The following is an 85,613-nucleotide window of genomic DNA, read 5'->3' as shown; positions in this document are numbered from 1 at the left end:
TGCGTCCTTCGAGTCGGTCATGTCCTTCGAGTCCGTGGCATCCCACGAGTCCTTCGAGTCGGTCATGTCCTTGGAGTCCGTGGCATCCCAGGAGTCCTTCGAGTCGGTCATGTCCTTGGAGTCGGTCGCGTCGTGTGCGTCCTTCGAGTCGGTCATGTCCTTCGAGTCCGTGGCATCCCACGAGTCCTTCGAGTCGGTCATGTCCTTGGAGTCCGTGGCATCCCAGGAGTCCTTCGAGTCGGTCATGTCCTTGGAGTCGGTCGCGTCGTGTGCGTCCTTCGAGTCGGTCATGTCCTTCGAGTCCGTGGCATCCCACGAGTCCTTCGAGTCGGTCATGTCCTTGGAGTCCGTGGCATCCCAGGAGTCCTTCGAGTCGGTCATGTCCTTGGAGTCGGTCGCGTCGTGTGCGTCCTTCGAGTCGGTCATGTCCTTCGAGTCCGTGGCATCCCACGAGTCCTTCGAGTCGGTCATGTCCTTGGAGTCCGTGGCATCCCAGGAGTCCTTCGAGTCGGTCATGTCCTTGGAGTCCGTGGCATCCCAGGAGTCCTTCGAGTCCCACGAGTCCGCAGCGTCCTTGGTGTCGGTCGTTCCGTCGGTGTGTCCGTCGGTCGTGCCGTCCGTGTGCCCGTCGGTCAACCCGTCGGTGCTGCCGTCGGTCCATCCGTCCGTCGATCCGTCGGTGTGCCCGTCGGTGGTGCCGTCCGTGTGCCCGTCGGTCGACCCGTCCGTCGTCCCGTCCGTGTGTCCGTCCGTCGCCCCGTCAGTGCGTCCGTCCGTGGACCCGTCGGTGTGCCCGTCGGTCGTCGGCTCGGTTGTGGTCGTGGTCGTCGTCGATTCGGCGGTGACCGCGTCACCCACGGCGGACGCGCTCAACGGCGCCCCGAACGCCGCCAAGGCGCTGAACGTGATGACCGCCGTCGTCTGAATGATCGTTCGACGAACCCGCATCGTGCGCGGGACGTGACCGTCATGAAAGTTCGTGCGAAGCACAAGATTCCCCTGGTGTCCTAGGCCCCCCTAAGCACCACGAGAATGAAAATAGGGAATCGAATGAAGGAGCTGTAAGTAGTTGACTTCACCCGTTCGAGGCGGCAAACTCACCCGCTGCACTGTTCGTCGATCGACGTAGGATCGCACGCGTGCACCTCCGGGTGCGCAGAGATCTGCCCTCATCGCCGGTAAGGGGGGCAGTTGGAAGTGCCCGGCGATGAGGGCAGGTCTCACATAATACGGTTCGCGTGTCCCCCAAACGGGGGACACGACACCATTGCGAGGCAGATTCACGGCTGCTATCACGCGGGCTATCTAGAAGTCTCGATTTGCCCCGCGCTCGCCGCGGCGGATACCCTCGCCACATGTCGTCGATCACCGCACGCACCGAGGAGCTCTCCGTGAGCACCGGTGGCGAGCGTCGACGTCGGGTCGCGCGCCGATTCTCGGCGACCTCGTAACCCGCCATCGGTCGGGCATACGGGCGTCGCCGCCCCGGTTCTTGCTGATTCCAGCACCCGTCCGACTCGTAAGGTGGATACATGACCCTCTCGGTCGCCGTTTCCGGCGCTTCCGGCTATGCAGGTGGCGAAATCCTCCGCCTCCTCGCCGACCATCCCGACGTCGAGGTCCGCACCGTCACCGCTCACGCGAACGCCGGTCAGCCCCTCCTCGCCCACCAACCGCACCTGCGCTCGCTCGCCGGACTCGACCTGCAGCCCACGACACCCGAGGTGTTGGCCGGTCATGACATCGTCTTCCTCGCGCTGCCGCACGGTCAGTCCGCGCAGTACACCGACGCTCTGGCCGATACGCCTCTCGTGATCGATGCGGGAGCCGATCACCGTCTCGTCTCCTCCGTCGATTGGGCGGCGTTCTACGGCGGGGACCACCCCGAGCCGTGGGCGTACGGAGTGCCCGAACTGCCGATCGCCGGTGGCAAGCAGCGCGAGAATCTCCGCGCCGCGAAGCGCATCGCAGCTCCCGGCTGCAACGCCTCGACGGTGTCGCTGTCGCTCGCCCCCGGCATCGCCGCCGGAGTCATCGACGGACGCGACATCGTTTCGGTGCTCGCGGTCGGTCCCAGCGGCGCCGGAAAATCCGCCAAGACCAACCTCCTCGCGAGCGAGATCCTGGGTTCGGCCAACCCATATGCCGTTGGCGGTACACACCGGCACATTCCCGAGATCCGCCAGGCGCTGATCGCTGCGGGGGCCTCGGCCGACGGCATCCGGATCTCCTTCACTCCGGTGCTGGTTCCGATGGCGCGCGGGATTCTGGCGACGTCGTCGGCCCCCCTCGTGGAGGGAATGACGGATGCCGAGATCCGCGGCGCGTGGGAGAAGGCGTACGCCGACGAGCCCTTCGTCGAGCTGCTACCCGAGGGCGTCTTCCCGCGGACGGCCGACGTGCTCGGCGCGAACGTCGCCTCGATGGGTCTCGCGATCGACCGCGCGGCGAACCGGGTCACCGTCGTCGCTGCCGTCGACAATCTCGTCAAGGGCACCGCCGGCGCCGCTCTGCAGTCCATGAACATCGCGCTGGGCCTCGCCGAGACCACCGCCCTTCCCCTGAACGGAGTCGCCCCGTGAGCGTGACCGCCCCCGCTGGATTCGAGGCGGCCGGCGTCGCCGTCGGCCTGAAGTCGACCGGTGCCCGCGACGTCGCCCTGGTCGTCAACCGCGGACCGCTCAAGGTCGGCGCCGCCGTGTTCACCTCGAACCGCGCGAAGGCCAACCCGATCCTGTGGTCGGAGCAGGTGGTGAAAGACGGCGTGATCGAGGCGGTCGTGCTCAACTCGGGCGGAGCCAACTGCTTCACGGGCTCGTTCGGCTTCCAGACCACCCACCAGACGGCCGAACGCGCCGCCGAGCTCCTCGGTGTCGGCGCCGGAGACGTCGTCGTGTGTTCGACGGGTCTCATCGGCACCGGTGACGAGGTCTTCCGCGCGAAGGTGCTCGACGGGGTGCAGCAGGGCGTCGCCGCGCTGTCGTCCGATGGCGGCGAAGACGCGTCCCTGGCCATCATGACGACCGACTCGCGTCCGAAGCGGGCGGTGCACGTCGGCGACGGCTGGTCGATCGGCGGCATGGCGAAGGGCGCCGGCATGCTGGCTCCGGGTCTGGCGACGATGCTCGTGGTGCTCACCACCGACGTGGTGCTCGATGCGGCTGGAGCGGATGCCGCTCTGCGTCGCGCCACGCGCGTGAGCTTCGACCGGCTCGACTCCGACGGCTGCATGTCGACCAACGACCAGGTGACCCTGATGGCCAGCGGCGCCAGCGGCATCCGCGTGGATGCCGAGGAGTTCGGCGACGCGCTCGCCGCGGTGTGCGACGACCTCGCCGCGCAGCTGCAGGGCGACGCCGAGGGCGCCAGTCACGACATCACGATCCGGGTCGCCAACGCCGCGACCGAAGACGATGCCGTCGAGGTGGGTCGCTCGGTCGCACGCAACAACCTCTTTAAGGCCGCGATCTTCGGCAACGACGCCAACTGGGGGCGCGTGCTCGCCGCCATCGGCACGACGCAGGCCGCCTTCGACCCCTACGACGTCGATGTCTGGATGAACGGCGTGCGCGTGTGTACGGCCGGTGGTCCGGACCGTCCGCGCGAGGACGTCGACCTCACCCCGCGGGCCACCGACCTCGTCATCGACCTCAAGGTCGGCGACGCCACCGCAACGATCCGCACCAACGACCTCACGCACGAGTACGTCCACGAGAACAGCGCCTACTCCTCATGACTCACGTCGATCTGCAAGACACCGATCCCGCCGAAGCCAGCGAGCGGGCGGTCACGCTCGTCGAGTCGCTGCCGTGGGTGCGCAAGTACCGCGACCAGGTCGTGGTGGTGAAGTACGGCGGCAACGCGATGGTCAGCGACGAGCTGCAGGACGCCTTCGCCGCCGACATCGCCTACTTGCGGTACGTGGGCGTGAAGCCCGTGGTCGTGCACGGCGGCGGACCCCAGATCTCGTCGATGCTGAACCGCCTCGACATCCCGAGTGAGTTCCGCGGGGGCTACCGGGTGACCTCGACCGAGGCGATCGGCGTCGTGCGCATGGTGCTCACCGGGCAGATCAACCCGCAGCTCGTGGCCAAGGTCAACGCGCACGGTCCGCTGGCGACCGGGCTCAGCGGCGAAGACGCGGGCCTGTTCGGCGGTCGGCGTCGCGGTGTCGTCGTCGACGGCGTCGAGCACGACCTGGGCCGCGTCGGCGACGTCGTCACGGTCGACCCGCAGCCGGTGCTCGATCACCTGGCCGCGGGGCGCGTGCCGATCGTGTCGAGCATCGCGCCCGACCTCGACAACCCCGGGACGTCGTTGAACGTCAACGCGGATGCCGCGGCGGCGGCCCTCGCGACGGCGCTCAACGCCAAGAAGCTCGTCGTCCTGACCGACGTACCGGGCCTGTACGCCGACTGGCCGAACCGCGACTCGCTCGTGTCGCACCTGACCTCGAGCGAGCTGCGCACGATGCTGCCGACGCTGGAGTCGGGCATGATCCCGAAGATGCAGGCGTGCCTCGACGCCGTCGACGGGGGAGTGCCGACCGCGGCCATCATCGACGGTCGCGTGCCGCACTCGGTGCTCGTCGAACTCTTCACCAACAAAGGAATCGGAACGGAGGTGGTCGCGTGAACGCGGACACGACTCAGGAACCCGCGGCGACCCGCGCCCCCTGGCAGGAAGATGCCGGACGCGACCTCGTCCGTAGCTTCGGCGACCGCATGGCTCTGTTCGTCCGCGGTGAGGGCGCCTACATCTGGGACGGCGACGGCACGAAGTACCTCGACTTCCTCGCCGGGATCGCGGTCAACGCGCTCGGGCACGCCCACCCGGTGTTCGTCGAGGCGATCACCGCGCAGGCGTCGACCCTCTCGCACGTGTCGAACTACTTCGCCACGCCCCCGCAGCTGGCGATGGCGGCGCGCCTGAAGCGTCTCGCCGGAACGGGCGAGTCGGGCCGTGTCTACTTCGGCAACTCGGGCGCCGAGGCCAACGAGGCCGCGCTCAAGCTCGCGCGCCTGCACGGTCGCGGCACCGACCGCACCCGCATCCTGACCCTCAAGGGCGGCTTCCACGGTCGCACGATGGGGGCCCTGGCCCTCACCGGCAAGCCGGCGCTGCAGGCCGACTTCCTGCCGATGGTCCCGGGCGTCGAGCACATCGACGCCACGATCGAGGCCCTCGAAGCCGCGATGGACGAGCGCGTCGCCGCCTTCCTCGTAGAGCCCATCCAGGGCGAGGCGGGCGTCGTCGAGCTGCCCGAGGGGTACCTCCAGGCGGCCCGCGAGCTCACGGCCCGCCACGGGGCGCTGCTGATCATCGACGAGATCCAGACCGGCGCGGGTCGCACCGGCGCGTGGTTCGGTTTCCAGCACGCCGGGATCGTTCCGGATGCCATCACGGTGGCCAAGGGCATCGGCGGCGGCTTCCCCATCGGTGCGCTCATCACCTTCGGCGCGGCGAGCGACCTCTTCTTCCCCGGCACCCACGGCTCGACCTTCGGCGGAAACGCCCTGGGCACGGCCGTCGGCGGCGCGGTGCTGCAGGAGATCGAGTCGGCCGGCCTCGTCGAGAACGCCGCGCGGCGCGAGACGCAGCTGCGCGAGGGGATCGCCGCCCTCGGCTCGCCCCTCGTGGCGGGCGTACGCGGGCGCGGGCTGCTGCTCGGCATCGCACTGTCGAGCCCCGTCGCCAAGGCCGTCGTGGCCGCGGCGCAGCAGCACGGCCTGATCGTCAACGCCGCCAACGACGACACCATCCGCATCGCGCCGCCGCTGACGATCGGAGATGCCGAGGTGGCCGAGTTCCTCGAGCTGTTCGGCGCCTCTCTCGCCACCGTGTCCGACGCACTGATCATTGGAGCACCCGCGTGACCCGTCACCTTCTTCGCGACGACGACCTGAGCCCGGCCGAACAGGCCGAGATCCTCGACCTCGCGATCGAGCTCAAGAAGGACCGCTGGGCGCAGAAGCCGCTCGAGGGTCCCCAGACGGTCGCCGTGATCTTCGACAAGTCGTCGACGCGCACGCGCGTCTCGTTCGCTGTCGGCATCGCAGACCTCGGCGGCTCGCCGCTGATCATCTCGACCGCCAACAGCCAGCTCGGCGGCAAGGAGACCCCCTCCGACACCGCGCGCGTGCTCGAGCGCCAGGTCGCTGCGATCGTGTGGCGCACCTACGCCCAGGCGGGTCTCGAAGAGATGGCGCGCGGGACGCGCGTGCCCGTCATCAACGCCCTGAGCGACGACTTCCACCCGTGCCAGCTGCTGGCCGACCTGCTCACGATCCGCGAGCACAAGGGCGAACTGAAGGGTCTGACCCTGTCGTTCTTCGGCGACGGCCGCAGCAACATGGCGCACTCGTACGTGCTCGCCGGGGTCACCGCGGGCATGCACGTGCGCGTCGCCGCTCCCGACGACTACGCCCCGCGCGCCGACGTGATCGCCGACGCCGAGCGGATCGCCGCCGAGACCGGCGGATCGATCACCCTCGTCAGCGACCCCCAGGCAGCGGCATCCGGAGCCGACGTCGTCGTCACCGACACCTGGGTGTCGATGGGCAAAGAAGAGGAGAAGATCGCGCGCATCCGCGACCTGGGCGGGTTCAAGGTCACGACCGAGCTCATGACTCGCGCCGACGACGACGCGATCTTCATCCACTGCCTTCCCGCCGACCGCGGGTACGAGGTCGACGCCGAAGTGATCGACGGTCCGCAGAGCGTGGTGTGGGACGAGGCCGAGAACCGTCTCCACGCCCAGAAGGCGTTGCTGGTGTGGCTTCTGCGCCAGGGCTGACCGCGCACCTCCGCCGCTCCTGGACCCGCTTCGACGGGCCGGGGCGGCTGGTCGGCGTGGACCTGGCGCGCGCGCTTGCCGTGCTGGGCATGCTGGCCGCGCACCTGCTCGACACCGACCGGGTGCTCACCTCCGACCCCTCGACGTGGATCACCCTCGTCAACGGACGCTCGTCGATCCTGTTCGCGGTGCTCGCGGGCGTGTCGGTCTCGCTCGTGACCGGCGGTCGGCGCCCGCCGGCTCCCGAGCGACGCCCGCGCGCCGCCGCCCGCTTGGCGCTGCGCGGAGCGGTGCTGTGGGTCATCGGCATGATGCTGGTGTTCACCGGCGTGCCGGTCTACGTCATCCTCCCCGCGTACGCGTTGCTGTTCGTGCTGGCGCTGCCCTTCCTCGGGCTGCGCGCGCGATCGCTGTTCCTCGTCGCGGCGGGCATCGCCCTGGTCATGCCGTGGATCCAGCCGGTGCTGGATGCGGCGCCGATCTGGTCGGGGCCGGCGGGAGACGACCTGTCGGCTGCCGTGGGCTGGCACTATCCGTTCCCGGTGTGGATCGCGTTCGTGCTCGCGGGGATGGGTGTGGGCCGGCTCGACCTGCGTCGGCTGTCGGAGCAGGCCTCGCTCGTGCTCGCGGGCGGCTCGCTCATCATCGTCGGCTATGGCGGGGCGCTGCTGACCGCGCCGGTCGTGACCGACCGCTACGCGCGGACCGTGCTGACGGCGGGAGATCACTCGTCGGGGCTGTGGGAGGTCATCGGCTCAGGCGGGTTCGCCCTCGCCACGATCGGGATCTGCCTGCTGCTGTGCCGTACCCCGCTGCGGTGGGTAGCCGTGCCGCTGCGCGCCGTGGGCTCGATGCCGCTGACCGCCTACGTCGTGCAGCTGCTGGTGTGGGCATTGGTGTCGCTCGAGCTGTTCGGCGACACGTCCGAGATCGTCGGGGTGCGCGAGTCGGGTCTGTTCTTCCCCCTGACGATCGGTCTCATCATCGGGTGCACCGCGTGGGCGCTGCTGGTGGGCCGCGGGCCGCTCGAGATGTTCATCGACGCCCTCGTGCGCGTCGTGGTGGGGGCGGATGCCACGACCCCGGGCCGACCGTCGTCTGCGGCGTCCGAGGGGGCCGACGTCTCCGGCGGTGTCGGTGGCCCTCGGTAGGCTGGGGGGATGAGCAGCGAGACCGGTCAGTCGACGAACGAGGGTGCCCTGTGGGGCGCCCGTTTCTCGGGCGGGCCGTCTCCCGAGCTGGCGGCGCTGAGCCGCTCCACCCACTTCGACTGGGACCTCGCGCTCTACGACATCCAGGGTTCGCACGCCCACGCCGCCGCCCTCGAAGCCGCCGGTTACCTCACGGCCGATGAGGCCGCGGCGATGCACGACGGTCTCGACTCCCTCGCCGCTCGCGTGATGGACGGCTCGCTGGTGGCCGCCCCCGGCGACGAAGACGTGCACGGCGCCCTCGAGCGCGTGCTCATCGAGACCGTGGGTGCGGCGGTGGGCGGCAAGCTCCGTGCCGGTCGCAGCCGCAACGACCAGATCGCCACCCTCGTGCGGTTGTACCTGCTCGATCACTCGCGCACCCTCACCCGCGAACTGCTGCGTCTGATCGACGCCCTGGTCGCTCAGGCCGAAGCGCACGAGAGCGCCATCATGCCGGGGCGCACGCACCTGCAGCACGCGCAGCCCGTGCTGCTCGCGCACCACCTGCAGGCCTACGGCTGGGCCTTCGTGCGCGGCATCGAGCGCCTGCGCGACTGGTCGGTGCGCGCGTCGGTGTCGCCGTACGGCGGCGGGGCGCTCGCCGGAGCGACGCTCGGGCTCGACCCGCAGCTCGTGGCCGACCGCCTGGGTCTCGCCCGTCCGGCCGAGAACTCGCTCGACGGCACCGCCTCGCGCGACGTCGTGGCCGAGTTCGCGTTCATCACCGCGATGATCGGCGTCGACCTGTCGCGCCTGGCCGAAGACGTCATCCTCTGGAACACGCGCGAGTTCGGCTTCGTCACCCTCGACGACTCGTACTCGACCGGGTCGAGCATCATGCCGCAGAAGAAGAACCCCGACATCGCCGAGCTCGCGCGCGGCAAGGCCGGCCGCCTGATCGGCAACCTGTCGGGTCTGCTGGCGACGCTGAAGGGCCTGCCCCTCGCGTACAACCGCGATCTGCAAGAGGACAAAGAGCCGGTGTTCGATTCGGTCCGCACGCTCGAGCTCGTGCTGCCGGCGTTCTCGGGCATGATCGCGACCCTCGTCTTCCACACCGACCGCATGGCCGAGCTCGCGCCCCAGGGCTTCTCGCTCGCGACCGACGTGGCCGAGTGGCTCGTGCGCCAGGGCGTGGCCTTCCGCGACGCGCACGAGATCTCGGGCGCACTCGTGCGGGCGTGCGAGCAGCACGGCATCGGCCTCGAAGACGCCGACGACGCCCTGCTCGCCTCGGTGTCGCCGCAGCTCACGCCGCAGGTGCGCGAGGTTCTCACCATCGAGGGCTCCGTCTCGAGCCGGACCGGGGTCGGCGGCACCGCCCCCGCGCGCGTGGGCGAGCAGCGCGAAGAGCTCGTGTCGCGGGCCCAGGCGGCCGCGCGACCGATCATCGACTGAATATCAGTCTTTTGCTTATCGTTTGCGAAGAATAAGTGAGAGACTTATCTTATGACCGTCACCGTCATCGCCGACATCGTCGCCTCGCGCCGCCTGCGCGACCGCGCGGGGGCGCAGCGCACGATCGCCGAGACGGTCGACAGAGTCCAGCACGATCTGCCCGTGGCGTCGAGCCCCCTGACGGCAGTCGTCGGCGACGAGCTGCAGGGGGAGTACCCGACCCTGTCCGACGCGCTCGCCTCGCTGCTGCTCGTGCGCCTCGCCCTCCCCGATGAGATCGACTGCCGCTTCGGCATCGGCGTCGGAGAGGTGCGTCCCATCGCCCTCGCAGAGCGCGTGGTTCCCGAAGGTCCTGCCTGGTGGGCGGCGCGCGAGGCGATCGAATACGTCGAACGCCTGCAGCAACGCGCCGCGCCGCACGCGCGCACGTGGATCGTGGGGGCCGAAGGGGAGGATGCGACCATGTCCGAGACCATCGCGCTGGCCGCGGCCTACGCCCTGAGCCGCGACCAGCAGGTCTCGACCATGAGCGAGCGCACCCGCCGGCTCACCTACGGCCGGTGCCTCGGCAGATCGCAGCGCGAGCTCGCCTCCGCCGAAGACGTCAGCCAGTCGGCCGTGTCGCAGGCGCTCGCCGCCGCCGGGTCGACCGCGCTGGTCGAGGGCTTCCTCACGCTGACCGCGCGGAGGTCGGCGTGATCGCCGCGGGCCTGCTGCTGGTCGCGGTCGGCGCGGTCGATCTGCTGCGGCAGATGGTCCGCTCGCGAAGATGGATCGCCTTCGCTGCGGCGGCCGTGGCGCTCGTCCTTGTCTCGGCCGCGCTCGACGCGGTCATCGCCGGTCTGCTCGCGGTGGCGGTCGCCGCGATCTGGACCTGGGTCGTGCCCGAAGACGGACCGGCGCGCGCGGGACTCTGGCCCGTCGCGTTGCTCGCGCTCGCCGCCGCGGCGTGCGTCGTGATCGCCCCCGGGCGCGCGCGACCGGGCCTGCTCGGAGCGGCGTGGGCGACGTACAGCCCCGGCAACGCCGTGTCGATCGACGTCGTCGTGCTGGTGATCGGGTGCCTGGTGTTCCTGCTCGAATCGGGCAACGCCGTGGTGCGGATCGCCCTGCGCTCCGAGATGGGCGGCCGGGTCGAGCTGAACCCGCGCGCCGTGGCATCCGGAACCGCCCCCGTCGGCGTCGACGCGGCGGCCCCCGTCGCCCCCGCGCCGGGGCTCAAGGGCGGTCGCCTGATCGGCCCCCTCGAGCGCATCCTCGTGTTCGTGCTCACCCTCACCGGCGCCTACACGCTGCTGGCCGCGGTGCTCGCGGCGAAGGGCATCGTGCGCTTCCCCGAGATCTCGCGCGATCGAGACGACGGCGACCGTGCCGAGTACTTCCTCATCGGGAGCCTCGTCAGCTGGGTCACGGCGCTGGCTGCGGCGTTCCTCGTGTGGTGGGGCGTGCGCGCCGGCTGACGAGCCCCGCACGGGGCCCGGCGGGCGCCGAGTACGGTCGACAGAGACACGGGGGAGTCGAGATGAGCAACGCACGACCGGGCTGGTACGACGCGGGCACGCCAGGGCGGGTCCGCTGGTGGGACGGAGCGCAGTGGACCGCGCACGAGGCGCCGGTCCCGGCGTCGGGTGCTCAGCCCGCGGCGCCGCCATCGACGGCGGCCCAGCCTGCGGACGCCCATCCCGTGGCGGCCCAGGTCGCGACCGCGCAGACCGCCGCGGCCCCGCAGGAGCAGGCCGTTGCGCAGCCCGGGTGGTACCCGACCCGAGCGGGAGAGCTGCGCTGGTGGGACGGGCGCGTCTGGACGGGCTCGCGTGTGCGCGACGGACGGCCGGGGATCGACTGGGCCACCATCGAGCAGCCGACGCTCCCCTGGGTGGCGGGGACGATCTTCCTCGCCCTCGCCGCGATGCAGACGGTTTCGGGCATCGCGTTCGGCGGGGTGTCGATCATGCCCGTGCTGTGGCTCGTGCTGTCGGGACTGTGGTTCGCGATGGCGATTCAGACGACCCTCGTGCGGCGCATCCCCGCTCCGACCGGCACCCCCGAGGCGCCCGCGGTCGTGCGACCGCTGCCCGGCGAGGCGGACGGGCCCGGCGCCGGGTGGTACCCGATCAGCCGCCAGGCCGGCAGGTGGTGGACCGGCACGCGATGGGCCGACTACGTCACCTCGCGGTTCGGGGTGCGACCGACCTTCCACGCGGCGCAGGCGCTGCTGACGCTGCGAATCGTCGCGTTCGCGATCGCCGCTCTCGCCGTCTTCGTGCTTGTCGCGGGGATCGTGGTGCTCGCCGTCGCCGGCGGCGAGACCGTGCGGACCGCCATCGGGTGGGTCCTCGTCATCGGCGCGATGCTGTTCGCGGGCCTGACCGCGGTGGTGCTCGCGATGGCCCGGACCCAGACCCGCCTGCTCCTGCTGCCGACCGACCCGCCCGCCGGCGTACCCACCGCAGACGGGGCCCGGCCCGCCTGACCGCCCGGGTCGCGGCATCCGGAGCCATCCCGCCCCGCTGGTACCCTGAACCGGTGTCCACCTCCACCGATGCGGCGCCGCTGAGCGCCCTCGCACCCGCCAACGACCCGACGTTCGACAACGTCTGGGACGAGCTGCTGTGGCGCGGCCTGGTCCACGTCTCGACCGACCAGGCCGAACTGCGCGAACTGCTGTCGGGGGACCCGATCGTCTACTACTGCGGGTTCGACCCGACCGCGCCGAGCCTGCACCTCGGCAACCTCGTGCAGCTGCTGCTCATGCGTCGCCTGCAGCTGGCCGGGCACCGCCCGCTCGGTCTCGTCGGCGGCTCGACCGGCCTGGTGGGCGACCCGCGGCCCACGGCCGAGCGCACGCTCAACACGCGTGAGACGGTCGCCGAGTGGGTCGCGATCCTGCGCGCGCAGGTCGAGCGCTTCTTGAGCTTCGAGGGCGAGAACGCCGCGCGCATCGTCAACAACCTCGACTGGACGGCACCGCTCAGCGCGATCGACTTCCTGCGCGAGATCGGCAAGCACTTCCGCGTCGGCACCATGCTGAAGAAAGACGCGGTCAGCGCGCGCCTCAACTCCGAGGCCGGCATCAGCTACACCGAGTTCAGCTACCAGATCCTGCAGGGCCTCGACTACCTCGAGCTGCACCGCTCGTACGGCTGCGTGCTGCAGACCGGCGGCAGCGACCAGTGGGGCAACCTCACCAGCGGCACCGATCTGGTGCGCAAGGTCGAGGGTGTCTCGGTGCATGCGATCGGCACGCCGCTGATCACCAACAGCGACGGCACGAAGTTCGGCAAGAGCGAGGGCAATGCCATCTGGCTGGATGCCGAGATGTGCAGCCCGTGGACGATGTACCAGTTCTGGCTCAACACCGACGATCGCGACGTCATCGAGCGCCTGAAGGTGTTCACCTTCCTCACGCGCGCCGAGATCGAGGAGTACGCGGCGCTCGTTGAAGCGGAGCCCTTCCGCCGCGCGGCGCAGAAGCGTCTGGCCCGCGAGGTGCTGACGACGGTGCACGGGGCGGAGACCACCGAGAGCGTGATCGCGGCGACCGAGGCGCTCTTCGGCCAGGGCGACCTGACCGCGCTCGACGCCGACGTGCTCCGCAGCGCCCTGAGCGAGCTGCCGCACGCGACCGTCGCGGCTGGCACACCGGTCGCCGAGGCGCTCACCGCCACCGGCCTCTCGTCGAGTCTGAGCGACGCGCGCCGCGCCATCGCGCAGGGCGGCGTCTCGCTCGACGGCGAGAAGGTCGCGGGCGACGACACGGTCGTGCAGGGGACCCTCCCCGGCGGGGTGTCGGTGCTGCGCCGCGGCAAGAAGACGCTCGCGGGACTCTTCCTCAGCTGACATGCCGTTCACGCCGAGCCACGCCGTCGTCGCGCTTCCCTTCCTGCGCACACGGCTGGTTCCGGCGGCGATCGCAATCGGGGCGATGACCCCCGACCTGCCGCTGTTCGTGCGGGGGATGTGGCCCGACTACGGCCTGACGCACGACTTCGCGTGGCTGCCGCTCACGGTCGTCGTCGCCTTCGTGCTGCTGCTGGTGTGGCGGTGCGTGCTGCGTCCGGCGACGCGCGAGCTGCTGCCGCGACCGGTGGCGGAGCGGTTGCCGACGCAGTGGGATGCCGGCGCCCGCGCGGGGCTGCGCGAGAGCGTCGGCGGGGGAGTCGTCGGCATCCTGTGGCTCGTGCTCTCGCTCGCGCTCGGAGTCGCCTCGCACATCGCGTGGGACCTGTTCACCCACGAGGGGCGGGTGGGCGAGCAGCTGCTGCCTGTGCTCGCGAACCAGTGGGGGCCCTTCACGGGGGCGAAGTGGCTGCAGCACGCCTCGAGCGCGTTCGGGCTGATCGTGCTCGCCGTCTTCGCGCTGGTGTGGCTGTCTCGGCACGCGCCCGAGCCCCTGCGGAGGGTGCTTCCGGATGCCGCCCGCTGGGCGTGGTGGGTCTCGCTCCCGGTCGCGCTGGTTCTGGCATCCGTCGTCGCCCTCGCGATGAATGGCGGGTTCGACGAGGATTACACGACGACCCACCTGATCTACGGAGTGCTGACGAAGGTCGCCGCAGCCTGGGCGGCGCTGACGCTCGCTCTGGCGCTGTTCGTGCAGGCGCGTCGCGCGCGGGTCGCGGTGCGCGCGGCATAGCGCTGCGCGGTCGGGAGGTGGCTGAGCCTGCCGAAGCCACCGGGGTGCGCGACCTCGGCGCCGCCCGCGGGTCACACGGGCGCGGCGACGGGCGGCGGCTAGACTCGGGGACGTTATGACGAAGGCGGGAGACTCGGTGTCGGCGAGCACAAAGGGCAAGAAGACGGGCGCAGACGAGGTCATCCTCGGACCCACCGGTCGCCCCTACCAGGGGTTCCCCACCCCGAAGCCGCTCGACAGCCACGGCCCCGCCCGCATCATCGCCCTCTGCAATCAGAAGGGCGGCGTCGGCAAGACGACGACCACGATCAACCTCGCGGCCTCGCTCGCGGGCTACGGCCGGCGTGTGCTGGCCATCGACTTCGACCCGCAGGGCGCGCTGTCGGCCGGCCTCGGCATTCAGACGCACGACGTGGAGACGATCTACGACCTGCTGCTCGACACGAAGCGCGATCCGCGCGAGGTGATCGTCGAGACCCGGGTGGAGGGACTCGACATCCTCCCCGCCAACATCGATCTCTCGGCGGCCGAGGTGCACCTCGTCAACGAGGTCGCCCGCGAGACGATCCTCGCCCGCGTGCTGCGCAAGGTCGCATCCGATTACGACGTGATCCTCATCGACTGCCAGCCCTCGCTCGGTCTGCTCACCGTCAACGCCCTCACGGCGGCGCACGGCGTGCTGATCCCGCTCGAGTGCGAGTTCTTCGCCCTGCGCGGTGTCGCGCTGCTCGTCGAGACGATCGACAAGGTGCGCGACCGCCTCAATCCCGCGATCGAGCTCGACGGGGTGCTCGCCACGATGTACGACCCCCGCACGCTGCACTCGCGCGAGGTGCTCGAGCGCGTGGTCGAGGCGTTCGGCGACGACGTTCTCGAGACGGTCATCGGTCGCACGGTGAAGTTCCCGGATGCCTCGGTCTCGGGCATGCCGATCACGGAGTTCGCGCCCGAGCACGCCGCCGCCCAGGCCTACCTGCGGTTGGCGCGGGAGCTGGTCGCCCGTGGCGCCGTCGCCTGACGACACCGCCGCCCCCTCCGGTGGCTTCGACGAGCTCAGCCACCTCGCAACGGATACCCCTGCAAACGGTGGCTTCGACAAGCTCAGCCACCTCGCGGATGACGCCCCCGCCGGCTTCCGCGTCTCGCTGCCCGATTTCGACGGGCCGTTCGACCTGCTGCTGACCCTCATCTCGCGCGCCGAGCTCGACGTGACCGAGGTGTCGCTCAGCCGCGTGACCGACGAGTTCATCTCGTACCTGCGCGCGATGGGACCCGACGGCGACCTCGACGAGGCGTCGGAGTTCCTCGTCGTGGCCGCGACCCTGCTCGACATGAAGATCGCGGGTCTGCTGCCGCAGGGCGAGCTGGTGGATGCCGAGTCGGTGGCGTTGCTCGAGGCGCGCGACCTGCTCTTCGCGCGTCTGCTGCAGTATCGGGCCTTCAAGGAGGTCTCGGCGTGGTTCGCCCGCTGCCTGCAGCGCGAAGACAAGCGGCACACGCGCAACGTGCGGCTCGACGAGAAGTACCGCAGCGCCGTGCCGGAGCTGAAGTGGACGCTCAGCGCCGACGATTTCGCCGCGCTCGCGGTGGTCGCCTTCGCCCCGAAGGAGATCCCGACGGTGGGGCTCGACCACCTGCACGCGCCCCTGATCAGCATCCGCGAACAGGCGGCGATCGTGGTGACGCTGCTGCGCTCGGCGGGCACACTGAACTTCCGCGACCTCGTCGCCGGCGTCACCGAGACGGGGGTCGTCGTCGCGCGGTTCCTGGCGATCCTCGAGCTGTACCGCCACGCCGCCCTGTCGTTCGAGCAACTCAAACCGCTCGGCGAACTGACACTCCGTTGGACCGCCGAGAGGTGGTCGGAAGAGAACCTCGCCGCCCTGGGAGCCGACTATGACCGATGACACCGTGATCGAGACCGCCCCGGCGCAGGCCCCGATCCCCGCGCAGCGCCCGAGCGACACGGCATCCGTCGCCCGTCGTCTCGAGGCGATCCTGCTGATCCTCGACGAACCGCAGAGCCTCGTGAGCCTCGCCGCCGCCGTCGGTGCACCCGTGCCGGCCGTTCGACAGGCCGTCGAGGCGCTCGTGGCCGACTACGACGGCCAGACCGGGGGACCGGTGCGCGGCTTCGAGCTGCGCGAGGTCGGCGGGGGGTGGCGCCTCTACGTGCGCGAGGAGTACGACGACGTGGTGGGGGAGTTCGTCAACACGCAGGCGCCGTCGCGGCTGTCGCAGGCAGCGCTCGAGACGCTCGCCGTGATCGCCTACAAGCAGCCCGTCACCCGGGGGCAGGTGGCGTCGATCCGCGCGGTCAACGTCGACTCGGTCGTTCGCACGCTGCTCGCCCGCGGATTGATCACCGAGGTGTTCACCGACCCCGAAACGGGCGCGATCCACTACGGAACCACCGACCAGCTGCTGGTCAACCTCGGCATCAACTCGCTCGACGAGCTGCCGCACATCTCGCCGTTGCTCGACGACGGCTCAGACGGATTCGACGGAGAGGTACTGAAATGAGCGACGCTTCGACAGGCTCAGCGACCGGGGGCTCACTGAGCGAGGGCGCGACGACCGAGGGCGCGGGGTCGGCGAGCGACGACGGCATCCGCCTGCAGAAGGTGCTGGCCAACCGCGGTGTGGCCTCGCGCCGCGTCGCCGAGCAGATGATCGTCGAGGGCCGTGTGCGCGTGAACGGCCTCGTCGTCACCGAGCTCGGTCGCCGCATCCACCCCGAGACCGACCTGGTGGACGTCGACGGCACGGCCATCCAGCTCGACGAGTCGAAGCGCTACGTCATCCTCAACAAGCCCACCGGGGTCGTCAGCTCAATGAACGACGACCGCGGTCGCCCCGACCTGCGTCAGTTCACTCAGGAGTGGGACGAGCGGCTCTACAACGTCGGGCGGCTGGATGCCGACACGAGCGGCCTGCTCGTGCTGACCAACGACGGCGACCTCGCTCACGTGCTCGCGCACCCCTCGTTCGGGGTCACGAAGGTGTACATCGCCAAGGTCGAGGGGCAGGTGCTCCCGCAGACCATCCAACGCCTGATCAGGGGCGTCGACCTCGAAGACGGACGTATCGCGGCCGACAAGGCGCGCCTGCTCGACGCCTCGCGGGGCGAGAGCCTGGTCGAGCTGACCCTGCACTCGGGCAAGAACCGCATCGTGCGGCGCATGCTCGCCGAGGTCGGTCACCCGGTCGTCGAGCTCGTGCGCCGGCAGTTCGGGCCGCTGCACCTGGGAACTCTCCCGGTGGGGAAGGCGCGCGAATTGACTACAGTAGAACGCGGTGCCCTTCTCACGCTGTCGCGCACGACCGACAGCGCTCCGGCCGATCCGGCCGAGTGAGTCTCGCGGGCGCCCGCGGCGCGTGAGGCGTCGCCCAGGGCAGCAGGAGACCCGATGAGCGAACCGAACGGAACGTCCGCGCGCGCGGCCGGGCCTTTGGCGACCCGCACGAGCGGCACCGTCCGCATCGTCGGCTCGGGTCTGCTCGGTGCCAGCATCGGCCACGCGTTGACCGCCCGCGGCGTCGACGTCGTGCTCGTCGACGCGTCTCCCTCGCAGCTGCGCCTGGCCATCGACTACGGTGCCGGTCGGGCCGAACGCCCCGACGACGAGCCCTCGCTGATCGTGGTGGCCGTGCCGCCCGACGTGACGGCCGACGTCGTGCAGCGCGAACTCGAATCGCATCCGGATGCCGTGGTCACCGACGTCGCGAGCGTGAAGCTCGAACCGTTGCGCACCCTTCGCGAACGAGGGGTCGATCTCACGCACTACATCGGCTCGCACCCCATGGCCGGGCGCGAGCGCGGGGGAGCGATCTCAGCCCGAGCCGACATCTTCGTCGGCCGCCCGTGGGTCGTCTGCCGCGACGGTGAGACCTCGGCCTACGACCTCTCGCTCGTCGAAGGCCTCGCCCTCGACCTCGGGGCGACGCTCCTCGAGATGACGCCCGAAGAGCACGACGAGTCCGTCGCGCTCATGTCGCACGTGCCGCAGCTAGTGGCGAGCCTGCTCGCCGGTCGCTTCGTCACGGCCCCCGACGGATCGCTTCGTCTCGCGGGCCAGGGCGTGCGCGACACGACGCGCATCGCGGCATCCGCCCCCGAACTGTGGGTGCAGATCCTCGGAGCGAACGCGGCCCCCGTGGTCGCCGTGCTCGACGAGCTCGCGTCCGACCTCACCGAGGTGGCCGCAGCGCTGCGCGACCCCGACGCCCCCGGCGCCCGTCGCGCGGTGGCCGACACCATCCGCCGCGGCAACGAGGGCGTCGAGCGCCTGCCCGGCAAGCACGGCCAGAACCGCCGCTTCGATACGTTCGTCGTCATGATCGACGACACCTCCGGCCAGCTGGGACGCTTGTTCGGCGAACTCGGCGACCTCGACGTGAACGTCGAAGACCTGCGTCTCGAGCACTCACCGGGGGCTCCCTTCGGTCTGGCCGAGATCAGCGTCGTCCCCGACGCCGTCCGCCGAGCCGTCGACGGGCTCGAGCAGCGCGGATGGCGGATTGCGAGCACCACCCATGACTGATCCGACCCCCGCCCTCTTCCGCCCCGGCCTCGCCGCGCCCGGCTTCGCGGCCCCCGCCGAGGGCTCGGCATCCGCCCCCGTCATCGTCGCGATCGACGGTCCCGCCGGCAGCGGCAAGTCGAGCGTCTCGAAGGCGACGGCGGCCCGTCTCGGCTACGGATTCCTCGACACCGGCGCCGCCTACCGCGCCCTCGCCTGGCACGCCCTCGAGCACGGGGTCGACACCTCCGACTCCACCGCGGTGCTCGAGGTGTTCGGCGACTTCGACTACGCGATCTCGCTCGACACCACCGACCGCTGGGTGCGCGTCGGCGGCGTCGACGTGACGACCGCGATCCGCGAGCCGCGCGTGACCGACGCCGTCAGCGGGGTCGCTCGCGTGGGCGCCGTGCGTCAGGCCGTGAACCAGCTGTTCCGCCGGCTCGTGGCATCCGCCGCTCTTCGGGGCGTGGTCGTCGAGGGCCGCGACATCACCACGGTGGTGTTCCCCGACGCCCCCGTGCGCATTCTGCTGACGGCCGCCCCCGAGGTGCGCGCCGCGCGCCGCAGCGCCGAGCTCACCGACCAGGACGCCGCCAAGGTGGCCGCTGCGCTGCACAAGCGCGACGCCGCCGATTCCACGGTCGTCGACTTCCTCACCGCCGCCGAAGGCGTCGAGGTCGTCGATTCGACCCACCTCGATTTCGAACAGACCGTCGACGCCGTGTTGAACGTCGTCGACTCCACGATGGGAGCCCGCGATGGGCGTTGAAGACGAGTACGAAGGCGGGCCCGACCAGCTCGCCGAAAAGATGGAGAACCTCGACGAGGTGCTCGCCGAACAGCGGGCCGAAGCGCTGCGCGCGGGCCTGGCCGACTTCGACCTCGATGAGGACGACGCCGAGCTGCTCGCGGGCCTGGCCTCGGGTGACGGAGAGATCGAGTTCCTGCCGGCGCTGCCGGTGGTCGCGATCGTCGGTCGCCCGAACGTCGGCAAGTCGGCGCTGGTGAACCGCATCCTGGGCCGCCGCGAGGCCGTCGTCGAAGACACCCCCGGTGTCACCCGCGACCGCGTGACCTACAAGGCCGAATGGCTCGACCGCCGGTTCTCGCTGGTCGACACCGGCGGGTGGGAGCCCGACGCGAAGGGCATCGACCGCTCGGTGGCCGCACAGGCCGAGGTCGCGATCGACCTCGCCGACATCGTGCTGTTCGTGGTGGATGCCACGGTGGGGGCGACCTCGACCGACGAGCACGTCGTGAAGCTGCTGCGCAAGAGCGGCAAGCCGGTGTTCCTCATCGCCAACAAGGTCGACGACGCGCGCCAGGAGCCCGAGGCCACGGCCCTGTGGAACCTCGGACTCGGCGAGCCGCACCCGGTCTCGGCGATCCACGGTCGCGGCGTCGCCGACCTGCTCGACGAGATCATGAAGGTGCTGCCCGAGGTCTCGGCCGTCGCCAAATACGAGATCGGCGGCCCCCGCCGCGTCGCGATCCTCGGCCGCCCGAACGTGGGCAAGTCGTCGCTGCTGAACAAGGCCGCCGGTGAAGAGCGCGTCGTCGTCAACGAGCTCGCGGGCACCACCCGCGATCCGGTCGACGAGGTCGTGGAACTCGGTGGCAAGCTCTGGACGCTCGTCGATACCGCCGGCATCCGTCGCCGCGTGCACCTGTCGCAGGGCGCCGACTTCTACGCGTCGCTGCGCACCTCGACCGCGCTGGAGAAGTCGGAGGTCGCGGTCGTCGTGCTCGACGTGTCGCAGCCGATCAGCGTGCAAGACCTGAACATCATCGACCTCGTGCTCGAGTCGGGTCGCGCGCTCGTGCTGGCGTTCAACAAGTGGGACCGCCTGAGCGACGACGACATGGAGAACCAGGACCGTCGCCGCTACCTCGAGCGCGAGATCGAGCAGGACCTCGCGCACGTCGCGTGGGCCCCGCGCGTGAACATCTCGGCCCGCACCGGTCGTCACCTCGACAAGCTCGTGCCCGCTCTCGAGCAGGCGCTCGAGTCGTGGGACACCCGCATTCCGACCGGAAAGTTCAACGCCTTCCTGTCGGAGCTCGTCGCCGAGCACCCGCACCCCCTGCGCGGAGGCAAGCAGCCGCGCATCCTGTTCGGCACGCAGGCGGCCACGCGCCCGCCGACCTTCGTGCTGTTCACGACCGGGTTCCTCGACCCGGGCTACCGCCGGTTCATCCAGCGACGCCTGCGCGAGATCTACGGCTTCGAGGGCACCCCGATCGTGCTCAACATGCGCATCCGCGAGAAGCGCCAGCGCTGAGTCGCGTCGCGAGCGCCCCGTCCCCGTCGTGGGGCGGGGCGCTTTCGCGTGTGGCGGGATGCCTGTCTGGCCGTCGTGGCTCCGCGTGCGGGCGGGTTCGCGGGCCGGGACTTCTCGCGAGACTGCATCTCGCTGACATCTCCGTTGCAGGTTGACACGGGTTTTGCCAGCGAGATGCAGTCTCGCGTGCCGTGCCGTGCCGTGCCGTGCCGGGCGCGGGGCGCGGGGCGCGGGCGCTGGGCGCTGGGCCGCGGGACCGCGCAGGCGCAAGCGGGCCCCGGCCCGACCGGGCGGTCGATACAGTGCTCTCGTGACGGCGCCGCCGTGGCATCCGCCCTCTGCTTCGCCGGGAGACCTCATGACCACCGCCGCGCCGCCCCTCGACCAGCCGTATTACGGGGCGCCGTTGGGCGCCGCGATCCGCCGCGTCTTGGCGAAGTACGCGACGTTCCCCGGACGCGCGAGCCGCAGCGAGTACTGGTGGTGGGTGCTGACCGCCGCCGTCGTGGGCACGGTGCTGAATGCGTTGCCCACGCTGACCGACGGCATCCGGATCGAAGCCGACGGCTCGACGACCATCACCGGTCCGCTCGGGGTGATCCTCGGGTTGATCTGGCTGGTGTGGGCCCTCGCGACGATCGTGCCGACCCTGGCGGTGCTGGTGCGGCGCCTGCACGACACGGATCGCAGCGGATTCTGGATCTTCATCGGGCTGATCCCGCTCGTCGGACCGGTGATCCTGCTCGTCTTCACGGTGCAGGCATCGCGCCCCGGGGGAGCGCGTTTCGATCGCTGACCGGCGCAAAGTGCCCGCGCGCGACCGACCGAGTCGATAAGGTTCACTCGCGCCGGTGACGTCATCGGCGTGCATTGCACTCGCCATCGTGTCAGGGGGACACACATGACCACTGCTTCTTCCGCCGTTCCGCTCAGCCAGCCGTACTACGGCGCACCGATCGGAGCCGCGGTCCAGCGCTTCTTCAAGAAGTACGCCACCTTCAGCGGGCGAGCCAGCCGCAGCGAGTTCTGGTGGTGGATCCTCGCCAACGCCGTGATCACGTTCGTGCTCAGCATGCTCGCGCTGATCACGGGCGGTGGCGGCGGTGTCGACGCTGCGGGCAACCCGGTGCCGCCGAGCGGCCTGGGCCTGGTGTTCCTGATCGTGCTGTTCCTCTGGGGCCTCGCGACGATCGTGCCGCACCTCGCCCTTCTCGCCCGTCGCCTGCACGACAGCAACCGCAGCGGATTCTGGATGTTCATCGCCTTCGTTCCGCTCGTCGGCGGCATCATCCTGCTGGTGTTCGAACTCCTGCCGTCCGACCCGCAGGGCGCGCGTTTCGACGCCTGAGCCCGTCGACCGAACGCCCCGGCTCCCGCGTGGAGTCGGGGCGTTCGTCGCGTGCGGGGCGGGGCGGATGCCGTAGCAGCGGGCGATCGCGCGCGCGCGGTGCGCGGTGCGCGGTGCGCGGTGCCGGGGTGTCGAGGGTGCGGTGTCGGTGCGCGGTCGCTGGAGTTCGCCGAGACTGCATCTCGCTGACGAAACCGTTGCAGGTTGTCGCGGGTTTGTCAGCGAGTTGCCGTCTCGCGGGTCTCGTGCGGCCGCGCCCGGGGCCTCGGCAGGCTCAGGCCGGAGCCGCGGGGCGCACCAGCGCCGTGCGGTCGGGCTCGGCGAAGCCGAACTGCCGGTACAGACCGTGGGCGTCGCTGGTGAACAGCGTCCAGCGGAAGTGCGGGCCGGGACCCTCGTCGATCATGCGCGAGACGATCGCCTTGCCCAGGCCGTGACCGCGATGTCCTTCGACCACGAAGACGTCGGCGAGATACGCGAAGCCGACCCCGTCGGAGATCGCTCGGGCGAAGCCCACGAGCCGGCCACTGTCGCAGTGGTACGCGGCAACGACGCGCCACGCGCTGTCGAGTTGCGCCTCGACATCGGCTCGGGTGCGCCAGCGCCCCCAGTACGCCTCGGTGCTCAGCCAGGTCCACACGGCATCCCGGTCGATGCGTTCGGGGTCGTCGTCGAGGTCGTAGTCCACCGATCCAGTGTCGCGGCGGCGGCGTTCGAGGCGCGATGTGACGCGCGGCGGAGCTGCGACGCGGCGGGTGTGCCAGGCTGGAGGGGATGACGATCGAGCCTCCCGCCCCGGGTGAACCGCGGCGTCCGCACGGGCCCCGTGACCCCGGCGATGCGTGGGTCGTCGCGCCCACGGGCGAGAAGTACTGGGGCCGCTTCGGTGCCGCGGGTCTGCTGGCCCTCGATCCCGTCCGCGGCGTGCTGCTGCAGCACCGCGTGTCGTGGAGTCACTTCGGCGACACCTGGGCGCTGCCCGGCGGTGCGCGTCACGAGGGCGAGTCCGCCCGCGACGGCGCGCTGCGCGAGTCGGGGGAAGAGGCGGGAGTCCCGGCGGATGCCGTGAGCCCGCGGTTCGAGAGCGTGCTCGACCTCGGCATCTGGTCGTATTCCACGTTGGTCGCCGACGTGACCACGCCGTTCGAGCCCGTCATCAGCGACCCCGAGAGCGTCGCGCTCGAGTGGGTTCCGGTCGATCAGGTTGACGACCTGCCGCTGCATCCGGGTTTCGCGGACTCGTGGCCGGCCCTGCGCGCGGCCCTCGCCTCGCGACCCGCGATCGTCGTCGACGTCGCGAACGTGATGGGCGCGGTGCCCGACGGCTGGTGGAAAGACCGCGCCGGAGCTGCGACCCGTCTCGTCACCAAGGCCTCGCGACTCGCCGAGCGGGGGGTGGATGCCGAGGCACTCGGGCTTTCGGCAACGCGCTGGTTCCCGTCGATCACGGCTGTGCTCGAGGGCCAGGCCCGGTCGGCGGAGCCTGTCGCACCCGCGATTGATGTGCGGCACGCGCCGGGCGAGGGCGACGACGAGATCGTGGCCGTTGTTCGCGAGCTGGTCGCTCAGCACCGACCGGTCGTCGTCGTGACGAGCGACCGCGAGCTCGCGACGCGCGTCGAGGAGCTCGGCGCGGTCGTCCAGGGAGCGCGCTGGTTGCTGGAGCAGCTCGACTGACCCGCGCGCGGGTCGGGAGGTGGCTGCCCTTCGACAGGCTCGGGGACGTGGGTTACCGCGCGCGGGTGGGGAGGTGGCTGAGCTTGTCGAAGCCTCCGGTCCCTTCGACAGGCTCAGGGACCTGGGTTACCGCGGGTGGGGAGGTGGCTGAACTTGTCGAAGCCTCCGGTCCCTTCGACAGGCTCAGGGACCTGGGTTACCGCGGGTGGGGAGGTGGCTGAGCTTGTCGAAGCCCCCGGTCCCTTCGACAGGCTCAGGGACCTGGGTTACTGCGGGCAGGTGGGGAGGTGGCTGAGCTTGTCGAAGCCTCCGGCCCTTCGACAGGCTCAGGGACCTGGGTGACTGCGGGCAGGTGGTGGGGTGGCTGAGCTTGTCGAAGCCCCGGTCCCTGCGATCAGTCGAGCTCGCGGCCACGCAGCTTCTCGATGTCACGCCGGTCGCGCTTCGTGGGGCGTCCGGCACCGCGATCGCGCACGGGCACGAACGGCATGCTCTCCTTCGACGGCGGCGGGGGAGTGCGATCGTCGACGGACTCCGCGACCAGGGCAGCGCCGACGCGTTTCGCGATCGTCTTCTTCACCACGAGGATGCGGTCGAAGCCCTGGATACGCACCCGCAACTCATCGCCCGGCCGCACCGGCTGCGCGGCCTTGGCCCGTTCGCCGTTGACGCGCACGTGACCGGCGCGGCACGCGGTCGTCGCCGCGGACCGGGTCTTGTAGACGCGCACGGCCCAGAGCCACGCGTCGACGCGCGCGGTGGTGGGGGCATCGGTCATGTCAGATCCTCGGTGGGCGAACCTCCATCGTAGGTCGGGCGGTCAGTCGCGCAGCGCTAAGGAGACGAGCGCGCGATCCGGCTTGGGTCGATCGACGACGTCGAAGCCGGCGTCCTCGAACACCGACACCGTGCCGCGGTACAGCTGGTTTGCCGACCTTTTCGAGACGGCGGGGTCGAGGGGGTACGCCTCGACGACTCGTGCCCCGGCGTCGCGGGCGGTCGTGACCGCGGCATCCAGCAGCTTCTTCATCAACCCCTGACCGCGGTGGGCCGTGCGGATGACGAAGCACGACACCGCCCACACGTCGTCGGCGTCGAGCGGCTCGGCCGTGGAGGTCGTCACGTCGCGGGTGCGCAGGAGTCGCGCCTGATCGGTGCGGAGGCCGACGCGCACCCATCCTGCCGGTTCTCCGTCGACATAGGCGATGAGCCCAGGGGGCCGCTCGCCCTGCATCTCGGTGCGGAAGCGTTCGGTGAGCTGCTCGCGGGAGTTCTTCTCGAACTCCGCGTTGGTGAGCAGCCACCATTGGCACTGGCATCCGGGACCATCGCCGCTGTCGAGCGCGACCTCGGCGTCGTCGAAGCGGTCGGAGGTCGCGGGCAGGATCTCGATCGTCATGTCGGCGACCGTAGCGAGGGGGTCCGACATCGACAAGGGGGCGGCCACACGCCCGGGCCGTGCGCTGGTTCGCGGCACTGTCGGCGAGGGGCTAATATAGGGGAGTTGCCCGCTCGCGGGTAACGGGATGTGGCGCAGCTTGGTAGCGCACTTGACTGGGGGTCAAGGGGTCGCAGGTTCAAATCCTGTCATCCCGACAGATCGGGCCGGAATCCTTCGGGATTCCGGCCCTTCGTCGTTTCACGCGCGAAGCGCGCGGCAAGCGCACGCATGGTCCGCCGAACGTCCCGCTTCGTGTCACCCCAGGTTGAGCAGCGCGAGGACCGTCACGATCGCGACGCACGACGCGATCAGCATGACCCACTCGGCCCTGCTGCTCGTGGCGCCGGCGCCCGGGGCCGGCGGGAGGCCGAGTTGTTCGCGAAAGCGCGCCTGTTCGGCATCCAGTTCCTCCCGCCACACGTGCGCACCGGGGTCCCAGCGGGCCAGGCTCATGGTGGACCGGAGCAGTTGGTCCTCGACCTCGTCGAGGCGACGGAGAGCCGCCGCGCGATCCTCGGCGTTCACGAGGTCGCATCCATGAACGAGATCACGAGACCGGGTCCTGATCCCGCTCGGCCGCCTCGTAGCGAGCGGCACGCGCGAGCGCCTCGTCGGCGTCGCGGTTCCGCTCGCGTCGCACCGACCAGATGAGGGAGGCAACGGCCACAGCGATGACGATGACCGCGAGGACCCATAGCCCGTTCACCGCGAGCACGAACGCGACGACCGTCAACGCGGAGAGCGGAACGGTCGGAAGCACGATCCGCTTCACCTCGGCATTCGTCATCCCCATGTCCCCAGCCAACAGGTCGCGTGCGCGGTAAGTCCAGCCATTGACCCCCGGCGACGCGGCCGCGTAGGCGGCTGCGAAACCAGTAGGACGCCCCACCATCCACCCGCCCCGCCGCCACGAACAATCGACGTGGCACAGACAGACGCTCGTGAGTTCCTGATCAACGTGATCGATCGGGCCGCGGCAACAGGACGACCTTTCTGGGACGCGACGCCCGAAGAGCGTGCGGCGGTGCGCGAGCGCTTCGGCACTCCCGCGGCGGCCATCCGCGCTTCGCGACACCCGTGCGATGACGGGCAGGGTGTCGTCGCGGCCGACCTCTTCCTCAGCACCGCAATCCTCGTCGAGGTCGCCGTCGACCTCCTTCACGAGGATGGGGCGGGGCGTTCGCGCCAGGAGGCGACAGCGGCGTTGCGCCAGCGGGTCCACGCGCTGTTGGGGTAACGCCTCGCAGCGTCTCCCGGATCGGCGTGACCCGGTGCGGCAGAGTGGACGCATGCTCACCGCCGCAGAACACGAGGAACTGACGGTTTTGCGCGCCCGCGCCTACGGCCGGGGTGCGGACGCGCAGCCTCCGCTCACAGACGAGCACGTCGAGCGACTGCAGGAGCTCGAACACCGCGCGCGGACGACGGCCCGCGGGGAGGCGCCCGCGGATCGAGACCCCGACCCCGAGTCCGACCCCGAGCCCGACCCCGACCCGGAGTCCGAGCTCCGCCCCGCGAATACCGGGCGCGGCCTGAGCAGACGACGCATTGCGATCCTCACCACTGCTGCGCTCGCTCTGGGCCTGCTGGCAGGGATCGTCATCGGAACGACCCTGCCGACGCTGCGCAGCGCGGCGGACATCCCGGAGCTGCGATACGCCGCGACGGGCGAAGACACATTCCCCATTCCGGAGGCCATGGGGTTGTTGGATGCCGACACCGTTCGCTACGTCGCCTTCTTGGACGACAGTGTGATCTACATCGGGCGCCAGCCCGACCAGCCCGACGAAGTGTGCCTGGCCGTGGTGCAGACGAATACCGGCGGCAATCAGACGACGGCGCAGTGCGGTGCCGCCGACGTCACGGCCCAGGCGAGCGACGACACATGGGTGGTCATCGGGCAGCCCGACACGACCAAGATGAACAACATCGTTCTCGGTCGCTTCGACGCCCGCCAGCTCTCGCCGAGCGTCACCGCATACGTCCTGCGCGACTGAGCGTCGCCGCCCCGGAATACGACCCCCAAGCGGCCCCAGCCTGGCAATCGCCTGGGCAATCGCCCCTGTTCACAGCCACGACCCGCGTGATTCCGGGGCTCGGCACCGCGAAGTATTCGCGATCGCGCATACGCCCCCAGTAGCGTCGCGAACAAGTCCTCGGCATCCGCCTTCGGCTTCGGGCCGCTACGGTCACCCCCACCCGAGGAGCACGCAATGGCTGCACCCGTCATCGAGTCCCGGATGGGGCCGATCCGTCAGACCTACAAGGGGACGACGGACTTCCCGCCCATGGCGAAGGCCTACACCGAGCTCTCGCAGGTCGTGCGCGAAACGGGCCTGCTGGTCCGCGCCCGCCGCTTCTACGCGATGGTCGGGGCCGTGCTCACCCTCGGCTTCGCCGGCTGCGTCACTGGTTTCATCCTGCTCGGCGACAGCTGGTTCCAGCTGCTCATCGCCGCGGCGCTCGGCATTCTGCTCACCCAGGTGGCGTTCCTCGCCCACGAGGCCGCGCACAAGCAGATCTTCGCCTCGGGCAAGGCCAATGACCGTCTGGCGCTGTGGCTCGCTGCCGGCGTCGTCGGCATGAGCCTGTCGTGGTGGACCTCGAAGCACACCCGCCACCACGCCAACCCCAACCGCGTGGGCAAAGACCCCGACATCGAGATCGACACGATCTCGTTCATCGAGGTCGACGCCGCCAAGGCGCGCGGCCTGCAGCGCTGGATCACGCAGCGCCAGGGCTGGGCGTTCTTCCCCCTGCTTACGCTCGAGGGCGCCAACCTCCACTACATCGGTCTGCGCCACCTGCTCTCGAAAGAGCCGGTCAAGGGCCGCTGGACCGAGCTGGGCCTCATCGCCCTCCGCTTCGCGATCTTCGTCGCTCCGGTGTTCGTCTTCCTGCCGCTCGGCATGGCCTTCGCCTTCGTCGGCGTGCAGCTCGCCGTGTTCGGGCTGTACATGGGCGCCTCGTTCGCCCCGAACCACAAGGGCATGGCCGTCATCGCGCCCGACGCGAAGCTCGACTTCTTCAGCAAGCAGGTGCGCACCTCGCGCAACATCACCGGCTGCTGGTGGGCCACGTGGCTCATGGGTGGCCTGAACTACCAGATCGAGCACCACCTGTTCCCGAACATGCCGCGCCCGCACCTCAGCAAGGCCCGCGCGATCGTCAAGGAGCACAGCCAGACGCTCAACGTCCCCTACGTCGAGACCACGCTGCTGCAGTCGTACGGCATCGTCATCCAGTACCTCAACCGGGTGGGTCTCGCGGCCCGCGACCCGTTCGAGTGCCCGATGACCTCGGCGGCCGCCCGCGCCTGACGTTCTCTGATCCACCACGCCGGAGGGGCCTCGCACAGAGCGGGGCCCCTCCGGCGTTACCGATGGAGCCCCGCTGCGAGATGGTCGAGCCGAGTGGTCAGCCGCTGAACGGCTTCAGCTCGGAGTCCACCCCGGTGGAGGTTCCGGATGCCGGCTCCGCGGCGTACTGCGCCAGCGACAGCTCCCGCGAGTCGTTCCACCCGCGTCGGGCTCGCACGATCGTGAAGCCCTGGCCGCGGAGGTCGCGCGCGAAATCCGCGGTGAGCGGGTGGTGCGGGACCTTCTGCCAGCCGCCGGGAATGCGATAGGCGTGAGTGGCGGTACGCGGTCGAGTCATGGTGTCCTCCTGACGAAAACCCCTCGGGGCCACGTCGTTGGAGCGGGGTGGCCAACCCTACGCCGGCTCCGGCGCGCTGTCTGTCCCCCGTTCGGTGGTGTAGGGCCGATCGCGCGTCGCCGACAATGGTCGGGTGACAACCGCGCGCATCATCGTCCTCTTCCTGCTCGCCGCCGTGGCCGAGATCGGGGGAGCGTGGCTGATCTGGCAGGCCGTGCGCGAGAACCGCGGATGGTGGCTCGCGCTTCTGGGCATCGTCGCGCTGGGGGCGTACGGATTCATCGCGGCGCTGCAGCCCGACGCGCAGTTCGGCCGGGTGCTCGCAGCCTACGGCGGGGTGTTCGTCGCGGGATCGCTGGCGTGGGGCATCGTCGTCGACGGGTTCAAGCCGACGACGTGGGACTACGTCGGCTCGGCCGTCGCCCTGGTGGGGGCGGCGATCATCGTGTTCGCCCCGTCGGCGGACACGGCCGGCACCTGACGCGCGGTCAGCTCGGAACGGTCGGTGCGCCCGTGCGCTGCGGCGGATAGTCGCGGAGCGAGATCTCGCGGGTGTCGAACATGCCGCGTCGCGCGCGCACCATGGTGAATCCCTGATGGCGCAGTTCTTCGGCCACCTCCGGGGTCAAGGTCTCGTGGGAGGTCTTCTCCCAGCCGCCGCCGAGCGAGTACACATGTGTCACAGTGCGAGGTTTGGTCACGGTCTACCCCCTTCGAGGGAACCGTAGTCCTCGAAAGACCAGTAGTACCGATATTTTCCCTATGCGTAATCTGGGTATCGATTGCCGGACGCAGACATTCAACGTCTCGACTGATGAGTAGTTAGCTAGGCGTACTTTCCCGCTCCTGTCAAGGACCGTTTCCGCTCCAGGCAGGTCAGCCACACTCGATCCATGCAGAACGACAACGCGCCTCACGAGGGCATCGCCGACGACTTCGCCGCCTCCGACACCGCACGTCCCTTCGGGTCGTATCTGTCGGTGATCAACGGCGGCGAGTAGTCGTCCGGAACCTCCGCTAAGGGGTTCGATACGAGAGGGCCGGATGCCATGGCATCCGGCCCTCTTGCGTTCAAGGAACTGCGGTCACTCGTAGCGGAGCGACTCGACCGGATCCGCCCGGGCAGCCCGTGCCGCGGGGAGACTGCCGGCCAGGAACGCGATCGCCATGATCGCCACCGTCGTAACCAGGATCGACGTCGGATCGAACGCGATCAGCTGCAGCCCCGGCAGGTCGCTGAACAGGCTCTGACCGAGCTGTGCGCTCACCGCGGTGCCGACCGCGATCGCCACCGCGGCGCCGATGAAGCTGCCGAGCAATCCCAGGAACACCGCTTCGAGGCTGAAGAGCGAGAACACCCGCCCGCTGCCCATGCCCATCGCCTTCATCAGCCCGATCTCACGGGTGCGCTCCTGCACCGACATCAGCAGGGTGTTGACGATGCCGAAGCTCGCCGCCAGCAACGCGATCACGGCGAACGCGTTCAGCACGAGCACGATGCCGTCGATCACGGCCTTGAAGGTGCCCAGCTGATCCGAAACGGTCTGGCCGGTGTATCCGGCATCCGTGAGCGTCGTCTTGATCTCGTCGATCTGCGCCGCGGTGGCCGTCGGCGACACGAAGGCGCTCGCGCTGGCGTACCGGTCGAGCTGGTCGGAGGGCACGCCGGTGTTCTGCGCGGCGAACAGGGCGTCTTCGAGGGCGGGATTGGTGGTGAGGGAGGTGGCGTTGGCGAAGGCGCCCTCGGTCACGCCGGTGATCGTCGCCTCCACCAGGTGCGGGGTGCGCACCGGATCCGACACGGCGACGGTGAGGGTGGCCCCGACCGCGTCATCGGCGCTCGAGAACCCGAGCGGCGAGACGAGCGACTCGGGGATCGCCGTCTGCAGGGTCGTGCTCGAACCGTCGGGCGCCGTTCCGGCCGCCAGCTGCGGGGTCTGACCGCTGATCAGCGAGCCCGCCGACGCGACGTAGGGCTGCCCTCCGTCGTACTGCACGAAGTCGATCTTCACGGCCTTCGCGGGGACGACCCGCTCGATGCCCGACAGGCCCTCGATGGTCGAGATGTCGGCATCCGTCAGCGCCGAGACGGCCGTGCTCGCGCCCGGTCGACCGGGGTTCGTGGTGCCGCCGGCGACCGAGTCGGGGTCATATTTCTGAGGGGCTCCGGATGCCGCATCGCTCGTGCTCGTCTTCGTCACCGTGAGCACGTCGCCGGCACCGATCGCCGAGACCGTGTCGTCGATGAACCGGTTGATGCCCGTGCCGAGCCCGTTGGTCAGGGTGAGGGTGAACGCGCCGACGAAGATCGCGAGGACGGTCAGGATCGTGCGGGTCTTCGAGCGGAACGTGTTGGCCGCCGCGGTGGCGACGAGGTCGGTGGTCTTCATGCCGCACTCCGTTCTTCGGCGACGATCACGCCGTCGCGGATCTGTACGCGGCGATCGCAGCGCGCGGCGAGGTCTTCGTCGTGCGTGACGACGATGAGGGTGATGCCGTGCTCGCGGTTGAGGCGGAACAAGATGTCTTCGACGACGGCGCCGGTGGCGGTGTCGAGATTGCCCGTGGGCTCGTCGGCGAAGATCACCTGCGGGTCGTTCACGAGGGCGCGGGCGATGACCGCGCGCTGCTTCTGGCCGCCCGAGAGGGCCGTGGCCTTGTTCTTCGCCTTGTCCTGCATGTCGAGCTCGGCCAGGGCCGCCAGTCCCCGACGCTTGCGCTCGGCCCGGCCGACCCCGGCGATCTTCAGCGGCAGCACGACGTTGTCGAGTACCGAGGCGTTCGGGGTGAGGAAGAACTGCTGGAACACGAAGCCGAACGTCTTGTTGCGGGTGCGGTTCAGTCGACGACCGCGGAGGGTCGCCGCATCCGTTCCCTCCAAGACCACCGAGCCGGTGGTGGGGGCGTCCATGAGGGCGAGCAGGTGCATGAGGGTGGATTTGCCCGAGCCGCTCTTGCCGACGATCGCGATGCTCTCGCCGCGTCGGATGTCGAGCGACACTCCGCGCAGCGCGTCGAAGCGCGCCGAGCCGCGGCCGTACGACTTGTGCAGGTCCACGACGGAGAAGAGCGGGGGAGGAGGTTCGGTGGTCATGGCTCCACTGTCGTCGCGCGGGCTCGCCGCCGCGTCGCTCCGCGGGGGTGCGGGCATACCCCGGTGGGGGGAGATCTCGTCTGCCCCGAGCGGGCGATGGTCAGACGCTCGCGTGCGCGTCAGACTGGGACGATGCGACCCGACCCGACGACGGACTCCGCGCCGCGTCTGATCCCGGCCGGTCGCGCGTGGCTGCTCGACGTCGTCGCCGCGATCCTCGTGATCGCGCCGGTCTTCGCCCCCGTGCCGTTCCCCGAGCTGCGCCCGTCGAGCCCGCTCGTCTACGCGATCGCGATCGTGCCCGCGCTGCTGCTGCCGTTGCGGCGGCGCTGGCCGCGCACGGTGCTGCTGGCGTGCATCGCGCTGTACGTCACCGCGCTCGTGCTCGGCACGCTGCTGCCCGGGGTCGCGCTGTCGATGGTGATCGCCTCCTACGGCATGGCCGACCGGCTCACACGGCGCGAGGCCGCCCCGGTGGCGATCCCGGCGGTGGTGGGCCTGGTCGGGGTGAGCATCGTGATCGAGCTCACGACGGGGCTCGACACCCGCTTTCTCCAGGTCGGGCTCATGGTGACGCTCGCGGGCGCGCTGGGCGACGCCGCCCGCTCCCGCCGCGCTTACGTCGAGGCCGTGATCGAACGCGCCCGCCGCGCCGAGCAGACGCGCGAGGCCGAGGCCCGGCGCCGGGTCACCGAGGAACGTCTGCGCATCGCCCGCGACCTGCACGACGCCGTCGCGCACCGCATCTCAGTCATCAGCCTGAACGCGGGAGTGGCGTCGTCGACGCTCGAGACGCGGCCCGAGCGCGCCCGCGAGGCGCTGGCGACCATCCGCACCGCCTCGCGCGACGTGCTCAGCGAGATCGGATCCCTGCTCACCGTGCTGCGCGCGCCCGACGAATCCGCTCCGCGCGAGCAGCCCGGCCTCGCGCGCCTCGCAGACGTCGTGGAGTCGGTGCGTGTCGCGGGGTGGGACGTCGTCGTCCGCGATGAGCTCGACCGCGACGACCCGGCCGACGCGCTGCCCCTCTCGGTCGACATCGTCGCCTACCGCGTCGTGCAAGAGGGACTGACCAACGCCCTCAAGCACGGCACCGCGCGTCGCGCGCACGTGCTGCTGCGCCGCGACGGCGACGAGATCGAGATCGTGGTCACCAACCCCCTCGACCGCACGCCCGAGACCGCGTCTCCCTCCGGCTTCGGCCTCGTCGGTCTGCGCGAACGCGTCGAGTCGGTGGGCGGTCACCTCGATGCCGGGCTCGCCCCCGGCGGCTACCGTCTCGCCGCGCGTCTTCCCCTCGCCGTCACCCCCGGAGGTGTCCGATGACCCGCGTGCTCGTGGTCGACGACCAAGCCCTCATCCGCACCGCCGTGCGCGACCTTCTCGATGCCGCGCCCGGCATCGAAGTGGTGGGCGAAGCCGTCGACGGAGAAGAAGCGGTCGCGCTCGCGGCATCGCTGCGGCCCGACGTGGTGGTGTGCGACATCCGCATGCCGCGCCTGGACGGCATCGAGGCCACTCGTCTCATCTGCGCCGACCCCGCCCTCGCCGAGACGCGCGTGCTCATCCTCACCACGTTCGAGGAAGACGACTACGTCGTCGCGGCCCTGCGGGCGGGGGCCAGCGGCTTCATCGGCAAGGGAGCCGAGCCCGACGAGATCGTGCACGCGGTGCTCGCCGTCGACGACGGCGGCGCCCTGCTGTCGCCGGTGGCGACCCGGGCGATGATTGAGAGGTACGTGCGCCGCGTCGAGCCGGCGGCCCCGCGGGACGCCCCGTCACTGGCGATGCTGACCGAGCGCGAGCGCGAGGTGCTGCTGCACGTCGCGCGCGGCCGGTCGAACGACGAGGTCGCGGCCGCGCTGTTCATCTCGCCGCACACCGCGAAGACCCACGTGAAGAACACGATGCTCAAGCTCGGCGCCCACGACCGCGCGCAGCTGGTGATCGCGGCCTACGAGAGCGGGCTGCTCGTTCCGGGGGAGGGCGCGTGACGCCCTCGGCCCGCGCCGGATCGAGAGAGCGGATGCCATGACCCGGCCGACCTTCGAGATCGACGGAGCGGCGGTGCACGGCATCGCGTCGCTCTACGTTGAACTGAACCGCGTCTTCATGCCCGACGAGGACTGGACCCTCGGCGAGAGCCTCGATGCGCTCGACGACCTGCTGTACGGCGGCTTCGGCGATCTGCGCGGGGCCGAGCCGGTGCGGGTGGTGTGGCGCGACGCCGAGGTCGCGCGCGGGGCGCTCGGCGTCGAGACCACGCGGGAGTACTACCGCGCGAAGCTGGAACGCCCCGAGGTGTACGCCGCACCTCCCGCGCAGCGTGCGCTCGACGCGCTCGACGCCGGTCGCGGCGAGACGTACTTCGAGCTGGTGCTGCGGGTGTTCCGCGATCATCGCAACATCGAGCTCGTGCTCGCTTGAGCGCGACGGGCCTCAGTCGACGAGCGCTCCGCCCTCGCGCCAGTACCCGAGGAACGACACCCGTTCGCGCGCGACGCCGAGCTCGCGGACCAGCACGCGACGCGCCGCGGTCACCACACCCGACTCCCCGGCCAACCAGGCGTAATCGACCTCCGTCGAGCCCCACGCGCGGACGGCCGCCTCTGTCTCGCCGCGGCCGACGACGCGCACGTCGACCTGGTCGCCCAGCGCCGACACGGTGACGTCGTCGGCGGCATCGCCGATCTCGACGATCGCGACCCCCTGCGCCTGCGCCGGGAGGGCGGCGGCGATGTTGCGGACCGCGGGGATCGCCGTCTCGTCGGCGACGAGCAGAAAGGTGCCGAGTGCGGGCGGCTGCCAGTGGATGCCGTACCCCGTCCACCCGTTGCGCGCATCGGGGCCCGTGATGACGAGCGTCTCGCCGATCTCCGCGGTGCGCGCCCAGCGCGAGGCGGGGCCCTCGGGGGAGTGCAGGTAGAAGTCGACGTCGATCTCGCCGGCCTCGGGCCGGATCGCGGCGGGGGTGTACGTGCGCAGGACGTTGCGCTCGTCGACCGGCAGGGCCTTCCAGCGGGCGTACCAGTCGGAGGGGTGGGGCGTCGGCTCGGCGAGCAGACCGAAGTCGGCGAGGCCGCCGCCGGGCAGCGGGAGCACGAGTTTGATGCGCTGGTCCGCACCCCACGGGGCGAAGTGCCGCAACGTCTCGCCGCCGAAGGTGAGGCGCAGGAAGTGCGGCGAGAGCGCTCGGCGGGCACGAACGGCCACGGGGAACGCGCTGTAGGCCCAGGGGCGCGCGAGCAGGTGGGGGGTGTCAGGCACGGCGGCGGATCTCCGAGACGATCATGACGATGAGGTACGCGCCGCCGACCGAGACGGTGACGACGCCGACGGGAAGGGTGACCGGCAGCAGATGCTGCGCGACGGCGTCGGAGGCCAGGAGCAGCAGCGCCCCGACGAGTCCCGAGAGCGTGAGCGACAGTGAGGGCGAGCGCGCGAGGCGCCGGGCGATCTGCGGGGTAGCGAGCGCCACGAACGCGATCGGGCCGGCGATCGCGGTGGCGCCCGCGACCAGCACCACACCTATCAACAGGGCGAGGCTGCGCACGAGGTGCGGGCGCACGCCCGTAGCGGTGGCGAGGTCGTCGCCGAGCTCGAGCTGGCGCAGGGCGGGCACGAGCGCGAAGGCGGCGAGGGCGACGGGCGCGGCGATCAGCAGCACACCGCCGAGAGCGTCGCCGGTGACGCCGTTGAGCGAGCCGTGTCCCCAGGCCGAGGCGAACATCGCGGTCTCGAGCTCGACGTGCAGCAGCATCCACGTGTTCAGCGAGGCCAGCATCGCCGAGACGCCGATGCCGACGACGATGAGACGGAACCCCTGGATCCCTCCGCGATACGACAGCAGCCAGATGACGACGGATGCCGCGAGGCAGCCGACCAGCGAACCCGCGGCCCGCGCGGGCCACGACGGCGACACGAGCACCAGGGCGATCAGCATGCCGGTGAACGCGCCGTTCGACAGGCCCAGGATGTCGGGGCTCGCGAGGGGATTGCGCGTCACCGTCTGAAACAGCGCCCCCGCGATCGCCAGCAGCGCGCCGAGGGCGACCGCCGCGAGCACGCGGGGCAGTCGCCACCCGACGACGACGGTGGTGTCGAGGGGCGTCCCGCCTCCGAGGAGCGCGCGGACCACGGCATCCGGAGCCACGGGGTAGGTGCCCCACCCCAGCGACAGCACCGCGAGGGTCAGGATCGCGGCGAGGGTGGCGGCTCCGACCACGACGCTGCGCGGGCGCAGGCGGACACCGCCCCGCGCGAGACGCGGGGAAAGAGCGACGATGGTCACAGCGCCGCCGCCCTGCGTCGACGCGCGAGGGCGATGAGCACGGGGGCGCCGACGAACGCGGTGACGATCCCGGCGGGAACCTCGGCGGGCGCGATGATCACGCGGCCGAGGACGTCGGCCAGCAACACGACGATCGGGGCGGCGAGGGCGCTCAGCGGCAGGATGAGGCGCTGATCGGGGCCGGCGATCCAGCGGGCGACGTGCGGCACCATCAGTCCCACGAACGACAGGGGTCCGACCAGGGCGGTCGCGGCCCCCGCGAGAACGGTGACGGCGGCGATGGATGCCACGCGCACTCGGCCGACACGCACGCCCTGCGCCTGCGCGAGATCGTCGCCCAGGGCGATCGCGTTGAGCCCGCGCCCGAGGCCGAACGCCACGAGCAGACCGAGCGCGACGAACGGAGCGACCGGCAGGATGACCTCGAGCCCGCGGCCGAGGAGCGATCCGGCGTTCCAGCCGCGCATCGTGTCGAAGGCGTCGGGGTCGCTCAGCATGAGCCCCGAGGTGATGCCCGAGAGCACGGCACCCACGGCGACTCCCGCGAGCACGAGGCGGATCGGGTCGGCCCGACCGCGCCCGGCCGATCCGACGAGCGCGACCGCGACGGTCACGACCAGCGCCCCGAGGAACGCCGGCCACACCAGCAGGAGCGAGTTCTGGATGCCGAAGACCGCGACGGTGAGGGCGACGGCGAACGCCGCCCCCGCGTTGACGCCCAGCACGCCCGGGTCGGCGAGCGGATTGCGCGAGAACGACTGCATGAGCGCTCCCGCCACGCCCAGGGCCGCTCCCGCGACGACCCCCGCGATCGTCCGCGGGACCCGGAGCCCTTGCACCACGAAGTCGGTGTCGGGGGTGCCGGCGCCCGTGAGCGAGGCCCAGACCGCCGACAGGGGGAGCGGGTTGGCGCCCATCATGAGCGACAGGGCGACGGCGACGGCGAAGACCGCTGCCAGCACGAGGGTGCCGGCGGCGGTCCTGCCGAGGCGCGCGGGGCGGGCGGGGGCCGCCGCCTGCACGGGCGCAGACGTCATTTCGCCGAGGCGAGGAAGGTCTCGATGTCGTCGAGCACCGACTGTGCGCCCTTGGGCCCGACGCCCGCGACCCAGGTGCTGTTGTCGACCAGCGTCACGACGGGGAAGGCCGCTGCGTTCTGGACGATGGCCGCCGGGATCGTCGAGCGGTCGGTCACGTCGGTGGTGGTGACGAAGACGGCGTCGGCGGTGGCGCTCGCGATGTTCTCGGGCGAGATGTCGGCCTGCAGTCCGTCCTTCCACTCGTGGTCGGGGATCGTGTAGCCGACGCACTCCAGCAGGCTGCCGGCGAACGAGACCCGACCGTACAGGCTCAGGGTCGTCTCATCGCGCGGGCGGATCATCTCGGCGGTCTTCCCCGCGAGCTGGTGCGCCGCCTCGATCTCGTCGCAGCGGGTGTCCACGGCATCCACCGCCTTCTTCACCTCGTCTTCGCGGCCGAGGGCCTCGCCGATGAGTGCCGCGTTGTCGCGCCAGGGGTCCGCCTGCGTGGCGATGAAAACCGTCGGGGCGATCGCACTGAGCTGGTCGTAGAGGGCGGAGTGGCGGGACTCGGTGCCGAGGATCAGGTCGGGCTGCAGCGCCGCGATCGCTTCGAGGTCGGGCTCGCTGACGGTGCCGACGGGAGCGACCCCCTCGACGCCGAGGTAGCTGGGCACCCCGCTGACCATGTTCGCCACGGCCGTGCCGACCGGGGTGATGCCGACCGCGACCGCGGTGTCGAGCTCGAGAGGCTCGAGCGTGACGACGCGCTGGGGAGCATCGGTCACCGTGGTGGTGCCGCGGGCGTGCGCGACGTCGTGCGTGGCGGCGGTGGCATCGGGGGCGGATGCCGCACCACCGGCGCACCCGGAGAGCACGAGGGCGAGCCCGGTGACGGTGGCGAGGGCGAGGCGGGAGGAGGCGCGCGAGGGCATGGCGAGATGTCCTTTCGGGAGGGAATGCCGTGGCTTCGAGTTAGGCAAGGGTTACCTTACTAGACTCGAAGAACGGCGCACATCGCCCGCTCATCGCCACGCGTGCGCTTCGGCATTCGCGCCCGGCCCGTCGGGGCCTCGCGAAGGCGGCGAGGGCTTCGCCGCGGTGGCGCCTCGGCCAACCGCTGCAGCCCGTGCGCTGCCAGGGAGCGGTGGCCGCCCGCGCGTGCCCGCCGCGGCTACTCGCTCGCCTTTTCGAGCCCCCGCGTGCGGATCTCCTCCAGGTCGAGACCGGCGAGGATCTTGCGCGCGACGAGGTCGTCGATCGTGCCTTCGCGGCGCAGGCGCAACAGCACCTCGCGCTTGCGGTCGAGGATCGCGAGCCGCAGCCGCTGCGCCTCTTTGTGCCGCAGCAGAGGCGAGCGCTGCGTCACGTCGATGTCGTCGCTCACGGCGATCATCTGCAGCGGCCCGGTGAAGGCCGTGCCCTCGTCGTCGGTGCCCGACGAGGCGCGGTCGGCGTTGCGCTTGTCGGACTCGGGCGCCTCGGGCGGGAGCGGCCCCGTCGCCGAGCTGTCGTCGTCGAACGAGGCGTCGAGCTCGGCGAGGTCACGCTCCTCGATCGCCCGCTGGCGGGCGACGGCGCGCGCGTTGGCGAGCTCCAAACGTTCGTACCCTTCGCGCCGCGCACGGTCACGGACCCGGTCGCTGATGCCGTGCTCGACCGCGAGGTCGTCGAGGGCCGAGAGAGCAGCCCCCGAGATCGCGCGTTCGGCGAGTTCGTACTCCTCGATCGCGGCGTCGTCGTTGGGGAGCTTCGCCCACTTGATGACCGCCGGCAGCAGCGGCCCCTGCACGAGCAGGGTGAGCACGATGACACCCGCCGTGACGAACACGATCGCGTCACGACCGGCCACCGGGTCGCCCGCGGCCGTGGTGACCGGCACCGACAGGGCGATGGCGAGCGACACGGCTCCGCGGAACCCGGCCACGGTGCTCACGATGCGCGATCGATGCCGCAGCGACCGCGACGATCCGGCGGCGGGACGCGAGAACGGCGAGAACAGCCACTGGAACAGGTAGCGCACGACGAACAGGGCGATCCAGGCGGCCACGGTCACCAGGAGCAGGATGCCGATCTCCGACCCTGAGATCTCGTGCAGCACGAGCTGCACCTCGAGCCCGATGAGCACGAAGAGGGCGCCGTTGAGGAGGTAGACGCCGAAGGGCCAGGTGGCATCCGCCGCCCTTCTCGACATGGCCGTGGTGATGCGCGGCGACACCCACGCCATGATGAGGCCCGCGAACACGACGGCGAGCACGCCCGAGGCGTCGATGATTTCGGCGATGAGGAACGACACGAACGGAACCAGCACCATCGTGAGGTTGATCGTCAGGGTCGACTGCATGCGCCGCAGGGCGAAGAACGCCGCGGCGGCCACGGCGATGCCCGCGGCGGCTCCGCCGAGGTACGACAGCAGCACCATGCCGGTGATCTGCAGAGGGGTGATCTGGTCGCCGAGCAGCAGCGCGACGGCGATCGCGTAGAGCACGAGGGCGGTGCCGTCGTTCGTCAGGCTCTCGGCCTTGAGCTTCATGAAGGTCTTGGCGGGCAGCAGTCGGCCGAGGGCGGCGACGGCCGTGGCGTCGGGCGGGGCGACCGCGGCGCCCAGCACGAGAGCGGCCTCCCACGGCACACCCATCCAGGTCGCGACCCCGGCGACGGCGAACGCGGATGCCACCACGAGCAACGTGCTCATCGGGATGATGTAGCGCAGCGAACGGCGCACCGACCGCAAGGAGGTCGTCCACGCCTCGCGGAACAGCAAGACGGGCAGGAACAGCAACAGCACCGTCTCGGGCGGAAGCTCGATCTGGCGCAGCTCGGGGATGAAGCCGAGCGCGAGGCCGATGACGAGCAGCACGAGCGGTGTCGCGACGCGCAATCGGGGAGCCAGGACGGTGCCCACGAGCATCGCCAATCCCAGCAGAACCGTGATCTCGAGTCCTTGCATGCCTGCCGCCTTCCGCCGTGCCCCTGAGCACAGCGTAGAGAGGGTCGCGGACATTCCCGAGGGGCGGAATCCCGTCGGCGGCCCGCGCTGCGCCTGCGAGCGGACGATCCCGGCCGATCGGTAGTCTGTCCGGACGCTGCGCAAAGGGGGAATCCGCAATGTCTCAGGTCACTCCCGCCGACGAGGGGTGATCGTGGGGATCGTCACCGCCTCGCCCCGACTCCCGTCCACCGAGCCGCGCATCCCGGTCTTCCCGAACGGTCGGCGGCCCACCTGGCTCGTCGCCGTCGTGGTCCTGTTCGCCGTCCTGCCCGTGCTCATGGCGGTCGCCGACGACCGGGTCGGGCTGCGCCTGGTGATGGGAGCGTTGGCTCTCACCATCCTCGGGGCCGCGGCCTGCCTGCACGTGCTGTTCGGCACGATTCAGGAACGCCTCGTGCGCGTCGACCCGTCGGCATCCGGGATCTGGTTCCGTCCGGCGCCGGCCGCGACCGCGGTGCCGTTCGTGTTCGGCGGCCTGCTGCTGCTTCCCGCGGTCGCGCAGATCGTGGTCGACCTCGGGGACTTGGCGACGATGCCGTCGTTTCTGCTCACACGCGCGCCGTACGCTCTCGCACTGCTCGGCGTCGGCGTGATCGTCATGAACGCGGTGCGTCTGCGCGAGCCGGCGGGCCTGCACGTGACGGCCGAGGGGCTCGAGGGCATCCGCGGTCGCGGCCGGGTGGATTGGACCTGGGACGAACTCGCCGAGGTGGGGGTGGGCATCGGCCCGGTCGCGAAACTGAACCTCGTCGTCGACGGTGCCGGTCCGCGCGTCGAAGCGCCGATGCTCGCCCTCGGGTCGGACCCCAACCAGGTCGCCACCGTGGTGCGCTACTTCCTCGACGTGCCCTCGGCGCGGGCAGAGCTGAACGGCCCCGGTCCGGTCGCCCTGCGCAGCGTCGACGAGGCGCTCCGCGCCCGCGAGGGCTGAGCTCGCCTCACAATCTCCGCGATCCGCGCACCCTCAGCCGCGTGACCCCCATCCCGACGGAGGTTGTCCGATCCGCTGAGGTTGCGCGACGGCTCACGCCGGCAGCGCCACCTTCGCCTTCGCCCAGGAGCGCCCGCGGGTGTCCTTGAGGATGTCGTACTCGACGTCGACGTGCGGCTCGATCGCGCTGTACTTGTCGTTCGGCGCACCGATGACGAGCTGGAATCCGAGGCCGCGCCAGGCTCCGATCGCGCGCTTGGTGAAGTGCGCGTCGGCCTTGATGAGTGCTTCGTCGAGGAAGACGGGGGCGTAGCGCGGGCGCTCCGACCCGGCGTCACCGAGCTGGTAGCGCAGGGCGGCACCGACGATGAAGGCGATGAGCTCCTGCGATTCGCCGCCCGACTTCTCGCCGATATGGTCGTACAGCGCCACGTGCTCGCCGGTGTCGGCGCGGAAGCGCTCGGCGCTGACGCGCACGTGGTTGCGCACGTCGACGAGGTCGGCGAAGTCGGGGGCGGTGGGGCGGATGCGGTTGATCAACCGCGCCATGCGCCCGTACACGGCCTCGCGCTCCTCGTCGGAGGAGGCCGCGTCGATCGCCGCGCGCACGTCGCGCAACTCGCGGCGGAACCGCTTGCGCACCTCCGACTGGCTCTCGCGCGGCACGATCTGCAGGCGGTGCTCGTCGTCGTAGAACGGGAGGTCCTGCATGATGTCGTTGATCGGGGCGATGCGCTCGCGGATCTCGCGCAGCGCGCGCGTGAGCGCGGAGTCGAGGCTCGTGAGGTCGTTGCCCGAGAGGCGCAGCAAGGAGTCGCGCCACTCGGCCTCGAGCTCGTGCAGGCCGCTAGCCTCGAGCTCGCTGAGGATCCGCTCGAAGTCGCCGAGCGCCTCGTCGGGGTCCGCGAGCAGGTTGGGGCTGGGCCACCGGTCGGTGAACGCGGTCATCGTGCGGCGCAGGCTCTCCCGCTGGTCGCTCCACGTCTCCTGCGCCGCGCGCTGCTCCTCGAGCAGACGCTTCGACGCCGACTCGAGGGCCGCGTCGAACCGCGCGAGCCGCTGCGAGGGCGAGACGTCCTCGCCGGAGGGCGCCACGAACAACCCGTCGAGGTACGCGACCTCGTCGTCGGTGAGCGTCATCTCGCGGTCTTCGGCCCGTTCGAGCAAAATCTGCGCGGCATCCACGTCGTCGGTGATCTCGGCCCAGCGTGCGGCGAGGGCCTGCTGCTCGGTCTTGGCCCCGCCGATCTCTTCGCGCAGGCGCGCGACGCGGGCCTTCGCGCCCGAGATCTGCTCCTGCAGCTCGGCGATGCGGGGGTTTCCCGCGGTGACCTCGACGACCGTTTCGTTCCAGCGGTCGAGATCGCGTTCGACGGATGCCACGTCGACCTGGTCCCACGACAGATCCGCGATCTTCTCGAGGGCGCCGCGCCGGTCGTCGAAGGCGTCGAGGGCGGCGGCGGCCTCGTCGACCGCGGCCTTGGCCGAGGTCAGGTCGCGTCGCACGGTGACGATCTGCTCGCCGAGCTCGGTCAGGCGCACGCGCGACGAGAAGCCGAGGATGCTCTGTCGCGCCGACCCGCCGTGGGCGCCGCGGGCGCCCTGGCTCGTCTGGCCCGAGATCGTGAGCGCCATGCGGTGCTGCGAGAGCTCCGACGCGGCATCCACGCACACGAAGGAGAACTGCTGCTCAAGGCGGTCCTGCAGCCAGCCGGTGAAGGGGGAGGAACGGAACTCCAGGCGTCCGGGCAGGGTCGCCGGGTCCAGTGCGCCGCGCTCAGGGAGGTCGGTCGGCACGCCCTCGAAGCGCAGACGCTCGCCGAGGCGCACGCCGTCGATCGCGGAGCGGAACGAGGCCAGGTGAGCGGCGTCGACGAGCAGCGTCGTCGCGAAACCGCCCAGGGCGAGGGTGAACGCCCCGCGCCACGGCTCGAACTCGGTGCGCACGTCGACGAGCTCGGCCACGAAGGGCAGCTCGGCGGCGGTGAGTCCCGCGGCCGCGGCCAGCGCCTCGCGCGCCTCGTGCAGGCGCGGGGGGATGTTGTCGTCGCGGGTCTGCGTGCGCCGGTGCTCGGCCTCGAGAGCCGCGAGCTGCTGGCGCAGGTCGGTGTGCCGGCTGCTGGCGGCGACGAAGGCGTCGCGCACGGCGCTCTTGGCATCCGTGTCGGCGAGCGTGCGACGCGCCTCGGCGACGAGCGCGGCGAACTGCTTCTCGGTGGTGGCCTCGACCGAGAGCACGGCGAGGGCCGCCTCGAACCGCTCGCGGTCGCGCTGCATGCCGGCCAGGCGCCGCTCGAGGGTCCGCAGCTCGCGCTGCGCCGCGTCGAGGCGGTCGCCGCCGGCCGCGCGCAGCACGTCGCCGAGGCCTTCGCGTTCGGCCTCGGCCTCGGCCGCGTCGGCGAGGGCCTGGCGTTCGCGCACGAGCGCGTCGGTGGCGTGCGTGCGGTCGCGCAGCTCGGCCTCGACCGCTTCGAGCAGGTCGACCCGGCGCTGCGCGCGCCAGAGCGAGGCGCGCGACTCGGGGTCGCCGAAGCGTCCGAGCGCGTCGATCAGGCGCAGGCGCTCGGCGGCGTCGTCGATGCGCGTCTTCATGCCGCGGATCGGCTGCAGGGCCCGCACTTGCTGGCGGGCCTCGAGCATGCGCGTGCGCGTCGACTCGAGCCCGTCGAAGTGCGTGACGACCGCGTCGGCGACGGAGAGCGTCTCGGGCTCTTCGAGCACCATGCGCTTGTACAGGTCGTCGACGGTGGTGATCTGCTGCCCGGCCTGGATGCGCGCGAGCAGGCTCATCGCCTTCGCGCCCGCTCCCGCCGCTCCGATGCCGAGCACCGTGTGCAGTCGCGCCGAGAACTCGCGGTCGGTCGCGAGGGTGTCGAGGCCGGTGGCCCGCACCGCGGAGTCGGAGAGGTGGCTCTGCGCCGCGCGCTCGAGCTGGCGCAGGTCGAACGCCCCGTGCACGGTTGCGCGCACCTTGACGGCGTCGTCGAGGGTGCGGGCGGCGGCGGGGAAGTACCAGGCCCGCACCGCCGTGAAGCGCGCGCCGTCGTGGTCGGCCCAGGTCATGCCGATCGCGGTCCACGTGTCGACCCCGTCACCGCGCAGCACCCGCACCTTCGTGCCCTCGTCGGTGCGCGACTCGTCGAGCTTGCCGCGGCCGTACGAGAGGATGTTGCGCTGCTCCTGCCCGCGCGGGCGCCCGACGACCGCGCCGTTCGAGGCGCCGTTGAAGGGGGTCGTGTGCGGCATCATCAGCGCGACGTACGCGTCCATGAGCGTGGACTTGCCCGAGCCCGATCCGCCGCACAGCAGCGTCGCGGTCGGCGCGAAGCGCACGCGGTGCGTGCCGTCGTACCCGCCCCAGTTGATCAGCTGCAGGTCTTCGGCGACCCACTGCTGCCCGCGCGAGGCGGCGGGGATCAGCCCGAACAGCGTCTCGAGCATGGTCATACGAGTTCCTCCTCGAGGGCGTCGGCGGGGGCGGATGCCGCGGCATCCGTCACCTGCTCCTCCAACCACCGCTGCACGTCGCGCAGCACCTCGGCGCTGAGCACGATCTCGATGAGCGGCCCGATGCGGTAACGCCCCTCGGACTCCTCCTCGATGATGCCCTCGCGGTCGAGGCGCGCGATCGCGGTGCGCACCGCGCGCTGCTGGCTCGCGCGGGTGCCGTCGGTCTCGCTGAAGTAGGTGAGCACCGTCTGCTCGACCTCTTCGACGTCGACGCGGGCGGATGCCGTGCCGGCGGTCGTCTCGCGCTGGAACACCGTGCGCAGGTAGACGAGCACCAGCGTCTCGGCGCGCGAATACGCCTCGTCCTTCAGCAGGATCGGCACGTCGAGCTCGTCGCTGCGCACCTGCTCCTTGTAGGCGACGCCGCGGGCGTGGTCGACGACGAGCCGCACGAACAGGTCGTTCAGGCGCGACTCGATCATCTGCTGGTGCTCCAGAAGCAGCTTCCACTCGGCAGGGGAGTTCTCGGCGACGAGGAAGCGCCGCTGCAGAATGCGCACGAGCACGCGCCGCACGTCGGCGTCGAGCGTGCCGCGGTCGCCCGCGAACAGCGCGTCGGGGTCGTTCTCCATCGCGACCGGGGCGATGAACGCGGGGCTGTCGTCCCCGCCGGAGGGAGCGTCGACGTCAGTCATCGGCATCCGTTTCTGTGTGGAGCTGGGCGGAGACCGCCCCGAAGGCGAAGCGTCGGGTCGTGCCGTCGGGGCGCACGGCCTCGACGATCGAGACGTCGTCATGCTCGACGAGGCCGGCGCGGTGCACGATCTCGAGCAGTCCCACGAGGTCGACGGGGCGTCGCGTCTCGGCATCCGCTCCCGCGAAGGCGGTCGCGAGGTCGAAGCCGTCGCCGAGCGATGCGACGTACTGCTCGAGCTCGGCGTAGTGCGGGCCGCCCCACGCGCGCGTGTCGGCGTCGACGAACTCGACGTCGGAGTCGCCGGATGCCAAGGGCTCCGGCGCCCCGGGAGGACGCACGTCGCTGAGGGATCGACGCAGGTGCCCGATGTCGGCGAGGGGGAGCGTCCGCACGGGCTCGACGCGGCCGGGAGAGCGGGTCTGGCTCCAGCGGTGAAGGCCCGCCATGACGCCGCGCAGCAGGTCGTCGACCTGTCGGTCGCGGATCGGGTCGTGCGTGCGCACCTGCGCGGTGATGACGTGCGAGGCGCGTCGCTGGGCGGTGAGCACCTCCTGCACGCCGGCCTCGACGCGCCGCGCGATCGCGTCGAGCTCGCCGCGCTGCTCGGGCGTCATCAGGCGCGAGAACGGCTGGGTGAGTACGGCGTGCAGCTGGTCGGTGAGGTCGTCGATGTTCTCGGGGTCGCCGATCAGGCGCAGTGCGCCCTGGAACGCGCGCCCCTCGGGGGTCGCCTGCATCACCTGTCGGCCGCGCTCGAGGTATTCGCGCAGCACTTCGCCGGTGGGGCGCACGTCGCGTCGCAGCTCGGCGACCACGTCGCGCTGCATCGCGGCGATCGACTCGGCGACGCGCGAGAAGTCGGCGGGCAGCTCGCGTGCGAGGTGGATGACGTTCTCGGCCTCTTCGAGCAGGTGGTCGTCGTCGAGAGGCTCGACCACGCCCTCGTCGAGAGCCGCGATCTCGGCGTCCAGGGCGGCCCGCTCCTCGAGCAGGGCCTCTCGGCGGCGGGCGGGATCGCTCTCGGCGTCGCGCGCGAGCCGATCGACGGCGTCGAGCAGCGTCCGCACGCGCGAGCGCGAGACACGGGCACGGCCGCCGCCGGCACGCCCGGCGATCTCGAGGGCGCCCACGGCGTGGGCGGAGAGGCGGTAGACCTCGACGTCGTCTTCGATCTGCAGGCCGAGCCAGCCCACGCGCACCCATCCGCGGCAGATCTCGCGCGCGGTACCGGCGGGGATACGTCGATCGTCGTCGGTGTCGATGCCGGCGGCCCGCAGCTCGTCGATCGCCTCGGCGACCTCGACGTGCGCGTCGGCGACCGCGACGGCGGGGCGGTCGGGGGAGAAGACGACCGACAGGACGGCGACGACGAAGGGGGCGAAGCGCCCGTGCAGCAGGTCGAGCGTGGGGTTCTTGAACGCGGTCGCCGAGCGCAGGTACGCGGCTTCGGCTCGGGTTCTGCTCACTGGCTGGAGTCTACCGGGGGCGCGCGGCGTGCCCCGGCGAGCGCCGGGCAGGTGAGAGCACGGGTGAGCACGAGCCCCGCACGCGGATCGCCCGCGCGGTCGTCTGCGCGATGCGATCCGCGCGGAACGGCGACCGGATGCCGTCGCCCCCGGCCTTCACCCCCGTCGCGAACCGCGCTCCCAGCGCGTCCCTCGCCGACGCATAGGGAAATGTCACCCGCACGTCGTGGGTCCTCAGCCGTGACGCCCACCGGCCCGTCAGGAAGGACGACCTGTGCGACACTCCGTCGATCGCCCGCTCCACCTCCCCGCCCACCCCACTCGCCGCGTCATCCTGCACGGTGCCGCGTGGGCGGTGCCCGCGGTGGCCTTGGTCGCCGCGACCCCCGCCTTCGCCGCCTCGGGCAAGACGCTCTCGTTCTCGGCGGCGTCGTACTCCGGCGTGACCTGCGGCACGATCACCACCGCCGTCGTCAAGGCGGCGAACGGCGCCGCGGCCGCGGCCGGGGTCAGCATCGCTCTGCAGCTGTCCGGCGGATACACCTTCGACGGGGGCGGCACGTCCGCGACCGTCGTGACCGGCTCTGACGGCTCGGTGTCGTGCGGCACGATCCACGTGCCCGGCAACGGAGCCACCGGCACGCTGTCGGCGTCGTCGTCGGGCGCCACGAGCGCCTCGGCCTCGCTGACGGCAACCGATGCCCGTATCCTCACTTCGCCGAGCGGCCTCGCCGACGCGACGAGCGTCCCCACCGGGTCGACCCCCGTCGGCCAGGACTACTTCCTCGCGGGCGGCGTGCTCTACAAGTCGGGCACCGGGGCCGTGGCCACCGGCATCGCGGCCGTGGGTCGGCTGGTCGAGTCGCCCTCGGGCAACGCGACCTTCCTGCTGCCGGTGCGGCGCGACGACGGCTCGGCGGCGGTGTTCAGCACGAGCGCGGGCACGTTGACCACCGTCAGCGGTACGCCGTCGGGAGCGACCCCCCTCGCCGCCGACCTCTTCCTCTCGGGCTCCTCGATCTACCGGGGTGGCGCTGCCGTGGCCACCGACGTCGCCGAGGCGGGTCAGCTCATCTCGCACGACGCGGGCAGCGGCTCGTCGAGCACCTTCTTCCTGCCGTATCGCTCGAGTGTCGGCTCACCCCGCATCCTGCGCCTGCCGAACAACGACGTGCGTACCGCGCCCGAGTACGGCACGGCGAACGGTCCGGGCGGTGGCGCGACGCCGATCGCCGACGACCTCTTCCTCTCCTCCGGGAACATCTACCGCGTCAGCTGGGACGGCACCAGCGCCTACGGCACCGGCATCGTGGCATCCGGAATCGCCGCGTTCGGGACGCTCACGCCGAACCCCTACTACTCGGGCGAGCGGTTGCTGCCGGTCCGTCGCACGAGCACCGGCGAGGCGGCCCTCTTCATGGTCTCGGGCAACAGCGTGCGCACGGCGACCAACGTGCCGACCGGCAGCACGCCGCTCGGCGCCGACTTCTTCGCGTCGAACGGAACGATCTACCAAGACGTCTCGGGGGGCGTCGCGAGCTCGGTCTCGGCTTACGGCGCGGCGGGTCCGGCGGCCTTCGGCTCGAACAAGGTCACCGTCCCGTTCACCGTGTCGAGCTCGTCGTGCTGAGCGTCGATCCCTTCCGACGTCACGGTCCGCGCGGCGCTCTGCGATGGGTGGCCGTCGGCCTGACCGGCGCGCTTCTCATCGCCGGGGGAGTGACGCTCGCCGTATGGCCCGCAGCCGACCACTCCGCCCCCGCCGCTGCGGCGGCGGCCGGCCCGGCGCCGTCGAGCACTCCCTCGGTTTCCGAGTCATCCGATCCGTCCACCGCCACCGAGGGGTCGGGCGTCGCGGCGGCCGACGAGTGGGTCCACGCCGTCCAACTCCCCGCCGATGCGACCGACGACCAACGCCTGCAGGCCAAGCTGGCGTACGACCTCATCACGGTTCCGCTCAGTCAGCGCGACGCTCTGTTCTCGCTTCCCGGCGTCGAGGCCGTCGCACCGGTCGTGCGCGATGACACTCTGTCGGTGGCGGTCCTGCGCGAGCAGTCCGACCTCGTGAGGGCGAGCATTCCGGATGCCGTGGTCGAGCCGAACGAGGTCGCCAAGGTCGAAGCCGATCAGACCCCCGTCCCGTCGTGGGGGCTCGACTCCGTTGACAACGCCGGCGGGGCGCAGGACGGTCACTACCGCTACGACAACGACGGAACCGGCACGACGGTCTTCGTGATGGACAGCGGCGTGCAGTCGAACCATCCCGATTTCGGGGGCCGCGTCGACGTGGCTGCAGGGAAGGACTTCATCAACGACGGTCGCGGCACCGAGGACTGCCTCGGCCACGGCACCCACGTGGCCGGAATCGTCGGCAGCACCACCTACGGCGTGGCCAAGAAAACCCGCATCATTCCGGTGCGAGTGTTCGGCTGCTCCGGAACCGGCTCTGCGATGGACGTCTATTACGCCCTCAACTGGATCACCGACAACAACCGATGGCCCAGTCAGATGGTCATCAACATGAGCCTGAGCGTGCCCAAGTACTTCCCGATCAACAACACGGCATCGTTCGCGAACAGTCGCGGCTTCGTCGTGATCGCGGCCGCGGGAACGAGTCCGACGATGCCTGCAACTCGTCCCCCGGTTCGACGTCGTCGGTCATCACGGTGGGGTATTACACCAAGGCGCTCAACTACAGCGGCTACAGCAACACCGGCCCGTGCGTGAAGGTCGTCGCACCGGGTGGGGAGATCACCTCCACCTATCTCAACAGCGGGACGGCAACCGCCAGCGGAACGTCGATGGCGGCGCCGCACGTGTCGGGCCTCGCGGCGCGCCTGCTGCAAGCGCACCCGTCGTGGGTCGGGTCCGACGTGTTGAACTCCTTCAACACGGCCGCCTCGACCGGCCGCCTCGGCAACATGCCGGCCAACACCGTGAACCTGATCGCGACCATCCCTGTGGCGGCTGCGCAACCGCAGGTCACCTCGTTGACGACGAGCACCGCCTCAGCCGGCATCGGGCTGTCGTGGACGACCAACGGCGTCGGAACCTTCACCGCCTTCTCGCTCACCGTCACCGACACCGCGACGGGGCTCGCCTACCCGGTGACCGTGTCGGGCACCAAGGCATCGACGGTCTTCACGAACGTCATCCCGGGCCACGCCTACTCGATCAAGATCATCGGCACGGCGACGCTCTCCTCGGGCGCCTCGGTGACGACCGACCCGGTCACGGCCACCGGTCCCTGACCTCGGGAGGGCCATTCATGTCGTTCGTCACCCTCCCCTCCCGTTCTCGACGGGCGTGGTCCTTCGGCCTCGTCATCACTCTGCTCGCATCGGGCGGCGTCACCGCGGCAGTGATGTCGTCGTCCTCGGCGGGAAGTTCCGTTGCTTCGTCGATCTCACCCGTTCCCGGCGACAGCGCCGCCGAGCCCCAGGTCGCTGTTGCTGCCCCCGCCCCTGCCGAGGACGCGCCGTCGTGGTCGGCGCAGTTCGGCGTCCCCGCCGACGCCACCGATGAGGAGCGCCTGCAGATCAAGTCGTCGTTCGACATCGTCACGGTGCCGCTCGCCGACAAGGACGCCCTGGCGGCGCTGCCGGGTATCACGCTCGCCGGCCCGATGACCTTCGGCGACACCTTCATGGCCGCCGTGCCGCACGCGCAGACCGAGCTCGTGCGGGCTCAGTTTCCGGATGCCGAGATCGAGCCGAACAGCGAGGTCACGCCCGACGGAGACCAGACGCCCGTCCGCTCGTGGGGTCTCGACGTGGTCGACAACTCCGACGCCGCACAGGACGACCACTACCTGTACGACGCGACGGGTGCGGGCACCACAGTCTTCGTCATCGACAGCGGTGTACGAGGGTCGAACGCCGACTTCGGCGGGCGCGTCGACACCTCGATGGGGCGCGACTTCATCAACGACGGTAACGGCACCGACGACTGCTCGGGGCACGGCACGGCCGTGGCCGGCACCGTGGGCAGCACCACCTACGGCGTGGCGAAACAGGCCAAGATCGTTCCCGTCCGCGTCTTCGGATGCACGGGCGGTGGGCTGGCCTACGACTTCGTGAACGCGGTGAAGTGGATCGTCGACACCTACCCGCCCGACCGCATGGTCATCAACATGAGCCTCGGCATGGGCCGGTGGGCGACGTTGAACACCATGGTGAACTACGCCGCCACGCACGGTTTCGTCGTCGTCGTGAGCGCGGGCAACAACAGCCGCGACGCCTGCACGCAGTCGCCGGCGGCGGCCGAGAGCGTCATCACCGTCGGCGCCTTCAACGAGCAGCGCAGCTACAGCTCGTACAGCAACTACGGCAAGTGCGTGAAGACCCTCGCGCCCGGCGACAACATCGCGACGATCCCGATCCAGGGGGCCATCGCGTACGCCACCGGCACCTCGATGGCCACGCCGCACGTCTCCGGGCTCGCCGCGCGTCTGCTCGAGCAGCACCCGACCTGGACCACCGCCGACGTTCTGGCGTTCCTGAACACCCCCGCCGCGGCCGGACACATCTCGAACGTGCCGGCCGACACGGTGAATTTCACCGCCGCGATCCCGATGGTCCCGCGGATCACGTCGCTGACGACCGGCACCGCGGCGAGCGGCATGTCGCTGACCTGGACGACCAACGGCGTCGGCACCTTCACGTCGTTCTCGATCACCGTCACCGACACCACGACGGGTCGCACTCACCCCGTCACCGTGTCGGGCGGGCGATCGTCGACGGTGTTCACCGCCACGCAGAGCGGGCACGCCTACAGCGTGAGCATCACCGGCGCGGCGCGCATGCCGTCGGGCGTCGAACTGACCGCCGACCCGGTGACCGCGACCGGTCCGTGACAGAAGAGAGCGCATGATCGATCGTCACCGTTCCACCCCACGCCGACGCGGCGTCATCGCGGCCGTGGCCGCGGGCCTCGCCCTCGTCGGCGCCGTCACCGCGACCGCGTGGTGGGGGCCCGTCTCGGCGGCACCCGACGGGGCGCGCGCAGCGACCTTCGCACCGGCGCCGCAGCCCGAGGGGTCGTCGGCGGTCATCGACGACTTCCCCATCCCGGCGGATGCCACCGACGCCGAGCGCGAGCAGATCAAGCTCTCGTACGACATCGTCGCCGTCCCCGTCGACCAGCGCGACGAGGTGCTCTCGGTTCCCGGGGTGTCCGCCGTCGCACCGGTCACCGTGGGCGACACCTTCGTCGTGGCGGTGCCGGCGTCGTCCGCCGACCTGGTGCGGGCGAGCGTTCCCGACGCGGTCGTCGCGCCGAACCCGGTGGTCACCGTCGCGAGCGACGAGACACCCGTTCCCTCGTGGGGTCTCGACGTCGTCGACAACACCGCCTCCGCCCACGACGACCACTACCTGTACGACTCCACCGGGGCGGGTGTCACAGCCTTCGTCATCGACAGCGGGGTGCAGTCGACGCATCCCGACTTCGGAGGCCGGGTCGATGCGGCCGCGGGCAAGGACTTCGTCGGCGACGGGAACGGCACGGAGGACTGCTTCGGCCACGGCACGCACGTCGCGGGGACGATCGGCAGCACCACGTACGGGGTGGCGAAAGAGGTCCGCATCATCCCGGTGCGGGTGTTCGGGTGCCAGGGTCAGGGGTCGGGCTACGACATCCTGCGGGCTCTCGACTGGATCTACCGCACCTATCCGACCGGGACGCAGTCGGTCATCAACATGAGCCTGGGCATGCCGACGTTCTCGTACGTCGACGCCTACGTCAATGCGCTGAGCGACCGGGGATTCGTCATCGCGGCGGCCGCGGGGAACGACGCCAAGGACGCGTGCACGTCCTCGCCGGCGAGTGCGGCGAAGGCGATCACCACCGGGGCCTACGCCGACGACAACGCCTTCGCGTGGTACAGCAACACCGGCCCCTGCGTGAAGATCCTCGCCCCGGGGAGCGACATCACCTCCACCTGGATCGGCTCTCAGGTGGCGGTCGACAGCGGCACCTCGATGGCCAGCCCCCACGTCGCCGGTCTCGTCGCGCGGCTGCTGCAGGAGCATCCGACGTGGAAGACCGCCGACGTGCTGCAGTACTTCGGCACCTCTGCCGCGACGGGGCACATCACCGGCGTCCCTTCGAACACCGTCAACCAGGTCGCCGCCGTTCCCGGCGTGCCGCGCGTGAAATCCCTCACCGCGACCGCAGCCGCCTCCGGCATCGCCCTGTCGTGGACGACCAACGGCATCGGCACCTTCACGACGTTCTCGCTCGAGGTGACGGACACCACGGCGGGCCGTTCCTATCCGGTCACCGTCTCGGCGCTGCGCTCGTCCACGGTCTTCACCGACGTCGTGAGCGGGCACGCCTACACGATCACCCTCACCGGTTCGGCGCGCATGCCGTCCGGCGCCCTCGTCACGACCGACCCCCTGACGGTCGCCGGGCGCTGACCCCCGTCCCGCACCGCGCCCACTCGAACACCCTCTAGGAGACCCCGTGACCGACCGCACCGCTCTCGATCGACTCCGCCGGTGGGGCGCCCTCGGACTGGCCGGAGGGCTTCTGCTCGGCGCCGGCATCGTCGTGGCGGTGTCCGCACCGGGCGGGGCGGACGCCCTCCCGGCCACCGCCGCGAGCCTCGCCGTCGACCCTGCTCCGACGAGCGACGCGACGCCTCCCGCGGAGGCGGTGGTCGACGACTTCCCGATCCCCGCGGATGCCACCGACGCCGAGCGTCAGCAGATCAAGCTCTCGTATGACATCGTGACGGTGCCGGCCGACCAGCGCGAACAGGTGCTCGCGATCCCCGGGGTCACGGCCGCAGGCCAGGTGACCCTCGGCGACGAGTTCTACGCGGCGGTTCCGGTCGCGGCATCCGACGCCGTGCGCGAAGCGCTCCCCGACGCGCGGGTCACCCCGAACCCCGTGGTGCGCGTGGCAGCCGATCAGTCGCCCGTGGGGTCATGGGGGATCGACGCGGTCGACAACGTCGCCGGTGCTCAGGACCAGCACTACCTCTACGACTCCACCGGCGCCGGCACGACGGTGTTCGTCGTCGACACCGGTGTGTGGGCCGATCATCCCGACTTCGGCGGCCGCGTCGACGCCGCGGCGGGCAAGGACTTCATGAACGACGGCCGGGGCACCACCGACTGCCAGGGCCACGGCACGATGGTGGCGGGCGTGGTCGGCAGCTCGACCTACGGCGTCGCCAAGCAGGCGCGGATCGTGCCGGTGCGGGTGTTCGGCTGCTACGGAGAGGGCAACGGCTGGGACGTCATCGCCGCCCTCGGCTGGATCTCCGACAACTTCTCGGGGCAGAAGGCGGTCGTCAACCTGAGCCTCGGCACCCCGGAGTGGGACACCCTCGACAACGCCTCCAGTGCCCTCGTCGACAAGGGCTTCGTCGTCGTGGCGGCCGTCGGCAACGACCAGGTCGACGCGTGCACCGTCTCGCCCGCGCGGGCGCCGAAAGTGATCGCGGTGGGGGCGACCGAGCCGGCGGGCGACTTCCTCTATATGAGCAACCGGGGTCCGTGCGTCGACGTGCTCGCCCCGGGCGGCAGCATCACCTCGACCTCGAAGGACGGGGGATCGGGCCTCGCCAGCGGCACCTCGCTGTCGAGCCCCCACGTCGCCGGCCTCGCCGCCCGCCTGCTGCAGGAGCACCCGACGTGGAAGGCCGCCGACGTCTCGCAGTCCTTCGCGAACACCGGGGCAAGCGGGCACGTCGGGAACGTGCCGGCGAACACCACCGACCTGCTCGCAGTGATCCCCGCCGAGCCGAAGATCACCGCGCTGACGGCGAGCACCGTGAGCGCGGGCACGAAGCTGTCGTGGACGACCAACGGCATCGGCACCTTCACCTCGTTCGCGGTGACGGTGACCGATACGACGACGGGTCGCTCCTATCCCGTGACCGTCTCCGGTTCGCGCTCGTCCACCGTTTTCACGAACCGGGTCTCCGGGCACGCGTACACGGTGAGCATCTCGGGGTCGGCGCGGATGCCCTCGGGGGCCTCCGTCACGCCGGCGACCGTCACGGCATCCGTCCCCTGATCGCGGGCGGGGTCACCGGCATTCGTACAGGGTGACCCCCGTCGCCTTCGACGCGGGTCGACCATCGCCGGCCTCCTTCGCGGGGGCGAACGTCACCGTCGTGAGGGCACGGCAGCCGGGGCCGGTCGCCACCTCGCGCACGGGATCGCCTTCGGGGGCGCCGTAGGCCACGGCGAACAGGTGCACGCGCCCGGTGCTCACCATCTGCGCGAGCTGGTCGGCGGTGAACACCGGCACGTGACCGCTGTAGCCCCCATCGGTGAGCACGCGCGCACCGGTGGCATCGATGATCTGCGCCGAGATCGCCCACGAGTCGGTGACGAACAGCGGCGTCCCCTCGGCTCCGCCGCCATGCTTCTCGGCGAGCGACACCAGCTGGGCGAGCGCCGGCGTCAGTGACGGGTGGCCACCCCACGGCGCGGGTGTCGACACCGTGAAGACCTCGTCGCGGTTGCCGCCGACCGCAGTGACACCCACGTACGCGTCGCCACCGCTGCCGTCGCGGGCGTCGTCGAGCACCTGCAGGCTCGTCGCGACCGGCAGGCACAGCAGGGCGATGGCCAGAGCGAGAGGAGCGGCCCGTCGCAGCGACCGTGGGGCGCTCCGCCCGCGCAGCGCCGCGATGAACCCGATCAGCACGCCGGCGGCACCGACCCCGATCGCGGGGATCAGCAGCACGGACGGAAGCAGCGCCTGCGCGATGAGCCACGCCCACCACCCGGCCTGCACGAGGACGACGGCGGGGAGCACCAGGCGCAGCGCGACGTTCCGCGCGCGCAGGAGCCGGACGCCCTCGCGCCACGCGATGGCGGTCAGCAGCGCCATCGGCACGCCCAGCGATGCGACGTACGCGGTGTGCGGCACGCGCGTGACGGTGAGCACGGCCGCGGCCGTCGCCAGCCACACGGTCGCCGCGACGACGAGGGCGAAGCGCACGCGGCGAGCCGACAGAAGAGCTCGACCGCGTGGGCGGCGGGCGTAGCGCCAGAGCCCCAGCACGATGCCGGCGAGGGCCGCGGGGTAGAGCCAGCCGATCTGCGTGACCAGCGGCAGCTCGACGAGTTTCGACAGGGTCGGCAGACTGCCGTGCTGCCCCGTCGAGGCGGGGGCGAGGAGAGCGTGCACGACGCTTGCGAGCGTCGAGCCCACGCCGCCCGCGCCGCCCGACGAACCGACCGACCCCGGGTAAGCGTCGGGGGCGAGGCGGTCCAGTCCGTTGTAGCCGAACACCATCGCGAAGATGTCGTCGTCGGTCGACCCGTCGACGTAGGGGCGGCTGCCCGCCGGCACGAGCGCGAACACCACCATCCACGCCACCGAGACCACCACCGACACCCCGGTCACCGCACCGGCGCGGGCGAGGGCGCGACGGCGGTCCGGCACCGCGACGAGCGTGGCCACGATCAGCGCCGGCAGCACGAACCACGCCGACATCATCTTCGCCTGGAAGCCGACGCCGACGAAGAGGGCCGCCATCAGCAGCGGCCCCCAGCGCGCAGTGAGCATCGCGCGCTGCCACCACACCACCGCGACCGCGAGCGACATCGTCAGCAGGCCGTCTTCCATCGGATGCGCGAACATCGACACGAAGATCGGGGTCGACGCGGCGGCCGCGGCGGCGACCAGCCCCGCACCGCGCCCTCCCCATCGCAGCGCGATCACCGCGCACGCGACGACGGTGATCACACCCTCGATCACCTGGGGCAGGGCGATGGCCGAGACCGACATGCCGAACACGCGGATGCTGAGCGCCTGCGGCACCGCGAAGCCGCTGAGCTTGTCGAGGGTGACCGTGGCCGCCGGATCGAACGCCCCGAAGAACAGGGCGCGCCACGACTGCGACATCGATCGCGCCGCCGCCTCGTAGAACGAGAAGTCGCCCCCGCGCGAGAGGTTCCAGCACGTGAGCACCACGAAGACCGCGACGATGAACACGAGCGAGAGGCGCGCCCACCACGGCTCGCGCCACCAGCGCGCGAGAGGCGGGGCAGGGGTCACGATGCACAGGGTCGCGCGGTCAGGACGGTGGCGGATATCAGCCGGATATGAGAGCGCTGTGGGTTGGGCGCGGTGCCCGGACGCGCGAAGGCCGCGGCACCCGGAAAGCGATGCCGCGGCCTGTCAGCGGGGCGGGTCAGATCTCGGAACGCGGCCCCGGCATGGTCTTGTTGAAGCCGGTGACGGGCTCGTTCTCATCGAACGAGGCGATCGGGCGGCGGAACCCGCGGGTCAGCACCAGCAGGTACACCACGCCGATCCCGGTCCAGATCAGCCCGCCGATGAGGGCGTGCATGTCGAGGTTGACCCACAGCAGGCCGGTGAGCACCATGCCGATCGCCGGCATGACGATGTAACTGAGGATGTCGGCCGGCGTCTTGCGCCGCCCCTGTCGCACCGCGAACCACGCGATCACCGAGACGTTCACGAAGGTGAACGCCACGAGCGCGCCGTAGTTGATGTACGCCGCGATCTGCTCGAGGGTGAACGCGATCGCGAGCAGGCTCACCACGCCGACGATGACGATCGAGAAGGTCGGGGTGTGGGTCTTCGGGTTGATGAAGCCGAAGATCCGGCGCGGCAGCACGTTGTTGCGGCCCATCACCATGAGCATGCGCGAGACCGACGCGTGCGAGGCGAGCCACGACGCGAGCGTCGCCGCGAACCCGGCCGCGGTGAGCACCGCCTGCAGCACCGGACCGCCGACCTGCACGCCGATCTCGGGCAGCGTGCTGTCTTCGATCGCCTCCTGCGGGAAGGCCGTCGAGTCGGGGAAGCGCAGCTGCGTCACGTACGCCGCGACGAGGAAGATGACGCCACCGGCGACCAGGGTCAGCAGGATCGCGCGCGGCATGATCTTCGGCGTCTTGGCCTCTTCGGAGTACATCGAGACCGCGTCGAAGCCGATGAACGAGAAGCACACCACGGTTGCCCCCGCCAGCACGGCACCGAACTGCACCTCGCTGTGGGCGAAGGGGGCGATCGAGACCGCGGTCCCGGCTCCCGCGCCGCCGACGAGCTGCACGACGACCATCACGACGAACACGGTCATGACGAGGATCGAGAACACCAGCAGGATCATGTTGACGTTCGAGGTGCCGCGCATCGTCAGGTAGATCACGCCCGTGACGCCCGCGGTGAAGACGATGACCCAGATGAAGCCGGGCACGTCGGGGAAGAGCGCCTCCATGTAGCTGCGCAGGATCAGCGCGTTCACCATCGGCAGCAGCATGTAGTCGATCAGGGCGGTCCAGCCCACGACGAAGCCGACGCCGGGGTGGATCGACTCGCGGGCGTAGGTGTACGCGGAGCCGGCGCTCGGGATGACGCGGACCATCTTGCCGTAGCTGATGGCGGTGAAGACCAGCACGACGAGCGCGACCGCGTAGGCGGCCGGCACGACGTTGTTCGTCTTCTCGGCGACGAGGCCGAACGTGTCGAAGACGACGGTGGGGGTCATGTACCCCAGACCGAGGCCGACGATCGACCAGAGGCCGAGGGTGCGGGCGAGTTTCGCTCCCGAGCGGGATGCGGCCGTCGTGGCGGCGAGGTTGTCGTTCGTGGCTCCTCCTAGAGGGTGCGGTGCGCGATCGGGCGTCGCGTCCGAGGGGCTGATGTCGGGGTACAGCGGGCGGAGCACCGCTCGGGGTGGGAGCGGGGGAGTCGGCGCGGGTGGCGCCGGGAGGGACCGGATGCCGACGTGGTGGCGCCGGCATCCGGAGATCAGAGGCGGGTCCAGGCCTCGGTCAGCACGGAGCGCAGGATCTGCTCGATCTCGGTGAACTCCGCGGGACCGAGGGTCAGCGGGGGTGCGAGCTGGATGACCGGGTCGCCCCGGTCGTCGGCGCGGCAGTACAGCCCCGCGTCGAACAGGGCCTTCGACAGGAATCCGCGCAGCAGGCGCTCGGACTCGTCGTCGTCGAAGGTCTCTTTGGTCGCCTTGTCTTTGACGAGCTCGATGCCGAAGAAGTACCCGTCGCCGCGCACGTCGCCGACGATCGGCAGATCGAGCAGCTGCTCGAGCGTCGAGCGGAAGACGGGGGAGTTCGTGCGCACGTTCTCGAGCAGTCCCTCCTCTTCGAAGACGTCGAGGTTCTCGAGCGCGACCGCCGCCGACACCGGGTGACCGCCGAAGGTGTAGCCGTGCGGGAACGTCGCGTCGCCGTGGGCGAAGGGCTCGTAGATGCGGTCGCTGATGATCGTGCCGCCCAGGGGGGAGTACCCGCTGGTCACGGCCTTGGCGAAGGTGATCATGTCGGGCTGGTAGTCGTAGGCCGAGGCGCCGAAGTAGTGGCCGAGCCGGCCGAACGCGCAGATGACCTCGTCGGAGACGAGCAGCACGTCGTACTTGTCGCAGATCTCGCGGACGCGCTGGAAGTACCCGGCCGGGGCGGGGAAGCACCCGCCGGCGTTCTGCACGGGCTCGAGGAAGACGGCGGCGACGGTCTCGGGGCCCTCGAACTGGATCATCTGCTCGATGCGGTCGGCGGCCCACAGGCCGAACTCTTCGGGGGTGCCCCCTCCGAAGCCCGACTCGGCGGCGCGGTAGTAGTTGGTGTTGGGCACGCGGAATCCGCCCGGGGTGACCGGCTCGAACATGTGCTTCATCACCGGCAGGCCCGTGATCGCCAGGGCGCCCTGCGTGGTGCCGTGGTAGGCGATCGCGCGCGAGATGACCTTGTGCTTGGTGGGCTTGCCCTGCGTCTTCCAGTACTGCTTCGCGAGCTTGAACGCCGTTTCGACGGCCTCCCCGCCGCCGGTGGAGAAGAAGACGTGGTTCAGATCGCCCGGTGCGAGGTTCGCCAGGCGCTCGGCGAGCTCGATGGCCGCGGGGTGCGCGTACGACCACAGGGGGAAGAACGCGAGCTCCTCCGCCTGCTTCGCCGCAGCCTGCGCGATGCGGCGCCGTCCGTGGCCGGCGTTCACCACGAACAGGCCCGCGAGCCCGTCGATGTACTTCTTGCCCCGGGCATCCCAGATGTGGTGGCCCTCGCCCTTGACGATGATCGGCACCCCGGGACCGTCGGTCATCGTCGACTGACGGGAGAAGTGCATCCAGAGGTGGTCGCGGGCCTTGGCCTGGAGGTCGGCATGCTGGTCGGTTTCGATAAGAGTCATCGCGTTCCCCAGTTGTAGAGCTGACGGTGGAGCTTGAGATAGACGAACGTCTCGGTCGAGACGACGTCGGGCAACGACCGGATGCGGTCGTTGAGCACGTCGATGAGGTCGTCGTCGCTCTCGCAGACGATCTCGACGAGCAGGTCGAACGAGCCGGCCGTCGACACCACGTAGGTGACGCCCGGGATCTCGCTCATGGCCCCGGCGACCACGCGGGTGTCTCCCGACACGCGCACGCCGATCATCGCCTGGCGGGCGAAACCGAGCTGGAGCGGGTCGGTGACGGCGACGATCTGCAGGACACCGGCCTCTTGCAGCTTCTGCACGCGCTGGCGCGTGGCCGTCTCGCTGAGACCGACGGCTTTGCCGATCTCGGCGTACGACCGGCGCCCGTCTTCCTGCAGCTGTTCGACGATCGCCTTCGAGACGTCGTCGAGCACGGCGCTGCGCTCGATCGGAGGAGTCATGATCGGCGACGGTATCAGCGGATTGTCAGGTGTATCAATGGTGATCTCGACATTTCACACGCGGAAACACGACGGAAACCGTCGCTGATCGCGGACGCGGCGACGTCGAGTCGCGCGAGGCGGTCCCGTGCGGGTCGGAGCAGGGGGCCGGATGCCGGGATGCCGGCGTTTCGCGCGTGCGCGGGGCGGCGCCGGGCACCGCTACGATGACCGCGGGGGTGCCGATGTCCGGATGGCGCGCGCGGTGGGCGACACTGCGACGATCGGCGCGCCGTGTTTCCGCGATCACGGCGGCGCTGGTGCTCCTGGCATCCGGGGTCGTCGCCGCTCCGGCCGCCTCCGCCGCCACCCTTCCGGGCTGGTTGTCGACGCGCGGAGCGAGCATCGTCACGGCATCCGGAACGCCCTACACGATCAAGGCCGTCGCCTGGTTCGGCATGGAGACCTCGAACTGCGCGCCGCACGGCTTGTGGTCGATCTCGCTCGACGACGGGCTCGACCAGATCGCGCGCATGGGCTTCACCACCATCCGCCTGCCCTTCTCGAACGAGTGCCTCGCGGCGAAGTCGTCGAACTCGATCAACAGCTACGTCAACCCGCAGCTGGCCACACTGTCTCCGCTGAAGCTCATGGACGCCTTCATCGCCCGCGCGAAGGCGCACGGGCTGTCGGTGATCCTCGACCGGCACCGGCCCGACTCGGGCGCGCAGAGCGAGCTCTGGTACACCGCGCAGTACAGCGAGAAGCGGTGGATCGACGACTGGAAGATGCTCGCGGCGCGCTACAAGAGCGACTCCACCGTCATCGGCGTCGACCTGCACAACGAACCCCACGGCCCCGCCTGCTGGAACTGCGGCGACCCGAAGCGCGACTGGCGGGCCGCCGCCACGCGTGCGGGCAATGCGGTGCTCGCGGTGAACCCCAAACTGCTCATCATCGTCGAGGGCGTCGAACGCCAGAACGACGGCTCGAGCACCTGGTGGGGCGGCGGCCTGAAGGACGCGGGCGCGGCTCCCGTCTCGCTCACGGTGAAGAACCGCGTCGTCTACTCGCCCCACGACTACCCGGCCACCGTGCACCAGCAGTCGTGGTTCTCGGCGCCGAACTACCCCGCGAACCTCGAGTCGCTGTGGGACGCGAACTGGGGCTACCTCGTGCGCACCAACACCGCGCCCGTGCTGCTCGGCGAGTTCGGCACGAAATACGAGACCGCGAGCGACAAGGCGTGGCTGAAGTCCCTCGTCGGCTACCTCGCGAAGACGAAGATCAGCTACGCGTACTGGTCGTTCAATCCCAACAGCGGCGACACGGGCGGCCTGGTCACCGATGACTGGAAGACGCCGCAGAAAGCGAAGCTGGCGGCTCTCGCGCCGATCCTCACGCCAGTGAAGACACCGACGCCCAGTCCGATGCCCAAGCCGAGCACGACGCCGAAGCCGACCGCGAGCGCGACGCCCAAGCCGAGCACCACGCCCAAGCCGACGGCCAGCGCGACGCCGAAGCCGAGCGCAAGCGCGACGCCCAAGCCGACCGCGAGCACCACCCCCAATCCGACCGCGAGCCCGGGCCTGGCCGCGACCTGGATCCCGCAGAGCGTGTGGGGCGAGGGCTACGTCGCCGAGCTGTCGCTGACGGCCTCGGGAGCGGTGAAGCGCTGGACCGTGTCGTTCGACGCCCCCGGCACCACGGCCGTCACCAGCGCCTGGGGCATGAGCTGCGCGGTCAGCGGCACGAAGGTCACCTGCACCGGCAGCGACTGGGCCGCGACGCTGGGCGCCGGACAGAGCGTGCGGGTCGGGCTGCAGGCCTCGGCCACCGCGGCGCCGAAGGCTCCGAAGCTCTCCGTCTCGGCCTCCTGAACCGCCTGAACGCGAGAACGTGACCGGCGCGGATGCCCGGGGAGTCGGCATCCGGACCCTTCTTCTCCGGATGCCGCGGCCGCCACTCATCAGTCACGCATAAGAACCGCTAGGCCGCGGTGAGGGAGCGCCTGCCTACGATGCGCCGGTGACCGCCACTCTGCCCGCATCGTCCGCCGCCGCCCCCGCCCTCCCGGCCCTGCGCCGCCCCGGCGGCTGGACCCTCGGCCTGCTCGCCATCGGCCTCGGCGCCCTGGTGCTGACCGGGTGGCAGGTGTGGGCGGGAGCACCGAGCGAGTACTACGCTTCGATCGCGCTGTCGATGAGCAGGAGCTGGTCGAACTTCTTCTTCGGCGCCGTCGACCCGGCGGGCACTGTCACGCTCGACAAGATCCCCGGCTCGTTCTGGATCCCGGCGCTGTTCGTGCGCGTGTTCGGCTACTCGGCGTGGGCCGTGATCCTGCCGAACGCCCTCGCCGCCGTCGGTGCGGCCCTCGTGACCGCCGTCACCGCTCGCCGACTCGCGGGGGTGCGCGCGGGCCTCATCGCCGGGGCGGTCGTGGCGGTCACGCCGATCCTCGTGGCGGTGGCCCGCTCGAACCAGCCCGAGGCCTTCTTCGTGCTCGGGCTCTCGCTCACCGCGTGGGCGGCGGTGCGGGCCGTCGAGCAGCGCAGCCTCGGCTGGCTGGTCGCGGCGGGGGCGCTGGTGGGACTGTCGTTCCAGTTCTACATGCTCGAGGCGTGGGCGGTGTGGCCGGCGCTGGCCGCCGCCTACCTGTTCACGCGGCAGTCGTGGGCGCGGCGCCTCGGGCACCTCCTCGTCGCGGGTGCGGTGAGCGCTGCGGCCTCGCTGTGGTGGGTGGCCATCGTCTCGCTCATCCCGGCGGGGAGCCGCCCCTACGTCGGCAGCACCCTGTCGAACAACCCGTGGGAGATGGTGTTCGGCTACAACGGTCTGGGGCGCTTCTCGGCGACCGCCGACATCGGCTCGTTCGAGTCGTTCACCCCGCCGTTCTCGGGCGACCCCGGAGTGCTGCGCCTGTTCAACGCGCAGCTGGCCGGGCAGATCGCGTGGCTCGTCCCGGCCGCGCTGGTGGCGATCGTCGTGCTGTGGGTGCTGCGGTTCTCGCGGCCGCTGACCGTGCTGCTGACGGTGTGGACGGCGACGTTCGCGGCGATGTTCTCGGCGGTCGCCGGAATGCACCAGTTCTACACCGCGGCCCTCGCCGTTCCTCTCGCGCTGACGGTGGCGACCGCGCTGGCCGTCGCGCATCGCGCCGGCAAGACCTGGCCCCAGGTGGTGATCGTCGGCGCGGCCGGGGCGACGGCGCTGGGCATCGGTATCGCGATGGGCGGGTACAGCGTCCCGGTGTCGATCGTGCAGGCCCTCGCCGCCGCCGCTGCGATCGTGCTGCTGGTGCTGCATCGCGGATCCCGGGTGCTCGTGACCTCGGCGCTGATGATCGGGCTGCTGCTGACCCCGGCGGTGTGGTCGGCGGTCACGATCGCCCACCCCAATTCCATCAACCCCGTCGCCGGGGGCGTGTCGGAGGTCTCGGGCGGAGGCTTCGGCCGCGCCGGCTTCGCGGGCGGAGCGCCGGGCGCCGGGCAGGCTCCGGGGCAGGGCTCGGGCGGCGCGCCCGGGTCGGGCACCGCGCCGGGCTCGGGCACCGGTCAGGGCTTCGGGGCGCGGCAGGGCCGTTCGGGTCAGGGCCTCGCGCAGGGCGGCACGGGACAGGGCCGCACGCGCGACGGCGGCGCGGCCTTCCCGGGCTCCGGCACCACGGGCGCCGATACGGCTCTGCTGTCGTGGCTTGAGTCGCACAGCACCGGCGGCACGTACCTCGCCGCGACCTTCGGGGCGCAGTCGGCCGCGCAGCTGATCGTCGCCTCGGACGGCGGGTCGTTCCTGCCCATCGGCGGCTTCAACGGCACGGATGCCGTGCCCACCCTCGACGCGTTCGTCTCGATGGTGCAGTCGGGTGAGGTGCGCTATGTCATCGGCGGCGAGCAGCGCGGGTCGGGTGCCCCGGGGTCGTCCGCGTCGACGACGTCGAGCTCGGCGCAGATCCGCGACTGGGTCACGCAGCACTGCGCGACCGACAGCTCGGCCCCCTCGACCGTGTACGACTGCGCCTGAGGTCGCGCGAACGCGTCAGCGGCCGAGGAACTCCAGGCCCGCCTCGCGGAACGCCCGCGAGCCCGGCGCGTTGACGTGGTGCCGCTTCGGGATGTCGGCGAACTCGCCGCGGGGGAGCAGGCCCGCGAGGTGCGCCGACTGGTCGTGGATGGGGTCGTCGGTGCCGGTCGCGATGAGCACCGGCTGCTGCGGCGGCGACGAGGGGTCGGGGTCGGTCTCACCCAGGCGCATGCCCTCGGCGATCGCGACCAGGGCCCGCAGGTCGTTGCCCGGCACGCGCTCGGCGAGCGAGACGTAGCGCAGGGTCGTGGCATCCTGAACCGGCTCACCGTGATCGAGGAACGCGCGCGCCTGATTGACCCGCAGACGAGCGAGGGGACGACCGTCGGGAATCCCGCCGAGCACCGCCCGCTCGACGTGCTCGGGGGCGTCGACGGCGAGCTGCCAGCCCACGCGGCCGCCGAGCGAGTAGCCGAGGTAGCGCACCTGGTCGACGAGGTAGGTGTCGAGCACCGCCACCAGGTCGGAGACGAGCGTGGGCATCGTGTACGACGCGGCGTCGTAGGGCTTCTCGCTCGCGCCGTGACCGCGCTGGTCGACCGCGATCACGCGGTAACCCGCACGCAGCAGGTCGCGCACCCAGCCCGTGTTGACCCAGTTGTCGCGGGTGCTCGAGCCGAAGCCGTGCACGCACAGCACCGGATCGGCCTCGACATCGCCCCACGAGTAGGTGGCCAGGCGCACGTTGTCGCCGACGATGACGAACTGCGCGGGAGGGATCTCGGTGAGGGCGGGCACGGCATCCATTCCTCCGATCCTGGCAGACGCCCAGGGTCGTCCCGAGGTAGTGGTCATAGTGGTCTCATGGGATATACGCGCGCCGAGCTCGAGTCGTTCCGGGATGCCACGCGGCCCGACCTCGTCGAGCCGGGCGTCCGCCTGCTGTTCGTCGGCATCAACCCCGGCCTGTGGACCGCGGCCACCGGCACCCCCTTCGCGCGACCCGGAAACCGGTTCTGGCCCGCGCTGGTGAAGGCGGGCATCCTCCCGCGCCTGCCGGCGTACTCCGAGCCGCTCGGCGACGACGACCGCCGGCTGATCTTCGACGCGGGGGTGGGGGTGAGCAATCTCGTGGCCCGCGCGACGGCCCGCGCCGACGAGCTGTCGCGCGACGAACTGCGCGAGGGTGCCGCAGCTCTCGTCGACCGGGTCGCCGCGTGGAGCCCTCGCGCCGTCGCCGTGGTCGGCCTCACCGCGTACCGGCAGGGCTTCGGCCGCCCCAAGGCCGCGGCGGGGCGACAGGACGAGGCGATCGCCGGGGTGCCGACCTGGGTGCTGCCGAATCCGAGCGGGCTCAACGCCCACGACACCGTCGACTCCCTCGCCCGCGCCTACGCCGAACCTGCGCGGGCGGCGGGGATCCTCGCGTGAGGCGGCGTCGTCTCGCGGCCCTCGTCGCGCTCGCCGCCGTCATCGCCGCGGGGCTGCTCGTGCACAAGGCTCTGCCCGGGTCGACGGCGACCGACGTCGCGGGCGACGCGCTGTACGCGGTGGCCGCCTTCACCGGACTCGTCCTGCTCTTCCCGCGCGCTCCGCGCCTCGCGCTCGCCGGAGCCGCGGCCGTGTGGTGCGTGGGCGTCGAACTGCTGCAGTTGACCGGGGTGCCGCTCGCGCTGGCCGAGCGCGTGCCGCCGGTGGCGCTGCTGCTGGGCACCGGCTTCGATGCACGCGACCTCGTCGTCTACGTGTGCGCGGTGGCGGTCGCCGTCGCGGTCGACATCGCGGTGTCGCGGCTTCTCCCCAGGGGGACGACGCGCACGGGTGTCGGAGCACCCGGGTAACGTGACCGCCACATCACCGAGGAGGTTCCGGATGCCGAGGGCAGTGTCGTGATCGTCGACTTCGAGGGCGACGTGTTCCGGTGGGAGGCCCGCTCCGACAGCGACTGGTACTTCGTGGCCGTACCGCCCGAGCTGAGCGAGGAGATCCGCGAGGCGCAGACCTTCCGCCGGGGCTTCGGGGGAGTGCGCGTCGACGCGACCATCGGGGCGACGACCTGGCGCACGTCGATCTTCCCGCAGGCGAGTGACATGTACGTGCTGCCGCTCAAGCGTGCGGTGCGCGAGGCCGAGGGCATCGATCCGGGGGCGATCGTGCGCGTCGGTCTGTTCGTGCTCGACGCCTGACCCCGGATGCCGGTGGCACTCCTGCTCGCGCTGTCGGTCTTCGGCGTGGCCGGTGTCGTGCTCGCCGCGATCGACGCGCGCACCCATCGGATCCCCGACGTCGTCGTCCTCCCCGCGACGATCGCGGTGCTCACGCTGATGGCGGTCGCCGCGGGCGTGCTCGGACAACCCGGCCGGGCGGTCGCGGTGGCCGGGGGAGCGCTCGCCGCCTTCGGCGTCTGTCTCGTGCTGCACCTCGCCCGCCCCGCGGCGTTCGGCGGGGGAGACGTCAAGCTCGCCGCCCTCGTCGGCGCGACGCTGGGCTGGTTCGGCCCGGGCGCCGTGGCATCCGCCCTCTTCGTCGCCTTCGCGGGCGGAGCCGCAGCGGGCATCGCGGCGTGGGCGGCGGCAGGGCGCCGGGCCGAGGTGGCCTTCGGGCCCGTCCTGGTGCTCGGGGCGGGGTGGTCGCTGGCGCGGGCGGCGCTGTGAGAGGCGGCGCAGACTGTCGCGCCGCCCCGGATCGGTCAAGCCCCGCGGTGCGAGGCGTCTCGCGCGGATACCCTGACCCCATGGCCGACCTCATCCGTCGCGTCACGGCGTGGGCTCTGTCGCTCCGCCTCGTGCGCGCCTTCCTCGTCTACTCGGGAGCGCGTGGTCCGATGCTGGCCGACAGCGTCACCTACCGCACCCTCTTCAGCCTCTTCGCCGCGGTGCTGCTGGGCTTCTCGTTCGCGACCGTGTGGCTCGCCGGCAACCCCGACGGGATCGCCGCCCTCGAGCGTTCCGTCAACAGCGTCGTGCCGGGTCTCGTGGGCCCCAACGGGCTGCTCCAGCTCGACGGAATCAAGGCACCCGAATTCACGATCGCCGGGATCATCGCGATCCTCGGTCTGCTGGGTGCCGCCATCGGCGCCATCGGGTCGCTGCGTTCGGCGTTCCGGCAGATCGCCGGGGTGACCACCGACGACACGCTGCCGATCCTCGTGATCGTGCGCAACCTCCTCGTCGCGCTCGGCATCGGCGTCGCGCTGGTGGGTGCGGCGATCGTGACCTTCCTCGCCACCGCGGGGCTCACCTTCGTGCGCGAGCTGCTGGGGATCTCCGCCGACTCCTGGGTCTCGGCGGTGCTGACGTGGCTGCTCTCGACCGCGGTCGTGCTGGTGCTCGACACCGCCGCGGTGGCCGTGGCCTTCGCGGCACTGTCGGGCGTGAAGACGCGTCGCAGCACGCTCCTGCGCGGAGCCCTCCTGGGCGGTGTCGGGCTGGTCGTCCTGCAGCAGCTGTCGGGACTGTTCGTCGGCGGCGCCACCAGCAACCCCCTCCTGGCGACGTTCGCCTCGCTCATCGCGTTGCTGCTGTGGCTCAACCTGTCGAGCCAGGTGATCCTCATCGCCGGGGCCTACATCACAGTGGCCACCGAGGAGGATCTCGACCGCGTCCGCGCGAAGTACGGTGCGTCGACCCTCATCCAGTTCCGCGTGCGCCGGGCCGAGAAGGCCGTGCGCGCGGCGACCGGTGAGCTCGACGCGGCGCGCGAGGCCGAGAAGAAGGAGCGCGAGACGCTCGCGAAGAGCGATCCCGCCGCCGCCGAGCGCGAGAGCGCTGCGGAGGCGAAGTCGCATGTCTGAGCGCGCGGCCCCGCTCGCGGCCGAGCGCACACCGGCCTATACCGCCGACGCCGTGCGCGCCGCCGAGAAGCCGCTGCTCGAGCAGGGCGTGCCCTTGATGCGCCGCGCCGCGGCGGCTCTGGCCGACGTGGTCTCCGACGAGCTCGCGGCCCATCCGGGGCCGGTGCTCGTCCTCGCGGGCGCGGGCGACAACGGCGGAGACGCCCTGTACGCCGCGGCCGAGCTGGCCCGCGCGGGAGCCTCGGTCGACGTCGTGCTCGTGCGCGACCGCGTGCATCGCGCGGCGCTCGACGCGGCTGTCGCCGCGGGTGTGCGCGAGTGCTCGGGAACCGACGCGTGCGCGCGGATCGCCGACTACCGCGTCGTGGTCGACGGGATCCTCGGCATCGGCCGTCTCGCCGACCGGCGGCTGCGTGGCAGCGCCCGTGCGCTCGTCGAGAAGATCCTCGCGCTCGACGCTCGTCCCCGCATCGTCGCCGTCGATCTGCCCAGCGGCCTCGACCCCGATGACGGGACGGCGGATGCCGCCGTGCTCGCCGCCGATGTCACCGTCACCTTCGGCGCGGTCAAGGCCGGCCTCGTGCGCGGGCGCGGTCCCGAGCTGGCGGGGAGCGTGCACCTGGTCGACCTCGGGCTCGAGCCGTACCTGCGGCTCGCGCACCCCGCGGTCACCGCGCCGATCGTGCTCGCACGCTCGACGGTGCGCGTGCGCTGAGGTCAGCGCCGAGCTGCCGAGGTCAGCGGGCGTAGCGCTCGACGAACGTGCGCAGCATCCGCGACGGTTCCGTCACGGGGGCGCGGCGCACTGCCGAGAGGGTGAGGTCGAGCTCGTCGGAGGCGAAGTAGCCGTACTCCGCGTAGGCGTGGATACGCGTGACGATGCCGTCGACGTCGAGCTCGGGGTGGAACTGCGTCGCGTACACATGGGATCCGAGACGGAACATCTGCACCGGGCACGTCGGCGACGACCCCAGCAACACCGCCTCGGGCGGGAGGGCGCTGATCGCCTCTTTGTGGCCGACGAAGGCGGAGAAGGTCGAGGGCAGGCCCGCGGCGAGCGGATCGGCGCGCCCCGCCTCGGTGAGGGTCACGTCGACGACGCTGATGGGTTCGGCGAAGGTGCCGTCGATGGGGGCTCCGAGGTGCGTCCCGAGAGTGCCGACGCCGTAGCACGCGCCCAAGAACGGCAGGTCGCGAGCGACCACCTCGTCGACCAGGGCGGCCATCTCGGCCTCGACCCGGCGCTGCACCGCCGACTTGCGCTCGAACGGGTCGGATGCGTTGAAGGGGCTTCCGCCGACGAGGATGCCCGACACCTCGTCGAGATCGAGCGCGGGGAGGGCATCGCGTTCGAGACGGATGCGGCGCAGCCGTTCGGGTGGGAGGCCCGTATACCGCAGGAAGAGCGCATACTCCTCGTCGGCCGGGCGGTCCTCCGCGCGCGTGGCCAGCAGGACGAACGGGCGATCTCCGGGCAGGTCGGTCGTCGTCACCCGAGCGATTCTAGGCGAGCCCTGTCAAGTCACCGGCCCGCACGGAGGGCGCCGTCTACGCTGAGGTCATGGCTATCGCACGACTTTCCGGAGGCCCGCTCGACGGGCAGGTCCTTCCCCTCGACAACGAGTCCGACGACACGCTGATCATGCCCTACAGCGAGGGTCAGCTCGTCTACCGCCGCGACGGCGGTCTCGAGAACACGGGCGACTCCGACGGCCCCACGCAGGCGGTCTTCGTGTTCGCCGAAGAGACCGAAGACATCAACCCCGACGCCGACGGACGCGACGATTGAGCGCAGGCCCCTCGGGCGGCTCGGCATCCGGGGCCTCGAACGTCGAGATCGAGTCGAAGTACGACGTCGATGACGACACGCCCCTTCCCGATTGGTCGGCGCTGCCGGGTGTGGTGAGTGTCGGGGAGCCCGAACCGCGCGACCTCGACGCCCGCTACGTCGACACGGCGCACCACGATCTGTCCCGCAAGGGCATCGCGGTGCGCCGCCGTCGCGGCGGGCCCGACGAGGGCTGGCACGTGAAGGGCCCCCGCGAGGGCGGTGGGCGACGCGAGACCCAGTGGCCGCTCGGCGAGGTGGCCGACGACGACGCCGATCCCGTCGTTCCGGCTGAGATCCAAAAAGCCGTCTCCGCGTGGGCGCGACCGCCGTTCCTCCCGCTCGCGCGCGTGCGCAACCAGCGCACCGCGTACGCGTTGACGGATGCCGAGGGCGCCCTCGTCGCGGAGTTCGTCGACGACCGGGTGCAGGCCCGTGACGAGCGACGCGGTGTCGACTCGTCCTGGCGCGAGTGGGAGGTGGAGCTCGGCCCCGCCGGCCCCTCCGACGATGCCGGGCGCGCGAAGTTCTTCGCCGCGGTCGACGCGGCCGTGGCCGCCGCCGGGGGCCGCCCCGCGGCATCCGGATCGAAGCTCGGCCGCGCTCTGGGGCACTGAGCCCGCGCGTGAGCCGGCGCTCTGGGGCACTGAGCCCGCGCGTGAGCCCCCGGGTTCGCTCTCGCGGTCGCTCCTGACGCCGAGACTGCATCTCGCTGACGAGTTCGTTGCAGCGTGACGCAGAGTTGTCAGCGAGATGCAGTCTCGCGGTGTTCCTCGCGCCGCGAACGACGTCACGGCCGCAGCCCAGACCCTCGAGATCACGAAAGGCCCGCCCGGGCGAACCGGGCGGGCCTTTCGTCGATCAGCTGATCAGAGGTTGATCATGTGGCCGGTGAGGCCGTGGAAGGCCTCCTGCAGGCCTTCCGACAGCGTCGGGTGGGTGTGCACGTTGCGTGCGGCCTCGAGAGCGGTGAGGTCCCACTTCTGCGCGAGGGTCAGCTCGGGCAGCAGCTCCGACACGTCGGGGCCGATGAGGTGGCCGCCGATGAGCTCGAGCGTCTCGGCGTCGGCGACGAGCTTGACGAAGCCGACGGGCTCGCCGAGGCCGTTGGCCTTGCCGTTGGCCGAGAAGGGGAACTTCGCGACCTTGATGTCGTGACCGGCGTCGCGCGCCTGCTGCTCGGTGAGGCCGAACGAGGCGACCTGCGGGTTGCAGAAGGTGGCGCGGGGCATGTTGCGGTAGTCGCCCAGCGTCTGCGTCTCGGCGCCGGCGATGGTCTCGGCGGCCACGACGCCCTGCGCTTCGGCCACGTGGGCCAGCTGCAGCTTGGCGGTGACGTCGCCGATCGAGTAGATGTGCGGCACGTTGGTGCGCATGTGGTCGTCGATCTCGATGGCGCCGCGCTCGGTCAGCTTGACGCCGGTGTTCTCGAGGCCGAAGCCGTCGACCTTGGGGGCGAAGCCGATCGACATGAGCACGCGGTCGGCGTCGATCGAGCTCTGCGAGCCGTCCTTCGCCGTGTAGGCGACGGTGACCTTGTCGCCGTGGTCGGTGACCGACTCGACCTTGGTCGAGGTGAGGATGTCGACGCCGTAGCCCTTGTACTGCTTCTGGATCTCCTTCGAGACCTCGGCGTCTTCGTTCGGCAGTGCACGGTCGAGGAACTCGATGATCGTGACCTTCACGCCGTAGTTCGTCATGACGTACGCGAACTCCATGCCGATGGCGCCGGCGCCGACGATGACGATCGACTCGGGGAGCTCGCGGGTGAGGATCTGCTCCTCGTAGGTGACGACGTTCTCCGACAGGGTGACGCCGGGGAGGAGGCGCACGGTCGAACCCGTGGCGATGATGACGTTGTCGAACGTGACCTGCTCCTTGGAGCCGTCTGTCTTGGTCACGTCGATCGTGTGGTCGTCGGCGAAGAAGCCGCGGCCCTCGTACTCGGTGACCTTGTTCTTCTTCATCAGGTAGTGGATGCCCTTGACGTGGCCGGCGGCGACGCTGCGCGAGCGGTCGAACGCCTTGCCGAAGTCGAAGGTGACGTCACCCGAGATGCCGAACAGGTCGGCCTTCGCGTGGAACGTGTGCGCGAGGTCGGCGTTGCGCAGGAGGGCCTTGGAGGGGATGCAGCCCACGTTGAGGCACACACCGCCCCAGTACTTCTCTTCGACGATCGCGACCGACAGTCCGAGCTGTGCGCCGCGGACGGCGGCGACGTACCCGCCGGGACCCGCACCAAGAATGACCAGATCGTAATGAGGCATGGTTCCAGCCTATCGCCCGGCGGTGCCGCCACCGGCGGTCTTGCGGCCGCTGCGGGAGGCGAAGACGTAGACCAGCACCCCGGCCACGATCACGAGGATCACCGCGAGCAGGATCCAGGGCAGGGGAGAGGGTGCGGAAGCCTCGTCGACCGGCGCCGCGGTCGCGCTCGAGGTCGGATCGGCGCTCGGCGCGGACGTCGCAGACGGGGTCGGGCTCGCCGTGGGGGTGGTCGTCGTGGGAGTCGCCGAGGGGGTGGGGGCTGCGGCCGGCACCGTGAAGGCGAAATCGCCGCTGATGGGGTGGCCGTCGCTCGACACGACGCGCCAGACGACGCTGACCGCTCCGGATGCCGCGCCCGCCAGCGACTGCGTGACCGTGGTGCCCGAGACCTCGGGCGCGCCATCGGCCAGCGAGGCCCCCGATGCGTCCTTCACCTCGACGACCGTCGCCCCGGCGTCGGTGAGGACGTCGGCGCTGAAGGTGAAGGTGATCTGCGCGGGAAGGGCGTCGAGCACGGCGTCGGCGGAGGGGTCGGTGGAGACCAACTCGTCGTGCGCGGCGGCGGGCAGAGCCGGCACGAGCAGAGCGGCTGCGGCGAGCAGACCGGCGGCCAGCGCGGCGGTCCAGCGGGGCAGGCGGGCCCGGCGGTGCGGGGTGGGAGAAGAGGTCACTCCTCGACCCTACTGACGACCTCCGACACCGGGCCTGGGAGCGGGCTGCGGCCGATGCGCGGCCCCCGATTCGGGAGCGCTTTCGCGATCGTGGGCGTGTCGGGGTGAAGCGGACTCGACACGGCCCCGCCCGGGTCGATAGGTTCGAGTGTCTCGTCGGTCGTCTCCGCGGCCCGAACCGCGGTGTCGGTGTCGACGGATCGAGACGTAAACACGCATCGCCATGGCCCGCTCGAGATCGGTCGACCTCCCCCTCGTCGACCGATCGGTTATGGTGAAACAGAAGGAGAAGCCGTGGACGAGACCAGCCGATTCGAGCGCGACGACATCCGACGCGCGGCCGACGCCGCAGCGAACGACCGGGCGCACGACACGACCCAGACCCACGACGCCGATCTGTCGTTCGTCCCCTTCGGGGCCGACCTCAGCGAGGCCGAGCTCGAGGCGATCGACGCACTGCCCTCCGGCGCCGCGTTGCTGATCGTCCGCTCCGGCCCGACGACCGGCGCCCGCTACCTGCTCGACACCGACGTCACCACCGTCGGGCGACACCCCGAGGCCGACCTCTTCTTCGACGACGTGACCGTGTCTCGTCGTCACGCCGAGATCACCCGCACCGGCACCTCGTTCGAGATCGTCGACCAGCGCTCGCTCAACGGCAGCTACGTCAACGGCGAGCGGGTCGATCGTTCGGCGCTCGTCAACGGCTCCGAGGTGCGCATCGGCAAGTTCCGCCTCAACTTCTTCGGTTCGCCGGTCGATCTGCCCGCGGCTGATCGCTGATGCCGGCAGCCCCCTCCCGTAGTCGTCAGGCGGCTGCGGGGCTGCTCAGCATCGGCCAGGTGCTCGCCCGCCTCACCCCCGACTTCCCGGCGTTGACCTCGAGCAAGCTGCGCTTCCTCGAGGTGCAGGGCATCGTCACGCCCACGCGCACCGAGTCGGGCTACCGCAAGTTCTCGCCCGCCGATCTCGAGCGCCTGCGCATGGCGCTCACGCTGCAGCGCGACCACTACCTGCCGCTCGTCGTGATCCGCGACTACCTCGCCGAGCTCGACGCGGGCCGCAATCCCGCTCCGCCGACGTCGATCCCGTCGATGACGAACACGCCGCGCCGCTACCGCCGCGACGAGCTGCTGGCGGCCGCGGGTTCCGCTCCGCAGCTGCTCAACGACGCGATCAGCACCGGCGTCATCACGGCATCCGACACGTATCCCGAGCAGACGGTGACGCTGCTGCGCTCGCTCGTGGCGTTGGATCGCCACGGCATCGAGCCGCGTCACGTGCGCGCCCTGCGCCAGAGTGCGGAGCGCGAGGTCTCGCTCGTCGAATCGGCTCTGTCGGCCCTGCTGCGGCGCCCCGACGCCTCGTCGCGCGCGAAGGCGAACGAGCTCGCTCCCGAGCTCGCGGCGCGTCTCGACGAGGTCCGCGGCATGTTCGTGCGCGAGGCGCTGGAGCGGATCCTGTCCTGAGTGCGACACGCCGCGGCCCTCGGAGCGGATGTCATTGCCGGGGGACCCTCGCTGATCTAGCGTGGAGGAAACGACAGATGAGGAGGGCGCGAGCATGAACGCTGGCGACGCAGTCGGCGAACCCCGGTTCGCCACCGACCTCCTCTTCACCGACGGTCTGCCCGAGATGGACGACGACACCGGTTACCGCGGTGCGGTCGCCGCTCGCGCCGCCGGGATCACGTACCGCCAGCTCGACTACTGGGCCCGCACCGAACTCGTCGTCCCGACGGTCCGCGGTGCGAGCGGCTCCGGGTCGCAGCGTCTCTACGGCTTCCGCGACATCCTCGTGCTCAAGCTCGTCAAGCGCCTGCTCGACACCGGTATCTCGCTGCAGCAGATCCGCACCGCGGTCGACCAGCTGCGTGCCGCGGGCATCCGCGACCTCGCCGGAACGACCCTCATGAGCGATGGCGCCTCGGTCTACCTGTGCACCTCGAACGACGAGGTCATCGACCTCGTCAGCCGCGGTCAGGGCGTCTTCGGCATCGCCGTCGGCAAGGTGCTGCGCGAGGTCGAATCCACGCTCGTCGACTTCGAGAAGGCGACGCCCGACGCCGTCGACGAGCTCGCCGCCCGCCGGGCCGCCCGCACCGCCTGACGCGTTTCATCTTCGAGATCCCGGATGCCATGGCATCCGGGATTCTGCTTTGTGGAGCTCGAGGTAGCTGAGCTTGTCGAAGCCACCGGTGCCGCGGCGGGTCCCGGGCCCTTCGACAAGCTCAGGGACCTGGGTTCGCGCGGATGACGCGTCCGACGCGGGTCCCGGGCCCTTCGACAAGCTCAGGGACCTGGGTTCGTCCGCGGCGGGTCCCGGGCCCTTCGACAAGCTCGGGGACCTGGGTTCGTCCGCGGCGGGTCCCGGGCCCTTCGGCAGGCTCGGGGACCTGGGTTCGTCCGCGGCGGGTCCCGGGCCCTTTGACAGGCTCAGGGGCCTGTATTTTTGCGGACGCGGGTCCCGGACCCTTTGACAGGCTCAGGGGCCTGAGTCCGTGCCAGGGTCCCGGGCGCGAACGAGAGACGCCGCCCGGCTGCGAGGCAGCGGGACGGCGTCTTCGTTGAAAGGATCAGGCCTGCGGGGCCTCGGACTCGACCGGGATGCGGCCGGTGCGCACGATCCGGTCGAGAAGCGCGTCGAAGTCGGCCGCGAGTTCCTGCGCGGAGTCGCCGGGCCACACGTGCAGCGGCTTGGCGGCACCCTGCGCCTGCTGGAGCGAGGTGCGCTCGGGCAGCTGCGGGTTGAGCACGAGCGGGCCGAACATGTCGCGCAGTTCTTTGATGCGGAACTGGTGCTCGATCGACTGCGGGCGCACGCGGTTGACCACGACGCCGAGGGGCTGCAGGCGCGGCGAGAGACCGCGGCGGATCTCCTCGATCGCGCGCAGAGCGCGGTCGGCAGCGGCGACGGAGAACAGGCCGGGCTCGGTGACGACCACGACGCGGTCGCTCGCGGCCCACGCGGTGCGCGTGAGGGCGTTGAGCGAGGGGGCGCAGTCGATGAGCACGAGGTCGTACTCGCTCTCGATGGTCGCGAGGGCTTCCTCGAGCTTCCATACGTCGCGCACGCTGGGGTGCGGCCCGTCGAAGTTGATGGCCGACGGGCTGCCGATCAGCACGTCGATGGTGCCGGGATGCACCTTGGCCCACCCGCTCGAGGTGATCGCCTGTCGGACGACCTTCTCTTTCGGGTTCGCCAGCACATCGGCGATGTTGAGGCGACCGGCGACCTGGATGTCCATCCCGGTCGACACGTCGGACTGAGGGTCGAGGTCGACGACGAGAGTGCGAACGCCACGTGCGAAGGCTGCGGAAGCCAGCCCGAGTGTCACGGTCGTCTTGCCGACCCCGCCTTTGAGAGAGCTGACGGAGAGTACGTGCACGAGAGTCCACGTTACCGTCCCCTAGGCTGTGAGCACATTCAGCTCCGCCAGCTTGACGTGAGGTGCGCATGTTCTCCAAAATCCTGGTCGCGAATCGCGGAGAGATCGCGATTCGCGCGTTCCGTGCCGCCTACGAGGTCGGAGCGCGCACCGTCGCGGTCTACCCGTACGAAGATCGCGCCTCGCTGCACCGTCTGAAGGCGGACGAGGCGTACCAGATCGGCGAGCGGGGACACCCCGTGCGCGCCTACCTCGACGTCGACGAGATCATCCGCGTGGCTCGTGAGTGCGGGGCGGATGCCATCTACCCGGGCTACGGCTTCCTCTCCGAGAACCCGGAGCTCGCCGAGAAGGCCGCCGCCCACGGCATCACCTTCATCGGGCCGCCCGCCGAGGTGCTCGCCATGGCGGGCAACAAGGTGACGGCCAAGGAGCACGCGATCTCGGCCGGAGTGCCGGTACTGCGCTCGACGCCGGCCTCCGCCGACATCGACGAGCTGCTCGCGCAGGCCGACGAGATCGGCTTCCCGATCTTCGCCAAGGCCGTCGCCGGCGGTGGCGGGCGCGGAATGCGCCGCGTGGAGTCGAAGGGCGAGCTCGCCCCGGCCCTGGCCGAGGCCATGCGCGAGGCGCAGAGCGCGTTCGGCGACCCCCGCATGTTCCTCGAGCAGGCCGTGCAGCGCCCGCGTCACGTCGAGGTGCAGATTCTCGCGGATGCCGCGGGCGAGACCGTGCACCTGTTCGAGCGCGACTGCTCGGTACAGCGTCGCCACCAGAAGGTCATCGAGATCGCGCCCGCGCCGAACCTCGACGACGCCGTGCGGCAGGACCTGCACCGCTACGCCGTGGCCTTCGCCCGCTCGATCGGCTACCAGAACGCCGGAACCGTCGAGTTCCTTCTCGAGACCGCCGGCCCCCGCACGGGCGAAGTCGTCTTCATCGAAATGAACCCCCGCATCCAGGTCGAGCACACCGTGACCGAGGAGGTCACCGACGTCGACCTCGTGCAGTCGCAGATGCGCATCGCCGCGGGCGCGACCCTCGCCGAGCTGCACCTGCAGCAGGACGACATCCACCTGCGCGGTGCGGCGCTGCAGTGCCGCATCACCACCGAAGACCCCACGCAGGGCTTCCGCCCCGACACGGGCAAGATCACCACGTATCGCTCGCCCGGTGGCGCCGGCATCCGCCTCGACGGCGGCACGACCGCCGCGGGCTCGCAGGTCAGCCCGCACTTCGACTCCATGCTGTCGAAGCTGTCGTGCCGCGGCCGCGACTTCCCGGCCGCGGTCGCCCGCGCCCGCCGTGCCCTGGCGGAGTTCCGCATCCGCGGCGTCTCGACGAACATCCCCTTCCTGCAGGCCGTGCTCGACGACCCGGCGTTCGTCGCGGGCGACCTGAGTACGTCGTTCATCGACGAGCGTCCCGAGCTGCTGAAGGGGCGCGAGTCGAAGGACCGCGGCACGAAGATCCTGTCGTGGCTCGTCGACACCACGGTCAACCGCCCGAACGGCGAGAACCCGCTGTCGATCGACCCCGCCGCCAAGCTCCCGCGCGTCGATCTCGCGGATGCCGCTCCGGCGGGCTCGCGCCAGCGCCTGCAGGAGCTCGGCCCGGTCGGCTTCGCCCGCGCCCTGCGCGAGCAGACGGCCCTCGCCGTCACCGAGACCACCTTCCGCGACGCCCACCAGTCATTGCTGGCCACGCGCGTGCGCACGCGCGACCTCGTGCGGGTCGCCCCGTACGTCGCGCGCATGACGCCGCAGCTGCTGTCGGTCGAGGCGTGGGGTGGGGCGACCTACGACGTCGCCCTGCGCTTCCTCGGCGAAGACCCGTGGGAGCGCCTCGACGCGCTGCGCCAGGCCCTTCCGAACGTCGCGATCCAGATGCTGCTGCGCGGGCGCAACACCGTCGGGTACACCCCGTACCCCACGGAGGTCACCGATGCGTTCGTGGCCGAGGCCGCGGCATCCGGAGTCGATATCTTCCGCATGTTCGACGCGCTCAACGACGTGTCGCAGATGCGCCCCGCGATCGACGCCGTGCTGGCCACCGGCACCGCGGTCGCCGAGGTCGCGGTCTGCTACACCGGAGACCTGCTCGACCCGGCCGAGAAGCTCTACACGCTCGACTACTACCTGGGCCTGGCCGAGCAGATCGTCGACGCGGGCGCCCACGTCCTCGCGATCAAAGACATGGCGGGCCTGCTGCGTCCGGCCGCCGCCGCGAAGCTCGTGACGGCGCTGCGCGAGCGCTTCGACCTGCCGGTGCACGTCCACACCCACGACACCGCGGGCGGGCAGCTCGCGACGCTGCTGGCCGCTTCGGCGGCGGGGGCGGATGCCGTCGACGCGGCGTCGGCGCCCATGGCGGGAACCACGAGCCAGCCGTCGCTGTCGGCGCTCGTCGCCGCGCTCGCGCACACCGATCGCGACACGGGCCTCGATCTCGGCGCCGTGAGCGATCTCGAGCCGTACTGGGAGGCCGTGCGCCACCTGTACCGCCCGTTCGAGTCGGGACTCGCCGGTCCGACGGGGCGCGTGTACCGTCACGAGATCCCGGGCGGACAGCTGTCGAACCTGCGGCAGCAGGCGATCGCGCTGGGCCTCGCCGACGACTTCGAGCTCATCGAGGACATGTACGCCGCGGCCGACCGCATCCTGGGCCGGGTGCCCAAGGTCACGCCGTCGTCGAAGGTGGTGGGCGACCTCGCGCTGCACCTCGCCGCGGTGAAGGCCGACCCCGCCGACTTCGAGCGGAACCCCGAGAAGTACGACGTGCCCGACTCGGTCGTGTCGTTCATGGCGGGAGAGCTCGGCGACCTGCCGGGCGGCTGGCCGGAGCCGTTCCGCTCGAAGGTGCTCGCAGGACGCGAGGCCAAGATCGGCGTCACCCCGTTGACCGACGACGACGCCGCCGCGCTGGCGGGGGAGTCGGCCGAGCGCCGCGCCCGCCTCAACACCCTGCTGTTCCCGGGGCCCACGCGCACCTTCCTCGAGACCCGCGCGACCTTCGGCGATCTCAGCGTGCTCGACACGGCCGACTACCTCTACGGCCTGCAGGCCGGCGGCGAGCACACCGTCGAGATCGAGCGCGGCGTGCAGCTGTTCGTGGGCCTCGAAGCCGTCGGCGACGCCGACGACAAGGGCATGCGCACGGTCATGACGACCTTGAACGGTCAGCTGCGTCCGGTGTTCGTGCGCGACCGGTCGATCGACGTCGAGGCGCGTCAGGCCGAGAAGGCCGACACCTCGAAGCCCGGTCAGGTGGCGGCGCCGTTCTCGGGCGTCGTGACGATGAAGGCCGCTGTCGGCGACCGCGTCGCAGCCGGTCAGGCCGTCGCCTCGATCGAGGCCATGAAGATGGAGGCGGGCATCACCGCCCCCGTCGAGGGAGTGGTCGAGCGGGTCGCGATCGGTACCACACAACAGGTGGAAGCAGGAGATCTTTTGCTGGTAATCCGCCAAGCGCAGTAGCCTGGGAGGGGGCGCTTTCGCGCCCTCTTCCCGTTTGGAGACTGCAGTGACCCCCGACCGCACCGATGCGAACCACGACGAGAGCGCCGAGCACGGCGTTCTCGACGACGGCGGCAATCTCGACACTGCCAGCATCACCATCCTCGGCGGACACATCGCACAGGTCAGTGTCGACCTGCCGATGGCCGCTGACGACGATGATCTCGATGACGACGTCATCGAGGACGAGATCCCGGTCGGCGACGTCGACCTGCCCGCGTTGATCACCTCCCACGACGTCTACGAGCCGCACGACGACGAGACCGACCACCGTGAGGTCGAGCAGCTCGACACCGGCGACATCATCCTCGAGCCCCACGACGGCGAGGAGTCCTCGTCGACCGAGGGCGACGCCGACACGGTGACGCACGATGACGTGCACGAGGCGGAGCTGGTCGACGAGCCCGAGCACGAAGGCTTCTCGCACGACGCTCGCGCCGACGACCTGCACGACGCCGAGGTCGTCGACGACGTCGAGCTCTTCGAAGCGGATGCCGCCGAGCCCGCCGACGAGGCGCTCACGCACGCGCCGTGGATCCCCGAGCAGTCGGACGAGACGGATGCCGCGTCGGACGAGACGATCGTGGGCGATGACGCCGGGCACGAGGGCGTGGAGGGCGACGCCGACCACGCCGCCCCGCATGACGATGCCGAGGGCGAGTCGTTCGTCGCGGAGGAGGACGCGGCCGTCGAGGTGGCCGAGCCCTCGGACGAGACCGCCGTCGAGGAGGACGACGCCGACGCCGGCGACGCTGAGGAGCCTGTCGCCGCGGACGCGGAGGCAGAGGCTTCCTCCCCGGAGGACGAGCTCGAGGCGGGTGACTTCCACGAGGTGGAGGGTAATTTCACCGCTTCTTCGGAATCGTCTTCCGACGAGCCTGCCGCTGAGGAGTCGATCACCGACGACACGTTCGTCGGGGACACGTTCGTCGGGGACATGCTCGTCGAGGAGCCGGTCGCCGACGAGCAGGCCGCTGACGAGCCGATTGCTGACGAGCCGATCGCCGATGAGCCGGCGGTGGAGGACGTCATCGTCAACGAGGCGTCTTCCGACGAGCCGGCGCTCGATGAGCCCGCCGTCGAAGAACCCGCCGTTGAAACCCCTGCCGTCGACGGACCTGCCGTGGTCGAGCCCAACGTCGACGAGCCTGTCGGCGCCGAGCCCGCCGTCGAAGAGCCCGCCGACGCGGGCTCGAGTGACGCCGAGCTTCCGGCCGCGGCGTCACCCGCCGCACCTGCAGCCCCGAGCGCGTCGGACGAGGCCACAGCCCCCGCCACCGGTCCCGTCGCCCCGCCGAGCGTCGCGGCCTCGGTCGTCGCCGCCTCGGTCGCCGCGGCCGCCGGCCCCCGCGCGGCCGCCTCGACCGGTCCGGTTTCGACCGGAACCGCCCCGACGGGCTCCGTCCCGACGGCCCCCGCCTCGACGGGCCCCGTGACGACGCGTCGCGAGCGGGCGGCGACGGGTGTCATCGGCACCGTGCCCCTGACGCGCCGCAGCGCCCAGCAGGCCGACGACCCCACCCGCGGATCCGACGAGGCCGCGCGCGTCGACCGCGCCCACGCCATGGAACGCGTGCGCACGCAGACGCCCGAGGTGACGCTCACCTCGAAGCGCATCGGGCAGATCGACGATGCCCGCGAGAGCTCCGACCTGCTGACCGCCGACCGCCTGCTCGACCCGCGTCAGATCGCGCGGCCCGAGCCCGAGGGCGCCTGGCAGCAGCTGGTCTACTCGGCGACCGGAGGCCGGGTCAACCTCGGCGACGGTCGTCGCGCGCGCCAGCGCAAAGACCTCGACCGCCGCATCTCGACCCCGTTGACCGGCGGCGCGCGCTTCGTGCCCGTGCTCTCGCGCAAGGGCGGCGTCGGCAAGACGACCGTCACGTCGCTGCTCGGCATGGCTCTCGCCGACGCCCGCGACGACCGCATCATCGCCGTCGACGCGAACCCCGACCGCGGCACGCTGGCCGATCGCGTCGGTCGGCCCAACGGCCGCACCGTGCGCGACCTGGTGCGCGCGCACGACGAGATGGTCGGGTTCAACGACGTCTCGGCGATCGTCGCGCGTGACGCGACGCGGCTCGACGTGCTGGCATCCGATGCCGATCCCCGGGTGTCGGAGGCGTTCAGCGACGACGACTACCGCCAGGTCGCCGACGTCGCCGCGCACTACTACTCGATCGTGCTGACCGACACGGGCACCGGCATCGTGCACTCCGTGATGGGGGCGACCCTCGAGCTCGCCGACACTCTCGTGATCGTCGCGGGTCTGTCGGTCGACGAGGCGCGACTGGCCTCCGAGACGCTGACCTGGCTCGAGACCAACGGCTACGCCGCGCGCGTGCGCGACGCGATCGTCGTGCTCAACAACTCGCGCCCCGGCACGCCGCTGGTGCGCGAGAGCGAGCTCGAGGCGCACTTCCGCTCGCGGGTGCGCACCGTGATCCGCATGCCGTACGACGCGCGCATCGCCGCGGGAAGCGCCATCGCCTTCCGCGACCTGCAGCCCTCGACTCGTCAGGCCGCGCGCGAGCTCGCCGCCGCCGTGGTGGAGGGTCTGCGCGCCCCGGTGTCCGCCGCATGACCGTCCGCCCGATCCGCCTGTTCGGCGACCCCGTCCTGCGCGCCACGAGTGCGCCCATCGAGACGATCGACGACGGCATCCGCGCCCTGGTCCAAGACCTGCTCGACACCGTGGAGCTGCCGGGCCGCGCGGGCGTCGCCGCCCCGCAGATCGGCGTGGGACTGCGCGCCTTCAGCTACAACATCGACGGCGACATCGGCTACGTGCTGAACCCCGTGCTGATCGAGACCCGCGGTGAACCCGAGGCCGTGGGGGAGGGCTGCCTGTCGGTGCCCGGCCTGTGGCACAACGCGATCCGCTACCCGTGGGCCAAGGTCGTCGGCATCGACCTCGACGGCGAAGAGGTCGTGCTCGAGGGGGAGGGGCTGCTCGCTCAGGCCCTCCAGCACGAGACCGACCACCTCGACGGCATGCTCTACCTTTCGCGGCTCCCCGCCGAGACGCGCCGCGAGGCGATGCGCCAGGTGCGCGAGAGCGACTGGTTCTGACCTGATCTCTGCGGAAGGGCCCGGATGCCGGCATCCGGGCCCTTCGTGTGTCTCCGCTCGCGCATTTCCTCCGCGATTCGCGCAACCTCCGTCGGTTTCGACCCTTCCGAGCCGAGGTTGTGCAGATCGCCGAGGGCGTGCGATCGGTGACGGTGTCCCGGGGCGCACACAACCTCCGCGATTCGCGCAACCTCGGTGATTGTGCCTCGTTCCGGACTGACGTCGTGCGGATCGCTGAGGCTGTGCGCTCGAGAACGAAACGGCCCGGCCCCTCGGGGGGACCGGGCCGTCATCGTCGCGCGCGTCAGGGCAGCGAGACGTTGGTGGTGTTGACCGGGACGGCGTAGATGTCCTCGATGTCGTCGGCGAAGTCCGACGTGATGACGTTGCGCTTGATGCTCATCTTCGGGGTGAGGTGGCCGCTGGCCTCGGTCCACTCGGTCGGCAGGATCGTGAACTTGCGGATCGACTCCGCGCGCGAGACGCGCGTGTTGGCCCGGTCGATCGCGCCCTGCACCTCGGCGCGCACCTTCTCGTTCTGTGCTGCCTGCTCGAGCGTCATGTCGGCGGGCAGGCCGTTGTTGGCCAGCCACGTGGGCAGCATCTCGGGGTCGAGGGTGACGAGGGCGGCGATGAACGGCTTGTGGTCGCCGACCACCACGACCTGGCCCACGATCGGGTTCGCGCGGATGGGGTCTTCGAGAGCGGCGGGGGCGACGTTCTTGCCGCCGGCGGTCACGATGATCTCCTTCTTGCGACCGGTGATCGCGAGGAAGCCGTCGCTGTCGAAGGCGCCGATGTCGCCCGTCTTGAACCACTCGCCGTCGAAGGCCTCCGCCGTGGCATCCGGATTCTGCCAGTACTCGCGGAAGACGTTGATGCCGCGCACCTGGATCTCGCCGTCGTCGGCCAGGCGCACCCCGACGCCGGGGAGCACCGGACCGACCGTGCCGATCTTCGACTTCGTGGCGAGGTTGACCGTGGCCGGGGCCGTCGTCTCGGTCAGGCCGTAGCCCTCGAGGATCACGACGCCGAGGCTGCGGAAGAAGTGCCCCAGGCGCGGGCCGAGCGGGGCCGAGCCCGACACGGCGTAGACGACGCGGCCGCCCATGGCCTCGCGCAGCTTCGAGTAGACGAGCTTGTCGAACAGGGCGAACTTGACCTTGAGCGCCAGCGAGATCTTCTTGCCGTCCTGCAGGCGCCGCGAGTGCTCGATCGCGGTGTCGGCGGCGGCGCGGAAGATCTTGCCCTTGCCGCCGGCCTCGGCCTTCTGCTCGGCGGAGTTGTAGACCTTCTCGAACACGCGCGGCACGGCCAGCAGGAACGTCGGCTGGAACGTGCCGAGCGCGGGCAGGAGCTGCTTGGTGTCGGGCTGGTGGCCGGTCTTCACGCCCGCGTGCACGTTGAGCAGCGAGATGAAGCGGGCGAAGACGTGCGCCGTCGTGATGAACAGCAGCGTCGAGGCGCCGGGGGTCTCGACGACCTCGTGCAGCGCCTTCGCGGAGTTACGTGCGAGCTCGACGAAGTTGCTGTGCACCAGCACGCAGCCCTTGGGGCGGCCGGTGGAGCCCGAGGTGTAGATGAGCGTCGCGATGTCGGAGGCCTTGGCCAGGTGACGACGGCGCTCGATCTCTTCGTCGGTGATGTGCGTGCCGTTCGCGACGAGGGTGTCGAGAGCGCCCTCGTGCATGGCCCAGACCTCGCGGACGAGGGGGAGGTCGCTGCGGACCTCGTCGAGGCGCGCGGTGTGGTCGGCCGACTCGACGACGACGGCAATGGCGCCCGAGTCCGACAGGATCCACGAGATCTGCGACGGCGAGCTCGTCTCGTACACGGGCACCATCACGGCGCCGGCGTAGAAGAGGGCGAAGTCGACCAGCGTCCAGTCGTAGGTGGTGCGGGCGATGAAGCCCACCTTCTCGCCCGGCTGGATGCCGGCGGCGACGAAGCCCTTGGCGAGCTTGACGACTTCTCGCTCGAACTCGGCGGCGGTGATGTCGCGCCATCCGTCGGCGTGGGGGATGGCGAACAGGGGGCGGTCGGGCGTCGAACGCACACGGTCGGCGAGCAGGTCGGATGCGTTGGCATCCGGGTCTGCGGCGACGACGGCGGGGAGGTCGAACTGGATCACGGCAACTCCTTTGGCACCGGAAGAAAGGTCGAGCGGGTCTGTCGAGTCTATGCGCACGGATGCCGTGGCCCCAGGACGTCGCATTCCGATGCGGGTCGCGCGGCATGGCTAGACTTCTCCGGGCCGAGCCGCACGGTCGGCCCGGAAGGGAGCGCGGTGCGCAACGTCGGCATCGACATCGGGGGCACGAAGATCGCGGGAGGCGTCGTCGACGACGACGGCACCATCATCGAGAAGCTCCGCGTCGACACCCCCATCGACCCTGCAGCCCTGGTGGACGCCGTAGTCGACATGGCCGACCACCTGCGTCGCGCGCACGAGATCCACGCGATCGGCGTGGCCGCGGCGGGCTTCATCAGCCGCGACCGCAGCACCGTCATCTACGCGCCCAACATCGACTGGCGCGACGAGCCGCTGCGTGCCCGCCTCGAGCAGCGCCTGAAC

General features: G+C 70.9%; 77 protein-coding genes, 1 tRNA gene and 2 pseudogenes (1 of these 80 running past the window's edge). 52 read left to right on the top strand and 28 right to left on the bottom strand.

Annotation, left to right across the window (positions count from 1 at the left end):
• Positions 1-948, bottom strand: a pseudogene (locus RWH43_RS16810) (hypothetical protein); the annotation flags it as partial.
• Between the two features lie 584 nt (positions 949-1,532).
• Here RWH43_RS16810 and argC point away from each other — a divergent pair.
• The 21 genes from argC to RWH43_RS16705 all read left to right on the top strand — a co-directional run bounded on the left by argC (position 1,533) and on the right by RWH43_RS16705 (position 22,176).
• The gene (gene argC / locus RWH43_RS16805; RefSeq protein ID WP_316002017.1) at positions 1,533-2,582 is read left to right on the top strand and encodes an N-acetyl-gamma-glutamyl-phosphate reductase; all 1,050 of its coding nucleotides are present in this window, start codon (positions 1,533-1,535) and stop codon (positions 2,580-2,582) included.
• Positions 2,579-3,736 carry a bifunctional glutamate N-acetyltransferase/amino-acid acetyltransferase ArgJ gene (argJ, locus tag RWH43_RS16800; protein ID WP_144828205.1) on the top strand — a complete coding sequence of 386 codons (1,158 nt, stop codon included), beginning with the start codon at positions 2,579-2,581 and terminating at the stop codon, positions 3,734-3,736. The genes argC and argJ overlap by 4 nt, the downstream gene beginning before the upstream one ends.
• The gene (gene argB, locus RWH43_RS16795) at positions 3,733-4,635 is read left to right on the top strand and encodes an acetylglutamate kinase (protein WP_144828202.1); all 903 of its coding nucleotides are present in this window, start codon (positions 3,733-3,735) and stop codon (positions 4,633-4,635) included. Before argJ ends, argB begins: the two co-directional genes overlap by 4 nt.
• Positions 4,632-5,876, top strand: coding sequence for an acetylornithine transaminase (locus RWH43_RS16790; protein WP_316002016.1), 1,245 nt, complete (start codon positions 4,632-4,634; stop codon positions 5,874-5,876). Before argB ends, RWH43_RS16790 begins: the two co-directional genes overlap by 4 nt.
• Positions 5,873-6,796, top strand: a complete 924-nt coding sequence (gene argF, locus RWH43_RS16785) for an ornithine carbamoyltransferase (protein ID WP_316002015.1) — start codon at positions 5,873-5,875, stop codon at positions 6,794-6,796. Before RWH43_RS16790 ends, argF begins: the two co-directional genes overlap by 4 nt.
• A complete protein-coding gene (locus RWH43_RS16780) occupies positions 6,775-7,947 on the top strand; it encodes a heparan-alpha-glucosaminide N-acetyltransferase domain-containing protein (protein ID WP_316002014.1) in 1,173 nt (390 codons plus the stop codon). The genes argF and RWH43_RS16780 overlap by 22 nt, the downstream gene beginning before the upstream one ends.
• A 9-nt stretch (positions 7,948-7,956) precedes the next feature.
• Positions 7,957-9,387, top strand: a complete 1,431-nt coding sequence (gene argH, locus RWH43_RS16775; protein ID WP_144828188.1) for an argininosuccinate lyase — start codon at positions 7,957-7,959, stop codon at positions 9,385-9,387.
• A gap of 51 nt (positions 9,388-9,438) precedes the next feature.
• A complete protein-coding gene (locus RWH43_RS16770) occupies positions 9,439-10,086 on the top strand; it encodes a SatD family protein (RefSeq protein WP_316002013.1) in 648 nt (215 codons plus the stop codon).
• Positions 10,083-10,847 carry a hypothetical protein gene (locus tag RWH43_RS16765; protein ID WP_316002012.1) on the top strand — a complete coding sequence of 255 codons (765 nt, stop codon included), beginning with the start codon at positions 10,083-10,085 and terminating at the stop codon, positions 10,845-10,847. The genes RWH43_RS16770 and RWH43_RS16765 overlap by 4 nt, the downstream gene beginning before the upstream one ends.
• A 62-nt stretch (positions 10,848-10,909) precedes the next feature.
• Positions 10,910-11,860, top strand: a complete 951-nt coding sequence (locus RWH43_RS16760; protein WP_316002011.1) for a DUF2510 domain-containing protein — start codon at positions 10,910-10,912, stop codon at positions 11,858-11,860.
• A gap of 53 nt (positions 11,861-11,913) precedes the next feature.
• Positions 11,914-13,227, top strand: a complete 1,314-nt coding sequence (gene tyrS / locus RWH43_RS16755) for a tyrosine--tRNA ligase (RefSeq protein ID WP_251503847.1) — start codon at positions 11,914-11,916, stop codon at positions 13,225-13,227.
• A 1-nt stretch (position 13,228) separates the two neighbouring features.
• On the top strand, positions 13,229-14,020 hold the full coding sequence (locus tag RWH43_RS16750; protein ID WP_316002010.1) for a DUF4184 family protein: 792 nt from the start codon (positions 13,229-13,231) through the stop codon (positions 14,018-14,020).
• A 115-nt stretch (positions 14,021-14,135) separates the two neighbouring features.
• The gene (locus RWH43_RS16745; protein ID WP_230704418.1) at positions 14,136-15,038 is read left to right on the top strand and encodes a ParA family protein; all 903 of its coding nucleotides are present in this window, start codon (positions 14,136-14,138) and stop codon (positions 15,036-15,038) included.
• Positions 15,022-15,927 (top strand): segregation and condensation protein A, encoded by a 906-nt coding sequence (locus RWH43_RS16740; protein WP_437127399.1) that lies wholly within the window; start codon positions 15,022-15,024, stop codon positions 15,925-15,927. Before RWH43_RS16745 ends, RWH43_RS16740 begins: the two co-directional genes overlap by 17 nt.
• The gene (gene scpB, locus RWH43_RS16735; protein WP_316002009.1) at positions 15,917-16,543 is read left to right on the top strand and encodes an SMC-Scp complex subunit ScpB; all 627 of its coding nucleotides are present in this window, start codon (positions 15,917-15,919) and stop codon (positions 16,541-16,543) included. Before RWH43_RS16740 ends, scpB begins: the two co-directional genes overlap by 11 nt.
• The gene (locus tag RWH43_RS16730) at positions 16,540-17,376 is read left to right on the top strand and encodes a pseudouridine synthase (protein WP_437127398.1); all 837 of its coding nucleotides are present in this window, start codon (positions 16,540-16,542) and stop codon (positions 17,374-17,376) included. Before scpB ends, RWH43_RS16730 begins: the two co-directional genes overlap by 4 nt.
• Positions 17,377-17,430: 54 nt before the next feature.
• The gene (locus RWH43_RS16725; RefSeq protein WP_154095891.1) at positions 17,431-18,564 is read left to right on the top strand and encodes a prephenate dehydrogenase; all 1,134 of its coding nucleotides are present in this window, start codon (positions 17,431-17,433) and stop codon (positions 18,562-18,564) included.
• Positions 18,557-19,315, top strand: coding sequence for a (d)CMP kinase (gene cmk, locus RWH43_RS16720; protein WP_251503839.1), 759 nt, complete (start codon positions 18,557-18,559; stop codon positions 19,313-19,315). Before RWH43_RS16725 ends, cmk begins: the two co-directional genes overlap by 8 nt.
• On the top strand, positions 19,305-20,828 hold the full coding sequence (der, locus tag RWH43_RS16715; RefSeq protein WP_144828164.1) for a ribosome biogenesis GTPase Der: 1,524 nt from the start codon (positions 19,305-19,307) through the stop codon (positions 20,826-20,828). Before cmk ends, der begins: the two co-directional genes overlap by 11 nt.
• Positions 20,829-21,138: 310 nt before the next feature.
• Positions 21,139-21,624, top strand: coding sequence for a DUF805 domain-containing protein (locus RWH43_RS16710; protein WP_316002008.1), 486 nt, complete (start codon positions 21,139-21,141; stop codon positions 21,622-21,624).
• Between the two features lie 105 nt (positions 21,625-21,729).
• A complete protein-coding gene (locus RWH43_RS16705) occupies positions 21,730-22,176 on the top strand; it encodes a DUF805 domain-containing protein (protein ID WP_251503833.1) in 447 nt (148 codons plus the stop codon).
• A 274-nt stretch (positions 22,177-22,450) separates the two neighbouring features.
• Here the strand turns inward: RWH43_RS16705 and RWH43_RS16700 are convergent, their stop codons facing one another.
• Complete coding sequence (locus RWH43_RS16700) at positions 22,451-22,864, bottom strand: GNAT family N-acetyltransferase (RefSeq protein WP_316002007.1); 414 nt, start codon at positions 22,862-22,864, stop codon at positions 22,451-22,453.
• A gap of 86 nt (positions 22,865-22,950) precedes the next feature.
• Between RWH43_RS16700 and RWH43_RS16695 the strand changes: the two genes are divergently transcribed.
• Complete coding sequence (locus RWH43_RS16695; protein WP_316002006.1) at positions 22,951-23,853, top strand: NUDIX domain-containing protein; 903 nt, start codon at positions 22,951-22,953, stop codon at positions 23,851-23,853.
• 394 nt (positions 23,854-24,247) lie between these two features.
• Here the strand turns inward: RWH43_RS16695 and RWH43_RS16690 are convergent, their stop codons facing one another.
• A complete protein-coding gene (locus RWH43_RS16690; protein WP_144828148.1) occupies positions 24,248-24,631 on the bottom strand; it encodes an RNA-binding S4 domain-containing protein in 384 nt (127 codons plus the stop codon).
• Positions 24,632-24,673: 42 nt separating this feature from the next.
• A complete protein-coding gene (locus RWH43_RS16685; protein ID WP_144828145.1) occupies positions 24,674-25,252 on the bottom strand; it encodes a GNAT family N-acetyltransferase in 579 nt (192 codons plus the stop codon).
• Positions 25,253-25,375: 123 nt separating this feature from the next.
• Here RWH43_RS16685 and RWH43_RS16680 point away from each other — a divergent pair.
• Positions 25,376-25,449 (top strand) — tRNA-Pro (locus tag RWH43_RS16680).
• Between the two features lie 100 nt (positions 25,450-25,549).
• On the opposite strand, the gene RWH43_RS16675 is transcribed toward RWH43_RS16680, so the two are convergent.
• Together RWH43_RS16675 and RWH43_RS16670 are read right to left on the bottom strand one after the other, a co-directional pair.
• Entirely contained in the window at positions 25,550-25,819 is a 270-nt protein-coding gene (locus RWH43_RS16675; RefSeq protein WP_144828142.1) for a hypothetical protein, read from the bottom strand.
• A gap of 22 nt (positions 25,820-25,841) precedes the next feature.
• Complete coding sequence (locus tag RWH43_RS16670) at positions 25,842-26,456, bottom strand: hypothetical protein (RefSeq protein ID WP_144828139.1); 615 nt, start codon at positions 26,454-26,456, stop codon at positions 25,842-25,844.
• 127 nt (positions 26,457-26,583) lie between these two features.
• Here RWH43_RS16670 and RWH43_RS16665 point away from each other — a divergent pair, with 127 nt between their 5' ends.
• Positions 26,584-27,291 (top strand): hypothetical protein, encoded by a 708-nt coding sequence (locus RWH43_RS16665; protein ID WP_316002005.1) that lies wholly within the window; start codon positions 26,584-26,586, stop codon positions 27,289-27,291.
• Positions 27,292-27,507: 216 nt separating this feature from the next.
• Positions 27,508-28,614: a fatty acid desaturase family protein gene (locus RWH43_RS16660; RefSeq protein WP_316002004.1), complete on the top strand. Its 1,107-nt coding sequence runs from the start codon at positions 27,508-27,510 to the stop codon at positions 28,612-28,614.
• A gap of 97 nt (positions 28,615-28,711) precedes the next feature.
• Here RWH43_RS16660 and RWH43_RS16655 read toward each other — a convergent pair whose 3' ends face one another.
• The gene (locus RWH43_RS16655; RefSeq protein ID WP_316002003.1) at positions 28,712-28,951 is read right to left on the bottom strand and encodes an alternative tryptophan synthase beta-subunit; all 240 of its coding nucleotides are present in this window, start codon (positions 28,949-28,951) and stop codon (positions 28,712-28,714) included.
• A 133-nt stretch (positions 28,952-29,084) separates the two neighbouring features.
• Here RWH43_RS16655 and RWH43_RS16650 point away from each other — a divergent pair, with 133 nt between their 5' ends.
• Positions 29,085-29,432, top strand: coding sequence for a YnfA family protein (locus RWH43_RS16650; protein ID WP_144828131.1), 348 nt, complete (start codon positions 29,085-29,087; stop codon positions 29,430-29,432).
• Between the two features lie 7 nt (positions 29,433-29,439).
• On the opposite strand, the gene RWH43_RS16645 is transcribed toward RWH43_RS16650, so the two are convergent.
• The 3 genes from RWH43_RS16645 to RWH43_RS16635 form a co-directional block, all read right to left on the bottom strand.
• A complete protein-coding gene (locus tag RWH43_RS16645) occupies positions 29,440-29,634 on the bottom strand; it encodes an alternative tryptophan synthase beta-subunit (RefSeq protein WP_316002002.1) in 195 nt (64 codons plus the stop codon).
• Positions 29,635-30,036: 402 nt separating this feature from the next.
• The gene (locus RWH43_RS16640; RefSeq protein ID WP_144828124.1) at positions 30,037-31,341 is read right to left on the bottom strand and encodes an ABC transporter permease; all 1,305 of its coding nucleotides are present in this window, start codon (positions 31,339-31,341) and stop codon (positions 30,037-30,039) included.
• Complete coding sequence (locus RWH43_RS16635; protein ID WP_154095881.1) at positions 31,338-32,045, bottom strand: ABC transporter ATP-binding protein; 708 nt, start codon at positions 32,043-32,045, stop codon at positions 31,338-31,340. The genes RWH43_RS16640 and RWH43_RS16635 overlap by 4 nt, the downstream gene beginning before the upstream one ends.
• Positions 32,046-32,177: 132 nt before the next feature.
• Here RWH43_RS16635 and RWH43_RS16630 point away from each other — a divergent pair, with 132 nt between their 5' ends.
• Genes RWH43_RS16630 through RWH43_RS16620 form a run of 3 tightly spaced genes read left to right on the top strand, consistent with a single transcriptional unit; the run spans position 32,178 to position 34,472 of the window.
• The gene (locus tag RWH43_RS16630) at positions 32,178-33,371 is read left to right on the top strand and encodes an ATP-binding protein (RefSeq protein ID WP_186325369.1); all 1,194 of its coding nucleotides are present in this window, start codon (positions 32,178-32,180) and stop codon (positions 33,369-33,371) included.
• Positions 33,368-34,039, top strand: a complete 672-nt coding sequence (locus tag RWH43_RS16625; RefSeq protein WP_316002001.1) for a response regulator transcription factor — start codon at positions 33,368-33,370, stop codon at positions 34,037-34,039. Before RWH43_RS16630 ends, RWH43_RS16625 begins: the two co-directional genes overlap by 4 nt.
• Positions 34,040-34,076: 37 nt before the next feature.
• Positions 34,077-34,472: a barstar family protein gene (locus RWH43_RS16620; protein ID WP_144828110.1), complete on the top strand. Its 396-nt coding sequence runs from the start codon at positions 34,077-34,079 to the stop codon at positions 34,470-34,472.
• 12 nt (positions 34,473-34,484) lie between these two features.
• On the opposite strand, the gene RWH43_RS16615 is transcribed toward RWH43_RS16620, so the two are convergent.
• The 5 genes from RWH43_RS16615 to RWH43_RS16595 form a co-directional block, all read right to left on the bottom strand.
• Complete coding sequence (locus RWH43_RS16615) at positions 34,485-35,312, bottom strand: siderophore-interacting protein (RefSeq protein WP_222123884.1); 828 nt, start codon at positions 35,310-35,312, stop codon at positions 34,485-34,487.
• Positions 35,305-36,336 carry a FecCD family ABC transporter permease gene (locus RWH43_RS16610; RefSeq protein ID WP_316002000.1) on the bottom strand — a complete coding sequence of 344 codons (1,032 nt, stop codon included), beginning with the start codon at positions 36,334-36,336 and terminating at the stop codon, positions 35,305-35,307. Before RWH43_RS16610 ends, RWH43_RS16615 begins: the two co-directional genes overlap by 8 nt.
• On the bottom strand, positions 36,333-37,373 hold the full coding sequence (locus tag RWH43_RS16605; protein ID WP_144828106.1) for a FecCD family ABC transporter permease: 1,041 nt from the start codon (positions 37,371-37,373) through the stop codon (positions 36,333-36,335). The genes RWH43_RS16610 and RWH43_RS16605 overlap by 4 nt, the downstream gene beginning before the upstream one ends.
• Complete coding sequence (locus RWH43_RS16600) at positions 37,370-38,290, bottom strand: ABC transporter substrate-binding protein (RefSeq protein ID WP_316001999.1); 921 nt, start codon at positions 38,288-38,290, stop codon at positions 37,370-37,372. Before RWH43_RS16600 ends, RWH43_RS16605 begins: the two co-directional genes overlap by 4 nt.
• Positions 38,291-38,529: 239 nt before the next feature.
• On the bottom strand, positions 38,530-40,305 hold the full coding sequence (locus tag RWH43_RS16595) for a Na+/H+ antiporter (protein ID WP_316001998.1): 1,776 nt from the start codon (positions 40,303-40,305) through the stop codon (positions 38,530-38,532).
• 193 nt (positions 40,306-40,498) lie between these two features.
• Here RWH43_RS16595 and RWH43_RS16590 point away from each other — a divergent pair, with 193 nt between their 5' ends.
• The gene (locus tag RWH43_RS16590; RefSeq protein ID WP_316001997.1) at positions 40,499-41,278 is read left to right on the top strand and encodes a hypothetical protein; all 780 of its coding nucleotides are present in this window, start codon (positions 40,499-40,501) and stop codon (positions 41,276-41,278) included.
• 93 nt (positions 41,279-41,371) lie between these two features.
• Here the strand turns inward: RWH43_RS16590 and RWH43_RS16585 are convergent, their stop codons facing one another.
• The 3 genes from RWH43_RS16585 to RWH43_RS16575 are packed head-to-tail and all read right to left on the bottom strand — an operon-like array spanning position 41,372 to position 46,891.
• The gene (locus RWH43_RS16585; RefSeq protein ID WP_316001996.1) at positions 41,372-44,725 is read right to left on the bottom strand and encodes an ATP-binding protein; all 3,354 of its coding nucleotides are present in this window, start codon (positions 44,723-44,725) and stop codon (positions 41,372-41,374) included.
• Positions 44,722-45,423, bottom strand: coding sequence for a DUF4194 domain-containing protein (locus RWH43_RS16580; RefSeq protein ID WP_316001995.1), 702 nt, complete (start codon positions 45,421-45,423; stop codon positions 44,722-44,724). The genes RWH43_RS16585 and RWH43_RS16580 overlap by 4 nt, the downstream gene beginning before the upstream one ends.
• Positions 45,416-46,891, bottom strand: a complete 1,476-nt coding sequence (locus RWH43_RS16575) for a DUF3375 domain-containing protein (protein WP_316001994.1) — start codon at positions 46,889-46,891, stop codon at positions 45,416-45,418. The genes RWH43_RS16580 and RWH43_RS16575 overlap by 8 nt, the downstream gene beginning before the upstream one ends.
• 274 nt (positions 46,892-47,165) lie before the next feature.
• Here RWH43_RS16575 and RWH43_RS16570 point away from each other — a divergent pair, with 274 nt between their 5' ends.
• The 5 genes and pseudogenes from RWH43_RS16570 (at position 47,166) to RWH43_RS16545 (ending at position 54,922) form a co-directional block, all read left to right on the top strand.
• Positions 47,166-48,521 carry a hypothetical protein gene (locus RWH43_RS16570; RefSeq protein ID WP_144828083.1) on the top strand — a complete coding sequence of 452 codons (1,356 nt, stop codon included), beginning with the start codon at positions 47,166-47,168 and terminating at the stop codon, positions 48,519-48,521.
• 605 nt (positions 48,522-49,126) lie between these two features.
• A pseudogene (locus tag RWH43_RS17670) lies at positions 49,127-50,142 on the top strand (S8 family serine peptidase).
• A 17-nt stretch (positions 50,143-50,159) separates the two neighbouring features.
• On the top strand, positions 50,160-51,746 hold the full coding sequence (locus RWH43_RS16555; RefSeq protein ID WP_144828078.1) for a S8 family peptidase: 1,587 nt from the start codon (positions 50,160-50,162) through the stop codon (positions 51,744-51,746).
• Positions 51,747-51,759: 13 nt separating this feature from the next.
• Complete coding sequence (locus RWH43_RS16550; RefSeq protein ID WP_316001991.1) at positions 51,760-53,313, top strand: S8 family peptidase; 1,554 nt, start codon at positions 51,760-51,762, stop codon at positions 53,311-53,313.
• Positions 53,314-53,359: 46 nt separating this feature from the next.
• The gene (locus RWH43_RS16545; RefSeq protein ID WP_316001990.1) at positions 53,360-54,922 is read left to right on the top strand and encodes a S8 family peptidase; all 1,563 of its coding nucleotides are present in this window, start codon (positions 53,360-53,362) and stop codon (positions 54,920-54,922) included.
• A 12-nt stretch (positions 54,923-54,934) separates the two neighbouring features.
• On the opposite strand, the gene RWH43_RS16540 is transcribed toward RWH43_RS16545, so the two are convergent.
• The 4 genes from RWH43_RS16540 to RWH43_RS16525 form a co-directional block, all read right to left on the bottom strand.
• A complete protein-coding gene (locus tag RWH43_RS16540) occupies positions 54,935-56,920 on the bottom strand; it encodes an ArnT family glycosyltransferase (RefSeq protein WP_316001989.1) in 1,986 nt (661 codons plus the stop codon).
• A 136-nt stretch (positions 56,921-57,056) separates the two neighbouring features.
• Positions 57,057-58,559 carry an APC family permease gene (locus RWH43_RS16535; protein WP_262346154.1) on the bottom strand — a complete coding sequence of 501 codons (1,503 nt, stop codon included), beginning with the start codon at positions 58,557-58,559 and terminating at the stop codon, positions 57,057-57,059.
• An 83-nt stretch (positions 58,560-58,642) separates the two neighbouring features.
• The gene (locus RWH43_RS16530; protein ID WP_154095867.1) at positions 58,643-60,037 is read right to left on the bottom strand and encodes an aspartate aminotransferase family protein; all 1,395 of its coding nucleotides are present in this window, start codon (positions 60,035-60,037) and stop codon (positions 58,643-58,645) included.
• Positions 60,034-60,504 (bottom strand): Lrp/AsnC family transcriptional regulator, encoded by a 471-nt coding sequence (locus RWH43_RS16525; protein WP_144828063.1) that lies wholly within the window; start codon positions 60,502-60,504, stop codon positions 60,034-60,036. Before RWH43_RS16525 ends, RWH43_RS16530 begins: the two co-directional genes overlap by 4 nt.
• A gap of 224 nt (positions 60,505-60,728) precedes the next feature.
• Here RWH43_RS16525 and RWH43_RS16520 point away from each other — a divergent pair, with 224 nt between their 5' ends.
• The gene (locus RWH43_RS16520; protein ID WP_316001988.1) at positions 60,729-62,363 is read left to right on the top strand and encodes a cellulase family glycosylhydrolase; all 1,635 of its coding nucleotides are present in this window, start codon (positions 60,729-60,731) and stop codon (positions 62,361-62,363) included.
• Positions 62,364-62,511: 148 nt separating this feature from the next.
• A complete protein-coding gene (locus RWH43_RS16515) occupies positions 62,512-64,503 on the top strand; it encodes an ArnT family glycosyltransferase (RefSeq protein ID WP_316001987.1) in 1,992 nt (663 codons plus the stop codon).
• A gap of 15 nt (positions 64,504-64,518) precedes the next feature.
• Here RWH43_RS16515 and RWH43_RS16510 read toward each other — a convergent pair whose 3' ends face one another.
• On the bottom strand, positions 64,519-65,310 hold the full coding sequence (locus RWH43_RS16510) for an alpha/beta fold hydrolase (protein WP_316001986.1): 792 nt from the start codon (positions 65,308-65,310) through the stop codon (positions 64,519-64,521).
• Between the two features lie 57 nt (positions 65,311-65,367).
• On the opposite strand from RWH43_RS16510, the gene RWH43_RS16505 reads away from it, so the two are divergent.
• The 6 genes from RWH43_RS16505 (at position 65,368) to RWH43_RS16480 (ending at position 69,011) form a co-directional block, all read left to right on the top strand.
• Positions 65,368-65,934 carry a mismatch-specific DNA-glycosylase gene (locus tag RWH43_RS16505; protein ID WP_154095865.1) on the top strand — a complete coding sequence of 189 codons (567 nt, stop codon included), beginning with the start codon at positions 65,368-65,370 and terminating at the stop codon, positions 65,932-65,934.
• Complete coding sequence (locus RWH43_RS16500) at positions 65,931-66,344, top strand: ribosomal maturation YjgA family protein (protein WP_316001985.1); 414 nt, start codon at positions 65,931-65,933, stop codon at positions 66,342-66,344. The genes RWH43_RS16505 and RWH43_RS16500 overlap by 4 nt, the downstream gene beginning before the upstream one ends.
• 48 nt (positions 66,345-66,392) lie before the next feature.
• Positions 66,393-66,689 (top strand): DUF1905 domain-containing protein, encoded by a 297-nt coding sequence (locus RWH43_RS16495; RefSeq protein ID WP_144828049.1) that lies wholly within the window; start codon positions 66,393-66,395, stop codon positions 66,687-66,689.
• A 12-nt stretch (positions 66,690-66,701) separates the two neighbouring features.
• A complete protein-coding gene (locus tag RWH43_RS16490) occupies positions 66,702-67,157 on the top strand; it encodes a prepilin peptidase (protein ID WP_316001984.1) in 456 nt (151 codons plus the stop codon).
• Positions 67,158-67,237: 80 nt separating this feature from the next.
• Complete coding sequence (locus tag RWH43_RS16485) at positions 67,238-68,296, top strand: YhjD/YihY/BrkB family envelope integrity protein (RefSeq protein WP_230704445.1); 1,059 nt, start codon at positions 67,238-67,240, stop codon at positions 68,294-68,296.
• Positions 68,289-69,011, top strand: a complete 723-nt coding sequence (locus RWH43_RS16480; protein WP_316001983.1) for an NAD(P)H-hydrate epimerase — start codon at positions 68,289-68,291, stop codon at positions 69,009-69,011. Before RWH43_RS16485 ends, RWH43_RS16480 begins: the two co-directional genes overlap by 8 nt.
• A gap of 22 nt (positions 69,012-69,033) precedes the next feature.
• On the opposite strand, the gene RWH43_RS16475 is transcribed toward RWH43_RS16480, so the two are convergent.
• A complete protein-coding gene (locus RWH43_RS16475) occupies positions 69,034-69,789 on the bottom strand; it encodes a glutamine amidotransferase (protein ID WP_144828037.1) in 756 nt (251 codons plus the stop codon).
• Positions 69,790-69,857: 68 nt separating this feature from the next.
• On the opposite strand from RWH43_RS16475, the gene RWH43_RS16470 reads away from it, so the two are divergent.
• A complete protein-coding gene (locus tag RWH43_RS16470) occupies positions 69,858-70,085 on the top strand; it encodes a response regulator (RefSeq protein WP_144828034.1) in 228 nt (75 codons plus the stop codon).
• Complete coding sequence (locus tag RWH43_RS16465) at positions 70,082-70,741, top strand: CYTH domain-containing protein (protein WP_316001982.1); 660 nt, start codon at positions 70,082-70,084, stop codon at positions 70,739-70,741. Before RWH43_RS16470 ends, RWH43_RS16465 begins: the two co-directional genes overlap by 4 nt.
• A 252-nt stretch (positions 70,742-70,993) precedes the next feature.
• Here the strand turns inward: RWH43_RS16465 and lpdA are convergent, their stop codons facing one another.
• Positions 70,994-72,391 (bottom strand): dihydrolipoyl dehydrogenase, encoded by a 1,398-nt coding sequence (gene lpdA, locus RWH43_RS16460; protein WP_144828027.1) that lies wholly within the window; start codon positions 72,389-72,391, stop codon positions 70,994-70,996.
• Between the two features lie 9 nt (positions 72,392-72,400).
• Positions 72,401-73,063, bottom strand: a complete 663-nt coding sequence (locus tag RWH43_RS16455) for a copper resistance CopC family protein (RefSeq protein WP_316001981.1) — start codon at positions 73,061-73,063, stop codon at positions 72,401-72,403.
• Between the two features lie 294 nt (positions 73,064-73,357).
• On the opposite strand from RWH43_RS16455, the gene RWH43_RS16450 reads away from it, so the two are divergent.
• The 3 genes from RWH43_RS16450 (at position 73,358) to RWH43_RS16440 (ending at position 75,172) form a co-directional block, all read left to right on the top strand.
• On the top strand, positions 73,358-73,846 hold the full coding sequence (locus tag RWH43_RS16450) for an FHA domain-containing protein (RefSeq protein ID WP_144828024.1): 489 nt from the start codon (positions 73,358-73,360) through the stop codon (positions 73,844-73,846).
• On the top strand, positions 73,846-74,532 hold the full coding sequence (ftsR, locus tag RWH43_RS16445; RefSeq protein ID WP_144828021.1) for a transcriptional regulator FtsR: 687 nt from the start codon (positions 73,846-73,848) through the stop codon (positions 74,530-74,532). Before RWH43_RS16450 ends, ftsR begins: the two co-directional genes overlap by 1 nt.
• Positions 74,533-74,626: 94 nt before the next feature.
• Positions 74,627-75,172 carry a MerR family transcriptional regulator gene (locus RWH43_RS16440; RefSeq protein WP_136587758.1) on the top strand — a complete coding sequence of 182 codons (546 nt, stop codon included), beginning with the start codon at positions 74,627-74,629 and terminating at the stop codon, positions 75,170-75,172.
• 466 nt (positions 75,173-75,638) lie between these two features.
• Here the strand turns inward: RWH43_RS16440 and RWH43_RS16435 are convergent, their stop codons facing one another.
• Entirely contained in the window at positions 75,639-76,451 is an 813-nt protein-coding gene (locus RWH43_RS16435) for a ParA family protein (RefSeq protein WP_144781970.1), read from the bottom strand.
• Between the two features lie 68 nt (positions 76,452-76,519).
• Between RWH43_RS16435 and RWH43_RS16430 the strand changes: the two genes are divergently transcribed.
• Genes RWH43_RS16430 through def form a run of 3 tightly spaced genes read left to right on the top strand, consistent with a single transcriptional unit; the run spans position 76,520 to position 83,038 of the window.
• A complete protein-coding gene (locus RWH43_RS16430; protein WP_316001980.1) occupies positions 76,520-79,927 on the top strand; it encodes a pyruvate carboxylase in 3,408 nt (1,135 codons plus the stop codon).
• A gap of 46 nt (positions 79,928-79,973) precedes the next feature.
• A complete protein-coding gene (locus RWH43_RS16425) occupies positions 79,974-82,550 on the top strand; it encodes a MinD/ParA family ATP-binding protein (protein ID WP_316001979.1) in 2,577 nt (858 codons plus the stop codon).
• Positions 82,547-83,038, top strand: a complete 492-nt coding sequence (gene def, locus RWH43_RS16420) for a peptide deformylase (RefSeq protein WP_316001978.1) — start codon at positions 82,547-82,549, stop codon at positions 83,036-83,038. The genes RWH43_RS16425 and def overlap by 4 nt, the downstream gene beginning before the upstream one ends.
• A 304-nt stretch (positions 83,039-83,342) precedes the next feature.
• On the opposite strand, the gene RWH43_RS16415 is transcribed toward def, so the two are convergent.
• A complete protein-coding gene (locus RWH43_RS16415) occupies positions 83,343-85,169 on the bottom strand; it encodes an AMP-dependent synthetase/ligase (protein WP_316001977.1) in 1,827 nt (608 codons plus the stop codon).
• A gap of 156 nt (positions 85,170-85,325) precedes the next feature.
• On the opposite strand from RWH43_RS16415, the gene RWH43_RS16410 reads away from it, so the two are divergent.
• On the top strand, positions 85,326-85,613 hold the start of the coding sequence (locus RWH43_RS16410) for an ROK family glucokinase (RefSeq protein ID WP_144828010.1). It continues 648 nt past the right edge of the window; 288 of the gene's 936 nt are visible here — the first part of the coding sequence; the start codon lies at positions 85,326-85,328; its stop codon lies beyond the right edge, outside the window.

Source organism: Microbacterium algihabitans (assembly GCF_032464975.1).
Classification (GTDB): Bacteria; Actinomycetota; Actinomycetes; order Actinomycetales; family Microbacteriaceae; genus Microbacterium; species Microbacterium algihabitans.
This window is presented reverse-complemented; position numbering and strand designations above follow the sequence as displayed.

Coding starts and splice junctions, on each gene's coding strand:
- RWH43_RS16555 (WP_144828078.1), top strand. CDS start 50,160: ATGTCGTTCGTCACCCTCCCCTCCCGTTCTCGACGGGCGTGGTCCTTC.
- RWH43_RS16550 (WP_316001991.1), top strand. CDS start 51,760: ATGATCGATCGTCACCGTTCCACCCCACGCCGACGCGGCGTCATCGCG.
- RWH43_RS16530 (WP_154095867.1), bottom strand. CDS start 60,037: ATGACTCTTATCGAAACCGACCAGCATGCCGACCTCCAGGCCAAGGCC.
- RWH43_RS16760 (WP_316002011.1), top strand. CDS start 10,910: ATGAGCAACGCACGACCGGGCTGGTACGACGCGGGCACGCCAGGGCGG.
- cmk (WP_251503839.1), top strand. CDS start 18,557: ATGACTGATCCGACCCCCGCCCTCTTCCGCCCCGGCCTCGCCGCGCCC.
- RWH43_RS16600 (WP_316001999.1), bottom strand. CDS start 38,290: ATGCCCTCGCGCGCCTCCTCCCGCCTCGCCCTCGCCACCGTCACCGGG.
- RWH43_RS16505 (WP_154095865.1), top strand. CDS start 65,368: ATGGGATATACGCGCGCCGAGCTCGAGTCGTTCCGGGATGCCACGCGG.
- RWH43_RS16690 (WP_144828148.1), bottom strand. CDS start 24,631: ATGACCGATGCCCCCACCACCGCGCGCGTCGACGCGTGGCTCTGGGCC.
- lpdA (WP_144828027.1), bottom strand. CDS start 72,391: ATGCCTCATTACGATCTGGTCATTCTTGGTGCGGGTCCCGGCGGGTAC.
- der (WP_144828164.1), top strand. CDS start 19,305: ATGGGCGTTGAAGACGAGTACGAAGGCGGGCCCGACCAGCTCGCCGAA.
- RWH43_RS16635 (WP_154095881.1), bottom strand. CDS start 32,045: ATGACCACCGAACCTCCTCCCCCGCTCTTCTCCGTCGTGGACCTGCAC.
- RWH43_RS16730 (WP_437127398.1), top strand. CDS start 16,540: ATGAGCGACGCTTCGACAGGCTCAGCGACCGGGGGCTCACTGAGCGAG.
- RWH43_RS16480 (WP_316001983.1), top strand. CDS start 68,289: ATGTCTGAGCGCGCGGCCCCGCTCGCGGCCGAGCGCACACCGGCCTAT.
- scpB (WP_316002009.1), top strand. CDS start 15,917: ATGACCGATGACACCGTGATCGAGACCGCCCCGGCGCAGGCCCCGATC.
- RWH43_RS16520 (WP_316001988.1), top strand. CDS start 60,729: ATGTCCGGATGGCGCGCGCGGTGGGCGACACTGCGACGATCGGCGCGC.
- RWH43_RS16430 (WP_316001980.1), top strand. CDS start 76,520: ATGTTCTCCAAAATCCTGGTCGCGAATCGCGGAGAGATCGCGATTCGC.
- RWH43_RS16640 (WP_144828124.1), bottom strand. CDS start 31,341: ATGAAGACCACCGACCTCGTCGCCACCGCGGCGGCCAACACGTTCCGC.
- RWH43_RS16525 (WP_144828063.1), bottom strand. CDS start 60,504: ATGACTCCTCCGATCGAGCGCAGCGCCGTGCTCGACGACGTCTCGAAG.
- RWH43_RS16725 (WP_154095891.1), top strand. CDS start 17,431: ATGAGCGAACCGAACGGAACGTCCGCGCGCGCGGCCGGGCCTTTGGCG.
- RWH43_RS16750 (WP_316002010.1), top strand. CDS start 13,229: ATGCCGTTCACGCCGAGCCACGCCGTCGTCGCGCTTCCCTTCCTGCGC.
- RWH43_RS16695 (WP_316002006.1), top strand. CDS start 22,951: ATGACGATCGAGCCTCCCGCCCCGGGTGAACCGCGGCGTCCGCACGGG.
- RWH43_RS16510 (WP_316001986.1), bottom strand. CDS start 65,310: ATGGATGCCGTGCCCGCCCTCACCGAGATCCCTCCCGCGCAGTTCGTC.
- RWH43_RS16620 (WP_144828110.1), top strand. CDS start 34,077: ATGACCCGGCCGACCTTCGAGATCGACGGAGCGGCGGTGCACGGCATC.
- RWH43_RS16745 (WP_230704418.1), top strand. CDS start 14,136: ATGACGAAGGCGGGAGACTCGGTGTCGGCGAGCACAAAGGGCAAGAAG.
- ftsR (WP_144828021.1), top strand. CDS start 73,846: ATGCCGGCAGCCCCCTCCCGTAGTCGTCAGGCGGCTGCGGGGCTGCTC.
- argC (WP_316002017.1), top strand. CDS start 1,533: ATGACCCTCTCGGTCGCCGTTTCCGGCGCTTCCGGCTATGCAGGTGGC.
- RWH43_RS16580 (WP_316001995.1), bottom strand. CDS start 45,423: ATGACTGACGTCGACGCTCCCTCCGGCGGGGACGACAGCCCCGCGTTC.
- RWH43_RS16630 (WP_186325369.1), top strand. CDS start 32,178: ATGCGACCCGACCCGACGACGGACTCCGCGCCGCGTCTGATCCCGGCC.
- RWH43_RS16595 (WP_316001998.1), bottom strand. CDS start 40,305: ATGCAAGGACTCGAGATCACGGTTCTGCTGGGATTGGCGATGCTCGTG.
- RWH43_RS16685 (WP_144828145.1), bottom strand. CDS start 25,252: ATGACGATCGAGATCCTGCCCGCGACCTCCGACCGCTTCGACGACGCC.
- def (WP_316001978.1), top strand. CDS start 82,547: ATGACCGTCCGCCCGATCCGCCTGTTCGGCGACCCCGTCCTGCGCGCC.
- RWH43_RS16660 (WP_316002004.1), top strand. CDS start 27,508: ATGGCTGCACCCGTCATCGAGTCCCGGATGGGGCCGATCCGTCAGACC.
- RWH43_RS16665 (WP_316002005.1), top strand. CDS start 26,584: ATGCTCACCGCCGCAGAACACGAGGAACTGACGGTTTTGCGCGCCCGC.
- RWH43_RS16440 (WP_136587758.1), top strand. CDS start 74,627: ATGAACGCTGGCGACGCAGTCGGCGAACCCCGGTTCGCCACCGACCTC.
- RWH43_RS16470 (WP_144828034.1), top strand. CDS start 69,858: ATGGCTATCGCACGACTTTCCGGAGGCCCGCTCGACGGGCAGGTCCTT.
- RWH43_RS16585 (WP_316001996.1), bottom strand. CDS start 44,725: ATGACCATGCTCGAGACGCTGTTCGGGCTGATCCCCGCCGCCTCGCGC.
- argB (WP_144828202.1), top strand. CDS start 3,733: ATGACTCACGTCGATCTGCAAGACACCGATCCCGCCGAAGCCAGCGAG.
- argH (WP_144828188.1), top strand. CDS start 7,957: ATGAGCAGCGAGACCGGTCAGTCGACGAACGAGGGTGCCCTGTGGGGC.
- RWH43_RS16605 (WP_144828106.1), bottom strand. CDS start 37,373: ATGACGTCTGCGCCCGTGCAGGCGGCGGCCCCCGCCCGCCCCGCGCGC.
- RWH43_RS16705 (WP_251503833.1), top strand. CDS start 21,730: ATGACCACTGCTTCTTCCGCCGTTCCGCTCAGCCAGCCGTACTACGGC.
- RWH43_RS16625 (WP_316002001.1), top strand. CDS start 33,368: ATGACCCGCGTGCTCGTGGTCGACGACCAAGCCCTCATCCGCACCGCC.
- RWH43_RS16655 (WP_316002003.1), bottom strand. CDS start 28,951: ATGACTCGACCGCGTACCGCCACTCACGCCTATCGCATTCCCGGCGGC.
- RWH43_RS16485 (WP_230704445.1), top strand. CDS start 67,238: ATGGCCGACCTCATCCGTCGCGTCACGGCGTGGGCTCTGTCGCTCCGC.
- RWH43_RS16770 (WP_316002013.1), top strand. CDS start 9,439: ATGACCGTCACCGTCATCGCCGACATCGTCGCCTCGCGCCGCCTGCGC.